Below are 100,558 nucleotides of genomic sequence, written 5' to 3'. Positions count from 1 at the left end.
AAGCGACTTGAAATTTTTAGTGATTGTCGAGGACTGGTTGCTGGGATGTCTCAAAGTTGAACTGGGACAAACTGTTGATTGGTCAAAACAATCCAACCGTTTGCGGTTAGTATTAGTTGAAGCTTACTCAAATGCTGTCCGCCACGCTCACAGAGACAAACCAAACGCCCCAATTCTCATTCGTTTAGAACTTCAAGAACGAGAAATCGCTTTAGAAATTTGGGATCGTGGTAATGGCTTCGATCTCTCTGAATACTTTGCCCCTAGCCCCAGCGATAAGCAGGAAGGTGGTTACGGGTGGTTGATTATGAATCGACTGATGGATAAAGTTGAGTACCAATTAGAGGTTAATGGTGGTAATTGCTTGAAGTTGGAAACTACTTTACCTGAAATCGCTGAATAAACTGGAATTTTCAAAACTAGACTATATCTGTTTAATTGGCGAACGGTAAAGTTATTTAACAACTCGAAATTTAATAAATCTAGAATAAGCAAATTTAGACTGTTATTCTGAGTCCAGGCATAGTCAAATATTTAGTAATGTAAAGAAAATTAATACAAATTGCTAAATTTATTTGATTTATAGCTCCTATTAATTAATGATTGAAGTAGTAGCTAGCCTCTTGCTAATTTATTACGGAGCAAGGTTCTTAAACACTCAAAGTTTAGGAGCCTGCTTCCCTATATAGCCAAGAGAAAGGCGAGAAATGGAAGGAAGTATTTTCAGTAATTTTAATCCAGTCACCCCTACCGCCGCAGATGTCTTAATTCCTGTGGGATGCTAAGAGTTTTTCCTGAATGTAAATAAGTTATTTTGGTTAGTTCCAGAAAAATAACCAAGTGATGTTAGAACGTTTGGTTCTGGAATTCCTGGAAATTTGTACTTGGAAATTAGAGATTTTCTAGATGGAGAAAAAATTTTAGCTGTCACCATAATTTTACCTTTATAGCTACCGCTAGAATTTGGTTCTGTTGACTATATAGTGTATAGTGAGGATGCAGCTGATTTTGCAAAAGTCAAGAAGTAAGATCAATGAATAAATTACCAAGAGTCAGCAGCAGTGAAGTCAAGCAGAAAGCTCTAGAATTGGGGTTTCACAAAGTAGGTATTGCCACACTGGATAGTAGTGAGACAATCGCAGTACATAGGTTGCAAGCATGGTTAGCGCTGGGTTATCAAGCCGATATGGAATGGATGGCAAACCCAAAACGTCAAGATATAAAATTAGTCATGCCGGAAGTGCGATCGCTCATTTGTGTAGCATTGAATTACTATACTCCTCATCAACGTCCCGAAGGCGAAGAATATGCAAAAATATCTCGCTATGCATGGGGGCGAGACTATCATAAAATTATGCATAAGAAATTGAAGGCGTTGAATAGTTGGTTGGCATCGCTTTCTAGTGAGGTGATAGCAAGATATTATACAGATACAGGACCTGTCCAGGACAAAGCATGGGCACAGAGGGCAGGAATTGGTTGGATTGCTAAGAATGGAAATTTAATTTCGCGAGAGTACGGTTCGTGGATATTTTTGGGAGAAGTGCTGACAAACTTAGAATTAGCACCCGATTCCCCGCATAACCCGCATTGCGGCACTTGTACTCGTTGTCTAGAAGCATGTCCGACTGAGGCGATCGTGTCAAGTGGTGTTGTGGATGCAAATCGCTGTATTGCTTATCACACTATTGAAAACCGTAACGAAGAGTTGCCTAAAAGTATCCAGTCAAATTTACAGGGTTGGGTAGCAGGTTGCGACATCTGCCAAGATGTTTGTCCTTGGAATCAACGTTTTGCAACAGCTACGAATGTATCAGAATTTGAGCCATATGCTGGGAATTTAGCACCCAAGTTGGTAGAATTAGCGGCAATATCTGATGAGAACTGGAATCAACAATTTCCAGCATCAGCACTAAGGCGAATTAAGCCGGAAATGTTACGAAGGAATGCACGTGCAAATATTGAAGCATCCCAGGCAAAAGCATGACCAAGAAAGTTATTATTTTTGATTTTGATGGCACAATTGCCGATACTGTGGATGCACTAGTAAATGTTGCCAATCGTCTAGCTGTCGAGTTTGGTTACATTCAAATCACACCGGAAGAACTCGCTATATTAAGGAATTTGACATCGAGAGAAATTCTTAAATACTCCGGAATTTCGGTTTTTAAAATTCCTTTTTTGGTGAAAAAAGTTAAATCAGAATTAAAAAATAAGATTCCTGAATTACAACCCATTCATGGGATTAAAGATGCGCTTGCAGAATTAACACAACAAGGGCATAGATTAGGAATTATTACTTCTAATTCCCAAGATAATGTCAGTGAGTTTTTGAAAATTAATCAAATGAATGATTTATTTGAATTTGTGTATTCTGGTGTGACAATATTCGGGAAGACAACAATTATTAATAATGTGTTGCGGCAAAAGCAACTCAAGGTACAAGAAGTGATTTATGTAGGAGACGAGACACGTGATGTAGAAGCATCGAAAAAAGCAAATATTAAAGTAGTAGCAGTGACTTGGGGATTTAATTCCTATGAGGTTTTATCAAGGCAGAAACCTAATTTTTTGATTAATCAACCTCAAGAATTATTAGATGTAGTTAATACTAGTTCGTAGTTATTTTAATTAATCTTAGTGAAGACGTGAAATATTAATACTTTCACAAGAAAAGGTAGCTTAAATAAGTTGCAATTATGATTAAATTTATAATTTTTTTGCTGATATGTTAGCATACCTCGATTTTACACTTTGCTGAGTCTAACGTGAGTTCGATAAGTTTAAAAGGAGAGCATCCCAATTTTGCAAAAATACGCCGGAAAGCTCCCTAATCTCCAGGAAGCGGGCTAGAAGCCCGCACTACTCATAAGGATTATGGGAATTTAACTCGAACTCACGTTAATCTAAATTATTAAACAGTATTTACATTTTAGGTTTACCCATTTCCAAGGCTTTTTTAACTAAATCGTCATCAACATTAGTAACAGGTTCGTTACGGGAGGCAATTCCATCTGCCATCTCTAGAAAATCTTCAGGATTTCCAGTTTCTACTGCTACAGTTTTTGTTTCTTTGGGTTCTGTAACTTTATGTTTGGGGGCAACTGCTGCTTCTGCTAATTTTTTACCTTCTGGTGTGTTTGCAACTTCGCTAAGGCTCATTTTTTGTGCAGCTGCGTAGTCGGCTTCAAAGTCTACTTTCGGTGCTTTTTCTTCACCAGCCTCAATGTTTTCAGCTAGTAATTGTGCGTCATGGGTTGAGGCAACCCCAGGATTGGTTTTAATGTCGTCTGCCATAATTTTCGTTCTTGGGAATATGTACGCATTTGTTTCAATGTTATGAGTTTATCAATCATGCCAATTCATAGTAGATACCAATTGATAGATTAATTTCTATACAAAAAGGTAGATACAGCAGGATTTCAGATTCAGTATTCAATATTAATACCGATTCAAAAAATGTTTGCAACATATCCAGAATATGAGACGCAATATATCCCGTCTCTACAAAATTCATCTGTCGCATTCTTTTTTCAAATTGGTATAAGAAGTCAGAAAGCTTTTAATATCATGCCTTTTGATTACATTTTCAGACAGTATTAGTGATTGAATATGTCACAATATTGGCTTTTCAAATAGTAGTAACGAGATAAAGAAATCAACTACAAAAATTGCTACCCAAGAGCTAACAACTGCTGCGGTTGCGGCTTCTCCAACTTGCTTTACTCCCCCTCTTGTGCTGAGTCCCCAGTTGCAACTGTTGACTGCAACAATTATCCCAAATAGGAAAGATTTAATCATGACAGCGAACAAATCTGATGGTTCTAAAAATTCTCTAATTGATTCTAAAAACACCTCTGGTGCTACTTGATAAAATTGTGATGCAATCAGAATTCCACCTAATACCCCCACTACGAGAGCCAAAATTGTGGCGATTGGAACCATAATACAGCAGGCAATGACTCTGGGAACTACTAGATAATTAATTGGGTCAGTTCGTAACATATAAAGCGCGTCTATTTGTTCACTGACTCGCATTGAAGCTATTTCTGCTGCAAATGCAGAACCTACTTGTCCAGCAATGATGCTAGCAGTTAAAATGGGGGCTAATTCTCGACAAAATGCTAGAGCAAAAGCACCTCCAACAGTATCTAAAGCCCCATATTTGACTAACTCACGTGCTGTTTGAATCGTAAAAATCATTCCAGCAAAACCATTCACAAGTAGAACTGGTGATAGTGATTTTGGTCCGGCTGTCACCATATGTTCCATGATTTTGCGATCGCAAGTTTTGCCTTGGATAAAACGTAGCCAAACTTGACCAAAAAGCAGCAAAGTAGTGAAAAATTGGACAATCCCTGATGGTTTCGTATTTTCTTTTGGTTGCAATTTTACCATCACGATGACTAAGTATTTTTGCAATTATGCTAACGCAAATTCCGCCTAGCGTTTGGGAATTTTAGTGATTTTTAAGTATGACAATAATTCATGTTACCAATTGAACAAGTAGTGTGGAGAGGAGTTTCCGGGGAGATGTTCTTCACGGAAAACTCCGGGGCATCTTGCCCACGTTTGGGAAATAGCAAGCGAGACGCTTGCACTACTTATTTTTTACATGATTCCGAATGCCTTGATTACAGCACATTTCCAATCCCAAATTGCACTCTTTAAGCAATTGATTAATTTGGGGATAGAAGTTATATTAAGTTTCCTCCGTAAGCTGCGAGGCATCTAATTTGTATATAAGACACGGGCAAGATGCCCGCACTACAATTATTTTGGTTTTTTGACTTATATAATTTAGCTGCACATCAGCTTATCCCCCTATCTCGCCAATTTCACGTCGGTTTGATTGCAATTATTTCGGCAAACCGGATATTACTTCATATCATAACCAAACAAATTTGGGTCAACTTCCCCTAACTGTAAATCTGCTAAACCATACTCCACCCATCGCCTATCCACCATCGCCGCCACATCTGCATCTGACTCCAAAGGTTCTCCCCATTCATGTTCTGTCTCTGGTGGTATCTTGGTGGTGGCATCAATTCCCATCCGTCCCCCCAAGCCTAATTTCTCGCTGGCAAAATCTAAGGTATCGAAGGGGGTATTCGGCAAAATAAATACATCTCGTGTCGGATCAACCTTAGAACTGATTGCCCATACTACCTGACGGGGGTCACGAATATTTATGTCTTTATCTACCACAATTACAAACTTAGTATATGTAAATTGGGGTAATGCGCTCCAAAAAGCCAAAGCTGCGCGTCGGGCTTGTCCTGGGTATGCTTTATCTATTGATATAATCGCCGCTTTATAACTGAGTGCCTCCATCGGCAAGAAAAAGTCAACAATTTCCGATACTTGTTGTCGTAATATCGGAGTATATATGCGATTTAAGGCGATCGCCATCATTGCTTCTTCTTTGGGAGGACGACCGCTAAATGTTGTTAAATAAATTGGGTCTTTGCGGTGTGTCATGCATTGGAAGCGCACTAAGGGGGAATCCTCCACCCCACCGTAGTATCCCATGTGGTCGCCAAAAGGGCCATCAGGTAACATTTCCCCTGGTGTAATTGTCCCTTCAAGAACTATTTCTGAGTCTGCGGGTACTTCCAAGTCTACGGTTTTGCACTTCGCCAAACTCACACCCGAACCACCATACAGACCGGCAAATAACCACTCGGATAAATCTACAGGTATTGGTGTGGCTGCCGCCATAATAATTAATGGGTCTACACCTAATGCGATCGCTACTTCTAATTTCTTGCCCTTTTCCGCAGCTTTCCGCAAGTGTCTGGCACCACCCCGTACTGACAACCAATGTACGGTCATGGCATTTTGAGATTGTAGTTGTAATCTATACACACCAACATTGGGTGTTCCTGTCTCGCAATCCTTTGTGATTACTAATCCCAAGGTGATTATCTTCCCGGCATCTCCGGGATAGGGGCGTATCATTGGTATCTTATTTAAATCCAGATCATCACCTTGGATGACAACTTGCTGACAAGCGGGGAAAAAATCCCGTCCTGGTTTTGCCTTGATAACATCAAACAGAACTTTACCAAAATCGATTGCTTGGGAAATCTTCTTGGGTGGCTTAGGCTGCTGCAACATCGACAACTTTGTCCCCAATGCTTCTAATTCTTGGGGATGTTCCATGTTCATTGCCCAGCAGATGCGTTCTACTGTCCCCATTAAGTTGACGGCAACGGGGAAATCTGCACCTTTGACGTTCTCAAATATCAAGCCGGGACCACCTTTTGCTAACATTCGGTTAGATATCTCAGCTATTTCTAACTCTGAATCCACGGGGGCTGTAATTCGCCGTAATTGTCCCCGTTCTTCTAATATTTTGATAAATCCCCGTAAATCCCGTGCCATTTGTTTATGAGTTCCAATAATTAAGAAGTGTTAAGCATTGCTGTTTCTATTATCGGCTACTGGAGGGATTTTTTGAGTTTCACCACAACTTATACCAATTCACAATTCGCAATTCGCAATTCGCAATTAAAAAACTTAGATGCAGCGAAGCTTTCAGGATTTACATCTGTATCATATTTTTCGTGAAATGGTATTAGACAACTAATTCACAATGAATTGAACGAGATGTTTGTTTGATATCATATCTGTCTAATCACTGAGGATTAAAGGTTCTCCGCGTCTCTAAGTCTCTGCGTCAATCCTAATGATAAGTATTTAACCGGACATGATATGACAGAATCATCTCCCCTGTATGAGACATAGCCTATTTCTTCAGTTCATTTAAAGCGTTGATTACTTGTTGATACAAATCACTATTATTTTGCTGTTTGAATAAATCTGCGGCTCGTTGTAAGTCAGAAATGGCTGCGTCTTTATTACCCAGGGCTGCACGGGCATTGGCTCGGTTGTTGTAGGCTGCGGCGAAGTTGGGGTTGATGCGAATTGCTTCGTCGTAGTCAGCGACAGCGCCGTTGGTATCTCCTTGGGCTGCGCGGGCATTGCCTCGGTTATTATAGGCTACGGCATAATTAGAATTGAGTTGGATTGCTTGATTATAATCGCTTAAAGCACCATTGCGATCGCCTTGTGAAGCGCGGGCATTGCCTCGATTATTATAAGCATCGGCATACTGAGGAGATAATGTAACTGCCTCATTGTAGTCAGATATGGCTCCTCTAATATCTCCTTGGGCAGCTTTGGCGTTACCTCGATTATTATATGCTTGGGCACTTTTGGGGTTAATTTTAATTGCTTGATTATAGTCTGCGATCGCACTTTGTTTGTCACCCATGTCAAACTTGACTAAACCACGATTGTTATATGCGGCACTATAGTTAGGATTTAGTTTGATTGCCTGATTATAAGCTGTTAATGCACCACGTAAGTCGCCTTTACTTTGTCGTTGTTGCCCTTGAATAAAAAAGTCTGCTGGTTTAGTGGGCTTTGTTATGGCAGGCTGCTTTGGGGAACTTACACCAATTTCGGTGACTAAAATATCATTTTTTTGACTGCAAGCAACAATTGTCAGAGTTATAAATAGCACTAGCGCTGTTAGTCTAATATTTCTTTGACTGTTTATTAGACTTCGTTTGGTAAATTTATTTTTAGCAAACTGTTGTTTAAATAATGACAACTTCATAAATTATTTTAAACTTAATTTAAACAATAAAGGCTTTATCATCAGACCACTACATTATTTCATTTAACTATGATGTCAACATTAAACAAAATTGATAGCTTCATCTACCCAAATTTTTCACGAAATCAGGGATACTAGTCATTAGAAATAATTAAGATTTGATAAAGTTACATATACTCAATAAATTCTCATGATTCGTCTATTCCTCATTTTCCTGATTACGGGAATTTAACCGGAAATAAGTTATCTTTTCCTCAACAATGTTTAATTTCTCTAGGTTAGCACCTAAATCTTTTTGTAAATTTTTAGTAAGAGTTACCGGAAAATTTAAATTAATCCCTTGAGTATGAATAAATTCGGCTAAATCATTAAAAGCGACTTTAAGAGTTGTTCGTTCATAACTGCTCAATTTAAAAACTGGTGTTTCCCAGATATTTTGAGCTTGCATAGCTTTTTTTAAACGTTCTTCTATATGTTCAATTTCTGAATGCAAAAGTTTATACTGCTGTTCAATTTCTTGATACCTTGTAGTTAAGAATGTAATATCTTCATCACTCGCTGCAATATTAGCTTCTTTGCTCAATTCGACTAATTTTTGATGAACTTGAGCAAGATAAATACAATCAAAGTATGCATAGTTGATTTGTGCTGCTGTTAAAGGACGCTGTCCCCAATCACTAGTTTGCTCTTGTTTATTAATATTCGGAAAATTACAAATTGTGGCTGCTAATGTTTGCAGTTGATAATTTGGCACAGGTAAAATATAGTAAGGTATTTTCTTTGCCATTTCTAGAGTACAAGTGACATTTTTTGCGTCTTTAGCACCAAGAAACTTTAAGTCATACTTCGCATTATGAAACACTTTTTCGATTGTTGGGTTAACCATAATTTCACTAATAAAGTTAGTGACAACATCCGGCTGTTCCAATACATCTAAAATGAAATTTCGTTCACCACTGATATCATTAGAATTATCTAGCACTTGAATGAGTGATAACCTCGGTTTTTTTGCTTTAAAATCTGCAACTTCTGTATCTAACCAGAGAATATTAGTTTGAGTACATTCAGTAATAAATTGATTAATTTCACTGGCAGAAGATAAATAGGGCATATTTCAATACGGTTCAGTTAGCGTTTTTTCAGTTGATATATCGCAAAAAACAAGATTTAAGGAATTCTCCCCCAAACCCCCTACAGAAGCTTAATTCATTTAAATTGGGGCATAGTTAAATAAAAACAAAGTCCATCGTTTTTTAATTCTACGATGGACTCAATGGTTATTTATAATAGTGGATCTGGGCAGAATCGAACTGCCGTCCTAAATGGGTATTAACCCCCGCATCATTCACAGGTTTAGCCTATCTGACCCTCAAGGCGGGAATCGTTCATTATCCCGAACGGCAGGATGCTTTAGTGAAGTCTTTACTAACAAATCCACCAAAGAAAACTTGTTAGTGCATCCGCTGGGGGTTGTCTCTAGCGCTTAACGGAGTCACACTAGAAACGCTCGAACCTATAAGAGGCTTTTAGGCAGTAGCTAGTACTTCCTTACGAGCAAATTTTACGATGTTGTTTGCATCTATTGTTTTGAGCCTTGATTTACGAGATGCGACTCGCTCTCGACCTGCATCAACGAGAAGCCTTCGCCACCCAGTCGAAACCAGTACAGACCCATGTCATCTACTATTATTGTAGTACGGAATTTCAAAAATTGCCACTAGCGATTTTTAACTTTAGGCAAAAACTATCAACCCCGCAGGGGTCTTTCCCGCAGGGTAATCCCAAATTAATTGAGTGCTTCAGCACCACCGACTACCTCAAGAATTTCTTGGGTAATAGCAGCTTGACGGGCTTTGTTATATCCCAATGTCAGAGTACCAATAAGTTGAGCAGCATTATCACTAGCATTACTCATTGCGGTCATCCGAGCGGCGAGTTCGCTGGCTGCGGATTCTTGTAAAGCGCGCAATAATTGGTTGCTGAGATACAGGGGTAGCAAGGAATCCAGAATTTGGACTGGGTCTTGCTCAAAAATCATATCGCGAGGAAAAGCACGCACTTCAGTAGTCACTTTTTCCCGCGCCACTTCAAATTGACCACCACGAGTTGTCAAGCGGAAAATTTCATCGTCTTGTGCTTCTAATCCTTGGGTATCGAGAGGAAGCAAGGTTTGGACAACTGGGCGTGAACTGACTAGGGAAACGAATTTAGTGTAAATTAATTCGATTCGGTCTACGCTTTCCGATAAGAACAATGACAGCAATTCGTCAGCAATGTTAGTTGCTTCCTTGGCTGTGGGAATTTGTTCTAAGCCGGTGAAGTTGGCATCAATCGGATAATCCCGACGTTGGAAATATTGGCTGGCTTTACGTCCAACAATCACGAATTTATAGTTTAAACCTTCTGCCTTGAGTTCTTTGGCACGGGTTTCCGCACGTTTGATGACGCTGGAGTTGTAGCCACCGCACAAACCTCGATCGCCTGAAACTACGAGTATGCCAACAGTTTTGACTTGGCGTTTTCTCAGTAGAGGTAAGTCTGCCTCTTCAAACCGCAAGCGGGTTTGCAAACCATAAAGCACTTGTGCTAAACGGTCAGCAAAGGGACGGGTAGAAAGCACTTGTTCTTGGGCACGACGTACACGTGCTGCTGCTACCAACCGCATCGCTTCGGTAATTTTTTTGGTATTTTTAACTGATTGAATGCGATCGCGAATCGATTTTAGGTTTGCCATATCCTTAAACTCCTAAGTGCTGTAGGTATAATCCTCCCACAGGGAATACTGATTATTAAGTGCTGAGTGGGCTACATATACCTAGCACTCAGCACTTGCAACTCAGCACAATTTTTTATGCCAAGAATGTCTTTTTGTATTCAGTAATACCTTCTTTGAGTGCTGCTTCTTCTGCGTCACCCATTAATTTCTTGGTTTGTACTTCTTGACTGTAAGCAGGTTTGCTGCTCTTCAAGTAGTCGCGTAGACCTTTGGTGAAGGTAACTACTTGATCGACAGGGATATCATCTAAGTAACCGTTAATACCTGCATACAGGATGGCAACTTGTTCGGATACAGACAAGGGGGAGTTTTGGGGCTGCTTGAGCAATTCGCGCAAACGCACACCACGCGCTAGCTGGTCTTGGGTAGCTTTATCCAAGTCAGAGGCAAATTGTGCAAATGCTTGGAGGTCATCGAACTGAGCAAGTTCAAGTTTAATTTTACCTGCGACTTTCTTCATCGCTTTGGTTTGTGCTGCCGAACCCACACGGGATACGGAAATACCGGGGTTTACTGCGGGACGAACACCAGCGTTAAACAAGTCGGAGGATAGGAAAATCTGACCGTCGGTAATCGAAATTACGTTGGTAGGAATGTATGCTGATACGTCACCTGCTTGGGTTTCGATGATGGGTAGTGCAGTCATGCTACCAGCACCGAGTTCGTCACTGAGTTTCGCTGCCCGTTCAAGCAAGCGTGAGTGAATATAGAATACGTCTCCAGGGTAAGCTTCACGACCGGGTGGACGACGGAGTAACAGGGACATTTGACGGTATGCCGCAGCTTGCTTAGACAAATCGTCATAAATAATCAAGGTCGCTTTACCTTTGTACATAAAGTACTCAGCCAGCGCTGCACCTGCGTATGGTGCCAAGAATTGCAGTGGTGCAGGCTCGGATGCGCTGGCGGCTACAACGATTGTGTAGTCCATGGCACCTTTTTCTTGTAATGTCTGCACTACGTTAGCGACGGTGGAAGCTTTTTGACCGATGGCTACGTATACACAAATTACATCTTCTGATTTTTGGTTAATGATGGTGTCAACTGCGATCGCGGTTTTCCCAGTTTGCCGGTCACCAATGATTAACTCGCGCTGTCCGCGACCGATGGGAATCATCGAGTCAATCGCGGTGATGCCTGTTTGCATTGGTTCGTGTACCGAACGACGAGCAATAATCCCAGGAGCCATTGATTCAATCAGACGGTTTTCGCTGCTTTGAATGTCACCTTTGCCGTCGATGGGACGACCTAAAGCATCAACTACACGTCCAATTGTGGCTTCCCCTACAGGAATTTGAGCGATGCGTCCGGTTGCGGTGACGGTACTTCCTTCTTGGATGTCGAGACCTTCACCCATCAATACCACACCGACGTTATCTTCTTCTAAGTTCAAAGCAATACCAATTGTACCGTCTTCAAACTCTAGAAGTTCTCCCGCCATTGCTTTTTCCAAGCCATAAACGCGAGCCACACCGTCACCTACTTGCAGTACAGTGCCCACATTAGCAACTTTAACCCCTTGGTCGTATTGCTCGATTTGTTGCTGAATAATGCTGCTAATTTCGTCGGGTCTAATTGAAATACTCATGTTTCTATGTTTTTCTTTTTGACAAAAGCAAAAAAGTTAGGAGTTGTGATTTAAGAGCAAGGAATTATGAGTTATTAGTTATTAGTTATTAATTATTGGGTTGGGAATTTAGCGCAAAGTTAAATACAGTATTTAATTAACTCTAACTCCTAACTCCTAACCCCTAACTATTAACTCCTAACCCTAACTCTTCAAGAACTAGTTAAACGCAAAGACAAACGGCGCAGTTGACCGCGTAAACTTGCATCTATAACCTGCGAACCAACTTTGATAATGACACCACCAATCAATTCGCTGTCTACTTTCTTGCTGAGTTCCACTTCGCGAGCCTGAGTCATGGAAATAACTCTTTCTTTAACAGCTTGCTCTTGTGCTTCCGATAGGGGAACCGCAGAAATAACTTCCGCGAGGACTGTTTGGTTTAATTCGCGCAGTAGTGTTAAATATTGCTGACAAATTCCGTCTAGCAAGTAAATTCGCTTTCTATCAACCAATAACATCAAGAAATTGCGAAAGAAAGCATTGGTATCGTCACCTAAGACGCGGTTAATAACAACCTTTTTGCTTTCTATTGATGCAAAAGGATTGTCAAAAAAGTTACGCAATTCCTTGCTTTCACTTAGCAACGTCACTAAACCCCGTGCATCATTACCAAATGCTTCGGTGAGGTTGTTAGATTTTGCTACAGTCATCAAAGCCTGAGCATAAGGTGCAGCGATTTCTTCGTTAGCTACAGTATTCTTCATCTAACGTCCTCCCAGTAGCGCGATGCTGCGGTCAATTAAAGTTTGTTGCGTGTCTTCGGATACTCCTGTCTTCAGTTCCGATTCCACTTTTCCTAATGCCATTGCCACAACACGCGATCGCACACTGGCGATCGCTTTGTCTCGTTCGGTATTTAAATCGGCAGCAGCAACTTCTTTCAAACGTTGCACGTCTACTGATGCTTTTGCCAATATTGCTTCTTTCGCCGCTTGAGCGCTGGCTTGTCCGGTTTGGCGAATACGTTCTGCTTCCGCAGCCGAATCCTTGACGCTCTTTTCGGCTTCTGCTAAGGCTGCTGCCGCTTCTTGGAGACGCTGCTCGGCTTCTTTAATTGTTGCTTCGATCGCGTTGCGGCGCTCGGTCAAAGTGTTAACTAATAACTTACGCCCAAAAACAACCAATATCCCAACTAGGAGAGCCAGGTTGATCACATTGGTTTCTAAGATGTCTAGGTTAAGACCAAAACCACCTTCTTCATGAGCGGCGATCGCTTCTGTCGCCAATAATATCAAAGTGCCCATTATACCTATCTACAACTGCGCTGCTTAATTGCTAACAAAATTAAATTCTCACTGTTGGAGAAAGTGCTAATTTAAACACTCAACTAAGGGAATCTCACAACAAAGATGACATTCATCAGTAATCAGAGTACAGTTTCGGTGCATCTTGACGACATCAATGATTCTGAATTCTGAATTCTGGTTTGCCTGCTAAGTTTATTTCAACACCCTTAATGCGCGTAGGTTTGTGGGACCTATGTGGCAAATTTGAATGTATCTTTTTATCTTGCTCCGGCTCCCAAGAGTTTTCCGAGAATTTGCTGACTCAAGGAATCCACTTGTTGCTCTAAGGAACTTAGGGCTGCTTGTTTTTGCTGTTCGATTTCGCGAGCTGCTTGTTCTCGCTGTGCTTGGGCTTCTTGTTGAGCTTCAGCAACTCTTTCAGCATAAACTTTTTGAGCTTCTGCCTCCGCTTGGGCGATTAAAGCTTGTGATTGCTTGCGGGCATTGGCTAACTGCTGTTCGTAATCTTTTATTAAACGTTCAGCTTTGTCTAAACGCTCGCGGGCATCAACTTTATTGGTGCGGATGTAATTATCGCGATCGTCTAATGCTTTGGTGACGGGTTTGTAGAAAATCGCATTCAACAAAGCCGACAACAGCAAAAACTGCAATGCCATGAAGGGTAAAGTCGCATCAAAATCAAACATTTATTCCCCCTTTTTGGCTTGCAAGGTAGTTTTCATAGGAAGCAACATCGTCGTATCTTTCATATCTTGAAAAGCTATTGCCAACAAGGGAAGCCTGAAAACATGTCAATGGTAGAGACGCATAGTATTTAACGTTTTACCGTCATACCACAGCGTCTCTACTATTAACTATATTGTCTTAGGAAAATGGGTTAGCGAATAACAATACTAACGCGATAACCAAGCCGTAGATGGTTAAGGATTCCATGAACGCCAAGGTTAACAACAAGGTACCGCGAATTTTTCCTTCTGCTTCTGGCTGACGAGCAATACCCGAAACTGCTTCTCCAGCAGCATTACCTTGACCAATACCAGGCCCAATCGCAGCTAAACCAATCGCTAAAGCAGCAGCGAGAACTGAAGCAGCAGAAACTAATGGATCCATTTTGATTTTCCTTTACTTAGTACAAAAATGTTATTTAGGATTTCCAAACTGAGAAATTCCAGGCTTGGAAGCGCTGATGTTTAGATTTTGAATTTACTTAGTTGTTCCAAAATCCAAAATCTGTCTTCAAAAAGTTGGCAACGAAGTAGAGAAGTGGATGGCATAGGCTTCTGTTCCGTCTGAATTTGGAGAAACCTTCTTGACAACGCCAGCTGCTACAAGTCGGGGAATCCTTTTGGCGGTTCTGAACCTGCGGGAAGGCGTTTTACCTACAATGGGGGAACTCCACAACGGAACACCTTACCAAGGCACTGACTCAACTGTTGGCAAAATTCAATTGAGGATGCTAATGTTCCTCATGCTCTTCACCATGCCCTTCCAGGGCTTCATGGATATATGCAGCAGCTAGGGTGGCAAATACCAATGCTTGAATTGCGCTGGTAAACAAACCCAAAGCCATAACGGGCAAAGGTATAAACAGAGGAACTAGTAAAACTAGTACCGCTACCACCAACTCGTCCGCTAAGATATTACCAAATAGACGGAAGCTTAGGGAAAGAGGCTTGGTGAAGTCTTCAAGAATCGCGATCGGTAACAGAATTGGCGTAGGTTCTATATACTTTTTGAAGTATCCTAGACCGCGCTTTCTAAAACCAGCGTAAAAGTAGGCTAAAGAGGTTAATAACGCCAATGCCACCGTCGTATTGATATCATTAGTCGGCGCTGCTAATTCACCTTCTGGTAGCTTAATCAGCCTCCAGGGGATTAATGCTCCAGACCAATTCGATACGAAGATGAACAAGAATAGTGTGCCAATAAAAGGCACCCAAGGACGATACTCTTTTTCACCTAGCTGGTTTTTGGCTAAATCCCGAATAAATTCTAGGGCATATTCCATTAAGTTTTGGATGCCGCTAGGAACTTTCTGGATATTTCTTGTTGCAGCTAGTGAAGCTATTACAAGAATACCAATTACAAACCATGAGGTCAGAAAAACTTGACCATGTAGTTTGAAATTGCCCAATTGCCAGTAGAAATGATGCCCTACTTCTAACGAGGCTAGGGGTAAAAAATTCAGGGCATTTAAGACACTAAACATGTGCATTCTTCAAGAACTTTCCCCAAACAGTTAAGATGGAGGACTACTTTTTATAAACCTAACCTAGTTTACTTAAAGCTTACTTAGATTCAGGTAGGAACGCAATTTGCAGCGTGTAAACGAGGAGCGTCGCTTTATAGGTTAGAAATCCCAAGAATATGGGCAAAATTTTTAATTGTTGCCATTGACTTGCTACTACAATCAAAACAACAAACAAAGCAAGACGATTCTTGCTCAAACTTTGTTTTTCTACACCTAGCTGCTCAACGTCTTTAGCCAACATTCTTAAGTAAAGCACACCTGTAAACGCCCCAAGTAGATAGTTGAGGGCTATGTTTACGGAGTAAAAAATCCACACAGAGATGAAAGCAATTCCTATCAAAACAAGAGTTATGATTACCAACTTTTTATAGAGTCGATAAAACTCTCGCATGGAATTGTCTGGTTCTGGGTCCTCAAAACCAGGTGGAGCATCTTGTCGTGTTGTTGGTTCGATTGATTCGTCTGACAAGCTCACAGGACTTGAAACCAGTACAGCTATGTTTGACTACACTTTTCAGCCAGTTGAATCATATCACGGTTGGGTAACAATACTTTAGAAAAAACTAATTAACTTAATTGTCACCCGGCGATTTGTCGGCTTCAGTTTTCCCCAGATGGAAACATTTACTTTGGTTGGCAGCTAAATCACAAGCGACACAACCAATTACCTCCCCGCGAATGGACTCAACTCAGAGCCAACTGGAGAAGATTGGAGATTCCTGGCATCAGAGACAGCAAAATCTATTACGGGTTATCAGGAAAAATCGACACTTATTTTTCCTGCTTTTCTAGGTATTTATACAACCCTTGTCTCTCCATTTTTGGACTGTGGGGTGCGAGAAGACCCTAAGGGTTGAGAATCGGAACTGGGATGAGAAGCAAGGAGAAAATGAAAGCCAAAACTCTCCTATCCCATATTCTAGCTTTTAGTTTTTACCTTTTTTGTTCTCGACTATCATGCCCTTCAGTAGTCTAGGTTAGTCACCTGTATAAATATATTCTCATGCTGGTGTTAACATAACCAGTTGCTGTTGTTGGAGCGATCGCACTCCATCTAAACTAAATTCCATTGTCAAGAGAATCTCGCCCACCGTTGATTTACCGTTACATGCTTGCATGAATGTAAATTCTGCATCGCTTAAATTTACAATTTTGTAATCATAGTTAAATATTGTTTGACTTGGGAAGCCATCTATGCATGTACTAACTTCTGGAATTGCCGCCAGTAAACTATGATCATTCTTCCAGTCAGCTTGATGGATTGGTGGACGAGCCAGGAAAAATTCGTAGTGGCTGGTTTCAGGGTCTAATAATTCTATGAGCCTGTAAAGTTGGCGTTCTGATAAATCTTTTGCCCGCTCTAATAATTCTGGAGCTTTACTTAAAAGTCTGTCTAAATTCCAAAACCCAGGATTAGAAAATCCCACAAACTCCAACCCTGAGGCATCAATTAACTCAAACAAAGTATCGATATTGTAGTCAATCTCCTGTGGATGGACATACATATCGGCAAAATTTTCATCACGCTGGTTTTCAAACGACCATCTTTCCTTTTCCCGTTTTAAAATCCGATTATGTTCTGGGAGGGAGCTAAATATTTGTCGTCCGACTTGTACTCCATCGCGATAATCGCCTTTTTTGTCACCTTGGAGCAGGGAAATAGCCTTTTGCATTAACTGAATTTCCCATCTTCCTAATTCGCCATAGACAAAGATATGGAAAATACCGCCTGGTGCGAGTTTTTTGGCTAAAGCTTGTATCCCCCGAATGGGGTTATTAGTATGGTGCAAAACCCCAACACAGTTAATTAAATCAAATTCTCCCGGTAACTGTTCCACATCAAACAGACTCAACTGATGAAATTCAACCCGGTTTGCACCACTACGCCGACACCTTTCTCTGGCAACTTCCAAGGTTCCCGCACTCAAGTCAATGCCAACAACTTGTGCTTCAGGGTTGAGATGCACTAGATACTCAGTTCCCACTCCGGAACCGCAACCGGCATCAAGAATGCGAATATTTTGCCTTTGCGGTTTCATCCCCGTACAAAAATTATATGCAGCCAGCCAATTCCATCGCCAGTTATAACCTGGAGGTGGTTCATCTAAAATTGGTTCTGGGGGAAACGGGTATGTATCGTAGAGTTTGGCAACCGCGTCACTAACTTTTTGGGTGTGGGTATCGGTCATGGTTTGAGGAATATGGCAGTATTCTTGAGTTTATCGAAATCTGGGGGTATTTGCGATCGCGATTACCGAGTTGCCAAATATTTGTCTCATGTCTACCAGTCAATTTCAGTAATCAGTAATTTTAAAACCTGGTGTGGTGAAATCTAAACTGATGTTGCAATACTGAACTACTGAGTTGTAAATATCATACGCATTTACCAAAAAGTGGCAATTGGGAAAATTAAATTAATTAATTCCGGCGATCGCCACTTTATTAATATCTCCTAAATTGGTAATTATGGAGCCTGATGTCCAATTTTGTTTTTTAGAGCCAAACCAGCTAGCGCAACTACTACTAATCCACTAACATTTGCAGAGTCGGGGATTGATTTTGGGACACTAAAGTTAATATCTACCGTATATTTACCAGTATTTATAAAAGTATCTGTATTCACATTCACCGTCCCAAATAAGTTCCCTACACCCGATGCATTTTTAAATTTTCCTTCTCCTCCAATAATTTTTAATTGGGCTGTTGTAAATGCTGTTGAGTTGTCTTTATTTACCTTATCTAAACCACTAAAAGTCCCAAAAATTTTATTTCCAGCTTGATTAAAAAATACGACATACCCATTTTCATCATTAATTCCATAATCTTGAGGATTAGATTTAAATGTATATGAAGTCCCATTCGCAAGGGCTGGAAATACTTCTGACAGAATTGCATATCCTAAGAATTCTATTTTGTCTAAACCCAAGGTTGCATTTTGAGAAGAACCTGTAGCCTCACCTTTTAAATAGCCTTTATCTGGGAAGAGAGTGAGAACATCTTGGAAATCGTAATCTCCATTTAAATTAAAGCTTTGTTGAGCTTTTGCTGGCGATATTCCTAACCCTAGTAATGATACTGATAAAGAGACTCCAAACAAACAATTTAAATCTAAGAAATTGAATTTTGAAAATTTCATACTTTGTACTATTTGTTACTTAGTAGATGTTCTTAAAATTAACATATCACACATATTTTCTATACATATGGGTAAAAATATTGATAAAAGTTTTACATATTAATTGTAAATATCAGTCTTTTTTCGTACAAATACTGATTATTTGTAAAAATCCAATATTTAGTATAAAGAAATACAGTTTATCTAAAATTAGTAAAATCTAGATTTTGCTTCTCAAATCTCCAAGAGAAATTTATAAATGATGCAATTGGCACACCAATTTTTTGTAACACCTGGGTTCGTCTTCCCCTTTTCCAGCGAAATCAAGCCAAAGTAATCATTTTCAGGAAAGCGACTTTGTTCTGAGACTTCTTGAAATTCGGTAATCGATTTGCGGTTAAATAAAAACAGGTACTCTCCACTAGCAAAATCCAATGAATGCAAAATCAAGGAATTTTTCCAGCTAAAACGGAGTAAGTACCACTTCGACCTGATACCTAGATGACTCAGGTTCGATACACTTCTTAATAAACCCCCAGTAGAAACGCAAAACGTTTTAATCTAAAAGCTGACTGGGTTAATTTTTTTCTGGTAGCTTTGCGGTTGGCAAAGGTAATCCATAGTTTTACCAAAATGTCAAGTCTCAAGCTAGCCCAGACTTAACACATAAAAATATAATAGGAGTTTTACAAATCCGATGAGTGTTAAGGCGAGTGGTGGAAGCTCGGTTGCGCGTCCGCAACTGTATCAAACTCTGGCTGTATCAAAAATTTCCCAAGCAGAGCAACAAGACCGCTTTTTGGGAGTTGGCGAACTCAACGAATTAGCAAGCTACTTTGCATCTGGCGCGAAGCGTCTGGATATTGCTCAGATACTTACAGATAACTCTGAGATTATCGTTTCACGTGCTGCTAACCGGATTTTTGTTGGTGGTTCGCCAATGGCTTTCTTGGAAAAACCGCAACCAGTGCCAGAAATGGCAACGGTGGGTGCTGAGGCTGCGCCAGTAATGGATATACGCCGCAGTATGGAGTTAGGAACTGTCACCTACGTTGAAACCCGTGGTGGTTTCCTCGAAAATTTACGTTCGATTTTCAACTCAACCCCTAGCGGTCCGGCTCCTGTTGGTTTTAGACCGATTAATATTGCCCGATATGGTCCTGGCAACATGGCGAAAAGCCTGCGCGACCTATCTTGGTTTTTACGCTATGCGACTTATGCGATCGTTGCGGGTGACCCCAACATTCTGGCGGTAAATACACGCGGGTTGCGTGAAATTATTGAGAATGCTTGCTCGACTGAAGCAACTTTGGTGGCTCTACAGGAAATCAGGTCTGCGTCACTGTCGTATTTCCGTCAAGATGCAGAAGCGGCTGAAATTGTTGCTCAATACATGGATGTTTTGATCACTGAATTCAAAGCACCCACGCCATCAACGAAAGTACGTCAGCGTGAATCATCCGATCTCCAAGGATTGCAACTGCCGCAAATTTACTTTAATGCAGCAGAGCGTCGTCAGAAGTTCGTGATGAAAACGGGATTATCGGCGACAGAAAAAAATGATGTGATCAAGGCTGCCTACCGGCAAATTTTCGAGCGCGATATTACCCGTGCTTATGGTTTGTCGTTGTCGTATCTAGAATCACAAGTAAAAAATGGCGACATCTCGATGAAAGAGTTTGTGCGCCGCTTGTGTAAATCTCCTCTGTATCGCAAGAATTTCTTCGATCGCTATATTAATAGTCGCGCCTTAGAATTGGCTTTCCGCCATATTCTCGGTCGAGGTCCTAGTTCTCGTGAAGAAGTACAAAAATACTTCTCGATTGTTTCCAGCAAAGGATTAGCTGGACTAGTCGATGCATTGGTAGATTCGCAGGAATACTCCGACTACTTTGGCGAGGAAACAGTACCTTACCTACGCGGTTTGGGTCAAGAAGCACAGGAATGTCGCAACTGGGGTCCGCAGCAAGACCTGTTTAATTACAGCGCACCTTTCCGCAAGATTCCGCAGTTTATTACTACTTTTGCTTCCTACAATCAGCCGTTACCCGACCAACATGTTTACGGTTCTGGTAACGATCCATTGGAAATTCAATTTGGGGCGATTTTCCCGAAAGAAACCCGCAACCCCAGCACAAGTCCGGCATTCTTTGGTAAAGATACCCGACGGTTATTGATTAATCGCGGACCCGGAATTAATAACCAAGTGAGTAATCCTTCTGCGCGTGGTATCGCCCCCGGTACACTCGGACCTAAGGTATTCAAACTCGACCAATTACCAGGAACTCGTGGGAAGAAGTCGAAAGCTGGAACTAACGTGAAGTTCTCGGAAAGTTCGACTCAAGCCGTCATTAAAGCTGCTTACCTACAAGTTTTTGGACGCGAAGTTTACGAAGGACAGCGTCAGAAAGTTGCGGAAATCAAGCTGGAAAACGGCGAAATCAGCATCAAAGAATTTATTCGCATGTTGGCGAAGTCGGATGTATTCCGGAAGATGTACTGGACAAACCTGTATGTCATGAAATCCGTTGAATACGTTCACCGTCGTTTATTAGGTCGTCCTACCTACGGTCGTCAAGAAACAAACAAATACTTTGATATTTGTGCGAAGAAAGGTTTCTACGCCCTCATTGATGCCATTCTCGATACTGAAGAGTACGCACAGGCATTTGGGGAGGATACCATTCCTTACGAACGCTATGTCACTGCTGCCGGACAAGCACAGCGTAACTTGCGTGTTGGTAGTATCCGCGAAGATATTACACCCAGCATCCAGAAACAAGAAACTCCAATGTTCGTGCAGTTGGGTACGCCGACTGAAGTGCGATCGCAACCCGATGTCGAGTTCCGTTCCAACCAAGGTGTATCGAAGCAACGCGAACAAACGAAAATCTTCAAGTTTGTGTCTGGGAATGGCGACAAAGTGGCAATACAAAATACAATCAGTGCTGCTTACCGTCAGATTTTCGAGCGCGATATTGCTCCATACGTAGCTTCATCTCGCGAATTTAAGGTATTGGAAAGCCGTTTGAGTAACGGTGAAATTACGGTGAAAGAATTCATTGAAGGCTTGGGTTATTCCAGCTTGTACCTCAAAGAATTCTACACCCCGTATCCCAACACCAAGGTGATTGAACTGGGTACAAAGCACTTCATGGGACGTGCGCCATTAGACCAAGCAGAAATCCGTAAGTACAATCAAATATTAGCGACTAAAGGGATTAAGGCATTTATCAATGCAATGCTAAATACCCCCGAATACACTGATGTATTTGGCGAAGATACGGTTCCCTACCGTCGTTTCCCCACCTTACCTGCTGCTAACTTCCCCAATACCAATCGCTTGTACAACCAGTTGACCAAGCAGAACGACGATATTGTTGTACCTAGCTTCGATACAATTAAGCCGAAGATGGATGCATCCACCTTACCCCTATCAGGAAAGGCGATCGCAGATATGGCTGCCCGCGAAGCAGCTTACAGTGGCTTAGGTCGTACCATCACCCCAGCATCACAGGTAGTTAATGCCCGCCGCCAAGGTATCCGTATTTATCGGTTTGTGGCTAATGGCGACAAAACTGAGTTTGTATCCTTAGTGAATGCGATTTACGCCCAAGTGATGGATATCCACAGTGGTGAAATTCCCCCAGAATTCCGCCGTTTGGATTTGGAAAAGCAGTTAGCAAACAACGAAATATCTGTTCAGGAATTTGTTCGTACCCTGGCAAGTTCACAAGCTTATCAACAACGTTTTTGCAACGCTTTCCCTCAAAATAAAGTCGTTGAGTTAATCTTCCGTCATATTTTGGGACGTAAACCCGCTACCCAAGTCGAAATCCACAAATATACCGAGATTTTGACTCACAGTGGTTTAGCCTCTGCTGTAGATGCCTTAGTTAATAGCCAAGAATACGCACAATTCTTCGGTGAAGACGTTGTTCCTTACCAGCGCATTCCCTCATTACCCGCAGGTAATTATCTGGGTAGGGTCAAAGCTGATTAATTCAATTAATTAGTCACCGATAAGGCAAGAAATTAGCTGTTAGCTATTGGTAAATAGCCAACAGCTGGTTTCTACTAAGCATTTGGTAACTTTTTTCCTGGTTGTTCAGTTGCATTGCGTAAGAGCAAAACTGAAAACTAATGTTACAAAGTGTGAAGAGCAGTCATAAATGCTCAACAAAATGCCCGAAAATATTTCCTCATGGGGTAGTTGAGTTTTAAGGCTTGTGTACTTGGTCATATTTACGCAAAAACGTAAATAAACAAGTAGACTCGTGACCCATCTAGTGCAGTTGTCAAAACTGTAAAAACTAGAAGGAATCGCTTAGAACTCAAAGTTACCGTTTTAATAGTCGCACCAGTTTATTAAACCCTGGTTTTATTCGTATTTGGAGGAATCCATTAATGAGTATCGTCACGAAGTCTATCGTGAATGCTGATGCAGAAGCACGCTATCTCAGCCCTGGCGAATTGGATAGAATCAAATCCTTCGTCACCACTGGTGAAAAGCGCCTGCGTATTGCTCAAGTCTTAACTGACAACCGCGAACGTCTTGTTAAGCAAGCTGGTGATCAGTTATTCCAAAAGCGCCCTGACGTTGTGTCTCCTGGTGGAAACGCATACGGTCAAGAAATGACAGCTACCTGCTTGCGCGACTTGGATTACTACCTTCGCCTCATTACCTACGGAATCGTTTCTGGTGATGTTACACCCATCGAAGAAATTGGTATCGTCGGTGTTCGCGAAATGTACAAGTCTCTCGGCACACCCATCGATGCTGTCGCATCCGGTGTAGCGGCAATCAAGAGCAGTGCGATCGGTCTATTATCTGGTGAAGACGCTGCTGAAGCTGCCTCCTACTTCGATTACGTAGTTGGTGCCTTGTCATAGGCGAAGTCGTTTTCTTACTGAAAATAGAAGTATTGCCATACGGTTGGAAATAAGGAAATAACAAAATGCAAGACGCAATTACCGCAGTTATTAACTCTGCTGACGTTCAAGGAAAGTACCTTGACTCTTCTTCTCTAGACAAACTCAAAGGCTACTTTGCAACTGGCGAACTCCGTGTTCGTGCAGCTACAACCATTAGCGCTAACGCAGCTGCAATTGTTAAAGAAGCTGTTGCTAAGTCTTTGTTGTACTCGGATATCACCCGTCCCGGTGGTAACATGTACACCACCCGTCGCTATGCAGCTTGTATCCGCGACTTAGACTACTACCTCCGTTATGCTACCTACGCGATGTTGGCAGGCGACCCCTCCATCCTAGATGAGCGCGTACTCAACGGTTTGAAAGAAACCTATAACTCCTTGGGCGTACCTGTTGGTGCTACCGTTCAAGCTATCCAAGCAATGAAAGAAGTAACTGCTAGCTTGGTTGGTTCTGACGCTGGTAAAGAAATGGGCGTATACTTCGACTACATTTCCTCTGGCTTAAGCTAAGAGTTGATAATGCACTACATAATGTAAGTGCGTTTTAAAAGGGGCTGGAAATCAATCGTGAGTGCTAGAAAGTTTATTGCTTATTCAATTAAAGTGCTGAATTCTAGATGCTAAGTGCTAATTAAGCAGGCATTAAGTATGAATGAGTTTAGAATCGACTTTATTGTAGATGAGTGTTAACTGTCTGGTATTGATGCTTGATTTCCAGTCTTGGAGTGAATAGGTAAAACACTCAAAATTTCTTGAGATAAATTGAGATAAAAAAGTTATCACCCCTAAAGATAGGAGATTTAGTACAATGCGCGTATTTAAGATTACTGCTTGCGTTCCTAGCCAAACTCGGATTCGTACTCAACGCGAATTGCAAAATACTTTCTTTACTAAGTTGGTTCCCTACGAAAACTGGTTCAAAGAACAGCAACGTATTCAGAAAATGGGTGGCAAAATCGTTAAAGTTGAACTTGCTACTGGTAAGCAAGGTATGAATACAGGTCTTCTGTAAATTTAATTACTCTAGAAAATACTTTAATTATAGGGAGTTGCGGAAGGGGTCAAATGTGACCTCTTTTTGTTATTTTGTTATTTATACGGTTCAGTTAAGGTTTTATGTATTATCTAGTCCTGGGGGTAAAGTGGTTCTCAAAAAAGGGACTGAAGTGAAATTGAAATTAAAAACTCCCTTGGATGCTTCATAAGTGGGTTTATTTGATAAGAACAGCTACAAAGCAACATCTGAAATTGTCGCTAGATTAATTAATTAATTAATTAAGTAAATTATTATACACTCCTCTCCATTTTTTCTTGAGTAAAGAAGCATCAGGGAAGAGTGTATTTTATTGAAGTAAAACTGACTATGTTATCCATTCACAATTTCTTGCATTTGCCAAACGTACAATATAGCTTCGCCATAGTCAGGTATCCAAGTAATCCATTCATGATTAGAAATTTGACATAAAAGCATTGCTTCGTCAAAGCTGTAGGAAGTAGGAATTTCTCGTATCTTCACCCAGTTCCCAACTTGAAATGGATGTGTCTGGGCTAGTGTAATACCATCAAAATTAGACAAATCTACTCTCATGACTTTTGCCTAGCCTTATCTCGTGGGCTAATGCTGTAATAATTCTGTAACTAAATTTACAGAATAAACAATACTTTTGAAAATAGTCTGTCTTATAAATTTACTTTTGGGAAGGAAAGATTGGAGATTAAGGGTTACGTAAGTTTTTCCCGCTTCCCTTTTGCTAACAAATGTTTGTTTGTGTTGCGATCGCGAAACACTTGTACACAACGAAAGGTAGACTGGCAACTAGATATAGATAACTTAAGCGCCATTTAAGATATGTCAAAAACTTCCATGCCCTCATTGCGAGAGCAACAACACCCCTTAATTCGCCAATTGGCTAACTGTATTGAAGCTGTTTGGCGCAAGCATCTCGACTTATCGATCTATACCTTGCCTGCGGAGTTGGGGTATGTCGAAGGCAAACTTGAGGGTGAGAAGTTAATCATCGAAAACCTTTGCTATCAGACTCCTGAATTCCGCAAAATCCACCTAGAATTAGCAAGGGTGGGGAATATGCTCGATATTTTGCACTGTGTCATGTTTCCTCGCCCAGAATATGATTTGCCAATGTTTGGTTGCGATTTGGTTGGAGGTAGGGGACAGATTAGTGCAGCAATTGTTGATCTTTCACCTGTAAATTCGCAACAGCTACCACCATCATATATTTCAGCACTTACCGCACTCGAAAGCACTAACTTTTCTCAACCTCGTGAGCTACCGCAATGGGGCGATATTTTTTCGGAGTTTTGTACTTTTATTCGTCCGGCGACACAACAGGAAGAAGTGATGTTTGTCAACCGTGTGCAGGATTTTTTGGATATACATTGCCGTAATGCGATCGCCTCTCCGCAAGTGACACCAGAGGAAGCCACTAAAATCCTTGCTGGACAGCGTAACTACTGCATCAAGCAGCAAGAAAATGACAAAACCCGTCGTGTTTTAGAAAAAGCCTTTGGTTCTACTTGGGCTGAAAACTATATGACAACGGTATTGTTTGATTTGCCCAGTTAGGACAAGAGAAAAGGAAATGGGTAAAGGGAAAATGGCTAAAATAAATACCTAATTCCCTCTGCCCTTAGCTGATTACTGATAATAGTTTGTATTCAAAATTATATTTATCTAATCTTTAATTCCGTAACTGAAAAATAAGCCAAATCTTGATAATAGATATATAATGGCAAGAACAGTTCTCTTCCAGAAATAGAACTGCTTAATCGCTTATTAACATCATCTACCTGAGAAATTATCTTGTCTACAATTGTTAGATAATTTCAATACTATTTATTGTGGATATACAGCAGTATTTAGACGTTAAGAGTCATCATTCAGTAGGAAAATGACCTAATACCCTATAATCTGCCGACGCAGTTAACCAACTACATCATCATCTTTTAACTGCTCAGATATTCTTGTAAAGAATACACTGTATTAATGAGACTGTAGAACATTGGACTTGCATAATACTTATCGACGTAAGCTATAGGCAATAAGCATCTTGCCTGTCTGGTTTATGCTAATTAAAAGTACACTTTAACTGCTCAGTATTCTTAGTTTTCGCGATTGAATAATATCAATTTAAGAATATTGATTTTATGTGGATAAAGTTAATAACGAGCATATTCTAGAGCGAAGGGTAATTATGATTGTAAATCATAGTGTAGATGTCTGATATTTATGAGTAATCTCTCATAAATTAGGATGAATTATATTATATTTTCGAGGACGAAATTTATCGATTTCCTCACTAGGAATTTATTCCTAGCCGACAAAGGATATACGTGGATTTCTTTACTTAATATCTCCGCTCAAATGCGAGTGGGATTTTTTCAATGCAAATGTAGTGATTAAATAGTAATTAAAAATCGAATTAGTGTTAAATATAGCCAATTATTACAAATAGGTAATTATTGTCATGAGATTGATTTTATAAATATTATTCATGGGTTTTGATTAGTTGCTATTAATGAGTAAATAATCCTGAACTCACCTTTTTTATGCCATCAGCACATTAAAACTAATAGAAAAACAACGAGCAAACAGATTATGTCAAGGTGGACAGAAGATTCCGTACCAACCGAAAGACCAAAAGAACGACGAGAATTTCCGTGGACTCTTGCTGTGATCGTACCACTAGCTATTACTGGTGGGGTATTGGGATTCTCCAAATGGCAGCAGTTGCAAAGTCTCAACAACCAAGCTCCAGTTAGTCAACCAGTTACTAACAGTGTTAATGCACTGGGGCGACTTGAGCCACGAGGAGAAGTGATCAGAATCTCCGCCCCAACTTCTGGAATCACTTCATCAGCCAGAGTTGAACAAATTATGGTTCAAGAAGGAGAAAGAGTCAGAAAAGACCAGGTAATTGCTGTTTTGGATAGCTTCAAAACTAATCAAGCCGCAATGGAAGAAGCGAAAGCAAAATTACTAGAATCTCGGGCGAATTTAGGAAGCGTCAGAGCCAGTTCACCCAGGGATTTACAATCGCAAACAGCCGTAATTGCCCGTTTAGAAGCCCAAATGCGAGGAGAACGGGATGCTCAACAGGCTGGTATTAACCGTTTAGAAGCGCAATTGCGAGGAGAGCAGGTAGCCCAACAAGCAACAGTAGATAGAATCGCAGCTGAACTACGTGGACAGACTGACAGTTCAACAGCAACTGTAGCGCGATCGCAAGCTGAACAACGTAATGCTCAAGTTGATTCTAATCGTTACGAAAGTTTATTTCGTCAAGGGGCAATATCCGCACAAGAACGGGATAGAAGAAGGTTGAGTGCAGAAACCAGCACAGCACAACTTTCTGAAAATCAAGCTCAACGCAGAAGAGCAATATCGACTTTACAGCAACAGTTGGCAGAAGCCCGTGCAAACCAGTCGAAAACGATTGCGACACTACAACAGCAGATCAATGAAGCCAGGGCAAACCGCAATAAAACCCTTCTCACACTACAAAGACAAATAGAGGAAGAACGTTCCCGATTTGATAAATTCCGTGATGTCGCGCCAAGTAACATCCAGATAGCCCAAGCACAAGTTACAAATGCGATCGCAAATATGCGGAAAGCGGAGGCACAATTAAATCAAAGTTACATCAAAGCACCTATTTCTGGAGAAATTATCAAAATCCACACCAAACCAGGTGAAACAATGGGTACGAGTGGAATTGCAGAAATCGGACGTACTGACGAAATGTTAGTTGTCGCCGAAATTCCCGAAGACAGCATTGGTAGAGTTCGTCTTGGACAAAAAGCTACTATTCGCAGTGACAATGGTGCATTTAGTGGACAATTACAAGGTACAGTCAGCGAGATTGGTAGAAAGGTGGGTAAAAGAGATATACTCAACACCGATCCAGCAGCAGATGTAGATGCGAGAGTTGTTGAAGTCAAAATAGCTCTTTCCCGCGAAGAAAGCGAACGGGTATCTGGTTTAACCTTTGCAAAAGTACTTGTTGAAATTGGGATTTAATTACTTATTAGTGGTTATTAGTTGATAGGTAATGGGAATAGCTAAAGAGTTATTGGTAATTGTGAATTTTTAATTCTTCAACGTAATTTTTACCATACCTTACTTCTTCACCTTTTAGTTTTCATCAGACTACCTACTAACCGATAACCATTAACTAGCAACCACTAACTATTAATAAATATAAATCTTAAATGTCTCGCAAAATCCCCTTAGCATGGCTGCAACTGACTCGCGAACGTACTCGACTTTTGGTAGCACTTGCTGGAATTGCCTTTGCCAATATATTGATGTTTATGCAGTTGGGTTTCCAAGATTCGCTGTATTACAGTAATGTCCGTTTTCATACTAGTTTGCAAGGTGATATTGTTTTAATTAGTAATCAATCGAGTTCCTTAATCTCGATGAAAAGCTTTTCCCAAAGGCGTTTATTTCAAACTCTCGATTTTCCAGAAGTAGAAGCAGTTCATCCAATTTATCTTGACTTCACAAGTTTTAAAAATCCTGAAACTGGTCATCCTCGAACTATATTTGTCATTGGATTTAATCCCCAATCAAATGTATTTGATATTCCCGGTGTTTCAGAAAATCAGAAAAAGTTAACTTTACCAGATACTATATTATACGACCGAGCTTCACGCTTAGAGTTTGGACCTATTGCTAGAGAATTCAATGCTGGAAAATCTGTCTTTGCTGAGGTTAGACTACGAAGAATTAAAGTTGCTGGTTTATTTATGTTAGGCACTTCATTTGGTGCTGATGGAAATATGATGACTAGCGATGTCAATTTTTTAAGAATATTTAATCTCCGCCAATCAGGCTTAATTGAAGTTGGTTTAATCAAATTAAAATCAGGTACAAATGTTCAAGCAGTTGCCGAAAATATCCGCAAATATTTAGGGTCAGATATTAGGGTGATGACTAAGCAGGAATATATTGACTTTGAACGAAATTTTTGGGCAAATAATACTGCGATCGGCTTTATCTTTACTTTAGGTGCAATTATGGGTTTTATTGTGGGAACTGTAATTGTTTATCAAATTCTCTACACTGAAGTCGCAGACCATTTATCTGAATATGCAACTTTGAAAGCGATTGGTTACAGCCATAAATATTTATTAAATGTGATTTTACAAGAAGCTTTAATATTAGCATTTTTAGGCTATATTCCAGGATTTGCATTTGCTATATTTCTATATCAAAAAACACGAGATGCGACATTGTTACCTATATTTATGACAGTAGACCGCTCGATTATTGTATTGATACTTACAGTTGTGATGTGCTTCTTTTCCGGTGTAATTGCTGTGAGGAAGCTTCGGGCAGTTGACCCAGCAGATATTTTCTAAATCTCAACATTTTAAAATTATCATTAATGGTAATTAATAATTGTGTAAACATTGAGACAAAAATGATTTATTTTTGGAGTTATCACTAGAAATATATAGCAGCTAATATGAAGCTTAATAATACAAAATAGAGAATTATTGATTTCAACTGAAGTATTACTAATTATCGCCAAAAACTATTTTATGCCAAAAAAAGAGCCTGTAATTTCCATTAAGCATATTAACCATTACTACGGTAAAGGCGCATTAAAAAAACAAATATTATTTGATATTAACTTGGATATTTATCCAGGAGAAATTGTCATTATGACCGGACCATCTGGCTCTGGTAAAACTACTTTGCTAAGTTTAATTGGTGGTTTACGTTCAGTTCAAGAAGGTAGCTTAAAATTTTTAGGTGAGGAATTGTACCGAGCCAATCAGAAAAAACTAGTAAATATTAGACGTAATATTGGTTTTATTTTCCAGGCACATAACTTGCTAGGATTTTTGACAGCAAGACAGAACGTGCAAATGGCAGTAGAATTAAACGATCGCATTTCTCAAACGGAAGCAATTAATCGTGCCGAAGGAATGTTGAAAGCAGTTGGTTTAGGACAAAGGGTAAATTATTTTCCCGATAATCTATCTGGAGGACAAAAACAAAGAATTGCTATTGCCCGCGCTTTGGTGAATAATCCGGCAATGGTTTTAGCAGATGAACCTACTGCTGCTTTGGATAAACAATCTGGACGCGATGTTGTCGAATTAATGCAGCGATTAGCACGAGAAAAAGGTACTTCAATTTTACTCGTGACTCATGATAACCGAATTTTAGATATTGCCGATCGCATTATCAATATGGAAGATGGTGTTTTAGCAAGGGATTCTCAAAATATTATCTTGAGTCATGAATCTGGACTAAGAAATCAGTAATTTCTGAATACTGACTTTTAAATTATAAGTTATGGATTTTGAATTATGACTGCTGACTATTGAAGCAGCATCATATTTCATGATAATTGGAGATGCACTTAGTTATCAAGCAAATTCAGAATGGAAAACTCTATATTCTGAATTCTGAATTTTTCATTTCCTTGTAATTAAAAATTACCTAAAAGACCTAGGTTTTTTATCGGATTTGGGATTAGAAGCATTACTTTGACGACTAGTACGGAATGTTACATTGACACCTTCATTTGATTGTTCCAGCACTAATAAAGGTGTGGGTTTTGCTTTTTGATCCCAATGCATAAAAGCAACCCTGCCTTGAATAGTCGGTTGCCAAGTATCATGATCTTCTGCCGGACTTAGGTAAGTTTCAATACAATCAATAATTTGGCTAATTGTCACAGAAGTCGCTTGTGTTGGTAATTTCATTAAGCGAATTTGAATCCGAAATAGAACTCGTTTACTGATATTTGGTGGAGCGCCGGTTTCATGTTCAACATCAAATATCTCATCAACTTGCCTGCCCGAATTATTAGCAATTCCTACAACACCTGTATTTACCTGAGTTGGACGCAGTGCTTGTGTAATTTTATCTTTTACTTTAATTTTCACCTGATTTACAATTGCAAAATGGAAAACCTCTTCATCCATCCGCATCCGTAAGTAATCTAAGTTAAATTCCCGCGAATTAATTAAATCTGGATTAGTTTCCATTTTCCGAATAGTTTCTAAAGCTAACTTCAGCTTTTTCTCGGTTTCTCTAACCCGAAAATTCTCAAATCGAATTTTCTTTTGCAATTTATCAAAGGTGATTTTACCGTATAAAATCAATACAATTAATAGTATTCCTAACCCTGCGGATGTACCAACCCAAACTGAAGCAGCTTGCGAGTCGCTGATGGATGCAACTTCTTGTGTTTGAGTAGCCGGAGATGTCTTTTTAGACTTTGCCGGCGGTGATTGGGCAATATATTGGGCAATATAAATTGAAGTTGACATAATGGACACGCATAAGAATTTAACCTCTCATGCTTAGGATGCCCAAATTTGCAGGATTATTTTCCCTGATGATGATCAATTTCTCAAAATTGATTAATCGTTAATGGGGTATTATATAAATTCTCTAAAATACTGCTACACATCCATCCCCGCGTCCTCGTGTCAATCATCTGTAGTCAACATTTTTAGGGAATCGGTATACTCATAATTATCCCCATATGCTCCATTATCTAAGTAAAATTCGTCTCATCGCTACTGATATGGATGGGACTCTAACTGTAAATGGAAAATTTAATAGTCTTCTAATTCAGGCATTTCATGATTTACAGGTTGCCAATATCAAAGTATTAATAGTCACTGGGCGCAGTGCGGGATGGGTAAGTGGACTCGCACACTACTTGCCTGTTGTGGGAGCGATCGCTGAAAATGGTGGTATGTATTATCCGTCTGGGAGCGAAACGGGAATATCTTTAAGCGAAATTCCTGATCTAATTAGACATCGCCAGCAATTAGCAGCAACTTTTAACGAGTTAAAGGCACAATTTCCCCAAATTCAAGAATCTAGCGATAACCGTTTCCGTATCACCGACTGGACTTTTGATATTCAAGGATTAACTACAAGCGATTTAGAATCAATAGCAAATCTTTGTCAAAATATGGGTTGGGGTTTTACCTACAGCACAGTGCAATGTCACATTAAACCTCAAGGACAAGATAAAGCAATTGGTTTATTACAAATATTGTCAAAATATTTTTCTGACTACACAGCCACAGAAGTTTTAACAGTTGGCGATAGTCCCAATGATGAAAGTTTATTTGATGCGCGTTACTTTCCCATCTCTGTAGGTGTAGCAAATGTGCGGGAGTATATTGAGAGATTGCAGCATCAACCTGCTTACATTACGCAGGCAGCAGCAGGGGAAGGATTTTGTGAACTAGCCAAAATGATAATTAGGGAATGAAATTGTTCAGTGGAAAAGCCAAAAAGAGGGTTATAAACCCTCTTGGAAATTAATGAATCAAATTATTCTGAGTGATTATTCTGATTCCTGTGTTCTAACTCAATAAATTATCTTTGTTTAAGCGTGTTGACGCTGACGCTTTTTCAAACCAAATGTACCTACAGTCGCAAATAAACCAAAAGCGATCGCAGCACTGGGTTCGGGAACAGATTGCGATGTCATTAAGCCTGTTAAACGAACACCATCACCAGTCAGTTTGAAAACAGAATCAGGACCAGTGTTTCCTAACTGTAAAACAAAAGAACTCACATTTTTTAAGACTATTGATGTAGTTCCATTATCTCCATTTGCAGCTAAGAGTTGGCTAACTGGCTTGCCATTAATTTCTAAGATACCTGTTTTAAATGCATCTTCAATATCAAATAAATCCAAGCTGATTTCACTTATGATCTTACCGAAATCAAACTTAAACCTGCCAACTTCCAACTGACCCTTTTCACGAACTTTACCAGCAGTATCATATGCAACAGCACGCAACCAATATTCATCTTGTGTGGTGTTGGTTCCCAAATCGGTCTTACCAAACTGAATTCCCGAACCCCAGTTATTTGCTGTTTCACCTTTATCAATGAATAAACGGCTAGGTGCATAAGTATTGTTAGCGGAGTCTTGGTAGCTTAAGCTCGTGACATTAAATCCTAGTTCACTCGATTCAATACAATTTGCAGCATTAACAACACAACCTAAGTTAGTAGTTTTTATTTCTCCTTCCCGTTGTGGAATTAAATTCATTGCGTTTGCCGCCGGCATTGTTGAGATAAATCCTAATCCTAATGCTGCGCTAATAAAAAATCCTTGGATAAAGTTACGCTTTTGCATAGAGCCTCTTACTTCCGTTTGCTAAATTAAATCTTGCTAAATTTTGCTAATTATCAAAACAAATCGAATCTTATTTGCTCTGATTACTTACCAAGTTAATACACAGATTGAAGAACTGTATAGGGTGATAGGAATGATTTTATTTAATCTTGATATGTGGATAAAATTTCTTTTTTTGTCAGCAATAACCGATATTTTCTATCAAATTTTCCCCATTTTTTTGCTGTCATTAATATCCGCAAAACAACGTAAATCTATCTGCAATATTTTAAACTTTCGATAAAGAAAATAAGTTTTCTACTAGTATGGAAGTCAAATTTACCTTCCTGTCGTTGTCGATTCAGTTGAAAATAGCGGGCGAGGAATAGTTTGTAGAGGAAAGCGACTTACCATACTTGAAGGCATGCACCCAGCACTGTCTGTAATTTTGCATCATGTTAACTGTCTCCAGCACACGATACACTCTACCCATGATCAATCCCTCAATAATTCTAATTATTAATGTTGTTTTTTATACTAGTTATCCTGTGTTTCCATTACTTACTACTGGTAATTATCGTGAGAATATTTATTGCTTATTTGTTGTATAAGCATAGGTTATACATGGGTAAAAATCATCTTCGCCCTCAAAAACAACGAGAGGCTGCTCCCAATTCATTGGCAACAACCTCCATAACTCCGTAGTCTCAGTCTTTAATTTTGCTCCGCGTAGTTTTATCCTCAAAATTGAGGTGGAATTTGGTGTAGCGGGCAAGATGCCCCGGAGTTTTCCGTGAAGAATACCTCCCCGGAAACTCCTCTTGGCACTACAACAATTTTCGGTACATTATTTCCTGGAAATCTCCTAATATCACTCCACCTTTGGTACTACCAAAACTTTATCTACACGATTCCCATCCATATCCATGACTTCAAATCGCATACCTTGCCATTCAAAATAGTCAGCAGCTGAGGGAATACGTCCCAGGTGAGTAATGACAAAACCACCTAAAGTTTGATAGCTACCGCGATCTTGCGATCGCAATTCTTCAATCTCAAACAGTTCCATAAATTCATCGACTGCCAACATCCCATCCAATAAATAGGAACCATCTTCGCGCTGGACAATTTGTGGGTCTTCTTGTCCCTCAATAGTCGGAACATCACCAACTATTTCAATTAAAATATCATTGAGTGTTACTAATCCCTGAATTACTCCATATTCATCAACGACTAACGCCATATGGGTAATCGTTTGCTTAAACATTTCTAAAACTTTTAGACCACGGGTGCTTTCTGGCACAAATACAGGCTGACGTAAACCAACAGTTAAGTCGATTGGTTGACCTGTAAAACTCCTTGCCAGTAGGTCTGTAACTGGGAGAACCCCCAACACATTATCGAGTCCACCTTGACATACTGGGTATCGAGAATAAGCACTATCAATGATTTTTTGGCGATTTTCTTCGACTGTATCTTCCAATTCCAACCAGACAATATCGGGTCGAGGAGTCATCAAAGCACTAACCGGGCGATCGCCTAAACGAAATACCCGCTCCACCATATCTTGTTCGGCTTCCTCAAAGGTACCTTCTTCGGTTCCTTGTTCAATTAAAACCCGAATTTCTTCCTCAGTCACTAGAGGTTCCGTTGATGGTTTAATCCCCAACATGCGTAAGACAGCTTCAGTGGAAATAGTTAACAGGTAAACAACAGGTGTTGTAATTTTCGAGAGCATCTGCATGGGGATTGCCATTACAGAAGCGATCGCTTCGGGATGATTTAAGGCTAACCGCTTGGGTACAAGCTCGCCCAAAATCAGGGTTAAAAAAGTAATAATCAGAATAGCTAATCCTGTAGCTAACTGTTCCTTGTATGATGCGGGTGCTGGAGGGGCAATTGTAATCCCAAAAATCGGAGCAATGCGTCTAGCAATAGTGCTTTCACCAAAAGCACCAGAGAGAATAGTTAGTAGGGTAATGCCTATTTGGACAGTACCCAGAAAATGATTCGGGGAAGAAGCTAAACTTAGAGCCACCCGTGCTTTGATATCACCTCGTTCGGCAAGTTGTTGTAAGCGGACTTTTCGCGCCGAAACTATTGCCAACTCCGACATGACAAACAGCCCATTGGCAAAGATTAATAGAAGAATAATTAGAACTTCGACTGTTGGGGACATTATAAAAATTGCCGATGACAACGGCAGACTCACCTTAAGTTTAAATTTCTAGTATCCATTATCCAAGGTCATGTAATAAAACACCCTAAATATATCAAAATCTACTTTTGTCGTAATTTTAAAGAAAAGATGGGAAAGATAAGCCTCATCAGCTTTTCCCTTCGCTTGTGTATGAATAACAAATAATTTAACTGCAACCTTGACTAGAATAACAACTGCGATCGCTCCTATCCCCTAGATTTAGAAATAACTATCGCTGTTTGCATCCCTCCCATGCGCCGCTTCAAACGCCAACTTTCCCAAAAGCTACGTCTGCGCGATGATTCCCAGGAACGACATAGTAATTGGCTGGGAATATTGTATGACTTGATTTTCATGGCTGCCATTTTGCAGTTATCGGCTCAGTTATCAAGAGAATATGACATTGATGAATTAGGACGCTATGGGCTTTTATTTGTACCAATTTGGTGGTTATGGTGCGACCATAATTTTTGTATGGCGCGGTTTGATATCGGTGATATCATTCAGAGGTTATTAACCCTATCGGGTATGTTTGGTGTGGCGATGATGGCGATCGCGATTCCTGATACTTTTGATCAAGCCGATGCAACATTTGTTGCGGCTTATGTATCAACGCGAGGTGCAACGTTTTTTCAATATATACGTGCAGGACAAACTATTCCCGAAGCGAAAGAATTAACAGGTCGCCTCACTCAAGGATATGGGATTGCTTTGATTATCTGGCTAGTAGCAACCGCAATTCCTGCACCGTCGCGATATGTGATGTGGGGTATTGCCCTGTCGGTTGAATTGTTGACACCAGTATTTGCCAGTAAGGAAAAGGATAAAGTCAAGTTTCCGGGGAATTTTGCCCAACTCCGGGAGCGATTTGGAGTATTTACGATTATTATCTTGGGGACAACGCTAGCTACAATCATCCGCACAATTCAGTTACGTCGATTATCTGTGATTGAATCTGCGATCGCGGCAAGTTTTGGTCTAATACTGATATTTGGGATTTGGTGGGATTATTACGAATCTTCGCGGTTTCTCGAACCCAGTAAGACCAAAGTTTCTACTACCATCCCGGCTTTTTGGCAGTGGACTTACAGTCACCTGGTGCTACATGCATCAATACCAGTCATTGCTATTGGTTTTCGATACGCAATTTATACGTTTCCCGGTGACTTTATCGACTATACAACGGGTTGGATATTAGCACTGGCGGTTGGAAGTTCCATGCTAGCATTAGGCGTTATTTGGACATCGCTGCCCATATTGGCGCAAAAAAGTAGTTTTAACGACTCCGCATCTTATTTTGTTACTGCTGCGGTTGTTGCTGGATGCGGTCTCCTCGCCGCACGAGTTGTCGTACCTTTGTATCTTTTTTGCTTAACTGGCATGTTTTTAGTACGGGTACTGATGACTGATATTGAATTCGATTCGGGAGACAGTTCCAAAGATAAGAAAGAAAATAAATCTAGCAGTTCTAGTTCTAGCGAAAAAAAGGATTCTGGAGATAGGAAAGAAGAAAAGCGTAGTAGTTCTAGTTCTAGTTCTAGTTCTAGTTCTGGAGATAAGCGGGATGATAAACGAGATGATAGGCGGGACGATAGACGAGATGATAGACGAGATGATAGGCGGGACGATAGACGGGATGATAGACGAGACTATAGGTAATATGCAAGTTAGGCTAATCAGTCATTAATTTTTTTTGCGTCTTCCTCTCTCCCCATCTCCGCGTCGATTTTATCAAAATTATTGAGGCAAGCGCCATATAACAGTAATACTTTAAATCAAGGCATCACGGATTTTAGATTTTTGATGTATTTAACCCAAAATCTAAAATCCAAAATCGCGTGATTTACTTCGTTGCAGCTTCTCTTGCTGCTGCCGCTTGTTCAGGGTGAATACCTAAGCGAGTGAGGTTGATTCGACCTTTTTGGTCAATCTCACGTACTTTAATAATCACTTCGTCACCGACTGCAACCTCATCTTCGACTTTACCAACGCGGTAGTCTGCAAGCTGAGAAATGTGAATCATGCCTTCTTTACCGGGCAAAAATTCCACAAACGCACCAATCGGTATAATCCGAGTCACACGACCTACGTAAACATCACCCTCATTAAGCTTACGTGTCATTCCTTGAATGATACCACGCGCTCTCTTGGCTTTGTTTTCATCGATTGCGGAGATTGTGACTGTACCGTCATCTTCGATGTCAATTTTAGCGCCAGTCTCCTCAGTAATACCCTTGATTGTTTTACCACCAGGACCAATTACCAAACCAATCATGTCTGGGTCAATCTTAATAGTCAACAATCTTGGTGCATAGGGCGACATTTCGGTACGAGGCTTGTCAATGCAGGCAAGCATTTTTTCGAGAATGTGCAACCTTGCCGATTTTGCCTGATGGACGGCTTGGGCAATCACTTCCAGCGATAAGCCGGAAATTTTCATGTCCATTTGCAGTGCTGTAATTCCCGAATCGGTTCCCGCAACTTTGAAGTCCATATCACCCAAGAAATCTTCGATACCTTGGATATCAGTCAGAACGCGAACTTCATCACCTTCTTTAATTAAACCCATTGCAGCACCGCTCACGGGTTTTTTAATCGGCACACCTGCATCCATTAACGACAGCGTGGAACCGCAAACCGAACCCATTGAGGTTGAACCGTTAGAAGAAAGAACTTCGGATACGACACGGATTGCATAGGGAAACTCATGTTTACTAGGTAGCACAGGTAACATTGCCCGTTCCGCTAAAGCACCGTGACCAATTTCCCGACGACCTGGCGGACGTAGGGGTTTGGTTTCCCCAACAGAGTAGGGGGGAAAGTTATAGTGATGCATATAACGTTTGTACTGGTCTGGCTGCAAATCATCGGTGAGGGTTTGCGTATCGCCAGGAGTACCCAGGGTACATGCAGATAACACTTGAGTTAGTCCTCGGTTAAATAATCCCGTGCCGTGGACACGCTTGGGAATAATACCGACTTGGCAGGAAACCGGACGAACTTGATCGAGGGCACGTCCATCAACGCGAACGTTATCTTCGACGATTTGGCGGCGCATTAGCTCTTTGGTAATCTCTTTAAAAGTATTACCCAGTGCCTTGTTATCGGCAGCAGCAGCAACGCGGATTGTCTCATCTTCGGGAAATTCTGCGATCGCTGCCACAATACCGGCTTTGACTTCATCTAAAGCGGCATCGCGTTCGGTTTTGGTAAACTCGAACTGGGCGAGAATTTTCTTGATGTCGGATGTCGCGCGATCGCGAATGAAGTTTGCCAGGGTTTGGTCTACTTCGGGTGGTGCTTCGTGGACAATTTGCAAGCCTAAATCAGCAATTAATTCTTGCTGGGCGCGAATTAAATCCTGGACAGCTTCATAACCGAACTCGATCGCCTCAATAATATCCCGTTCGGGTAACTGATTAGCTCCAGCTTCCACCATGATCACACCATCAGGTGAACCAGCCACGATCAAATCTAAATCTCCGGCTTCAATCTCTGCGTAAGTAGGGTTAATGATAAAATCATCCCCCACCAAGCCGACGCGCACGGCTGCCATTGGTCCATTAAATGGAATTTTTGCCAACAGTGTTGCGATTGATGCACCTGTCACCGCAAGTACATCTGGTGGTACAAGTTCATCGATTGATAGGGTTGTAGCTATGACTTGCAAATCATCGCGCAACCACGATGGGAACAAGGGACGTAAAGGACGGTCAATTAGACGACTAGTCAAAATTGCTCTTTCTGGTGGACGACCTTCACGTCGTAAAATCCCTCCGGGAATCCTACCCGCAGCATACAGTCTTTCTTCGTAATCTACGGTTAAAGGTAGAAAATCGATGCCCTCTCTGCCTTGCGATCGCGTCGCTGTCACTAACACTGACGTATCCCCAGATTGTAACAAAACAGACCCGCCAGCCTGGGGAGCTAACAAGCCGATCTTCAGTCCAATATCCCGTCCATCAAAGGATATTGACTTCTCAAATTCTCCCATTCAGTTTCTTTTCCTTCTATGTTCGCTATTCTCTCACTGTGGCAATCCTAACATTTATGTACTATTACTGTCGGTCGTAAAGGTTAAGAGTTATGAGATATTTTATATACGAGTTGAGTATTCCCATACTGAATTTCCGGCATAATTGTGGAAAAAGCCTGATTATTTAGTCAACTTCTGGTTTTTTGGCGATTTTGTACCCATCTACTAGTACGGACTGGCAATTGCTAAATTTTATTTTTCCCCTTCCCCTTTTCTTCCAGACAACGGTACATAATTACTGCATCGATGAAAGTGCGATCGTTTAGTTCTACTGCTGCCGGGATTTGCCCAATGATCTCAAAGCCCAAGGATTCCCACAGGCGCAGGGAAGGGATGTTATTGGCAAATACCAAATTGAACATCACAGCTTTGTATCCAAGCTCAAAGGCGATTTCTAACATTGCTTCTCCCATAAATCGACCTAAACCTAGCCCCCGCATTTCCCGTTGTACAATAAAGCCAGCGTTGCCAATATGGCTGCACCGTCCCGGAAAATTTGGCTTCAAGAAAAAGGCTCCTAGTATTTCCTTTGGTTTCGCTGTATTATCCGCAACTTTATGTCTGACAACAAAAGCTGCTTGATTCAGCCAATATGCTCTAAATTCTAGTTCAGTCAGAGGTTGTTTTTGGGGATAGCTTTTTCCCTCAACAATAATTAAATTAAGTAATGTTCTGACTGTTTCTTGTTCATGCGAATGCATGTAATCTAGTTCTAGATGCATCCCATTTTCTAAAATTTTATCAACAGGTAAGTCCATGATTTACTATTTTTGTTTAATATAATATAGGTGTTTTCATTTGAGTAATTTACAGGTCAATCTAAATATTTATCTAAATTATCTAAAATATCTAAATATATTTAGTTTATGTATCTGCGCTTGTAGCGAATATATGAAAATTCTAAATATAGAAAATATCATATTTTTCATTTTTTGAAAAATGCAATATTAAGTATTTGTTAGTTTTAAATTAAAAATTCAAGAAGATAAATTAGTTAATTTGCACATGGCAATCTTACACGGTAGTTGGATAATTAAAAATCAAACAAACTGTCTATTCATTTGGGGAGAAACTTGGCGTTCTCTGGATGACAACTCAAATTTGACTTTAGCAGATGAATTACCTTTAAATCCTTTTGTGATGTCATCTGTGGATTTATGGGAATGGATGCAAACTTTACCAATTATCCTGCCGAAGTCTCTACAACCAAATATTTCTCCCACAACCCAATCTAAGGCAACCTCAAATCGGCGAACAACAAAAGCAACTAAAAGTAATCCCATTAATTTAGCGATCGCATCCGAAATCATTGCTCTACCTAGTCATGTGATAATTAGTCATCATGGCGAAAATATGACAATATCACCAATCCATTATGGAGAAATTCTTGAAGATGAACAAACACAGCTAAAATCTCTGTATCTTCAACCTTGGCGAGTCGAAGGATTTTATCTCAATCCCCATGAAGCAATCAAATTACTGGCATCTTTACCTCTAAACATTGCCAGTGGCGAGAGTCAGTTTTTAGGTGCAGATTTACGATTCTGGATGCAAATTGCTCGTTGGAGTCTCGATTTAATTGCACGATGTAAGTATTTGCCCAATATTCAATCACAGCCAAATAATCTACCAAATAATACCTTTACAACTTCCTGGCAAGCACTCTTAGATAGTGCAGTTGATACCACCAGATTAGAGAAATTTTCGCACTTGATGCCTTTAGCATGTCGAACTTACCAGAAAAATGGTGAGCGTGAAAACAATTCTCCATTTAATATAGACTTGCCCAGAGAACCTCAAGAATTAATTATCGACTTTCTCAACTCCACAATTAACGTCAGCGTGCGCGGAATGATTACTCCTCCCGCAGCTGCAGAAGCACGTTTGCTAGCAGCATTACCCACAGCAGTACGTCAGTGGTTGCAAGGATTAACAACAACATCCAATGCTATCAATGCCAATCCTCCAGAAGTAGAACGCTTGCAGGCAGCACTCAAAGCTTGGATGATGCCATTAGAGTATCAAATGGCAGGGAAAACGCTATTTCGCACCTGTTTTCAATTGCAATCGCCAGAAGCTGGAGAAAATCAGTGGATTTTAGCTTATTTTCTGCAAGCATCAGATGATAGCGAATTTTTAGTTGATGCGGCAACAATTTGGCAACAACCGATTGAACGTTTCCTGTATCAAAATCGAACAATTGAACAGCCCCAGGAAACATTTTTGCGGGGTTTGGGGCTAGCCTCAAGGTTATATCCTCCCATTGCCGAGAGTCTGGAAAGTGAATCTCCGACATTTTGTCACCTAAGCCCCATGCAAGCTTACGAATTTATCAAATCCGTAGCTTGGCGTTTGGAAGATAGCGGCTTGGGCGTGATTTTACCACCTAGTTTGGCGAATCGTGAAGGTTGGGCAAATCGCTTGGGTTTAAAAATTACAGCCCAAAACTTACAACAGCCAGGACGTTTGAATTTGCAGAGTTTGTTAAATTTCCAATGGCAATTAGCAATTGGGGGACAAACTATTTCTAAACAGGAATTTGATCGTTTAGTTGCCTTAAATAGCCCCCTAGTGGAGATTAACGGCGAATGGGTGGAATTACGATCGCATGATATCAAAACAGCACAAAACTTTTTTGCATCTCGCAAAGAAGAAATGTCACTTTCCTTAGAGGATGCATTGCGGTTAAGTTCGGGAGATACCCAGAGTATCGAAAAATTACCCGTAGTTAGCTTTGAAGCTTCAGGAGCTTTACAGGAACTAGTTAACGCCTTAACTAATAATAGTGCGATCGCAACTTTAGCGACACCTAAAGACTTTCGAGGAGAATTGCGTCCCTATCAAGAGCGTGGTGTTGCTTGGTTAGCATTTCTGGAACGTTGGGGTTTAGGCGCTTGTCTCGCAGATGATATGGGATTGGGTAAAACAATTCAGTTCATCGCCTTTTTATTACACCTCAAAGAACAAAATACGATTGAAAATCCCACACTACTTGTTTGTCCCACATCAGTATTGGGAAACTGGGAACGTGAGTTTAAAAAATTTGCACCAACTCTCAAAGTTTTACAATATCATGGCGATAAAAGACCTAAAGGAAAAGCTTTTGTAACGGCAATCAAAAAACATGATTTAGTCATTACTAGTTATTCACTCGTCCACAGAGATATTAAGGAATTGCAGCAGGTAATTTGGCAAAATATCGTCCTCGATGAAGCTCAAAATGTCAAAAATGCTGATGCCAAGCAATCGCAAGCCGTACGGCAATTAGAAGCTAGTTTTCGTATTGCTTTAACTGGGACTCCTGTAGAAAACCGTTTGCAAGAACTTTGGTCAATTCTCGACTTTCTCAACCCTGGATATTTAGGCAATAAACAATTTTTCCAAAGACGTTTTGCAATGCCAATTGAAAAATATGGCGATACATCCTCACTTTCACAACTGCGTTCTTTGGTACAACCATTCATTTTACGAAGGTTAAAGTCAGACCGCGATATTATTCAAGATTTACCAGAAAAACAAGAAATGACGGTATTTTGTGGTTTGACTTCCGAACAAGCCACACTCTATCAACAAGTTGTCGAAAAATCCTTAGCTGAAATTGATCAAGCCGATGGTTTACAACGACGGGGAATGATTTTAGCATTATTAATCAAACTCAAACAAGTTTGCAATCACCCCGCACAATATCTCAAACAAGAATCTTTAAATCAACAACATTCAGGTAAGTTACAACGATTAGAAGAAATGCTTGATGTTGCTTTAGCTGAAGGAGACAGAGCTTTAATTTTTACACAATTTGCCGAATGGGGTAAATTACTAAAACCGCATTTAGAAAAACAATTAGGTCGAGAAATATTCTTTTTATATGGAAGCACTAGTAAAAAACAACGTGAGGAAATGATTGATAGATTTCAACATGACCCCCAAGGACCACCAATCATGATTTTATCATTAAAGGCAGGAGGTGTAGGCTTAAATTTAACGCGAGCTAATCATGTTTTTCACTTTGATAGATGGTGGAATCCCGCAGTTGAGAATCAAGCTACAGACCGAGTATTTCGTATTGGTCAAACTAGAAATGTACAGGTACATAAATTTGTTTGTACAGGTACATTAGAAGAAAAAATTCATGACATGATCGAAAGTAAAAAACAACTCGCAGAACAAGTTGTCGGCGCTGGCGAAGATTGGTTAACCGAACTCGATACAGACCAATTACGAAATTTACTATTATTAGATAGAAGCACAGTTATTGAAGAAGATTAGTCAGTTTTCTAATTTTAGAATCCATCACCAATTAGTTAGAAATCAAAATAATTATGTCTAATGATACATTACAAGCAAGTCGTGAATGGTGGTCACAAAGATGGTTAGAATTACTTGATTCTTATCGCTTTAAAAAACGCTTAGAACGGGCAAGAAATTACTCCCGTCAAGGTAATGTTTTAAGCATAGAATTTAAAGGCGCAAAAGTATTAGCAAAAGTCCAAGGTAGCGAACCAGAACCCTATAAAGTATCTCTTTCTCTTGAACCTTTTAGTGATGAAGAATGGGGCTATGTAATCGAAGCAATGTCTCAAAAGGCAATTTTTGCGGCGAAACTTCTAGCTGGGGAAATGCCACAAAATATCGAAGCAGTATTTACCTCTAGTGGTTTATCCTTGTTTCCATTTACCTTATCAGATGTTCGTAGTAAATGCTCTTGTCCCGATAAAGCTAATCCCTGTAAACATGTCGGTGCAGTTTACTATCAATTAGGAGATAGATTCAGCGAAGACCCTTTTGTATTATTTCAATTACGGGGACGTACAAAAGCAGAAATTATTAGTAATTTACGCAATTTACGTAGAGAAGATAGTGGGAATAATACCGAAATTATCGAGACAGAAATCATTGAAGCTCAAGAGCAGTTACCAACAAAACAATATCCAGTCAACTTGGAATCTTACTGGAAATATGACGAACCATTGGAACCTTCATTAGTAGTAATTGCACCATCCACTAGCGAAAATATTTTGAATCTATTAGGGGCAATTCCTTTAGCCAAAGAAGAAGAAAATATGGCGAATTTCTCGGCGGCAGATATTGTGACAAAATACTTAGATAGCATTTATAAAGATGTCAGCCAAAAAGCAATGATTGCAGCTATGAATGTTGGCGACAACAATTAATTAAAATTTCTCCGCATCCCCGCGTCTCTAAGTCTCCGTGTCAGTTTTAATAATAAGTATTCAACCAGATATGATATTAGATGGAATCCCAAAACAAAGTTGTATCAGTTGAACTAGCAGATGGTACAGTTGTGAAAGTTGAAGCAACTCTGATTAGCGATCGCAAAATCGGATTGGAAACTCGACCTTTTAGCGAAGCTACTCTTGCTATCAAATCTCTAGCTCAAGAAATTGCTGAAACCGTACAAACAATTAAACCCAATAAAGCCAAAGTTCGCTTTGGAATCGAAATTGGCGTAGATGCAGGTAAACTAACGGCTGTACTCGCCAAAGGAGTTAGTACAGCCAACATCGAAATCACTTTGGAATGGGACAGTTAACGTTTTTTCCCTTTTCCCGAAAAAATCTAACCTATCCTATCGTTGTAGTGCCTCTGCGTCTTCTTCCCTTGGGCAATTCCCGATTGATGGGGACAACTTCCGCTTCATTACTTTCTCGCGCCACCCGAATTAATATCCCCGCAGCCAGTAAACTCGCAATCATCGAATTACCACCGTAACTAAACAAAGGCAACGGTAAACCAGTTGTTGGTAATGCACCCGTAGTCACACCAATATGTAGCAAGGATTGTCCCACCATTACCACTGTAATTCCGATCGCAATCAATCGATAAATTTGATTTGTCGCCTTGATTGCCACAATTAATCCCAAAGTGGCATATATTGCCAGCATTGTCAGCAATACCATACAGCCAATAAATCCAAACTCCTCCGCAAACACAGAAAAAATAAAATCTGTATCCTGGATGGGTAGATAAAACCACTTTTGTTGTGATTGTCCAAAACCAGCGCCCATTTGTCCCCCAGAACCTACTGCTAGCAAACTTTGAACTAGCTGATAACCATTACCAGTTGCATCAGCCCAGGGATTCAGGAAGGACATTACCCGTTTGCGTTGATACTCGCGAAAACTGATACTCAGTATCGCCAGCAAGATGCCCCCAAGAGCAGTTCCACCCAGATATTTATAAGGTAATCCCGCACCAAGGGCAATTAACCAGATAGTCATCCCACAGAGGGAAGCAGTGCTAAGATTCGGTTGAGCTAAAATTCCTAAAACGACTAATCCAAAAACAGCTAACCAAGTAAAGCGAACTCGCCAAGTTAATTTATCCCATTGTCCGAATAGTCTAGCACTTTGCATAACCAAAAATGGTTTAATTAATTCGGATGGTTGAATTGGAATTGGTCCCAATAACCGACGTGCGGCACCCAAATCACTTTTTCCCAGCCCGGGAACCAAGGTGACGAAAATTAAAAGTAAAAATAGGAAGATAAACCAATGAGATATCCCGGACAACTTCCGAATTGGTGTATTTACAACTATATTGAATCCAAATAAACCGACAACAACCCAAATCAGTTGCCGTCCAAAGTAATACAAACCATCTTTATAACGAGCATCGGCAAGGGGATAGGATGCGGAAAATAAAACAACAAGCCCTATAAACAGCCAAAGCATTGTTATCCAACGCAGTAAACGTGCCTCTAAAGCCCAACTGTTAACAGAGTCATCTAGGAATGGTATAGGTAGTAAACGGCGAATTATCTTCACGGGTATATGGATGAAGTAGATAGTTATATAAAGTTAAAGAGTAGTATCGCAGTCTCCCATTGGTTCGCACCCGACTTATTTGTTCTTATTTGTTCTGATTTTGTTGTTGTGGAAGTACGATACTCCGTATCGCAGCCAATACTACACCCAAACTTCCATATCTGCAAATGTTACATCAGTCTCACTTGTTCCTTGATACCAAAAAGTAGATATATTGATGTTGCTGAATTGCTGATTTTAGCTGAGGAATCTACGGAAATAAATCAAGACTTTTATTTTCATCAGTAATTTTGACATTCCGGAAGCCTCAGTATATTTAATTGACACTTAATTAAAAATATACAAAATCTTTAAGAACAAATACGTTTATCAAAAAATGATTTGATAAACTGTCTGAAGTACAAAAAATTACACCTCATAAAATCATTTATGCATTATCTTTATTCAGACATTTGACAAAACTTTAAAAATTATAAATGAATTTAAGCATAATCTTCATGATTGTCGGCTGAAAACAAGTAAAAATACAGTTTATGACTGAGTCAGTCTAATTACAGTAATACATAGTAATCAAACACCATCAGGGATTGAGAAATTAATTGTTGTTCACTGTTTCCTGAAGTGCTGACTACAAAATGATGATTCATCAATATTTTGTATACCAATGATTTATTTACCTGATTCACAGAATCATTTATCGGAAGTAAGTTCATGAGTAGCCGCATATTTTAATTTTCATGCATTCTGACACTAATTAACTCCCCTAATTATTTTTCTCAAGTATTTAGTCTTCCTAATGGTAATCATATATGCAACTATATACCTCTCAAGAAATTGATAAATTTCAACAGGATTTACCGTACTTAATTGAGATATCTACATGGGTAAGAAACTTTTTGGCAAAGCCACATCCAGACTTAGGTAGAAGCGGTAAAGTATGTCCTTATGTACCTTTTGCTTTAAAAGCCGATACAATCCAGTTAGCAGTAATTCGACCCAAAAAGCTTATTCAGCAAGAAATAGAAGATATTGTCAGAAAATATCGTGATGTATTTTTACAGGCAGAACCAACAACTGGAGAGGCAACAATATATAAAGTCTTCTTGCTAATTTTCCCTAGTATTCAAATAGAAAATACTCCAACTTTAATTGACGAAGTCCAACAAAAATTAAAACCTTACTTTGTAGAAGCAGGGCTGATGCTGGGAGAATTTCATCTGCGTAATCAAAGCCCAGGCTTACATAATCCTGATTTCCGTCCTCTTCGCAGCCCTGTACCGATACTAGCTATTCGGTTTATGGTAGAACAGGATTTACCTTTTCTCAAAAGTTCTCATGACGCACCACAAATCCGCATTAAATACTTAGAAACCTACTTACAACGTTTTTCTAACCAATTTAAAGACGACAAAAACTATTATCAAGCAATTCACGCTTTAGCTGTAGCTAAGCAGGAATTAAGAGAAAATAAATCTTCACCAATATCTAACTTTTCCAAATGTCCATTTAGCTCTATTCACTAACTCTATTCATTAAAAATCAGAGAATATTGCAAGGTTTTATATATTGATGATTCGGAATATGAGAATTTGTAAAATTCCCACATCATATCCATGATTCCGAGAAAAAATACAATTAAATACAGTTTTTATGGGAACTTCCAAGCACGGAACTTTGTATTAATAGCTACTAAAAATATGCAAACAGCAAGTCATAAAGTATACACTAAGTCTCAAAATCAGCAAGAACATCTGAAAGATATCGATAATTGTTTTCACAATTTGGGTAAACAATGTGTACAGCAGATGTTTGAGACACAAGCATTACAAACACCTGATGCAGTAGCAGTAGTATTTGCCGAGAAATCGCTTACCTATCAAGAATTAAATCAGCAAGCCAATCAACTTGCACATTACTTAAAAACTCTAGGTGTCAAACCAGAAGTAATGGTAGGAATTTATGTAGAACGTTCCCTAGAAATGATAGTAGCGATATTAGGCGTTCTCAAAGCTGGAGGTGCTTACGTACCCATAGACCCCAATTATCCACCGGAACGGGTGAATTTTATCTTAGAGGATACACAAACACCTTTTCTCCTCACACAAGAAAATCTATTACCGCATCTAGAAAACACCACAGCACAATTATTTTGTCTCGATTCCCAGTGGACTGAACTAGCTCAACAAAGTCAAGACAATCCAGACTGCGAGACAAACATTGAAAATTTAATGTATGTTATTTACACCTCTGGTTCTACCGGAAAACCTAAAGGTGTGATGGTTCCTCACCGTGGTATTGTCAACCAACTATATTGGCGACAAACAACCTTCGGTTTAAGTAATACAGATAAAGTTTTACAAAATATTCCCTTTAGTTTCGATCCTTCAGTGTGGCAAATATTTTGGACTCTTTGCTATGGAGGACAATTAGTTTTACCTCATGGGCAAGGACATAAAGATACAGCCTACCTAGTTAAACTCATCGCCGAACAGCAAATTACCATTACAGCTTTTGTCCCCTCAATGCTGCGGGTGCTTTTAGAAGAAGAAGGTATCAAAGCTTGTCAATGTTTGCGACATATTTCCTGCGGCGGGGAAGCTTTAACAATGGATTTAGTTAAACTATTCTGCGATCGCACAAATTTACAGGGAGTATTATGTAATGTTTATGGTCCCACGGAAGCTTCCATCGATGCAACTTTTTGGCAATGCCTAAGTGCAGATGACTTGGCTGTTGCACCAATCGGTAAAGCCATTACCAACGCGGATATTTATATATTGGACGAAAATTTACAACCAACTCCCATAGGTGAACCTGGAGAAATTCACATTGGGGGAATCGGTTTAGCAAGGGGTTATCTGAACCGCCCTGAACTGAGCTATGAAAAATTTATTCCTCACCCTTTGAACCCAGAACCGACAGCAAGACTCTACAAAACTGGAGATTTAGGGCGCTTTTTAGCCGATGGTAATATTGAATTTCTCGGACGGATTGATCATCAAGTCAAAATTCGTGGTTTCCGCATTGAATTAGGAGAAATTGAAGCCACTTTGTTACAACTTCCGCATATCCGGGAAGCGGTAGTTATTGCCCGTCAAGATACATCAGTAGAGAAGCGCTTAGTTGCTTATCTGGTTCCCCAAGTTGGACAAACAATCAAAGTCAGGGAAATTCGTCGCTATCTCCAGCAAAAATTAGCCGACTACATGGTTCCTGCGATATTTGTGGTTTTAGAAAGCTTACCACTGAACCCGAACGGTAAAATCGATCGCCAGGCATTACCGATTCCCAACCCCACCCGTCCCGAACTCGAACCAGAATTTATGGCGGCGCGATCGCAATTAGAAGCTCAATTAGCAGAAATTTGGCAGGAATTGCTGGGAATTGAAGCGATCGGCATCCACGACAATTTCTTTGAGTTGGGAGGTAGCTCTCTGCTAGCTGTGCGGATGCTGGCACAAATTGAACATAGATGTAAGCAAAAATTACCTCTGACAACGTTTTTACAGGCGACAACAATTGCCGAACTGGCAGATATTCTCCAAAAAGAAGATCATTCTGAACTTTGGTCAACTTTAGTACCCATTCAACCAAATGGCAAAAAACCACCTCTGTTTTTTATTCACGGTGCAGATGGAAACGTTCTCGTTTTTCAGCACTTAGTCAAATATTTAGACTCAGAACAGCCAATTTACGGATTACAAGCTCATATACTTGATGGCAAAAAAGATATCCGTCAGCGAATAGAAGATATTGCGACTGAGTATATCCAATATATCCGTAACGTACAACCACAAGGTCCCTACAATCTTTGTGGTTATTCAGTTGGTGGTGTAATTATATTTGAAATGGCACAGCAACTCCTAGCCCAAGGGGAAGATGTGGGGCTACTTGCATTATTAGATACTACCTGCCCAAAATATTACAGACAACTATCGCTCGGAAATTGGCTGGCTTATCACTGGCAGACATTCAAGAATTTGAAATTAGCACACAAGCTCATCTATTTACAGGGTGGATTACAAGAGCGTTGGAGAAAAACCGTTATTGCGATTCAAGAAATAGTATCTCCATCAATTCCCACAGTGAATAAAACCTCAGACGAAGAAGAAATATTTTCTCGTTTCGTAAATGCCGTTTGTGATTACATTCCCCAAATGTATCCCGGCAAAATCATCCTATTCCGTTGTCTAGAACAAATTTGGTGGGTACAACACGATCGCCAATTAGGTTGGGCTGAACTCACAGAAAAACCAGTGGAAGTAATTGATGTCCCCGGACATCATGATCATTTGATTAGCATCAATCATGAGTTTATAGGAGTTCAACTATCTAATTACTTAACCTCAAATACTTAATCAATTAACGCAGAATATCAAAAAATATTGGGGCACTACTAAATAGTAATGCCCTTCAGATTGTCAAATATTCGTTATAAATCTTATTGCTCAGTTGTCGTGGATTCTTGAGGTTGTGGTTGTGCTTGTTCAGTTGGCAGTGGTATCGGGTTGAGGAATTCACGCCAAGCACGAATTTGTTGTCGCGCTTGACTATAGGCTGCTGTACCCCGTGGGATTAACTGTGCCGTCTGAATAGCCCTGTTGATATCCGATTCAGATTGCGATCGCGCGATATCCAACAACTGCTGACTCCATTGGTCGAGTGCTGGGTTAACATCGTTGCGTAAACTGCTACTGGCGGGAATTTTGTTAGCGATACTCATTGCTTCCGATAATGCATCCGGGGTTCCACGTAAAGCAACTGCCCGTGCCTTGTCCCAATTATCACGAGAGGTCACTTGTACCTGCCAATCGTTAATTGCCGATTGGGCTTCACCAGCCAAAGCTCGATTGCCAGTAATTTGGCTGGCGGTTTGGATTGCTCCGGCAAAGTCCCCATTATTTGCCAACTGCCTAGCTCTGTCTAAATAAGGTTGGTCTTGGGCACGTTGAATAATTGCTGTCCATTCACTGATTTTTTTGCGTGCTTCTGGATACAATGCCCGTCCACGGCGAATTTGACTAGCTTCCGCGATCGCAGCTTGGAGGGAAACATTATCCTGAGAATAGGCTAATTGTTCGGCACGGTCTAAAAATGGGCGGTCTTGAATAGTTTGTACCTGGGCAATCCAACGACTAATTTCTTGACGAGCCTCCCGCGAACGGGGGTTATTGGCGGGAACTAACTGAGCCTCGGCAACTGCTGCGCTTAAGTCTGCAATTGAACCTTGACTTGCCAGCATTCTAGCTTTATCCAAACGCACAACATCACCAATTTCTAATTGCCAACCAGCAATTAGCTGCTGCGCTTTTTGATACACCGCTCGTTCGGGTTGGATTTGCTGGGCTTGGGCGATCGCTGATTCTAATCCTAATACTGTACCAATCCAGGCGTTACGCTGCGCCTCGGCAATTGCAATAAAGTCTTCGGTTTCGGTTTGCAAACCAGCGTTGATGGGAATTTGCTGGGCGATAGAAATGGCATCATCGGCATCGCGTCTTTCCAACTTCTTCTCGGCAATATTCAGCATTTGCCGACCAAAAACCGGTATTGCCTCCTGAGCCTTTTGGTAAACATAGCTATCATTACTTACCGATTCAGCTAATTTAATGGCTTCAATAATTTTATCGACAACACCCGTTTTCGCTAAATCTTCAGCTTTTGCTAACTTCTCACCATCTTCACGAGACTTGGTAATCAAGTCATTTAACTGCTGGTACTTAATTGTTTCCCAATACTTATTATCTAAACGCAGTAACTTTGATGCTGTCATAAACGCTTGCTGCCAGCGTGTATTACGCATTGCATCTTCAGTTTCTTTGTAAATCTCCTCACCTTTTGTCCAAATCGACTGCCAATTTTGGATTTTCTCCTCGACTAATTTATAGGCAGGCATATCACTGGGAATACGTTTTGCTGTGGCGATCGCTTCGTTCAGTTTCCCAGCTTGAAAACTCTCGTCGGCTAAAGTCAACACATCCTTCGACCATTCCTCTAATAAACGGTCTACTTCCCCGCGTAAAGGGTGATTTTCTGGCAACCCCTTCACTAATTCGATCGCTTGTAATAAGTCGTTAACTGTTTGTTTTGAGGCTGCCAATTGAGCGCAATGCATTCGTACGGAGGCACTGGCGAGGGGCCAAAAAATTTCCGGGCAGTTGGGTGCAGCCGGCAACTTCAACAGCATTGCCATAGAAACAAAAGCGATCGTCCCTGGCACAAAAGCTAACAAGCCCGTCCACAAAATCCAACTTTTTGTCCAACGCGGCAACTTTCCCGAACTTTTACTTGTTGCCGATACTGGCTCTTGCGGTTCGCTTTGTAGCACTGTTTTTCCAGATTGACTTGTTTTTTGCTGCTTCACAGACTTGGTGGTTGACTTAGCACTTGAATTTGTACCAGGGACACCAGACATATTACTTCCATTAACTTGTTGTTTCCGGGATAGTTGGGTCGCATCATCCGATTCGCCGACCGTGGAAGAAGAAAAACCTTCTGGAACATCCCGTTCTCTCATCGCTCACACCAAAATGATTTTATAACGATCTGTATTTATTTGCGATCGAAACCTACGTTGTTGCCATCGTAACTTTCTCCTTCAGAAAAAGCTAGCACCCAGACTATCATATCTCCACCAATACCATCTTCACTAAATTTAGATAGTTCCCTTTTATACCACTTCTAAACCAAGGATTCAGTCTGCAATTCACCGATTAGCTGTTCTAAATGCTCGCTACTAGCTTGATATACTGAGCCACAAAACTCACATGTTGCCTCCGCGCCATTATCTTTGCTGATCATATCTTCTAGTTCCGACTCTCCTAACAATTTCAAAGCACCCAAAACTCTGTCAAATGAACAACCACAGTGGAAACGCAACATTTGGGTATCAGGAAAAATATGCAGTCCCATATCGCCCAAAATATCCTGAAAAATTTCATTTAAACTCTTACCAGCTTGCAGCAAGGGGGTGAAGTCTGTCAAAGCAGCCATACGGGACTCTAAGGTTTCCACAAGAGCTTCATCATGAGAGACTTTCGGCAAAACCTGCACCAATAAGCCACCTGCTGCGGTGACTCCACTTTCTTCAACAAATACACCCACAATTAAACCGGAAGGAGTTTGTTCGGAGGTGACTAAATAATAAGCAACATCTTCACCAATTTCACCCGAAACAAGCTCTACAGTGCTGGAATAAGGATAACCATAACCGATATCGCGGACAACATACAGAAAGCCTTTCCCAACTATGCCACCAACATCTAATTTACCTCTGGCATTTTTTGGTAATTCCGCTAGTGGATTATGGACATAGCCACGCACTGTTCCATCCAGACCCGCATCTACCAATATACCCCCCAAAGGACCATCGCCTTTGACGCGGAGATTAACCCGCGAACCAGGTCTTTTCATACTTGATGCCATCAGCAACCCGCAAGTCATTGTCCTCCCTAAAGCAGCAGTTGCATCGGGAGAAAGTTTGTGACGCTGCCGCGCTTCTTCTGTCAGTTTTGTAGTGATAGCGCCAACTACTCTAATGCTACCATCGGCTGCCGTAGCGCGAATTAACCGATCCACCATGATACCCCTTACATTTCTTAATACACACTTCTTTATATTTTAATGCGTTATTGGTTATTGTTAGGTCGCGAAAAAGGCGAATCAGGGAGTTGTGGAGAATTGGTAATTTCTAGCTCCTGAAGCCCAATAGCCAATGATGGATACTTCTGTAACGGAGGGAAGCAAGCCATAGAAGTATTTCCCCCAAATCCCAGACAGATAGTTAAAATTACATGTAGCTAGCAACTAACTATTAACCATTAACCATTAACCATTAATCCATCACCTATTAACATGCTTGGTAATTTTCAACAAAGCCAATTAAGAATCGAGGTAGAAGCTACCGCAGAAGCAATTCGTAATAGTTTACTCCGTTCTGCACAGTTGGAAAAATGGCTTCCTTCTGGTGGTTTTACTACAGGAATGCCCGAAGAACTGCATCCAGGGTTGCAATTTACCAGAAAAATCGGACCATTTGCAATTGAACATAAAGTGGATATTGCCACTTCTAATTCTCTACGCTTGCTATTAAGTCAGGGAATTGATGGTTTTCATGAATGGTATTGGGGTGAAGGTTGGGTGCAGTCACGAATTGAAGGTGTAACGATTTTTCCTATTTCCTTGGGACAAACTCTAAGTTTGTTAAGTTTGCAACAGTTTTTAACAAATAAAGATTAATCAAAATCTAAAGATTAATCAAAAATTTAGAGACGCGATATCTAAGAGAACATTTATAAAGTAAATATTAAGGATAGTCACGTAGGGAGAAACCCGGTTTCTCATCAAAAAGTCAGATGATGCTCGATACTTAAATCCAAGAAACCGGGTTTCTTTGGTTCTAAGGTTCACTTTCTACATGATATCTAATGTCTCTAGAGCAGCTTTGTAGTTTTTAAATTGATAGTTTTGAGATTGATAGTTTTGAGAATTTACACACTGAGAATTGTGTTACTGAAGTTTAGTAATACGAATCACGACAATCTCTGCTGGATTCTCCTCTCCAAGCAATATTCGGAATCAGAAATTGGTATTAGTTCATTTTTAACTGGGAATAGTTCATAATCCTGTTACTGTAGCCGCAGTAATCAAGAAGTGAGCTATGAAAGTACACCCACGAGAAATCTATAACCTATTAGTAGATTCTAGTCAGACGAATGCCTTAGTAAAGGAGATTATTATCGGCTTAACATGGACATACTGCCAAGTTGATGGAATTGGATTGTGCATGAGTCCCGGACAGGCAACCCGGACATTACCTTGGTCGGGGACATTGGTGAATTTACCTGTAGCAAATTTATCACCTTGGTTGAAGTCTTGGGATAGCTATCAAGCAACTGTGGCAATGGCGGTAATTAATGCTGTGATTAATTCATCCTCATCACTTTTAGCTGCTGCACAACCCTTGCCACAGGAAATCTCCCATGAGTTAGGCTCTTCTCCAAGTTTGGCAAATTTAGCTGTATTTGAGCATTTCTTGCCATTAATTCGGGGGAAACGAGTAGTCGTGATTGGGCGTTATCCCGGATTATCTATGTATGAAAAAGAAATAGATTTGACCGTACTTGAACGTCAACCGAGTCCCCAAGATTTACCTGATACCGCCTGTGAGTATCTTCTTCCTGAAGCCGACTGGGTGTTTTTAACAGCAACCTCAATTGTGAATAAAACATTTCCACGTTTGGTTGAGTTGTCGCAAAATGCCACTTTAGTCTTAATGGGACCAACTGTTCCCTGGTTAACAGATTTAGCAGATATGGGAATCAATTATTTGGCGGGTGTTGGTGTCACCGATGCAGAAGTATTACGACAGACAATTGCTGAGGGGGGAGGTGTGAGAATTTTTGATACAGGGGTGCAATATCGGGTTTGGAAATTTTCATGATAGAAGCCATAACTCCGATATCAGAAGAGTCAGTTGTGTTAGAAATTTAATTACAGATTTTACTTGCATATTTTGAGTGGTTTCAGTCAAATAAAATCTGATAATAGTGACTCGTAAGCATCTGTAAAGTATGACTATTGATAGAGATAAAACTCTAACATGTGATTGATGAAAAGCAAATTTAAAAATGTTGAAATTTACTAGAGTGAAGCAATGAAATTGTAAAAAATAATTTTTAAGAGCAAGGAACTAAAATGGTAGTCAACATACACAAAAGAGCAGTAGGTGTTTTTTCACGTCGTCAAGATGCGGAAAACGCACTACATGAGTTGAAAAATTCTGGCTTCCCAATGGAGCGAGTATCAGTAATTGCCCAAGAAAAAGACCACCGTGATAATATTGCTGGTGCTGAAGTTCGCGAAAAAGTCGGCAACCAAGCAGATGAAGGTGCCTCACTTGGCGCGGCGACAGGCGGAACCGTAGGTGGTTTAACTGGACTGTTAATCGGATTGGGAACACTGGCAATTCCTGGTATTGGTCCAATTATGTTAGCTGGTGCAACTGCAACTGCGATCGCAACTACAATTGCTGGTGCGGGGATTGGTGCAGCAGCAGGTGGTTTGTTAGGTGGGTTGATTGGCTTGGGAATTCCAGAGACAGAAGCACGTTCCTACAATACACGAGTCGAACGTGGAGATTATCTAGTCATCATAGATGGTACTGATGCTGAAATTGCCCATGCCGAACAAATTCTTCGCCTTGGTGATAGAAAATATCGTCCGATTGAAGATTTTGCCATTTATGACCAACCTAATCAAGTTAATCCTGACTACGCAACCGCAGATGTTTATCCCGCAGTTGTGACTCCAATCGCTGAAAATACGGCGCTTGGCTATACTCCTGGTGTCATGCATCAATCTATGATTCGCAATAAGCGGGCAGTTGGTGTATTTTCACATCGTAGTCATGCCGAGGCGGCACTGACAGAACTGCGTGATTCTGGCTTTGCAATGAATAATGTCTCTATTATTGGCAAAGATACTGATAATAATTTTGACGCAGTATCAAGAACTCCTATGGAAGGCAACAAAGCCGATGATGGAGCAAAAACAGGTGCTGCTACAGGAGCCACATTAGGTGGTTTAGGTGGTTTTTTAGTTGGTTTAGGTGCTTTAGCAATTCCTGGAATTGGTCCCGTGATTGCGGGTGGTGCGGCGGCAACTGCACTAGCGACAACGGTGACAGGAGGGGCAATTGGTGCGGCGGCTGGCGGTGTTGTGGGTGGACTTGTTGGTTTAGGTATCCCGGAAAATCGAGCTAGGGTATACAGCGATAGATTAAACCGGGGAAATTATATTGTCATGGTTGATGGTAGCGAAGAGGAAGTTCGACATGCCGAAACAATCCTCAGAAACCACGGTATTGAAGAGTTTGATATTTTCAATGCTACTGATATCCATTCAACTGAGCGGGAAACACCAGTAATGGATACTTCCCGTACTAACTACGCGACAGATATTAGTAGAGATATTGATACTAATGCACCTGTCGTGATTATTGATCGCCGCGAAGAAATTGTCTAGAGAAAAGTTCTGAGTGTTCGGTGCTGTATATTGATTGCTGGGAGATTTATTCTTCCAGCATGACTCATAATTACTGAGATAAGTTTAGGGGAATATATAGGGGAATATAAAATAGGCATTGCTGAATCAGAGGATGATTGAGGTTGATTTAGAAATGGGGAGATACGCTGATGTCCCTAATTTGAATAGTTAATGGCTAACGGTTAATAGTAATAATTAATAGTTAAATATAAAGATTAGGCATCAAAATTAAGATAAAAGTCGCAATTAAAAGAGGAGTTTTATGACAGTTCAAGAACCGGGACAAAACAGTAATTCGGAGATTAATCCGACTGTATCTAACGGAACTAATAGTGTTGAGAATTTAGCAAACGATAGTCTGCCTAAATTACCACCAGTCGATGAAAATACACTGGGAACACAATGGCAGAAATTTAGTTCTCAAGTGGCAATATTTTTAGAAAAATTACCAGAATATATCGGTAATTTCTGGACTCAGTACAAAGTCCAAATTACCAGTATTGTTTTAATTATAGCAGCGCTCATTTCCGTAAAAATTGTCCTGGCTATACTGAAGGCTATTAATGAGATACCCCTAATTGCCTTCTTCTTTGAACTAGTCGGAATTGCTTATATAGTTTGGTTTATTTGGCGCTATATCCTCAAAGCATCTACTCGCCAAGAACTATTATCTCAGATTAATTCCTTCAAAAAGCAAATAATTGGTAATGATGATTTGTGATCTGAATATTCAAGTTTAATTTTGGTCAAGTTTAATTTGGGATTGTAGTTGATGCGATCGCAAAATTACTAATAATTAAGTACATGTGATACATGTGGGTTTTTAACTCTTTTCGATATCAAATTTGACAATAACTTAATAATTCTTCGCAAATACCTGCCTGTTATCTTGACGGGTGGGGTTCTGTTTGCTGAATATTTTCATGCATTCTAACTTTAGTAGAAAATTAAATATATCTCCAGATAGAAAAAATACTACCAGAATCAATTCAATTCCATCCGCAAGATAGTATCAATTCAGTTACAAAATTTATAAGCTAATTGTGTAAGAAGAAACGAAAATTGCTGAACTTGGGGAATCGAGTTATGGAAAATAACGAGTCTAACAGAGGAATTGATTCATCAGAACGTGCGGAAAGAGATACATACGATCGCGGTATAATTCCAGCAGAAACAGCAGCACGGAAGGAACGGGAAGGCGAACTTTTTAAAACATTGCCTACTGAGGAAAGAACTGCTGCTGCAAATAGCGATAACCAAACAACATCAAATAGTGTTCGCACCACTGATGGTTATACTGTGGATAATGAAGGTTTGTTAAATAACTACGCAGTTGAACCGGAAATGTATTACGAAGTGCCTGGTGATGCACGTCAGCAGGCTGAAGAAGAAAAGCAATTAAGAATGCAAGAAATGCAACACATGAATGAAGATGAAGAAGGAAAGTTGACAACAGATGGTGACAAGCGAGGTAAAGGGACGGGTGTCATTTAGTTGTTGTTGAAGTCCCTATTTGAAGTCTCATTCGTGTTGATTTTGTAATGATGATTGGGTTTTGCTCAATCATCATTTTAATGTGAGTTCTCACCCAATCCAACCTAAGCTGATGTGCAGCATATAAATCAAAAACGCAAAATAATTGTAGTGCGGAGAGGAGTTTCTGGGGAGGTGTTCTTCACGGAAAATTCCGGGGCATCTTGCCCGCGTCTTATATACAAATTAGATGCGTCGCAGCTTAATCCAACCCACCCCAAATATTCTTATTATTTACCACCTACTATAAATGGTTCAATTTCTGGATGCAGCCACTGTCTTTGATACCACTCGGCAACTAAAGGGCGAATCACAAATTTTGGTACATCCCCAGCTTGAACATCTACACGTATACTAGAGTAGGGTCTTCGTCTTTGTGAACCTTGACCATTACGACCAAGAAATAATTTTGAGTTGGCAACTAAGCGAGATTCATTACTAGTAAATGTCTCCATCAAATCCACACCTTCGGGGCGCTGACGGCGCAAACTAAAGCCACTTCCCCCGCAAACAATCCAATTGATATGGGAATCTGCATGTCCGGTATCCTGGGTTTGTAAATATTCTAAACAATGGGCATGTCCATTAAATACCAAATCAACCAGGGGACGATTTTGATTCAGGGAGCCAATTGTTTCCGCAACTGCGTCGAATACTTCCCGCAAACGATAACGTATTGCTAAAGTCTGCGCTTGCTGCCATTTTGTCGCTTCAGTCACATAGGGGGGATGGTGAAAAAATATGATTCGACCCCTAACTTGGCGATTATTCCATGACTCAATCAGTTGACTTTTCAACCATTCGAGTTGTTCTATATCTACGGCTACTTCCTGTTTAGGTGCTAGTTGTTTTTCAATATCGACGATGATTTCTTCTATCTGGGTAATTTGTGCATGGGAATCGTCGAGTTGATCAGCATCTTTCGGGTTATAGGGGTTGAGTTGATTGACTTTATCGAAAATTTGCTGTTTCTGCTGTTCTAATGCTTGGCGGCTTGTTTCTAGTTGCAGTCGATGCAAGTCTCCTTCACTGGTTCTTGGGATTGGTGCTGGTTGGTTAAATGTATTGGAATCAAGTGCAAAAAAGTCAATCCCACCGTAACGAAATGTATAATAGCGATTTGGTAAACGAGTAAATTTACCAGGCTCATAGCGCAAACAATAGCCACTATCACTTTTGGCGGTGTAATGCTTGTCTAGATGATGTGCCAAGTCTCCCGGCATCATCTGGGATTTTAAGTAGTCTAGAAAAGCTTTCGCATAAGCGTCACCTGCTCGCGAACCATGCCAACCAACATCGAGGTCAAGCTTGGATTGGAGCAAACGCCGGATGGGCATTGTCCCTAAAGATACCAGGCTCCAAAAAAGAGGCAAATCATAATAATCGTGATTTCCGGGAACTGGGAATATGGGGAATTTGAAGGTCATATTATCGTAGGCGATATGGTGATAATTATCGCCATTGACAATAAATTCCCGGTAGGGTTTGAGGAAGTTTTGCTGATAGTATTCGCTGGAGCCGACTAGATAGACAACATCTCCAGTGTGGAGCATGAATCTACATTCGTCTTGATGGGGAAGCATGGCTTTAGCGACTTCGCGTTGTGGGTTGTGTCCTTGATGTTTACCAGTTCCACTATCACCAATAACCAGAAACGAAAATTCATCCCCATCATCTTTGCCATCATCAAGGACAAACCGTGTTTGGTCAATTCCTCTGGCTGTAATTAACGGGTCTTGCCAACGTACCCTTTGTTTCATCCGCCGAATTTTTTCAGCGATCGCAACCTCATATACTAGTTTCATGATTGATTAGTAGTTAATAGTTAATGGCAAATAGGTAAATGAAAAATGAGCAGAGATTGTAGATAATTTAATGATCAAAAATCTCAATTCCTATGTTTTTGTCACTTATTTTCCCCTCTTCCCTATTTTTCTTGAATTACCAAATTCGGCAATCCTTCCAGTTTTTCAAATGGTTCCAATTCTTCGACGCTAGGAACAAAAATTTTTAACGCACCTGGTATACATTTAATTTCAACTGGTGCTGCTTCTAAAACTTCGCCATCAATGGCTATTTTTTGTGGTGGGTTAGTGGTGATTTTAAATTGCTTTGCTCGTAAATAACCAATATCGTCACGTTCGGCTGCACTTCCCGATGAGGCAGTTTGAAATAAATGAAATGCACTAGCTATGGCAGCAGCTTTTGTTGCAGGGGCTACGATTGTCATGTCCAACAAGCCATCGTCAAAAATAATACCTGCATTTCCCTGGGCTAATACTGATGTTGCTGGGGCGGCGTTGGCTACTGTTACAGCCGATGCAATGGTTGTAATAATTTTGTCTTCAGTCTCAATTTCAACCTCAAAACTGCTTAAATTACGTAATTGCTGCAAACCTGCCAATATATATGCCATCACACCCAAACGGTTTTTTGCATCCCGATCTGCGAGTTCAACAGTTTCGGCTTCAAAGCCGATGCCTGCCAACAAGACCATTGGATAGCCATTACATTCTGCCGCATCAATAATTCGCGTACTTCCTTGCAAAATAACTTTACAAGCATCGGTAATTGTATCGGGAATCCCTAAGGCATTCGCAAAAGCATTTGCGGTTCCCCGTGAAATCACTCCAAAGGGGATATCAGTCCCCATCACGGCGGCGGCGGCGGCTGATAATGTTCCATCTCCACCCGATGCGATAATTGCACTTGCTCCCCTTTTGACTGCGGCGATCGCTAATTCTCCGGCACCAACATCTTTTGTGGTTAGATGAATATCTAATTCAATTTCCGGTTCTAAGATTGAGCGGATTTGTGCTAGTTCTTGTTCGGGGTCGCCCTGACCAGCAACGGGGTTAAATATGAGACAAGCAGAACGATTCATAAGCTGATGTGCAGTTAAATTGTATAAAGCGAAAATATGAATTTATTATTGTAGTGCGGGCATCCTGCCCGCTTTGTCTATATAATTTAGGCGCTTAACAGCTTAGGAACAATCGGGAGATAAGATAAAAAAATAATACCTAATGCCAAGTAACCATTAACTTTTTAAATATTTTCTATGGGCGATCGCATGAAATCTTCCTTCTTGTGGCAGGTTTTGTGGGAATTTTTGGTAGCCTAGCATAAAGAGTCGAAAATTTGAATCCAGCTTAAGCTGATTAATTAGTATTAATTTGTTCTCTGAGAAAAACTTTGTCATCAGATTCTGGACTTTCTTGGTATCTTGGTGATGTCAATATTTGCATAAGAAAATGCATCTTTTTCTACTTATTTATGTCAGTGTTATTACTCCCACAAGTTGAAGAGCGATCGCCACAACAAAAAACGAGACTACATTTGCTCAAAAACTAAATAAAAACTAAATTGTGATGATTTTGCCAATTTAAATCAATACACAAATAAAAACTAATCAAATATGTCAATCGAGAACAGTTCTTTTCTCTTGTTTACAAAAATTAGTAAAGATATATTAAAAAGTAAAAAATAATCTTGCTTAAAATCGGGCAATATTAGCTCCTATTGGTCATCGACTGCGGTAGTCTAGTTCTAGTAAATTATCTCCACACTTTGATAAGCCGCTTTATGACATCAGTTGTTTCTAGCCCGTTACGTACCGTTCGCATCGGTTCGCGCAAAAGCCAACTTGCACTAGTTCAGACATATTGGGTTCAAGAACAGCTGCAAAAAAGCTTTCCAGACATAAAATTTGAAGTTCACACCATGTCTACCCAAGGTGACAAAATCTTGGATGTAGCATTAGCGAAAATTGGCGACAAAGGGTTGTTCACCAAAGAGCTAGAACTGGGAATGATCAATCAGGAGATTGACTTTGCAGTTCATTCCCTCAAAGATTTGCCAACTAACTTACCAGAAGGGTTGACATTGGCTTGTATTACCGAACGGGAAAACCCTGCGGATGCCCTTGTAGTGCATGAAAAATATCAAGATAAGCAAATAGACACTCTACCAGAGGGTGCAGTTGTGGGAACTTCTTCGCTGCGACGATTGGCGCAGTTACGCCACCATTTTCCCCATTTACAGTTTAAAGATGTACGTGGAAACTTGAATACACGCTTGGCGAAATTGGATGCCGGCGAGTACGATGCCTTAATCCTGGCTGCGGCTGGATTACAGCGTTTAGGAATGGGCGATCGCGTACATCAAGTAATTCCCAAGGAAGTATCGCTACATGCTGTCGGACAAGGTGCATTAGGTATTGAATGTCGTGCCGAAGATCACGAAATTATATCCCTGTTAAAGGCGATCGAACATCCGCCCACACGCGATCGTTGCCTTGCGGAAAGAGCATTTTTACGAGACTTAGAAGGTGGTTGTCAAGTACCTATTGGCGTAAATACCGAGTTAAATGGTGATAATCTGACCCTTACAGGTATAGTTGCTAGTGTGGATGGACAAAATTTAGTCCAGGATTCCGTCTCTGGAAAAGCAAGCGATGCTGAAAAGTTAGGAAATGAACTTGCAAATCTTCTTCGCCAACAAGGAGCGCAAGAAATTCTCGAACAGATATTTACTGAGATTCAACGAGGTTCCTAAATCTCGGCAATATAAATCTCGTAAACCAGTGTTCACATTCAAATCTGTTCAGCTGCCAACTGGTAGTTGTTAGCCTCTTCTGAGAAAAAATCAGAAAGTCGATGAATGAACGTTGGCAGCTATTGATTTTGTTACAAGTTAATCATCAACTAGCGAGAAAAGGGAGAATTTCCTTTTGCAGGCGACTGATGAATCCCGAAGGGTGTAATTTTTAATAGTTAATGGGTAATTGTTGATCATGCGAATTTTATTTGTAGCAGCAGAAGCAGCACCCGTTGCCAAAGTTGGGGGAATGGGTGATGTTGTGGGAGCATTACCCAAAGTATTGAAAAAAATGGGGCATGATGTACGAATTTTCATGCCTTATTATGGTTTTTTGCCTGACAAAATGGAGATTCCCAAAGAACCACTTTGGCAAGGCTATGCCATGTTTAACGACTTTCATGTCTACGAAAGTGTTCTTCCTGGTACTGATGTTCCTTTATATTTATTCGGACATCCAGCATTTAACCCTCGCCGTGTCTATGGTGGAGAAGATGAACCTTGGCGGTTTACATTTTTCGCCAATGGAGCGGCAGAGTTTTGCTGGAATTACTGGAAACCCGAAATTGTTCACTGTCATGATTGGCACACGGGAATGATACCCGTATGGATGCATCAATCACCCGATATTAGTAGTGTTTTCACAATTCATAACTTAGCCTATCAAGGTCCTTGGCGCGGTTATTTGGAAAAAGTTACTTGGTGTCCTTGGTATATGCAGGGACATAATACAATGGCGGCTGCGGTACAATTTGCCGATCGCGTCAATACTGTTTCTCCTACCTATGCCGAACAAATTAAAACACCAACCTATGGTGAAGAAATTGAAGGTTTGATGTCATTTATTGGCGGTAAATTATCAGGAATAATTAATGGTATTGATACCGATATTTATGACCCCAGTGTAGATAAATATATTGCCCAAACTTTCACGGCTGAGACTTTAGAAAAACGCAAAGCCAACAAAGTCGCATTACAAGAAGAAGTGGGTTTAGAAGTTAATAGTAATGCCTTTGTGATTGGGATGGTGACGCGCTTAGTTGAGCAAAAAGGCATCGATTTAGTCCTACAAATTCTTGACAGATTTATGTCCTATACTGATGCTCAATTTGTGCTTTTAGGTACTGGGGATAGATACTATGAAACCCAGATGTGGCAGATGGCATCGCGTTTTCCAGGACGTATGGCAAATTATTTACTATATAATGATGCCCTCGCACGACGTATATATGCGGGTACTGATGCATTTTTGATGCCTAGTCGCTTTGAGCCTTGCGGCATTAGTCAAATGATGGCGCTGCGTTATGGTTCTGTGCCCATCGTCCGTCGTACTGGTGGATTAGTGGATACGGTATCACACCATGACCCCATGAATGAAGCGGGTACTGGTTATTGTTTTGACAGGTACGAGCCTTTGGATTTATTCACCTGCCTAATTCGTGCTTGGGAAGGTTTCCGTTACAAACCCCAGTGGCAAGCATTGCAACAACGGGGGATGCATCAAGACTTTAGCTGGTATCAGTCGGCAAAGCAATACAATAATTTGTATCGTTCGATACTGGGTTTACCAGAAGTAGAAATACAAGAGGAGCCTGTTGTTGAAGAATTAGGCGTGGAGGAGCCAGTTACTAAGTAGCCATCATGAACTGACGTACATCAGAACGCATGAAAAGGCTATTAGCTGTTAGCTGTACTCCCTCATTTTTCAAGTTAGGAAGGCAGAATTATTTGTAAGATGCATTTCGACTACGCTCAATGCTCAAAGGCATCGCGCACTAAAACCTTAATAATGATGCGTTACGGATTTCATCCTAACGCATCCTACAATACTCATTTTTTTCATAAATCAAACCGGATTCCTACATCAAGTGTAAATATTCTCAAAGAAGGGTGCGATCGCTGTTTTGAAAATAACTATAATAGCGGTTTATTTTGTATTACGAATTAACACAGATAAATTCTCCCATGCCTTGATGAAATTACCTTGCATTAATGCTGCTATGCCTGCGAGTGCTTTAAACTCACTTTGATTGGGATTCATTTCTAAAGCCATTTTTAGTGCTTTTTCGGCGGCTTGGGGTTGCCAATTATAGAGCCTAACAAATGCTAAATATGCCCATGCAAATGGATTTTGTGAGTCGATTTGAGTAACCCTTTCTAAGGAGTTAATTGCTCCTTTGACTCGTCTTTGTAATACATTTGCTAAAGCTACTGTATAGGCTAAGTCGGAATCGGAATTGTAATGACGTAGGCGATATTCTGATGTGAGTTGTGCTTGTACTAAATAGTCTTGTGTTGGGTCATATTGGTTAATACGGGCAACTTCATCAAAGATATTTTCTATAGCTTGAGTCCCTTTTGGAAGATTAGTTGCTAATGTACGTAATTGGGTAATTAAATCTAATTCTGGTGCTGGTGTTGCTGTTGCTTGAGAATTAATTGTAATGCTTGTTTGCGGTGTATTAATTGCATATATTTCTCCCGATAAGCGATTGAGATAACTTGCTTCTAATCGATATTTTCCAGGGACAATGTTAGCTGGAGGTAGCATAGCAGTACGTTCGATCGCCTGAAAATTACCCTCAGTTTTTTTGATGGCTGTATATAAATTTCCCATGCCAATTGCATGATCATGAAGCCAGGATTGGGGAGGAGACTTTAAGTCTTTTTTCTTTGTCTCCAGAGGTTTCTGAGTTTCATCATCTTCTTTTCGCCAGGTTAATAAAACCAAGCCGTTTTTTAATTCTTCCCAGGAACCAGCCCATCGGTAAGTTACAGGAATAGGGACACCGGGAGGACTATTTTCGGGAAAAATTAACTGGGTTAAGGTGACAGGGGCTGGTAGGATATTTTTCTCATGAATTATTTGTGATGATGAATATTCCAGAGGGCGCGACATCACTTCGACAATCGGTTCTTTTCGATGGTAAAGGTTGAGGGTACTACCATCAGATAATTTCCAACTATGTTGAATTTTAAAATTAGGTGATGTTTCGACTGTTTGAACAATCGCAGGCTGAGATTGGGGAACTGAACCTTGTTCTCCTGTTTTGGTTAAAAACCAGGAAAGTGAGCGCGCATCTTGTTCTATTTGTCTGTTTCTAGTCCCTACTTGTCGTCCGTAAACTTGGAAATTTGTTAATGCACCGTAATAATTTAAATTATGCTGGTTAATTTCTCCTGTTGATGGTAAAACTCCTAAAGTCGATCGCAAATAGGGTTCAGTGCGAATAATTTCAGTAATTACTTCTTTGTGGGGTATTTCTGCCAGGGTTTGTGGATGATGCTGGGCTTGAGGACTCAATGTTTGTGTGAGTAATCCACCGGCAAAGCCACCAATGGGAAACAAATTTAGCAGCATTAGTAAAACAGCCAAACCTAATGTTCCCCAACGAATGCGCTGTCCGAAAAGACTTTTTACACGTGTGAATCCATACGCCAAAAACACTGCCAATGTTGGCAGATAAGGAATGGCATACCGTGCATCCTTATTCGGATTCGATGATGAAAGTAAATATGCACCGACTAAAAAGATTGCCAGCCATTTGAGAGATTGAGAAATTCGCTCTGGAGATTTGGCAAATTTTCTATTCCTAACCCCATCTCCCCCTCTCCGCGTCTCCCCCTCTCCGCGTCTCCCCCTCTCTCCATCTCCCCCTCTCCGCGTCTCCCCCTCTCTCCATCTCCCCCTCTCCGCGTCTCCCCCAAACCTGCCCCAATAAAATAACAATATAAATATTGGTACTAATAGCAGAGGTAAAGACACTTGCTGTGGTAATTGTTGCCAATAATAAATCCAGGCATCAATAGTATTTAAAGGAGCATCACCTTCAGCGATCGCAGAATCAATTGTAGCTCGTTTTCCAGATGTTAAAATAGTTAGCCAGTTGGTACGATACCAACCACCAAATATCCAACTTGATACCCAGAAACTGCCAAATAACTGAAGTAATTTTAGCCAACGTAATTGACGTAGGGCAATTATTCCTACCCAAGCAATCGGTGTCAGCAAGAAAAATAGCGATGTTTGTTTAACTAATAAAGCTAGTCCCAGAGATATGCCAAATAATACCGCCAGAAGTGAGGATTTGCATAAATTCAGCCAGGAAAGACGCGGCGAGGGGGAATACATTTTGGCTGGATAATCTATTTTTTGGTGCTTCCCCTTGCTTTCCAAAGTTTGCTGGAATAATAAATCTCTCTGTAGCTCCTCTGGGGGTTCCCTTTCCCCTGCAAAATGCCAAAGAGTCAAACAAAAAAAGCTAAAGGTGACAATTGCTGCAAGGGGATAATCTAAGAGAAATTCGAGACGCAGTAGATAAAGTCCTGGTAAAACTTGACATAGTGCTGCTGCCCATAAACCAACTGTGGAATTAAATAAAATCTTACCTAAGCCGTAAACTGAAGCGATAAGAATGCCACTAAACAGTAGCATTACGAGCATGGCTTGTTCTTGTCCGACACCAAAAATACTTTGAAACAAACCTGCAACTATGTAAGTTAGCGGTGGAATTTTAGAAGATAGTAGCCAAAGACTTTGCCACCATTCATAATTACCCAAGTCCAGATTTTGTAGAGCTTGCAGATAATTTAATGTTCCCGTGAGGTAATCAGCTTGATCCCAAGCTGGAATAGAATTGTCTAAGGAGAGCCAAATGCGATCGCATATTGCACCTAAAGTCCAAATCAAGAGCAATATTAAGGCATTTCTGGGAAAACGACGGCAAGACAGGGAACGTATAATCACTTTGCAGCACTCGGAATCTTTAAGGGAAAGGGGAAAGGAGGAAAGAAGATAATTAATTTGTAATTACTATCTTTTTACTCAACACTCAGCACTTTTCTCATCTTCACATGGCGAATACCTGCTTCTGCAAATACATCACCATCAGCCTCAAACCCTAATTGTTGATGCAAAGGCATAATGTACTCTTGGGCATGAATCACCACTTCTAATATTCCTTTACTCTCAGCAATTTCTAAAGCTTCTGCCATTAATTTTTTACCGATACCATGTCCTCGCGACTGTTTCAAAACAGCTAATCGTTCAATTTTTGCCATTTTCGCATTTAGCATACGAATTCTGACAGTACCGATAAACTCACCGTTCAATGACGCAATTAGTAAGTCACAAGTTTCATCTAGTCCGTCAAAATCTAACTCTGCATCAACTCCCTGCTCCTGCTGAAATACTGTTTTCCTGATTTCTTGAATTGCTGCAAGTTCATTGCTTGAAGTAGCAATTTTGACAATTATTTGACTCATAAAAATTTTCTCTATATTTACCTAATCGTTACGTAGCTAGCACTACAGAAATGGTTAAATGATTTTTCCTGGTAATGAGAAAATGCGATCGCTTCAGCTTTGACTTTACTTGTTCTCAGTATCAAAGAAGGTGGGCAAATGCCCACCCCAATATTAATCAACTTTAGGCAATCCAACCGAGGAGTCTTGTAAAAATAAGCTGGAAAATTTGAGATTTTTAGTTCCAGGGCAGGCTAAACAAACTTGCCACTCATTTTTACTTAACTTCTTAGTTTTAATTTACACTCACTTAAAATTCAAAATTTCTTATTCTGCTCCTTCAATTGGTGCAAAACCTTGACGTTGAATATTCTCTGTAATTGTTTTCGGTTCGAGGAACTGTAACAAATAGTCAGGACCACCGGCTTTAGAACCAACACCCGATAATTTGAAGCCACCGAAGGGCTGTCTAGCTACAATCGCCCCCGTAATTGTACGGTTAATGTACAAGTTGCCAACTTCAAATTCTGCCTGTGCCTGTTCAATATGGGAAGGGGTTCGCGAATATAAACCACCCGTCAAAGCAAAATTCGTGCCATTGGCAATTTGCAAAGCTTCCTGAAAATCTTTGGCTTTAATCACCGCAACCACAGGACCAAAAATTTCTTCTTGGGCAATTATCCCATTTGCGGGGACATCCCTAAAAATCGTTGGAGCAACGTAATAGCCCTGTTCCGGTGTCGACATCTCTAGAGCTACAGTTGATTCTGCCTTCCCTTTCTGAATATATTCACGAATACGCGATCGCGCATTATCATCAATTACAGGTCCAACTTGGGTACTAGGGAATTCAGCTTCGCCAATATTTAAAGATTTGGTTGCTTCAACAAAACGTTGGACAAACTCTTCATAGATGGCTGCCAACACAATTACCCGTGAACAAGCCGAACATTTTTGTCCGCTATATCCGAAGGCGGATTGCACAACTCCGACAACAGCCTGGTCTAAATCAGCACTTTCATCAACAATAATGCCATTTTTCCCACCCATCTCGGCAATCACACGCTTCATGTGCTTTTGCCCGATTTTGAGGTTGGCAGCATCCGCGTAAATTCGACAACCTACTTCCTGGGAGCCAGTAAAAGCAATAATGTGGGTATTTATATGATTTACCATATAAGCACCAACAGCAGAACCCTTACCGGGCAAATATTGGAATACACCTTTTGGAATTCCTGCCTCAACTAAAATTTCCGCAAACTTCGCCGCAATTACCGAAGAAGTTTCCGCCGGTTTCAGTATAGTTGAATTCCCTGCCACCAATGCCGCTACAGTCATCCCCGCTGCGATCGCCAGAGGAAAATTCCAAGGGGAAATTACCACTGCAATCCCACGAGGCTGGTAAATATATCTATTTGTTTCCCCAGCAACATCATAATTTACACCTTCATTTAGCCGTTCCATTTCCGCAGCATAATAAAGGCAAAAATCAATTGCTTCGGAAACCTCCCCATCAGCTTCCCGTACAGGTTTACCAACTTCCAAAACAATCCAAGCAGATAATTCTGCACGTCGCTGTTCCATCAAATCAGCAGCTTTTCGCAACACAGCAGCACGCTGACTCACAGGTGTTTTTTGCCAGCCAGGAAAAGCATTTTTCGCAGCTTGCATTGCCATTTCCGCTTGTTCAACGCTAGCAAGTCCAATCTTGCCGATAACCTCGCTAAACTTCGATGGATTCACTGAATCTACAGTTTCCTGCGTACTCACATACTCACCATTAATTAACGGTAAATACAACTTACCCAATTGCCCCCGCACCAACTCGAAAGCATCCTTTGCTTTCTGACTCGCTTCTGGAACCGCAAAATCAGTATCGGCAACACCAGTGAAAGAGGAAATGGAGACATTTTTATTCTCCTCTTCGCGTTTCTGCATCTGTGCGCGAGATAATTTTGTTTCTGGAGGCGCTAATAACTCTTCAGGAGCAACATTAGCTAAATTTTGCCGTAAAAACGAACTATTTGCCGTATTTTCCAACAATCTCCGAATCAAATAAGCCATCCCCGGTAACAATTCCCCATAGGGACAGTAAACCCGCACCCGATAACCCTTATCAACTAGTGCTTTCCCTAACTTATCACCCATCCCATACAACACCTGCATTTCAAAACAGCGACGGGGAACCTGCAAACTTTCAGCAATTGCGATCGCACGGGCTTGTGATCTAACATTATGACTACCGATGGCAGCATAGACATACTGATGATTTTCTAACAGCAATTGCGTAATCGCCTCAAAATTAACATCAGTTGCCGCTTTATCGTTATAAACTGGTTGCTGCCAATGTTTCTGCTCCGCCTTAATTGTTTCTTGATCCCAATAAGCGCCCTTAACCAAACGAATTGTAATTGGTTTACCGCGTTGTTTTGCCCAGTAAATCAAATCCCTGGCATCCTGCTCACTATCGCGGAGGTATGCTTGGACAGTCATACCAATATCAGTGCGATCGCGAAATTCTTCTTCGAGTAAAATTTTCTTGAGAATGCTAAAAGTAATATCTTTGTATGCATACTGTTCCATATCAAAGTGAACAGCAGCAGCCAATTCCTGGGCACGTCGCAATAAAATCCGAATCCGCGCACTGACTTTTTCCTCGCTACCAACGGCATCCAAAGGATCAAATTGTGAGTAAAAAGCCGTTAATTTCACCGAAACCTGCACCTTCGGTATTGCTTGTCCGTCAGCTTCATCAATTTGGACTACGGGATTCCACTTTTTCGAGGCTGCGGTTAATTGTTGCATTAAATCCAGATAGCGCTCTAAATAAGATTGTGCTTCTGTTTCTGTAATTACAGCTTCACCTAGTAAATCTACGGTAAAAGCCATTTTCTCTTTCCGCAAGCGTTCGATAGTTTTTAGCGCTTGATTAATATTTTCACCAGCAATATATTTATAAGCTAAGGTTTCTGTTGCTTTTGTGACTGTAGTTGCTGCTACCTGCCCCGGCATCGAATCGGGACTAGCAAAATTTAACATTCCTTTGAGTGCAGCAGGTAATTCTACCGACTCTTCACCCAAGTATTCCTGTAAATGTGCGGCAATCTCCGAGTTATTATTTAATGCAGGTAAGGTATCGATAAAGCGAAATAGTTGCACCCGCAAACTGGGATTGCTCATCGCCCAGTCTAAAAGTTTATCATCCCAACGCATTTGGTCGCGAAGATTAGCGAAAAATGAACGATTTTCCTGGGTAGCTGCGAGAAGCTGTTTAGCAATCTCTTGGGTTTTTGCTTCGTAAGTGCTTGTTTGTGCTTGTAATACCACTCTTGACAGACTCCTTGTTCAAGCCGAGACTTTGTAAATTAAAGCCCGTGTTTCTATTTTGGCTTTTCCATTTTGCTCTCACCACATCTGAAGGTGCAAAATATACAATTTTTTTGATGGGAAATCCTCAAAGGTAGTATTTATACATAAGTAAAAATACTAGTTAGGTGTAGATATTTGTAGATTAAGTCGTAGATTAGCTTCAAGGATACTATTGGAGTGCGATCGGAAATTTATTTTTCTATCAGGGAATTATAACCAGTTCCAATATCCAATAAATTAACCATTAGAGACCATTTATAAAGTAAATATTAAGGATAGTCGCGCAGGGAGAAACCCGGTTTCTCATCAAAAAGTCAGATGATGCTCGATACTTAAATCCAAGAAACCGGGTTTCTTTGATCTTAAGTTTTACTTGATACTTAACCTCTTAGGTAAATAAATCTAGAAAAAACTCACTTTGAGTTGCAATTACATCAATACTTGAATATCCCTGACTATTACAAATTTGGAGATATGGTTTTTTAATGATTTATGATTAATATCAGTATTAAAACTTCTAAAAACATTATGCCTAAACCTAAAAAACAAAAATTTCCATATTTACTAGGTTCTAAATGGACAGCACAGCAAAAAGTAGATGGATGGAGACATTTTGAAGTTATCAACCGCAAAAACCAGGGGAAATGGGTATATGCAGAAATGATTTCCTCCTGTGACCCCAATGTAAAATTTTGGATTAACGCTAAGATATTACAAGACCGGGAATTTTGGGAACCAGGATGGCAAACTCTACATGACATCCAAGCAAATATAGAAACCCAGAACAATTCTGCGGAGGAGGAATTTGTAGGATATCGAAGTCAAAAGGAATAAGAAATATGAGAAATTATTTTCTAATTTCCAAAGTAGAAAGTGTTTACCATTATGAAAGTGTCTTAATTTCATAATTTTGGCTTGTTTTGATTTTTTTTGCAATGTTTCAGATGGGTAAAAAAATGTCAGTTCAACGGAACCTCTCCCTGGTTTTTACACAGCAAAAAACAACCCTCCCCTATTAGGTTGGGTTTAGTTCTTAGTTCCTCAACCCAATATTTTCAAGACTTTGTTGGGTTCCACTGCGTTACAGCCAACCTACAATTATCCTTAACTGAACCATATTGCACTTTAAACTCAGATAATTATCTAGGGGAATAAATCTGTTAATGTTTCTGTTGTCCCAGCTTTGATAATAGGTATTGATAGTGAGACAACATCTGATGATGGTGCAAGTAGCCGTTCAAGTTGTCGTAATGCTGACAAAGTACCGCAAAATAATAATTGATCACGAACTTGTAATAACGTATTTTTTTCTGGTAGCTTCATAAATCTACCATCACGACGCATTGCTTGAACTTGTACACCAAAGTCTTCAATTAATTCTAAATCTGCAATAGTTTGCCCAACGACAGGACAGTTATTACCTAAATTTATCCATTGACAAGCGCTATTTTCTCTGGGAATTGCCGCCTTGCCCTGAGCAAATTCGTCTAAAGCGGCAAATTCACCATCTTCACCAACTATTAATAACTTATCTCCTGCTTCTAATGTTGTTTTGGCATCGGGATAATCAATTTCTTTACCACTTACACGCTGAATTGCCATTAAACTGACACCTGTCAAATAGCGAATATCAGCCTCTTCCAAAGTCATCCCCACCAACGGAGAACCTTCAGGTAAAGAATACCAACGGCGGTTCAAATCTTGGGTTGCTTGACGCAAACTACGAGATACTTCCGATTCTGTTTCTTCTGGACGCAAATCGAGATAGTGTCGATCGCGTATTTGTTGCATTTCTCGCTGAATTAAAGAAGGTGATAAACCTAAATCTGTTAATAAATGTGCTGCCATTTCCAAGCTGGCTTCAAATTCTGGCTGGACAACTTCCCTCGCCCCTAATTGGTAAAATACTTCAATATTTTTGTTATTATTCGCCCGCACGACAATATCTAATTCCGGCGATAATTCCAAAGCTCGCTTTAACGATAGTCTACTACTCATTGGGTCGGGAAGTGCGATCGCCATTCCTTGGGCTGTGGTGACTCCCGCAGTTTCTAATACATGAAAACTAGCGCAATTACCGTAAACATAGGGTACTTTGGCATCACGTAATTGCTGAATCCTTGCCTCTGACTGGTCGATGACAATTACTGGTAAATGATGCTGCTGAAATAATTTAACTAAGTTTTTACCAACACGTCCGTAACCACAAACAACTACATGGTTTTTCAGTGGTAAATCATCGGCAACTTCCAAAGCTTGCCCTTCGCCACTAATATAAGGCTTCAACCAAGGAATTGACTCTAACCAATCAAAGGCGATGGGTGCTAACCGCAACACAAACGGAGTGATTACCAAAGTTACTGCTGTCGTCCCCAAAATGAGTAAATATACTTTTCGAGAAACTAACCCTAAAGCTTGACCTTCGCTGGCAAGAACAAAGGAAAATTCTCCAATTTGCGCTAATCCAACTCCGGCAATAATGGCAGTTTTCAATGGAAAGCGGAATAATTTGACAATTGGAGCCACAATCAAAAACTTACCAACCACTACCAGGGCTACCAACCCCAAAATTAATTCTAAGTTTTTCCACAAAAAGAACGGGTCGATTAACATGCCGATCGCCACAAAAAACAAACTGGCGAAGATGTCTCGGATGGGTTCTACATAGGTCAGGGTTTGGTCGGCATATTCAACTTCCGATATCATTAACCCGGCGACAAATGCTCCCATCTCAATCGAGAGTCCCAGATATTCTGTCAATAGGGCAATACCCAAACATAGCGCCACGACACCCAAGAGAAATAATTCCCGGCTTTCTGTGCGGGCTAACAATCGCAATAAGGGAGGAATTAACCATTTTCCCGCAACTACAGCCCCGGCAGCAAACAAACCGATTTTCACTAATGCCATCACCACAGCAATCCCGATCGCCTCAGCTGGTTTGTTGAGGGCTGGTAACACTGCTAACATTAGCCCCAGTGCTAAATCTTGCACCACTAAAATCCCCAACAAAACCTGCCCGTGGGGTGTTTCCGTCTCATTGCGTTCCATTAAACATTTGAGGACTACCGCAGTTGAAGACAGGGACAAAATCGCTCCCAAAAACACACCTTTGGCGGGTAAAACCTCCCAAGCCCCAGTAATCGCACAAATCAGGACGGTAAATCCAATTGTCAGACTAATTTGCAAGCCACCACCACCAAGGGCGATCGCCTGGACTTTCTTGAGTTCGGCAAACGAGAATTCTACACCCAATGCAAATAACAAAAACGCCACACCAAACTGTGCTAAGGTCTCAACTTGGATTAATTCTTTGATTAGCCCTAGTCCGGTTGGTCCCACCACCATCCCGCCAATGAGATATCCCAATAAAACAGGTTGTCGTAAGAGTGCCGCTATCAAACCACCACAAGCTGCGACGGCGAGAACCGAAACCAAATCGATGATTAATCTAAAATCTTCTAGCACAGTTTTTCTAAAGAAATATTAAGACGCTCTAATCTCAGCATACAAAGTTTTATATATCTGTGGGAAGTTTCTGGGTCAGAGATATACAAATTTAATCAAGATTTTGCCGGTCTATCCGCTTTAGAGAAAGGGTAAAGGGGATAAAATGCTCTCAAACAGGTGAATCATGAGCTATTCAGAAATATGAAATCAAAATTAATGAGTAGCCAAATTAACAGCACTTTCCGACTATCGTTACTGATTATTACCCTCCTGGGCTTACTGTTACGAGTTGCCAGTGCCTATTTTTTCCCGAATATGATTTGGCCCGATGAGATATTTCAAACCTTAGAACCTGCCCATCGACTCAGTTTTGGTTATGGCATTATTTCTTGGGAATGGCGTGATGGTATTCGTTCTTGGGTATTTCCGGGGTTCTTAGCGGGGATTATGCGTCTCACAGCTTGGATGGGTGAGGGAGCTAATGGATACCTGTGGGGGGTGAAGATAACTTTATGTTTGTTGTCCCTGAGTGTCGTTGTCGTTGCTTTTTGTTGGGCATATCGTACCAGTGGCATTTTAGCAGCAATTATTACTGGCATTCTTTGTAGTGTTTGGTCAGAAATTATTTACTTTGCACCGAAAGCATTAAATGAAGCGATCGCAACTTATCTGCTTTTGCCAGCATTATATCTGGGAATTTACAGCAAATTCCGTCAAACTCAGCAAGGTTTATTTTGGGTGGGCTGTCTGTTGGGAACTGCTGCCGGTTTACGTATCCACCTGTTGCCAACGATTCTCCTAGCCGTGGTGTTTATCTGTGGTAAAAAATGGCGCAGTCAATTATTTCCAATCGCAGCCGGTATTCTCTTAGCATTACTCATTTTTGGTGCAGTTGATGCCTTCACTTGGAAATACCCTTTTCAGTCTTTTTGGTTGAATTTCTGGATTAACTCAGTTGAACAGAAAAGTCACGCTTATGGTGTTTCTCCTTGGTATGGATACATATCTCTTCTCTGGCAAGCTTGGTCAATTTTTACCCCAGCAATTATTGTCTTAGCTGCGATCGGCGCTCGTCGTAGCCCAATTTTGTTATGGTTAAGCTTGGCAATTATTGTCACCCATAGTGCTTTTGCTCACAAAGAATATCGCTTCATTTACCCTGCGATCGCAATGTTAATGATATTGGTAGGATTGGGGGCAACTGAATTACTCAAAAAATATTTTCCTCCAGAACTTACCAAGCAAAAAATTATTCCCACTATCTCAACTTGTCTGTTAATTTGGATAATTCCCTCGGTGGGATTAATGTTTCTGAGTCACCAAACCCATTGGTATCGTTCCTACGGCAATTTAATGACTTTCCAACAACTTAGTACCCAAACCAATATCTGTGGTGTGGGGTTACAAGAGATTCCGCCCGTGTTTTCTGGAGGTTATACCTATCTCCACCATAATGTTCCTCTATTTATCTTGGAAAAAGATAGCGACTGGCAACAATGGCAAAGTCATTTTAATTATGTCGTGAGTAAATCCCCCTACCCTCCTAGCAATCCGAACTATCGAAAAAAACAATGTTTGCGTCAAGCTTGTGTTTATCAACGCCAGGGTAGCTGTTCCCCTATCCAGGGATACCACATTAATCAAGTTTTAAAGGCGAGGAATGAGTAGTATCAAGTGGCTCATCAGTTATTATTCAATCTCCACATCCCCGCGTCTCCCAACCTCCGTGTCCATCTTAAATTAACCTGACTATTTATAATGTCTCTAAATAACTTAATAAATCTGCCATCTCTTTAGTGCTAGCTTGAAATTTGGGCATTGGTGGAGTTTCGCCACTGATAACTTGGTGAATTAATCCATAGCGAGACTTATGCTTGGAAACACCTTGCAAGCTGGGACCAACTCGTCCAGAAGCTTCTAAACCATGACATCCAGCGCAATTAATTTGGAATATTGCATGTCCTTGCACTGGGTCGCCTTTCAGTGCTAAAACCGTTTTTACGTATGGGTCAGAGGCTTGCACCACACGCACGACAAATATGCTGAAAACAATGGCAAGCAAAATTGCCAGCATCATCAAAATGACGCGCTGTAGAAGAATCGAAGGTGTGGTAATCCGGTTATCCAAAAGGTGTACTTTGAAAATTAGGTTTACAAAAAGTTTTCATTTCATACACATAGCTTAAAAGTTCTTGATGCAGTCTGCAAGCGCGATCGCATATTTCTGCACAAGCATGAGTTTCTACAAGCAAGATAGAAAGCGGGATTTATGTTGAATTTGGTACAATCGGGTGCAGGAAGAAATTTTGAATGAATGTAACAAGGAGATTAAAAGTGGTTGAACCCTTATTGTGCGGAATTGTTATTGGTTTAATTCCCGTTACCCTCGCTGGATTGTTTTATAAGGCTTATATCCAATACAAGCGCGGTAATCAATTAGGAATTTAGGTTGGGACTAATTCTATGAATGGGGAGAGGGGAAGGCGCAAAGATGGGGAAAATCCAGAAATTTTGTCTCCACATCCCCTACTCTCCATTCTCCACCACTCGATAAAAAGTTAATCCTGTATTTCCATAAGTCTTTTGACGGCAGATTTCCCAAGCTGTTATGTTTGGTGCGCTCCAGCCTTCGGAATCATGTTCTACTGCTATTTCGCCGTTTGTCTCTAAAAGTTGATATTGGGCTATGGCTTCCAATACAGGTGCATACAACCCACTAGCATATGGTGGATCGAAGTAGATGCGATCAAATTGCTGTCCCGCAAGTTTTGGTAATTGCTTGAGGACATCACCCTTGAATATTTGATATTTTTGGTCTTGTGTGGCTACTTTCTGCCAATTTTCTTGAATAATCCTATAGGCTTGACTCGATCGCTCCATACCCACAACTAAATTAGCGCCACGACATAGGGCTTCCGCCCCCATCGAACCACTACCAGTACATATATCAAGCCATCTACAGCTAGAAATCTTTCCCTGCCAAATATTAAATAACGCTTCCCTTACCCGCGCGATTGTTGGTCGCGTTGCTTGACCAGGCAAAGTTTTTAGCAGGCGATTTCCGTATATTCTCAGACTCATTTGCTTGGGGATTAGGATTTGAGATTTTAGACTAACTCTAAAATACTATTTACCCTTGATTATTCATCCATTTCCCAATTCTCCTATTACCCCTCTTTAAGCAGCTACTTTCATCCATACTTGGGAGACAAAGTTAGAAAGAATTTGTAAGCCGATATTGGAGGATTTTTCAGGGTGAAATTGCACAGCCATCAGATTATCACGGGCAACAGCAGCAGTAATACTTTGGTTGCCGTGGGTGACGATTGCAGCTTGATCACTCTTGTCAGTGGGATCAACATAATATGAGTGAACGAAATATACCCAAGGTTGGGGGGGTAGGTGTTCCCACAACAGGTTTTTTGGTTGTGTATATTCGAGTTGATTCCAACCCATATGAGGAATTGTAATATTGGGTTCGGGAAGGAAACGTTTAACTTTTCCTTTAATGATTCCGAGTCCAGGTTCGCTTCCTTCTTCAGAAGATTCAAAGAGAATTTGTAAACCCAAACAGATGCCAAGAAAAGGTTTTCCAGATGCGATCGCGTTTTTTATGGGTTCTTCTAAAGAACGCGATCGTAAATGTTGAACTGCCGGATCGAAAGCACCCACTCCAGGTAAAACGACAGCATCCGCTTGTTCGATAACTTTTGGAGAGTCTGTAATTCTGGGAGTTGCTCCAGCTTTTTCCAGTCCTTTGCAAACTGAGTGTAAGTTTCCCATGTCGTAATCTACGACTGCGATCGTTGCCATTTACCTGCTCCCTATAAAATATTTATTATGGAGACTTTTTATATTGTAAATAATATTTTGTATGACGAAAAGATTTCTATTAACTTCTTTTGACATTTGGTTGCCACATCACACATCAAATTCGTCAGATGATTTATTAGCGGAAGTTGCTAAGCTTGAGTCTATCCCCTACGAATTGATTTTTTTAAGAAAATTGCCTGTAGATATCAAAAGTGCCAGCGATAAAGTAATAACCAAAATTTGTGAAACTCAGCCAGACTATATTATCTGTTGTGGCATGGCAGAAAGTCGAGAGAAATTAAGCGTTGAATCAAATGCTCGGGTGACAGTCAATCTTGCAGAAAATAGTGGCGAATCTATTTTGCGTACATCTATAGATTTAGAACACTTAGTAGGGGATTCAGTCGCGCTTGAGATTAGCCACAACTGCGGTCGATTTGTTTGTGAAGGTTTATATTATTCGGTACTGGAATTCCTCAGTTTTCATCGCCAGTTTTCTCCTCAATTGCATCCGCAAAAAGCGTCTTGTATTTTTGTTCACGTTCCCATTTTGACCAAAGATAATTTATCAGTTATATTGAAATGTTTCCTATCAATTATTCGCCATCTGGCACTTTCAGAATCGCAAGAGCGTCTCTAATCTGAAGAAAATATATCAGTATATGTTGCCATTCTTACTATCTTTTTCCCTAGCCCAGGCTACCCCTTCTGTACCTCCTGCCCCACCGGAAGAAGTGATCCAAATTCAAGAGGTACGTCCCTTACCCGGTAGGCTAGATAGCGTACCAGTTTTTAACAGTAATAGCCCCGAAAAAGTTGTCAACCCAGGGATTTTACTATCCACTTTTCCCTCAATAGGTAAAAAAAATCCACAAGCACATTTAAACTTTCCTTTTCGGGGTAGATTTGATGTTTTTGCCCATCATGTTTACCAAGCTCCGACTGCCGATAATCTTAGATCGCTTTACCTTGGCATCATCTTATACAATCCTGGCAAAGAACCAGTCAAGGTTAGTGTTTTGCAAGCAGCCAGCTATCTCAGCCAACCTGATGCCCCATTTATTGAGTTACCTGCCTTGGCTCAGAATCTGGAAGGTAAAATATATGCTGGTCCCGGTAGTCGGGTAATGAGTGATATTTTACGAGGACTGCGACAAGATATTTTCCCCCAGGAGATGACAATTGCTCCTGGAGAGTATCAAATGCTACTGAATACCTCCATTCCCGTAGAGGGATTGACTCCGCCTCTGAATGGCAGATCAACCTATGCAAGATTGCGAAGTAGCGGTACTATCTATGCAGCAAGTTTAGCGATGCCAGCAGGTATTAATCCTGATGGAAGTGAAAAAGCGCCAACTCTGGAAGAATGGCAAAATTTATTAAATAATGGTGAATTATCAACACCGAGAGATATTCCACCCACTCCTTTAGCACAAACTAGCCAACGCAAATACGGACGTGTGTCAGGAGTTGCCAGAGGCTCTTATTGGAGGACATCACTTACAGATAGTCCCAAAACCAGATTTTTAACTATTCCCCAACCCGGACAAGCCTTTTCCTATGGATTGAGTACATTACATGGTGGCACATTAGGTACAAATCAAATCCAAAGCGCTCCAATGTTGGTTCGCTACTCTGACACTGCATACTTAGCCCATGGTAATTATGGTGTGCAATATAGTTTCAGATTGCCGCTACATAATAATACACAAACATCACAAACCGTAGCGGTGGCAGTGCAAACACCAATTAAAGAAGATGTATTGAGTCAGAAAGGATTACGTTTTTTTGCCGAATTAGCTCGTCCGACATTCTTTAGAGGTACGGTAAGAGTCCGTTACCAGGATAACTTGGGCAAATTTCAAACAAATTTCGTACATTTGGTACAGAAACGTGGGCAAACTGGAGAGCCATTAGTTACTCTGCCCATTCAGCCAGGTGAAAAAAGACTTGTGGAAGTTGATTTTCTCTATCCACCCGATGCGAGTCCACCACAAGTGCTGACGGTGCAGACATTACCTAAAAGCAATGGGGAGATGGGAAGATAGGAGGATGCAAAGAAAAATTAATCATCAATGCTACTGATGATTTGGACTTGATATTTAAGTCACCTCTATTGTCTCCCATAAGCATCTGCAAAAATGCGATCGCTCTTGAGTAATTGTCAACATAAATTGTATTTTTAAATACTAGTAGAGATTTTTGTTGCATTTTTGCCTATAATTTTGCCGGGATTATCTTTTGGCAAAAGTACATTTTTGCCATAGTTGATCTGGAAAATATCTGGAAACAAATTCTGAAAAAATTTTGGCAAATCTACACAGGATACAAATCAGTTTCCCAGTTTTTGCCAAGATGATATTATTTCCCAATATTTCCCGAAACAATTACAGGGTAATAATCGGCATGAGTGAACAAACTATCGAAGGCAAAGGGAAAGGATTTCTCGTTTTGCTTTTGCCTATCTCTTTTCTGATTGTTTTCTTGGTTTCTACCTGGCGAATTTGGCTAGGGCTGATATTGCTGATAACTGGTATTAATCTTTGGCGAAACTACCAATGGCAAAAGTGGAGTCAAGGAGTTAACCCGATTTTCCATCAGCTAGTTCAGCAAAACCAAGGTAGTTTAAGCCCAATAGATTTGGCAATTAAGGGCAATTTTTCTGCTAGTTCCGCAAAGCGCTTTCTGGATAACAAGGCATCAGAGTTTGGTGCTAGCATCCTCAATACTGAAGATGGTAAACAAGTTTACTACTTTATGACTGCCAATATTCTTGGGGATATTTTGGATAGTAGCGAACCTGTAAAAGAATTGTCATCATCTCGTGTTGCCAAAGCATCAACACAACTTTTAGCATCACCCACAGTAATTCCGGCGGTGCTGGCAGAGAAAGAAGTTGCATTTGTCCCCGAAAAAGAATTAGTTGCGGATATTGAACCTGTAGCAGCTGATTTAAACCCACCAGCAACTCTAGAGGAAGCAAAAAAAACATTAGCAAAGCAATTAACTTTTGGTTCCTTAATTCAATCAGAACTAGCCAAAAGGTTAAATGTTTACTCCAGCACAGTGTTTAAGCGTCGTGGGGATGTTGATTTCCCTGAATGGAGTCGTAGCCGTGATCCGGATGGGATTGCTTGGAGGTACGATCGCAAAACTAGGGAATTTTTTCCAATTGATACATAGGGTATTGGGAATAAGGGCATTAGTTATTTTTCCTCGCGCTCACTGCCCCACTGCCCACAGCCTCCCCAATTGAATTAAATCCTTGTTCTTCAAGTTTGACAAGTAAACCTTGAAGAATGCGGCGAATCATCCACGGACCTTCATAAATCCAACCCGTGTAAACTTGAATCAAACTAGCACCGGCAACTATCTTTTCCCAAGCATCGGCTGCGGTGAAAACGCCACCAACGCCGATAATTGGTATTTGTCCTTGCGTTTTTTGGTAAATAAAACGAATAATTTCTGTAGAGCGATCGCGTACTGGTTTGCCGCTAATACCTCCGGCTTCTGCTTGCGGTGTTTTCCCAGTTCGCTCAATCATTTGTGTATACAATCCATCCCGGCTAATTGTTGTATTTGTGGCAATAATTCCCGCCAGTTTGTAGCTTTTGGCTAATTCAATAATGTCTAATATGGCTTGCCATTCTAAATCAGGAGCAATCTTGACAAAAATTGGTTTTTGTGAGTTATCTGGTTGCAGATTTTCTTGATTTAAAGCATCGAGAATCGCAGCCAGCATTGAGGCATCTTGAAGCGATCGCAATCCGGGTGTGTTTGGTGAAGATACATTGACAACAAAATAGTCACCGCAATTTTTCAGCAAGCGGAAACTATCGCGATAATCTTCTGCCGCAGTTTCTAGGGGGGTAATTTTTGATTTACCTAAATTTATACCGATGGGAATTGGTAAATTAAATTGCCTACGTACTAGTGTTAATCGTTGTGCCATGTCAGCAGCACCCGCATTATTAAAGCCCATGCGATTGAGAACAGCAGCATCTAAGGGCAAGCGAAATAAACGTGGTTGTGGGTTTCCCGGTTGGGCATGAAAAGTGACAGTACCCAATTCCGCAAATCCAAACCCCAAACTACTCCACACGGGGGCAGCAACACCATCTTTATCAAAACCAGCAGCTAAACCCACAGGGTTGGGAAAGTCCAAGCCAAATAAATGTTGTTGTAAACGTGCATCTGATAAACACAAAGTTTGCTGCAAACGTTGATTTACCCAACCTGTGGCGGGACGATGACAAATCTCACCCAGCCAACTTAAACTGCGAATCGTCACAGAATGAAGTTGTTCAGGGTCGGTTTTGACTACATTAAATAGAAAAGGTTTAATTAGGTTTTGATATATATCAGACATAGGAAATAAGACATAGGACATGGGTAATTTTACCCCGCGTCTCCACTTCTACCACTGTTTTCTCCTCACCTGTGGATTGAGGTCATATTTTGGGCATTCTATAGAGTAGGAATCTATATTAATTAATATTTACGCGATCGCCAGATGGTTCAGCCACAAAGACCGATAGCCGCCGAACAGCATATAATTTCCTTGGGACGGGTTCTTCAAAGCCTGAGAGAAGAGGACAATGTTGATGTTTTAATTGAAACAATCATCTCCTTTGTCAAAGAACAGTTTGACTATAACTTGGTTTGGGTGGCACTTTATGATCGCCTTAATCATATCTTGATTGGCAAAGGTGGTTTATTACCAGAGAATAGTAATAATCCTCATTTTCTTACTCAACGTTTAGTATTGAGTCCTGGGGATTTACTAGAGCAAGTTGTCATCGAACAACGTCCCCTTGGTGTAGCTGATTTACGCGCCGAAAAACGTGCAGAAGGATGGCAGGAATTTGCGAAAAGGCACAACCTCCAAGGGACTATAATTTTACCAATTCGCTACAAAGACAAATGTTTAGGTTTGTTGATGCTGGCTTCGTCGCGTTGGGGTTATCTTTTACCGACTGATGCCAAAGCCAGATTGATGATGGTATTGGGGGAACTTGCCGCAGCCCTGCATCAATATGAGATGAATTGGCAACAAAAACAAAATAAGCGTTTGGAAGTACCACTGCTGGAGTTGTTACAAAACTTACAAACACTGAGTAACTTAGAACAACGACTAGAAGCTGTTTTACGAACAACACATGATTTTGTGGCTCCTAGTTATACGCATATTTACTGGTTTGAACGAGAAGGAAGATACTTTTGGCGACGAGCAACAAATCAGTACAACCAAAATAATGGATTGCCAGGGCGTAAAGATAAGTCTTCACCAACTTCCATTACTGTTGAGGAATTAAGCGATTTCTATTATGCTTTGGCTGTAAATGAAATGGTGTCGATAGGAGAAGGACGGACTTCGCTCAAAAGTCATTTTACAGTCCAATTGATGCGACGTTTGCATGTGCGATCGCTACTGGCGGCTCCGATTATTTGGCAAAGGAATTTACTGGGATTTATCGCCGTCGAAGCCAGCGAAGCTAGGATTTGGAAGGAAACCGATAAAAACTTTGTTCAGGGTGCGGCAGGTTTAATTTCGTTGACATCTCCGGTTGCAGATATGGAAGCGACGATTAAATCCATTCGCGATGAAGCTGAATTAACCAGTCAAGTCGCTAGGGGTATATATAGTGAACACGACTTTGAGGAAATTTTCAGTAACTGCGCTGGGAAAATTTTGGCATATTTGGGAGCTACAAGGTTTATTTTAATTGTTTATAATCCTGACCAAAATAGATACGAGATTTTGCATCAAGCCCAAGCACATAAATATCGTCCCTTGAAGTTTCACTTCGATGAGTTGCGGCAAGTTGATTGGCAACTGTTACAACGTAGCGAAGAAGCCATTGGTGTCGAGAATGCGGAAGACTTGCGATTTTTTAACTGGCGATCGCCATTACTGGAAGTTGGTGTACGCTCTTTTATGATTGCTAATTGTGTGGCGGGAAAATCTCCAGAATCACTGTTACTGATTACCCATGAAAATAACAGAGCTTGGACAGTTCAAGAAAAGGAATTAGTGCAGCTTGTCAGTCAGCAGTTTGGTGTCATTACTCGACAGTGGCAACTCCATCACCGCAACAAGCAGCAAGAAAAAATCATGCAAAACCTCCAGGATTGTTTGCGTATTATCGAGCAAGCCGAAGCGGCTGATAGCGAACCTGGTGACAATCACTTGGAAATGATTTCCTTGCGACAAATCGCCTCAGTCCTGAATTGCCCATTAGGATTCATGTTGTCATGGATACCTGGTGAAAAATATGCTGAAATTATACCGGGAGTAGTTGCGGATAACTTTACGATCAAAAATGATGCATTAATACCAGTGAAAGCCGAAGCGCTAATTCAATTGGCATTAACAACACCAGATACACATCAAAAGATGTTACTAGTCAAAGCTAATGACTTACCCGAAGATACTCGCAAGTGGATGTATGGGAAGGGTATTGGTCAGTTATTATTAATGGCATTACGTGCAACCCCAGAACATGAGGCGACTGGTGTCATAGTCATGGCTGATACATTACAACGTCGTTGGTCAGAACAAAGCTTAAAAGCAGCAGAAGCTCTAATTTGCCAACTATCCTGGTCGCGCAGACAAAAGTTAGTCACTCAACGCCTACTTGCTGAACAGAAAAAATTACAACAGCTTAATTGGTATAAACATAGGCGCTATGAAGAAAACCAACGTCATTTAGCCTCATTAATTACTCAAATCAAAAACTTAGGTATTCCCACAACTGAATTCTCCCAGGTACGTTACCAACAGATATTACGGCAAGTAGAAAATACCAATTTAGGAATAGCAGGATTATTAAGAGATGAACAATGGACATTAGATATTGCCAATGATCGGATAGTTATCCCCAGTTTACTCAAGCGATCGCTTGAACAAGTTGATAATTTACTCAAACAACATAAATTATGGGTGGGTATACATGGCTTAGGGCAAAATGTCACGGATGACGCTAACAGCAGAGGTGATACGAATACCCAGTCATCACAATACTCGTTAATAATTATTGGTGATATTGCTAAAATAGAGATTGTACTAAATGAATTATTAGTATCAGCCTGTGAGCGTTCTGTATCTGGAGGGAGAATTGACTTTTGGTGTCGTCGCTTAGATGAGCGTTCTTTAGAACTTTCGATAACTGATAACGGCACTATTAATCCGCAGCTACTCGCAGAACTGTACCAAGATAGTCCCAAAGACATATTCAGATTATCACACCTAAACAAACCCCCTGGTTTACATTTACTGATTTGCCAAAACCTCATGCAACAAATGGGAGGAGAATTACACTTTTATCAGCTTCCCGATAGTCGTATTGTTAGCCGATTATTGGTACCTCTGGCAGCAAAATAATTTTTCTTATGTACGTTTTTGATATCTTTATTTAATAAATTTTGAGACAACATATAAATTAATTGTTTATTGGTTAATTTACATCAGAGGCTCACTTGATAAATATATAACTATTCAAAATTAACTATTTCCTAATTCCAGAATTCAAAAACTCTCGCACAACTTTTAAATACATATCCCTATCTTCCAACATCGGAAAATGTCCTGTATTTTCCATGACTACAAGTTCAACCCGATCATTAAATTTTGCCGCTTTTTCAGCTAACTTTGCCGGAATAATTTGGTCATATTCCCCAGCGATTAACAACGTTGATACGGTTAAATTTTTAAATTCTCCTGGCATTATCTCAGCTTGATATTTACTCACGGATGTAAATATTGTTCCTAAAGCAGCATCATAATCTGCCATCAGAAAATCATCTAAAAATGCTTGACTTTCTCGATTGGGAATCGGACGATGCAAAAATCTTGCCATAAACATGCGGTTGACAAATGGTATTTTACCTAACCATTGAGGGCGAAATTTCACCACATAACCGCCAAATTTATAGAAGGCTTCAAATGCTTTTTTGTCATACTCAAATACGCCGCTACAAGTTAAAATTGCTCTTTCTACTCGTTGCAGATAGCGGTTAATAAATAAAGTTGCTATTGAAGCACCCATTGAGTGGGCGTTGAGATACACTTTCCCAACTTCTAAGCTATCTAGTAATGCTGCTAAATCATCAGCATATTCTTCCAATTCATAAGTCAATTCTGCTGCTGCTGCCGCTTGTGCTGGTATAGATTCTGCTTCTACAACAGCTTCCCCTGCTTTTTCTAAGGCTCTTGCTTTGCCTTGGGAACGTCCAAAGCCGCGCATGTCATATAGTAAACAATCAAACTTATCGGACAATACTTGTGCCGTACTTTGCCAATACCGAGATGAACCAGCCCAACCATGAATAAAAACCATCACAGGTTTACTTTCGGAACCGGATGGTTGTCTGATCCATTCATAGTAATGTTCAACACCCCGAACTTGAATGTGGGACATAAATTTCGCCCTTTACCTTCAGTCATTTGTCCTCTGTTGTTGATTATGACTGATTATCAATCACAAAGGACAAATCACTAATCACTGTTAACAAATACCTAAAGTAAATAGCTAACTAAGCTGATTCAGGCTTAGGTAAGGAAGAAGGATGCACTATCAATTCTGCCGTAGAACGTTTCTCAACCATTTCCCGTGTCACAGAGCAGTGTCCCACATCCTTACGCGATGGCATTTCGTACATGACATCTAGCATTAATTCTTCAATAATACCACGTAATGCTCTTGCACCTGTTTTTCTTCGGTATGCTTCCTGAGCGATCGCTCGTAAAGCTTCCGGTTTAAATTCGAGTTGGACATTGTCCATCTTCAGTAATTTTTGATACTGCTTGACCAGAGCGCTACGCGGCTGCGTCAAAATCGCCATCAATGCTTCTTCATCGAGTGGGTCTACAACTGCCACCATTGGAACCCGCCCAATAAATTCGGGTATCATCCCAAATTTTACTAGGTCATCTGGTTCTAAATGATGCAATGTATCGGCAATACGTTTTTCTTTTGATTGACCTTCGCCTGGTTGCACAAAGCCCATTGACTTTTTGCCTGTTCTCTGCTCGACAACTTTTTCTAAACCGACGAAGGCACCACCACAAATAAATAAAATATTGCTAGTGTCGATCTGAATACAATCTTGGTAGGGGTGTTTACGCCCCCCTTGAGGTGGTACATTAGCGACAGTACCTTCAAGCATTTTTAGCAGGGCTTGCTGTACCCCTTCACCCGATACATCACGGGTAATCGATGGGTTTTCACTCTTGCGGGCAATTTTATCGATTTCATCAATGTAGATAATGCCTCGTTGCGCTTCTTCTACATCTAAATCTGCCACCTGCAACAATCGTAGTAAGATATTTTCTACATCTTCACCCACATATCCAGCTTCAGTGAGGGTGGTAGCATCAGCAACTGCAAAGGGTACATCGAGGATTTTTGCCAGGGTTTGCGCCAAAAGCGTTTTCCCACAACCAGTAGGACCAATTAATAATATATTTGACTTTTGCAATTCAACTGCATCATCGGTAGCAGCTTTGCTATTACCCTTTGACTGAATAATTGCCAATCGCTTGTAGTGGTTATACACCGCAACTGATAGTACCTTCTTCGCTTCATCTTGACCGATAACATGCTCATCAAGATACTTTTTAATCTCTCGCGGTTTCGGTATTTGATTGAATGAAAGATTGCTGGAACGGGTACGGCGTTTCTGAGGTTGTTCGGACTTGGGAGCAGGTTGAGCCGCCGCAGCGCCGTTTGTGTCGAGCAACTCCTCATCTAGTATTTCATTGCACAAGTCTACGCATTCATCGCAGATGTAGACTCCCGGTCCGGCGATTAGCTTACGCACCTGCTCTTGAGACTTGCCACAAAACGAACATTTTAAATGGGAGTCGTACTTAGACATACCAGCCTCATTATTTGACAATGGTAACGTTTTCCCCAACTGTGGGAAGATTGGATGTGGAAATTACTTGGTCGATAAGACCATAATTTTTGGCTTCATCTGCCGACATGAAAAAGTCACGTTCCGTGTCAGCTTCAATTCTTTCTAAAGGCTGTCTAGTGTGGTGTGCCAGTAACTGGTTCAACTTAGACTTATGATAAAGAATTTCTTTGGCTTGAATTTCGATGTCTACTGCTTGTCCCTGAGCGCCACCGAGTGGTTGGTGAATCATAATTCGGGAGTCGGGTAAAGACATCCGTTTGCCAGTTGTACCCGCAGCTAGCAGAAAAGCCCCCATACTAGCGGCTAAACCAAAGCAGATGGTGACAACATCTGGGCGAATTTGCTGAATTGTATCATAAATTGCCATTCCTGCTGTAACCGAACCGCCAGGAGAATTGATGTAAAGCTGAATATCTTTTTCGGAATCTTCAGCATCGAGAAATAATAACTGGGCAATGATGGAGTTGGCAACATTGTCGTCAACTGGTGTACCCAGGAATACAATTCGCTCCCGCAGTAAACGGGAGTAGATGTCAAATGCCCTTTCTCCCACACCTGATTGTTCTACAACCATTGGGACGATGTTGCTAGGAGTGCCAAGGGAGTTAATTGCTAATTTACTCAAGCTACCGATGGGATAATTTCCCGATTGCGATAAAAACATACAGAACGCCTAACAATCAATAGAATTGTGGGTTAAATAGGGCAGTTTTTGCCACTCGATTTGAAAATTGAGTTCATACTCAGAACTGCAAAGCACAAAGTTTTCGTATTTTAGGGTATGTGTTAACCATTATGCCTCATCTAAATTCTGATCGTGCGATATCCTTTTTTAGATAAACTGTACGGTTATCACACCACCAAATCAGGCGATTGCACTGAGTTAGTAACATTAGTCACGATTATCTCTTCAGCTTACTCAATTGTAAATGGGAATTGGGAATTAGGCATGGGGAAGTTGGGAATTGGGTGTTGTACCCGAATTCCGAATCCCTACTGCTTACTTTCTATTCTCCAGCCTCTGAGGTGTCAGTGGCGACGGTTTCTACTGCTGTTGCTTCGGTTTCTTCATTTGCTTCGACTTCTTCTGCTTTTTGGAGAGAACCTTCGGGAACAAGCTCGACACTGGACTTTTCTAAAAGCCAATCGACTATTTTTTCGGTTAGCATTTCATTTTCGACGGCTGAACGCAATCTATCTTCATCTATATCTTGTTGATCAGCATATTCTGCCATCAATTCTGTGACACGATTTTGAATTTCTTCATCAGTAACTTTGATGGATTCGCGTTTACCAACTTCCCGCAAGGAGAGGCTGCGTTTAATTCTATCGGTGGCTTCGCCGCGAGAATTTTCGCGTAGTTTGGGAATAATATCAGCCGTAAATAATTTACGGATGTCCATACCCTGTTGTTGCAAGCGCATTGCTGTTTGTGTCAGCATGGCATCAACTTCTTGCTGAATCATTGTGTCGGGTAGGTCGATTTCTACATACTTAACTAGTTCGTTGAGTAATGCCTCTTGTTTATTTGCTCTGGTTTTGTCGCTAGCTTCTTTCTGAAAACGTTCTTCCAATGATGCCCGCAGTTCTGCTAAAGTTTCAAACTCGCTAACTTCTTTGGCAAAATCATCGTTTAATTCTGGCAGTTCTTTTTCCTTCAGTTCTTTGACCGTAACAGTAAAAGTAGCTGGTTTGCCAGCTAATTCCTCGTTGGCATAGGGAGTGGGGAATGTGGCTTTAATTTCTTTGGTTTCGCCGGGATTCATGCCCACAATTCCGGTGACAAATCCGGGAATAAACCGATCTTCTTGTAGTTCCACTTGGAAATCTTCAGCTTCTCCACCGGGAATCGGTTCGGGTTCCCCTTCTTCGCCTTCGCCTTTATCAATAACTCCTTTAAAATCGACAACTGCGACATCACCGATTTGTGCTGCGCGCCCTTCAATGGGGATTAAAGTTCCCATCTGTTGACGTTCGCCATCCAAAACTGTATCAACTCGCTCTGGATCGTATTTTACTTCTTCGGCTGTAATTTGTAGTCCAGTATACTGACTTAACTGCACTTCTGGTTCTACATCAACTGCTGCTGAAAAAGTAAAAGGTTGACCTGGTTCATAATTTTCGATTAAAGCATCAAACTGCGATCGCAATTGCGGTTGTCCTATTGCTGGGATTTTTTCTTGTTCCAAAGCTTTGGTAATCCCATCTTGGATGATTTCTTCTAGCGCTGCTGCCTTAACGCGAGCCATTCCTAAACGCTGTAACAAGATTGGGCGGGGTACTTTGCCTTTACGAAACCCAGGAATGTTAACGGTGCGAGACAAGTTATTCACAACCTGTTCGTAAGTTTTTTTGGTGGTTTCCGGCGTAATTTCGATTTCCAAACCAATTTGACTGGCGGGAAGTTTCTCCTGGGTGACTTTCATGCTTCGTCTCGATTATTTTTGATGTTTTTACTCCCATGTGAAATCTGACAGGGACAAGTTTCCCTCTGCACATTTTCACACATCGCTGTTTGACTCTAGCTAACTGAGAGTGAGTATCTCAAAGCCTTAGCAATGAATACTGGAAATTAAAGTTGCCAGAGTCAGGTGTCTTCAGACTAGACTATTGATATATCCATCTCTTTGAGTCCGATTTGCTATTCACTGCCTGATCGTGCTTAAGGAAATGGCATTGTCGTTTGATGCAGAATTTTAAGTTTACTGCTTGTCAAAACACTTGACGCTTAAATAGTAAATAAATTTATTGATATAATCCTCCAATAAATAAACATGAAAAATAATAACTTTGCCATCCTTATCTAATACAAGGAGTACGCAATCGGTTGACTAGGCTTAACCACATAATATTGGGCGGGTTTGAGAGTCATTGCCATCGGTCTTTTTTTGCCACTGGGAAAAGCCTCTGGCTTTTCACGTCGCTTAGTTGTGATATCCTGGTTCTCAGACAGTATTTTTAACTTTAAAACTCCCTATTGGCAACCTTTCTAATGGAAATTCCCAACCAAACTCTCATATTGTCCAGGTAAAACAACTGCGATTTAGTCGTCATTTGACCTGTTTGCCCATGTTTTCTCCTTCTGAATCATAGTACATCAATCTTTCATACGAAACACCTGACAGATTCTGCTGCGATTCCCTCTATCATCATTTTCTGCCACACTCCCGATGTTTTTGTAGAAACTTAAGTTTGCAATATAATATATTGTCTGATTAGTTGTTTAGGTAAAAATTTCATTTATTATTTAACTAGCACAAATTATAATTTTCACGGAACTCAGGTATAAATTCCGTTAGCATATCTAGATAAAACCAATAATTTTAAGTATAAATCCGTAAATAAAAATACATTTTATGTTTTCTGGATAACCAAAAGCTTCAGTAGAATATCAATAGATTCAGATTCAAAAATTTCACTTTTACTGGGCAATACGCCCAAGATATTTACCAAAAAACATTAGTCAATAATCGTCGGAGGAAGTAAATTTGTCTAAAACTTATACTGTCGCTATTTTAGGAGCAACTGGTGCAGTAGGTCATGAGTTGCTGGAATTATTAGAAAGTCGTCATTTTCCCCTTGCTGAACTGAAATTATTGGCATCACCCAGAAGTGCTGGTCAGACTTTAGCATTCAAGGGAGAAAATATTGCAGTTGAAGCAGTAGATGAAAATTCCTTCAACAATGTTGATATATTGCTAGCAAGTGCTGGTGGTTCTACGTCTCAAGCTTGGGCACACAAAGCCGTCGATGCCGGAGCAGTAGTCATTGATAATTCCAGTGCGTTCCGGATGAACCCCGACGTACCCTTAGTTGTGCCGGAAGTGAATCCCGATGCCGTAGCCAAGCATAAAGGAATTATTGCCAATCCGAACTGCACGACAATCCTGATGGCAGTGGCAATTTATCCACTACACCAAGTCAAAAAAATTCAGAGAATAGTTGCCGCTACTTATCAATCAGCGAGTGGCGCTGGTGCAAAAGCAATGGCAGAAGTGCAAGCTCAAGCTAGTGCGATTTTAATGGGAGAAAAACCACCCACTGATATTTTCCCCTATCCTTTAGCTTTTAATTTGTTTCCCCACAATACACCATTAAATGATATGGGTTATTGTGAAGAAGAAATGAAAATGGTCAACGAAACCCGAAAGATTTTCGCGGCTCCAGATATCCGAGTGACGGCGACTTGTGTACGGGTTCCCGTTCTACGTGCCCATTCAGAAGCAATTAATTTAGAATTTGCCGAGCCTTTTTCTGCTCATGAAGCCAGAGAAATTCTCAACAAAGCTCCAGGAGTAAAATTAGTAGAAGATTGGCAAGCCAACTATTTCCCGATGCCAGTTGATGCTACAGGTTGTGATGAAGTTTTGGTAGGTAGAATTCGTGAGGATATTTCTCATCCTTGCGGTTTAGAATTGTGGCTATGTGGCGACCAAATTCGCAAAGGTGCTGCTTTAAATGCTGTACAGATTGCCGAATTATTGGTAGAAAAAAACATAGTTAAGCCAGCGCCAGCAATAGCTTCACGGTAAAAAGTGCGGAATTCATAATTACAGTAATCGAAATAGCTTGATATCTAGTTTGTCAGCATCAACACTGTCCTGACATAATTATATGCATAGGGTAATTAGTATTTAATAACTATGAATAGAACATTTACACCCCTTGATGATTCTGTCTAGAGTTGATAAAAATAATTATCTACATGTTAGTGATTGATTATTTAGTATAAGTAACAAATAGCAAATAACAAGCAATTAAAGTTGAAATAAATTTACAAGTAAGCTATTTTTAAGAAAACCACCGCACTAATTTCAACAGGTAAATACGAATCAGGAGTAAAACAAGGGTGGTAGATTTTGGTAAAGTTTTAACCGCAATGGTTACACCGTTCAAGAAAGACGGTAGCGTTGATTACGACCTAGCAGCCCAATTAGCAGCCTATCTTGCTGATAATGGCAGTGATACCCTGGTGATCTGCGGCACAACAGGAGAGTCCCCGACACTTTCTTGGGACGAAGAATATCAATTGTTTAGTGTGGTACTGCAAGCTGTCGCAGGAAAAGCACTAGTAATGGCGGGGTGTGGTTCTAATTCGACAAAGGAGGCGATCGCAGCCACTCAAAAAGCCGCTAAAATAGGAGTACATGGTTGTTTACAAGTAGTCCCCTATTATAATAAACCGCCGCAAGCGGGATTATATCAACACTTTAAAGCGATCGCTGAAGCAACACCAGATTTACCTGTGTTGTTGTATAACGTTCCTGGTCGTACAGGTCAAAACTTAATGCCAGAAACCGTTGCCAAGCTAGCCGAGATAAATAACATTATTGGCATTAAAGAAGCAAGTGGCAACATAGACCAAGCAAGCGAGATTAGCCGCTTGACACCGCCAGAGTTTCACATTTACTCTGGAGATGATTCTTTAACTTTACCTTTACTAGCGATTGGTGCTAAAGGTGTGGTTAGCGTTGCTTCCCATATAGTAGGTATACAGCTACAACAAATGATACAAGCTTACAATTCGGGGAAAGTACAGCAAGCAACCGAAATTCACCTGCGGCTTTTTCCTTTATTCAAAGCTTTATTCATTACCACTAATCCCATTCCAGTAAAAGCTGCACTTCAGCTTTGTGGATGGCAAGTGGGTTCCTCCCGTCCGCCACTCTGTGAGGTATCACCAGAAGTTGCTCAACGATTAGAGGTAGTTTTGAAAGAACTAAATTTAATTTGAAGAAACTAATATAGTTCTTTTTCGACTTTAACAAGTTAACGTAATAGAAGATACATATAAAAAAGTGCGTAGATTCTACCAGGTGATAGTAAAAAAACCTGTGTTACGACTGAATGTATATAGTTATGACGATTCAACTCCAGCTAGACGAACCTAATCGATTGAGCATCCTAGGTTTAACCTAAACTTTATCCAGACTAAATTAACAACTATCTCGTTATTGTCTGCGATTAAAATTTTACAAATTTTTTTCAGTGAAAAAACATCGAAACAAACAAAAGTAAACAATCTCAGGAGAAAATGGCTAAAAACGAAAATTCAACCGCCTTAAAAATCATTCCATTGGGCGGTTTGCACGAAATTGGTAAAAATACTTGTGTATTTGAGTATGAAGATGAAATCATTTTATTAGACGCAGGTTTAGCATTCCCGACTGATGGAATGCATGGAGTCAACATAGTCCTTCCCGATATGAATTATGTGCGCGAAAATCGCCATAAAATCAAGGGAATGATTGTCACCCACGGACATGAAGATCACATTGGTGGGATTGCATTTCACCTCAAGCAATTTGAAATTCCCGTCATCTATGGTCCTCGCCTAGCAATGTCGATGTTGGAAGGGAAACTAGAAGAAGCAGGGGTTCGCGACAGAACTGAGTTACGCTCTGTCATGCCTCGCGATATGGTACGGATTGGGAAAAGTTTCCTAGTGGAATATATTCGCAATACTCATTCCATTGCTGATAGTTTTACAGTAGCAATTCACACACCGCTTGGTATAGTAATTCACACTGGGGATTTTAAGTTTGACCACACCCCCGTGGATGGTGAGCGCTTCGATATTCAACGTTTGGCGGAATATGGCGAAAAAGGTGTATTGTGCCTTCTTAGTGACTCGACAAATTCGGAAACACCTGGTTTTACACCGTCAGAACGTTCTGTATACCCCAACCTTGATCGGACTTTTAGTCAAGCGACGGGTAGATTATTCATCACAACATTTGCCTCTAGTGTCCACCGAATCAACATGATTCTGGAATTGGCGCAAAAGCATAACCGTGTTGTTAGCGTAGTTGGGCGATCGATGCTCAACCTAATTGCCCATGCCCGCAATCTAGGTTACATCAAATGTCCAGATAACTTGTTACAGCCTCTGAATACCATCCGCAATCTTCCGGATGAAAGCGTGCTAATTTTGACGACTGGCTCTCAGGGGGAGCCAATGTCAGCCATGACACGCATTGCCAATAAAGAACATCCCCACATCAAGATTCGTCAAGGAGATACAGTCGTATTTTCAGCGAATCCCATCCCAGGTAACACAATTGCAGTTGTCAATACAATTGATAAATTGATGATGCAGGGAGCAAACGTGATTTATGGACGCGACAAAGGTATTCACGTCTCTGGGCATGGTTGCCAAGAAGACCAGAAATTAATGATAGCGCTAACTCGACCCAAGTTTTTTGTTCCCTTCCACGGTGAACATCGAATGCTAGTTAAGCATTCGCAAACAGCGCAAAGTATGGGTATTCCCCCAGAGAATATGGTGATTCTTAATAACGGTGATGTTATTGAGCTAACACAACAATCGATTCGCGTCATCGGAAAAGTTCCGTCCGGCTTGGAATTAGTTGATACTTCCGGTTCTGGTATGGTAAGTGCCAAAGTTCTCCAAGAACGTCAAAAAATGGCAGAAGAAGGACTCGTTACAGTTGCAGCAGCAATCAGTTGGGAAGGTAAATTATTAGCAAAACCCGAAATTCACTTGCGTGGTGTAGTCACCTCCATCGAGAAACCTTTATTGCAAAAGTGGGTACAGCAAAGAATTGAAGAAATTCTCAATGTCCGTTGGACAGAATTTGCTGAAAGCTTTAATGATAAGCTTGAGGTAGACTGGGGCGGTTTACAGGGTTTAATTGAAAGAGATTTAGCACGTTCCTTGCGGAAAGAGTTACATTGTCAGCCCACAGTAACCTTATTGATGCAAGTTCCAGAGGAAAATACATCTGTACAAGTTGTGACATCAACAAATTTAACTACTACAGTTCCTACAGATGGGAGAAGAAGACGTACCAGAACTGCTGCACAAGTAGCATCTTAGGAAGAACTGTGTGATAAGTTGAGCCAAATAATACAAGCAGTTAGAAAATTAATTTGCGGTGTATTTACTTGTAGTACATGGCAATATTTGGATACTGCTTGAATTTGGTAATAATTTTTCAACTCAGGAAGAGATTTTAGAGAAATCCTAATTGTAAGTTCTGGGAGAAATCGCATTGATTTCCCCAGGATAGCAATTCTGTGAATAGGAGAATAAGTTGAGAGAATGCTGAGAGCATTTCAACCTTGTTGGATAAAGATGCGGCAGGTTGATGAAGAAAAATGTGATTTCAACTTACTACCTGTCTCTTTCCTTATCCTGTACTCAGGTTAGGAAAGGGAATTTTAATAACTTGCAATTCTGAACGAATAGCAACTGGTGCTTTACTTTTGCAATTTATTTAATTCACGTTTCTTAGTTAGGGTTTTCTAAATCCTGAATCCTGAATTTTAGTTTACATTCTTTCCAAAACCTGAATTCCTAGTAAATTTAACCCCAATTTCAAAGTTCTTGCTGTTAAATAGCACAAAGCTAGCCGCGATGTTCGTAATGCTACCTCTGATTTCAACACAGGGCAATTTTCGTAGAACTTATTGAATTTATCACTGAGTTGGTATAAATACTCGCATAAGCGATGCGGTAATAACTCCTTCTCAACTTCAATAATTACCTCATCAAGCTGTAATAAATGCTTTGCTAAAGTAAGTTCGCTATCTGCTTGAAGTTGAATTTTGACATCACCCAACTTTTCAAAATCAATATTTCCTTCCCGGGCAATACTTTGAGTTCTGGCATAGGAATAAAGCATGTATGGTGCAGTGTTCCCCTTCAATGACAGCATTTTGTCAAAGCTAAATTTATAGTCTGTCATGCGATTTTGGCTTAAATCTGCGTATTTCACCGCACTAATGCCAACAATTTGGGCAACATTGGCTTTAAATTCCTCCGTTTCCTCACGTCCAGATTCTTGTAATCTAGTATCCAAATCAGCACGCGATCGCATGACGGCTTCATTAAGTAAATCCCGCAACTTTACTGTATCACCGGCACGGGTTCTCAGTCTTTTGCCATCTTCACCCAAAACCATCCCAAAGCCTACATGGACTACTTCCACATCATTGGGTATCCAACCTGCCCGACGTGCTACTTGAAACACACCAGCAAAATGTCCCGATTGTCCGGCATCGGTGAGATAAATGATTCGCTTGGCTTCGTCTTGTTGTGTGCGGTAACGAATTGCAGCTAAATCTGTTGTCGCGTAGTTATAACCGCCATCGGATTTCTGAATAATTAATGGTAAAGGTTGCCCTTCCTTATTAGTAAACCCATCCAAAAATACCACTTTTGCGCGATCGCTTTCTTCGAGTAAACCAGATTTTTCTAAATCTTTAACGACATCCGCAAGTAAAGGATTGTAGAAGGATTCTCCACGTTCGTAAAGTTTCACATCCAGCAAATCATAAATTTCCTGGAATTCTTGGCGAGATTGGGCGCAGAGCAATTTCCAAGCATGAAGGGTATCTTCAGCACCTGATTGTAATCTGACAACTTCCTGGCGTGCTGTTTCCTTAAAGTTATCATCCTCATCAAACCGCTTTTTGGCTTGTTTGTAAAACTCAACCAAATCACCAATTTCTAAAGCATTTGCAGTTGTCAATGCATCTGGGAATACTTCCCGCAAATAGGTAATCAACATTCCAAATTGCGTACCCCAATCACCAACGTGATTTAACCGCAACACATCATGTCCGATAAATTCCAGAATCCGGGCAATGCTATCACCGATAATCGTCGAGCGTAAATGCCCGACATGCATTTCTTTGGCAATATTAGGACTCGAAAAATCTACAATTTCTCGTTGAGGGTGCTTGACTTTAGCTACACCCAATCTTGTATCTGCTTGGATGGCGTTGAGTTGTGCTTCGATATAATCTGTCTTTAAGCGTAAATTAATAAAACCAGGTCCGGCAATTTCTGGGGCTTCGCAGATATCCGACACCTCAAGTCTATCGACTATTTGTTGAGCTATAACTCGTGGTTGCTTTCCAAGTTTTTTCGATAGGGATAATGATAAATTAGCTTGATAATCGCCAAATTTAGGATTACTTGCAGGCACTAACATTGGATCGGTTCCAGCAAGTTCTGTGCCGAACGCAGCAACCAATGCCTGTTCCACTTTTAATTTTAGTTGTTCTTGTGTAGCATTCATATGTAAATGTTCTTCTCTCTCAATCTACCCAGCATCCTACCCACGAATCAGTTGGGGTTAATGGTTAAAGTCAGCTAGAAACTCAATTTAATTTGCTTCCAGCCTAATTTAAATGCCATATGACCTATGTATTCTACCGCTAGCTTCCCTCTTTGAAGCTTCGGACTTGGGAAACTTGGTTTGGTAGGTTTTGATATTGTGACGGATTGCAGGTAGCGATTATGATAGATTAGCTCCTATGGTATTATTGGGTGGCAACGAAATAAAATCAAAAAACCGTCACTGCACTACACAGGACGGAGTATACTCATCTACCAAATTTTCCTTGTAACTAAGCGCTCATCATGGGGGTATCCAGTTTTTTTTGCTCCCTGATCCAATGGCGATGTTGAGCGATCGCACTTACAAATTCTTTTGCTGTTTTCTCTACATCCCCAGGATTGCGACTCGTAACCACACCTTGATCAGATGCAAATTTTTGTTGCGAATCTGCAATATTTACACCTTTAATGTTGGAAACCATCAACAAATCGACACCTTCACCAGTTGCTGCGATCGCTTTACAATGCTTAAATGCTTCATTCACAAAATGAATCGCATCATCATCAGATTTTAAGCTAGCAACGCTCTTTTCTCCACCGGGAATATAGACGGCATCAAAGAGAACTGAAGCAGTGGTAAGCAGAGTGCCATCTACTTCAATTTCCTTACCATCAACACTTTTAATCGTACCGCCAAATTTCGAGACGATTTTAGCTTTCGCCCCTTCAGCTTCTAACACCTGTTTCACCCGCATCAAT

General features: G+C 40.6%; 76 protein-coding genes and 1 other RNA gene (1 of these 77 only partly in view). 36 read left to right on the top strand and 41 right to left on the bottom strand.

The window, feature by feature from the left end:
• The 3 genes from VB733_RS04545 to VB733_RS04535 all read left to right on the top strand — a co-directional run.
• The coding region (locus VB733_RS04545; RefSeq protein WP_323338918.1) for an anti-sigma regulatory factor at positions 1-403 on the top strand (403 nt) is incomplete at its 5' end.
• A 630-nt stretch (positions 404-1,033) separates the two neighbouring features.
• Entirely contained in the window at positions 1,034-1,987 is a 954-nt protein-coding gene (gene queG / locus VB733_RS04540) for a tRNA epoxyqueuosine(34) reductase QueG (protein WP_323338917.1), read from the top strand.
• Positions 1,984-2,622, top strand: a complete 639-nt coding sequence (locus VB733_RS04535; RefSeq protein ID WP_323338916.1) for an HAD-IA family hydrolase — start codon at positions 1,984-1,986, stop codon at positions 2,620-2,622. Before queG ends, VB733_RS04535 begins: the two co-directional genes overlap by 4 nt.
• A 303-nt stretch (positions 2,623-2,925) precedes the next feature.
• Here VB733_RS04535 and VB733_RS04530 read toward each other — a convergent pair whose 3' ends face one another.
• From VB733_RS04530 to VB733_RS04460, 15 genes are all read right to left on the bottom strand, one after another.
• Entirely contained in the window at positions 2,926-3,297 is a 372-nt protein-coding gene (locus VB733_RS04530) for a hypothetical protein (protein WP_323338915.1), read from the bottom strand.
• A 318-nt stretch (positions 3,298-3,615) separates the two neighbouring features.
• Positions 3,616-4,401 (bottom strand): MlaE family lipid ABC transporter permease subunit, encoded by a 786-nt coding sequence (locus VB733_RS04525; RefSeq protein ID WP_323338924.1) that lies wholly within the window; start codon positions 4,399-4,401, stop codon positions 3,616-3,618.
• Between the two features lie 477 nt (positions 4,402-4,878).
• Entirely contained in the window at positions 4,879-6,387 is a 1,509-nt protein-coding gene (locus VB733_RS04520) for a UbiD family decarboxylase (RefSeq protein ID WP_323338914.1), read from the bottom strand.
• 364 nt (positions 6,388-6,751) lie between these two features.
• Positions 6,752-7,627 (bottom strand): tetratricopeptide repeat protein, encoded by an 876-nt coding sequence (locus tag VB733_RS04515; RefSeq protein ID WP_323338913.1) that lies wholly within the window; start codon positions 7,625-7,627, stop codon positions 6,752-6,754.
• Between the two features lie 199 nt (positions 7,628-7,826).
• Positions 7,827-8,738 (bottom strand): ribonuclease D, encoded by a 912-nt coding sequence (locus VB733_RS04510; RefSeq protein ID WP_323338912.1) that lies wholly within the window; start codon positions 8,736-8,738, stop codon positions 7,827-7,829.
• Between the two features lie 176 nt (positions 8,739-8,914).
• Positions 8,915-9,300, bottom strand: a transfer-messenger RNA (tmRNA) gene (gene ssrA, locus VB733_RS04505).
• Positions 9,301-9,413: 113 nt separating this feature from the next.
• Positions 9,414-10,361, bottom strand: coding sequence for a F0F1 ATP synthase subunit gamma (locus tag VB733_RS04500; RefSeq protein WP_323338911.1), 948 nt, complete (start codon positions 10,359-10,361; stop codon positions 9,414-9,416).
• Between the two features lie 115 nt (positions 10,362-10,476).
• Entirely contained in the window at positions 10,477-11,991 is a 1,515-nt protein-coding gene (gene atpA, locus VB733_RS04495; RefSeq protein ID WP_323338910.1) for a F0F1 ATP synthase subunit alpha, read from the bottom strand.
• A gap of 191 nt (positions 11,992-12,182) precedes the next feature.
• Positions 12,183-12,737: an ATP synthase F1 subunit delta gene (atpH, locus tag VB733_RS04490; protein WP_323338909.1), complete on the bottom strand. Its 555-nt coding sequence runs from the start codon at positions 12,735-12,737 to the stop codon at positions 12,183-12,185.
• Entirely contained in the window at positions 12,738-13,286 is a 549-nt protein-coding gene (locus tag VB733_RS04485) for a F0F1 ATP synthase subunit B (RefSeq protein WP_323338923.1), read from the bottom strand. It abuts the gene before it with no gap.
• 251 nt (positions 13,287-13,537) lie between these two features.
• The gene (locus tag VB733_RS04480; protein ID WP_323338908.1) at positions 13,538-13,966 is read right to left on the bottom strand and encodes a F0F1 ATP synthase subunit B'; all 429 of its coding nucleotides are present in this window, start codon (positions 13,964-13,966) and stop codon (positions 13,538-13,540) included.
• 178 nt (positions 13,967-14,144) lie between these two features.
• On the bottom strand, positions 14,145-14,390 hold the full coding sequence (gene atpE / locus VB733_RS04475) for an ATP synthase F0 subunit C (protein WP_035157500.1): 246 nt from the start codon (positions 14,388-14,390) through the stop codon (positions 14,145-14,147).
• A gap of 346 nt (positions 14,391-14,736) precedes the next feature.
• Positions 14,737-15,495, bottom strand: a complete 759-nt coding sequence (atpB, locus tag VB733_RS04470; protein WP_096615623.1) for a F0F1 ATP synthase subunit A — start codon at positions 15,493-15,495, stop codon at positions 14,737-14,739.
• A gap of 73 nt (positions 15,496-15,568) precedes the next feature.
• Positions 15,569-16,006: an ATP synthase subunit I gene (locus VB733_RS04465; RefSeq protein WP_323338907.1), complete on the bottom strand. Its 438-nt coding sequence runs from the start codon at positions 16,004-16,006 to the stop codon at positions 15,569-15,571.
• Between the two features lie 526 nt (positions 16,007-16,532).
• Positions 16,533-17,720, bottom strand: coding sequence for a class I SAM-dependent methyltransferase (locus VB733_RS04460; RefSeq protein WP_323338906.1), 1,188 nt, complete (start codon positions 17,718-17,720; stop codon positions 16,533-16,535).
• A gap of 12 nt (positions 17,721-17,732) precedes the next feature.
• Here VB733_RS04460 and VB733_RS04455 point away from each other — a divergent pair, with 12 nt between their 5' ends.
• A complete protein-coding gene (locus VB733_RS04455) occupies positions 17,733-17,867 on the top strand; it encodes a hypothetical protein (protein WP_323338905.1) in 135 nt (44 codons plus the stop codon).
• 128 nt (positions 17,868-17,995) lie between these two features.
• On the opposite strand, the gene VB733_RS04450 is transcribed toward VB733_RS04455, so the two are convergent.
• Complete coding sequence (locus tag VB733_RS04450; protein ID WP_323338904.1) at positions 17,996-18,667, bottom strand: hypothetical protein; 672 nt, start codon at positions 18,665-18,667, stop codon at positions 17,996-17,998.
• A gap of 676 nt (positions 18,668-19,343) precedes the next feature.
• On the opposite strand from VB733_RS04450, the gene VB733_RS04445 reads away from it, so the two are divergent.
• The 4 genes from VB733_RS04445 to VB733_RS04430 all read left to right on the top strand — a co-directional run bounded on the left by VB733_RS04445 (position 19,344) and on the right by VB733_RS04430 (position 24,592).
• Entirely contained in the window at positions 19,344-22,649 is a 3,306-nt protein-coding gene (locus VB733_RS04445) for a phycobilisome rod-core linker polypeptide (RefSeq protein WP_323338903.1), read from the top strand.
• A 404-nt stretch (positions 22,650-23,053) separates the two neighbouring features.
• Positions 23,054-23,539, top strand: coding sequence for an allophycocyanin subunit alpha (gene apcA, locus VB733_RS04440; RefSeq protein WP_323338902.1), 486 nt, complete (start codon positions 23,054-23,056; stop codon positions 23,537-23,539).
• Between the two features lie 65 nt (positions 23,540-23,604).
• Positions 23,605-24,090, top strand: coding sequence for an allophycocyanin subunit beta (apcB, locus tag VB733_RS04435; protein ID WP_096615617.1), 486 nt, complete (start codon positions 23,605-23,607; stop codon positions 24,088-24,090).
• A gap of 298 nt (positions 24,091-24,388) precedes the next feature.
• Positions 24,389-24,592 carry a phycobilisome linker polypeptide gene (locus VB733_RS04430; protein ID WP_095722047.1) on the top strand — a complete coding sequence of 68 codons (204 nt, stop codon included), beginning with the start codon at positions 24,389-24,391 and terminating at the stop codon, positions 24,590-24,592.
• Between the two features lie 354 nt (positions 24,593-24,946).
• Here the strand turns inward: VB733_RS04430 and VB733_RS04425 are convergent, their stop codons facing one another.
• A complete protein-coding gene (locus VB733_RS04425) occupies positions 24,947-25,168 on the bottom strand; it encodes a hypothetical protein (RefSeq protein ID WP_323338901.1) in 222 nt (73 codons plus the stop codon).
• A 261-nt stretch (positions 25,169-25,429) separates the two neighbouring features.
• Here VB733_RS04425 and VB733_RS04420 point away from each other — a divergent pair, with 261 nt between their 5' ends.
• From VB733_RS04420 to VB733_RS04405, 4 genes are all read left to right on the top strand, one after another.
• The gene (locus VB733_RS04420; RefSeq protein WP_323338900.1) at positions 25,430-26,164 is read left to right on the top strand and encodes a phycocyanobilin:ferredoxin oxidoreductase; all 735 of its coding nucleotides are present in this window, start codon (positions 25,430-25,432) and stop codon (positions 26,162-26,164) included.
• A 1,032-nt stretch (positions 26,165-27,196) separates the two neighbouring features.
• Positions 27,197-28,618, top strand: coding sequence for an HlyD family efflux transporter periplasmic adaptor subunit (locus VB733_RS04415; protein WP_323338899.1), 1,422 nt, complete (start codon positions 27,197-27,199; stop codon positions 28,616-28,618).
• A gap of 191 nt (positions 28,619-28,809) precedes the next feature.
• Positions 28,810-29,964: an ABC transporter permease DevC gene (devC, locus tag VB733_RS04410; RefSeq protein WP_323338898.1), complete on the top strand. Its 1,155-nt coding sequence runs from the start codon at positions 28,810-28,812 to the stop codon at positions 29,962-29,964.
• Between the two features lie 183 nt (positions 29,965-30,147).
• Entirely contained in the window at positions 30,148-30,879 is a 732-nt protein-coding gene (locus VB733_RS04405) for a DevA family ABC transporter ATP-binding protein (RefSeq protein WP_323338897.1), read from the top strand.
• Positions 30,880-31,053: 174 nt separating this feature from the next.
• On the opposite strand, the gene VB733_RS04400 is transcribed toward VB733_RS04405, so the two are convergent.
• Complete coding sequence (locus VB733_RS04400) at positions 31,054-31,893, bottom strand: hypothetical protein (protein ID WP_323338896.1); 840 nt, start codon at positions 31,891-31,893, stop codon at positions 31,054-31,056.
• 218 nt (positions 31,894-32,111) lie between these two features.
• On the opposite strand from VB733_RS04400, the gene VB733_RS04395 reads away from it, so the two are divergent.
• Complete coding sequence (locus VB733_RS04395; RefSeq protein WP_323338895.1) at positions 32,112-32,855, top strand: HAD family hydrolase; 744 nt, start codon at positions 32,112-32,114, stop codon at positions 32,853-32,855.
• Positions 32,856-32,972: 117 nt separating this feature from the next.
• Here the strand turns inward: VB733_RS04395 and VB733_RS04390 are convergent, their stop codons facing one another.
• A complete protein-coding gene (locus tag VB733_RS04390; RefSeq protein ID WP_323338894.1) occupies positions 32,973-33,734 on the bottom strand; it encodes an LEVG family PEP-CTERM protein in 762 nt (253 codons plus the stop codon).
• Positions 33,735-34,584: 850 nt separating this feature from the next.
• Positions 34,585-35,892: a hemolysin family protein gene (locus VB733_RS04385; protein ID WP_323338893.1), complete on the bottom strand. Its 1,308-nt coding sequence runs from the start codon at positions 35,890-35,892 to the stop codon at positions 34,585-34,587.
• Between the two features lie 273 nt (positions 35,893-36,165).
• Here VB733_RS04385 and VB733_RS04380 point away from each other — a divergent pair, with 273 nt between their 5' ends.
• The gene (locus VB733_RS04380) at positions 36,166-37,572 is read left to right on the top strand and encodes a low temperature requirement protein A (RefSeq protein ID WP_323338892.1); all 1,407 of its coding nucleotides are present in this window, start codon (positions 36,166-36,168) and stop codon (positions 37,570-37,572) included.
• A gap of 184 nt (positions 37,573-37,756) precedes the next feature.
• On the opposite strand, the gene VB733_RS04375 is transcribed toward VB733_RS04380, so the two are convergent.
• Complete coding sequence (locus VB733_RS04375; protein ID WP_323338891.1) at positions 37,757-39,907, bottom strand: polyribonucleotide nucleotidyltransferase; 2,151 nt, start codon at positions 39,905-39,907, stop codon at positions 37,757-37,759.
• A 227-nt stretch (positions 39,908-40,134) separates the two neighbouring features.
• The gene (locus tag VB733_RS04370; protein WP_323338890.1) at positions 40,135-40,707 is read right to left on the bottom strand and encodes a GNAT family N-acetyltransferase; all 573 of its coding nucleotides are present in this window, start codon (positions 40,705-40,707) and stop codon (positions 40,135-40,137) included.
• Positions 40,708-40,954: 247 nt separating this feature from the next.
• On the opposite strand from VB733_RS04370, the gene VB733_RS04365 reads away from it, so the two are divergent.
• The 3 genes from VB733_RS04365 to VB733_RS04355 all read left to right on the top strand — a co-directional run bounded on the left by VB733_RS04365 (position 40,955) and on the right by VB733_RS04355 (position 45,500).
• The gene (locus tag VB733_RS04365; protein WP_323338889.1) at positions 40,955-44,215 is read left to right on the top strand and encodes a DEAD/DEAH box helicase; all 3,261 of its coding nucleotides are present in this window, start codon (positions 40,955-40,957) and stop codon (positions 44,213-44,215) included.
• 53 nt (positions 44,216-44,268) lie between these two features.
• Positions 44,269-45,120, top strand: a complete 852-nt coding sequence (locus VB733_RS04360) for an SWIM zinc finger family protein (RefSeq protein WP_323338888.1) — start codon at positions 44,269-44,271, stop codon at positions 45,118-45,120.
• Between the two features lie 80 nt (positions 45,121-45,200).
• Entirely contained in the window at positions 45,201-45,500 is a 300-nt protein-coding gene (locus tag VB733_RS04355; RefSeq protein ID WP_323338887.1) for a CU044_2847 family protein, read from the top strand.
• Between the two features lie 31 nt (positions 45,501-45,531).
• On the opposite strand, the gene VB733_RS04350 is transcribed toward VB733_RS04355, so the two are convergent.
• Positions 45,532-46,734, bottom strand: coding sequence for an FtsW/RodA/SpoVE family cell cycle protein (locus VB733_RS04350; protein ID WP_323338886.1), 1,203 nt, complete (start codon positions 46,732-46,734; stop codon positions 45,532-45,534).
• Positions 46,735-47,543: 809 nt separating this feature from the next.
• Here VB733_RS04350 and VB733_RS04345 point away from each other — a divergent pair.
• Complete coding sequence (locus VB733_RS04345) at positions 47,544-48,257, top strand: DUF6875 domain-containing protein (RefSeq protein WP_323338885.1); 714 nt, start codon at positions 47,544-47,546, stop codon at positions 48,255-48,257.
• 174 nt (positions 48,258-48,431) lie between these two features.
• Positions 48,432-51,092 carry an amino acid adenylation domain-containing protein gene (locus VB733_RS04340; RefSeq protein ID WP_323338884.1) on the top strand — a complete coding sequence of 887 codons (2,661 nt, stop codon included), beginning with the start codon at positions 48,432-48,434 and terminating at the stop codon, positions 51,090-51,092.
• Between the two features lie 83 nt (positions 51,093-51,175).
• Here VB733_RS04340 and VB733_RS04335 read toward each other — a convergent pair whose 3' ends face one another.
• A complete protein-coding gene (locus tag VB733_RS04335; RefSeq protein WP_323338883.1) occupies positions 51,176-53,251 on the bottom strand; it encodes a chromosome segregation ATPase in 2,076 nt (691 codons plus the stop codon).
• 164 nt (positions 53,252-53,415) lie between these two features.
• Positions 53,416-54,315: an Hsp33 family molecular chaperone HslO gene (gene hslO, locus VB733_RS04330; protein WP_323338882.1), complete on the bottom strand. Its 900-nt coding sequence runs from the start codon at positions 54,313-54,315 to the stop codon at positions 53,416-53,418.
• Between the two features lie 273 nt (positions 54,316-54,588).
• On the opposite strand from hslO, the gene VB733_RS04325 reads away from it, so the two are divergent.
• From VB733_RS04325 to VB733_RS04305, 5 genes are all read left to right on the top strand, one after another.
• Complete coding sequence (locus VB733_RS04325) at positions 54,589-54,972, top strand: hypothetical protein (RefSeq protein WP_323338881.1); 384 nt, start codon at positions 54,589-54,591, stop codon at positions 54,970-54,972.
• Positions 54,973-55,393: 421 nt separating this feature from the next.
• Entirely contained in the window at positions 55,394-56,176 is a 783-nt protein-coding gene (locus VB733_RS04320; protein ID WP_323338880.1) for a DUF364 domain-containing protein, read from the top strand.
• Between the two features lie 254 nt (positions 56,177-56,430).
• The gene (locus tag VB733_RS04315; RefSeq protein WP_323338879.1) at positions 56,431-57,759 is read left to right on the top strand and encodes a general stress protein; all 1,329 of its coding nucleotides are present in this window, start codon (positions 56,431-56,433) and stop codon (positions 57,757-57,759) included.
• Positions 57,760-58,042: 283 nt separating this feature from the next.
• On the top strand, positions 58,043-58,501 hold the full coding sequence (locus VB733_RS04310; protein ID WP_323338878.1) for a CAAD domain-containing protein: 459 nt from the start codon (positions 58,043-58,045) through the stop codon (positions 58,499-58,501).
• A 365-nt stretch (positions 58,502-58,866) separates the two neighbouring features.
• Positions 58,867-59,274, top strand: coding sequence for a hypothetical protein (locus VB733_RS04305; RefSeq protein ID WP_323338877.1), 408 nt, complete (start codon positions 58,867-58,869; stop codon positions 59,272-59,274).
• 269 nt (positions 59,275-59,543) lie between these two features.
• Here the strand turns inward: VB733_RS04305 and VB733_RS04300 are convergent, their stop codons facing one another.
• Positions 59,544-61,118 (bottom strand): metallophosphoesterase, encoded by a 1,575-nt coding sequence (locus VB733_RS04300; protein ID WP_323338876.1) that lies wholly within the window; start codon positions 61,116-61,118, stop codon positions 59,544-59,546.
• Between the two features lie 122 nt (positions 61,119-61,240).
• Entirely contained in the window at positions 61,241-62,197 is a 957-nt protein-coding gene (locus tag VB733_RS04295) for a YegS/Rv2252/BmrU family lipid kinase (protein WP_323338875.1), read from the bottom strand.
• Positions 62,198-62,898: 701 nt separating this feature from the next.
• Between VB733_RS04295 and hemC the strand changes: the two genes are divergently transcribed.
• Complete coding sequence (gene hemC / locus VB733_RS04290) at positions 62,899-63,870, top strand: hydroxymethylbilane synthase (RefSeq protein WP_323338874.1); 972 nt, start codon at positions 62,899-62,901, stop codon at positions 63,868-63,870.
• 238 nt (positions 63,871-64,108) lie between these two features.
• Positions 64,109-65,548, top strand: a complete 1,440-nt coding sequence (gene glgA, locus VB733_RS04285; RefSeq protein ID WP_323338873.1) for a glycogen synthase GlgA — start codon at positions 64,109-64,111, stop codon at positions 65,546-65,548.
• A 291-nt stretch (positions 65,549-65,839) separates the two neighbouring features.
• Here glgA and VB733_RS04280 read toward each other — a convergent pair whose 3' ends face one another.
• From VB733_RS04280 to pruA, 3 genes are all read right to left on the bottom strand, one after another.
• Positions 65,840-68,659, bottom strand: coding sequence for a glycosyltransferase family 39 protein (locus tag VB733_RS04280; RefSeq protein ID WP_323338872.1), 2,820 nt, complete (start codon positions 68,657-68,659; stop codon positions 65,840-65,842).
• 74 nt (positions 68,660-68,733) lie between these two features.
• The gene (locus VB733_RS04275) at positions 68,734-69,177 is read right to left on the bottom strand and encodes a GNAT family N-acetyltransferase (protein WP_323338871.1); all 444 of its coding nucleotides are present in this window, start codon (positions 69,175-69,177) and stop codon (positions 68,734-68,736) included.
• 306 nt (positions 69,178-69,483) lie between these two features.
• Positions 69,484-72,483, bottom strand: coding sequence for an L-glutamate gamma-semialdehyde dehydrogenase (gene pruA / locus VB733_RS04270; protein ID WP_323338870.1), 3,000 nt, complete (start codon positions 72,481-72,483; stop codon positions 69,484-69,486).
• A gap of 570 nt (positions 72,484-73,053) precedes the next feature.
• Here pruA and VB733_RS04265 point away from each other — a divergent pair.
• Positions 73,054-73,359 carry a TIGR02450 family Trp-rich protein gene (locus tag VB733_RS04265; protein ID WP_323338869.1) on the top strand — a complete coding sequence of 102 codons (306 nt, stop codon included), beginning with the start codon at positions 73,054-73,056 and terminating at the stop codon, positions 73,357-73,359.
• A gap of 309 nt (positions 73,360-73,668) precedes the next feature.
• Here the strand turns inward: VB733_RS04265 and VB733_RS04260 are convergent, their stop codons facing one another.
• Positions 73,669-75,993 carry a cation:proton antiporter gene (locus tag VB733_RS04260; protein WP_323338868.1) on the bottom strand — a complete coding sequence of 775 codons (2,325 nt, stop codon included), beginning with the start codon at positions 75,991-75,993 and terminating at the stop codon, positions 73,669-73,671.
• Positions 75,994-76,176: 183 nt separating this feature from the next.
• Between VB733_RS04260 and VB733_RS04255 the strand changes: the two genes are divergently transcribed.
• The gene (locus VB733_RS04255) at positions 76,177-77,643 is read left to right on the top strand and encodes a mannosyltransferase (RefSeq protein WP_323338867.1); all 1,467 of its coding nucleotides are present in this window, start codon (positions 76,177-76,179) and stop codon (positions 77,641-77,643) included.
• A gap of 85 nt (positions 77,644-77,728) precedes the next feature.
• On the opposite strand, the gene VB733_RS04250 is transcribed toward VB733_RS04255, so the two are convergent.
• On the bottom strand, positions 77,729-78,103 hold the full coding sequence (locus VB733_RS04250) for a cytochrome c (protein WP_323338866.1): 375 nt from the start codon (positions 78,101-78,103) through the stop codon (positions 77,729-77,731).
• A 206-nt stretch (positions 78,104-78,309) separates the two neighbouring features.
• On the opposite strand from VB733_RS04250, the gene petG reads away from it, so the two are divergent.
• Positions 78,310-78,423: a cytochrome b6-f complex subunit V gene (petG, locus tag VB733_RS04245; RefSeq protein WP_096618456.1), complete on the top strand. Its 114-nt coding sequence runs from the start codon at positions 78,310-78,312 to the stop codon at positions 78,421-78,423.
• A gap of 78 nt (positions 78,424-78,501) precedes the next feature.
• Here the strand turns inward: petG and rsmD are convergent, their stop codons facing one another.
• Complete coding sequence (rsmD, locus tag VB733_RS04240; RefSeq protein WP_323338865.1) at positions 78,502-79,056, bottom strand: 16S rRNA (guanine(966)-N(2))-methyltransferase RsmD; 555 nt, start codon at positions 79,054-79,056, stop codon at positions 78,502-78,504.
• A 96-nt stretch (positions 79,057-79,152) separates the two neighbouring features.
• A complete protein-coding gene (gene hisH / locus VB733_RS04235; RefSeq protein WP_323338864.1) occupies positions 79,153-79,788 on the bottom strand; it encodes an imidazole glycerol phosphate synthase subunit HisH in 636 nt (211 codons plus the stop codon).
• A 61-nt stretch (positions 79,789-79,849) separates the two neighbouring features.
• Here hisH and VB733_RS04230 point away from each other — a divergent pair, with 61 nt between their 5' ends.
• The 3 genes from VB733_RS04230 to VB733_RS04220 all read left to right on the top strand — a co-directional run bounded on the left by VB733_RS04230 (position 79,850) and on the right by VB733_RS04220 (position 82,971).
• A complete protein-coding gene (locus VB733_RS04230) occupies positions 79,850-80,428 on the top strand; it encodes a peptidase C15 (RefSeq protein ID WP_323338863.1) in 579 nt (192 codons plus the stop codon).
• A 22-nt stretch (positions 80,429-80,450) separates the two neighbouring features.
• Positions 80,451-81,836 (top strand): DUF3370 domain-containing protein, encoded by a 1,386-nt coding sequence (locus VB733_RS04225; RefSeq protein WP_323338862.1) that lies wholly within the window; start codon positions 80,451-80,453, stop codon positions 81,834-81,836.
• Between the two features lie 358 nt (positions 81,837-82,194).
• The gene (locus VB733_RS04220) at positions 82,195-82,971 is read left to right on the top strand and encodes a hypothetical protein (RefSeq protein WP_323338861.1); all 777 of its coding nucleotides are present in this window, start codon (positions 82,195-82,197) and stop codon (positions 82,969-82,971) included.
• Between the two features lie 19 nt (positions 82,972-82,990).
• Here VB733_RS04220 and VB733_RS04215 read toward each other — a convergent pair whose 3' ends face one another.
• Positions 82,991-84,157: a quinone-dependent dihydroorotate dehydrogenase gene (locus VB733_RS04215; RefSeq protein ID WP_323338860.1), complete on the bottom strand. Its 1,167-nt coding sequence runs from the start codon at positions 84,155-84,157 to the stop codon at positions 82,991-82,993.
• Between the two features lie 144 nt (positions 84,158-84,301).
• On the opposite strand from VB733_RS04215, the gene VB733_RS04210 reads away from it, so the two are divergent.
• The gene (locus tag VB733_RS04210; protein ID WP_323338859.1) at positions 84,302-87,172 is read left to right on the top strand and encodes a GAF domain-containing protein; all 2,871 of its coding nucleotides are present in this window, start codon (positions 84,302-84,304) and stop codon (positions 87,170-87,172) included.
• Between the two features lie 124 nt (positions 87,173-87,296).
• On the opposite strand, the gene VB733_RS04205 is transcribed toward VB733_RS04210, so the two are convergent.
• From VB733_RS04205 to tig, 4 genes are all read right to left on the bottom strand, one after another.
• The gene (locus VB733_RS04205) at positions 87,297-88,208 is read right to left on the bottom strand and encodes an alpha/beta hydrolase (RefSeq protein WP_323338858.1); all 912 of its coding nucleotides are present in this window, start codon (positions 88,206-88,208) and stop codon (positions 87,297-87,299) included.
• Between the two features lie 115 nt (positions 88,209-88,323).
• The gene (clpX, locus tag VB733_RS04200) at positions 88,324-89,667 is read right to left on the bottom strand and encodes an ATP-dependent protease ATP-binding subunit ClpX (RefSeq protein WP_096618455.1); all 1,344 of its coding nucleotides are present in this window, start codon (positions 89,665-89,667) and stop codon (positions 88,324-88,326) included.
• A 10-nt stretch (positions 89,668-89,677) separates the two neighbouring features.
• On the bottom strand, positions 89,678-90,373 hold the full coding sequence (gene clpP / locus VB733_RS04195; protein ID WP_323338857.1) for an ATP-dependent Clp endopeptidase proteolytic subunit ClpP: 696 nt from the start codon (positions 90,371-90,373) through the stop codon (positions 89,678-89,680).
• Positions 90,374-90,716: 343 nt separating this feature from the next.
• A complete protein-coding gene (tig, locus tag VB733_RS04190) occupies positions 90,717-92,135 on the bottom strand; it encodes a trigger factor (RefSeq protein WP_323338856.1) in 1,419 nt (472 codons plus the stop codon).
• A 1,062-nt stretch (positions 92,136-93,197) separates the two neighbouring features.
• On the opposite strand from tig, the gene VB733_RS04185 reads away from it, so the two are divergent.
• The 3 genes from VB733_RS04185 (at position 93,198) to VB733_RS04175 (ending at position 97,549) form a co-directional block, all read left to right on the top strand.
• The gene (locus VB733_RS04185) at positions 93,198-94,241 is read left to right on the top strand and encodes an aspartate-semialdehyde dehydrogenase (protein WP_323338855.1); all 1,044 of its coding nucleotides are present in this window, start codon (positions 93,198-93,200) and stop codon (positions 94,239-94,241) included.
• Between the two features lie 317 nt (positions 94,242-94,558).
• Positions 94,559-95,443 carry a 4-hydroxy-tetrahydrodipicolinate synthase gene (dapA, locus tag VB733_RS04180; protein WP_323338854.1) on the top strand — a complete coding sequence of 295 codons (885 nt, stop codon included), beginning with the start codon at positions 94,559-94,561 and terminating at the stop codon, positions 95,441-95,443.
• 300 nt (positions 95,444-95,743) lie between these two features.
• Positions 95,744-97,549, top strand: coding sequence for a ribonuclease J (locus VB733_RS04175; protein ID WP_323338853.1), 1,806 nt, complete (start codon positions 95,744-95,746; stop codon positions 97,547-97,549).
• 454 nt (positions 97,550-98,003) lie between these two features.
• Here VB733_RS04175 and argS read toward each other — a convergent pair whose 3' ends face one another.
• Together argS and VB733_RS04165 are read right to left on the bottom strand one after the other, a co-directional pair.
• On the bottom strand, positions 98,004-99,758 hold the full coding sequence (gene argS / locus VB733_RS04170; RefSeq protein WP_323338852.1) for an arginine--tRNA ligase: 1,755 nt from the start codon (positions 99,756-99,758) through the stop codon (positions 98,004-98,006).
• A 331-nt stretch (positions 99,759-100,089) separates the two neighbouring features.
• On the bottom strand, positions 100,090-100,558 hold the final stretch of the coding sequence (locus VB733_RS04165) for a catalase (protein WP_323338851.1). The gene runs 1,670 nt beyond the window's last position; 469 of the gene's 2,139 nt are visible here — the last part of the coding sequence; the start codon falls outside the window, past its right edge; its stop codon occupies positions 100,090-100,092.

The sequence above is a fragment of the Calothrix sp. UHCC 0171 genome, assembly GCF_034931845.1.
GTDB lineage: Bacteria > Cyanobacteriota > Cyanobacteriia > Cyanobacteriales > Nostocaceae > Brunnivagina.
This window is presented reverse-complemented; position numbering and strand designations above follow the sequence as displayed.

Bases quoted from the DNA above. Each gene is read 5' to 3' on its own strand.
- VB733_RS04510 (WP_323338912.1), bottom strand. From the start codon at position 8,738: ATGCCCTATTTATCTTCTGCCAGTGAAATTAATCAATTTATTACTGAA.
- VB733_RS04385 (WP_323338893.1), bottom strand. From the start codon at position 35,892: ATGTCCCCAACAGTCGAAGTTCTAATTATTCTTCTATTAATCTTTGCC.
- VB733_RS04500 (WP_323338911.1), bottom strand. From the start codon at position 10,361: ATGGCAAACCTAAAATCGATTCGCGATCGCATTCAATCAGTTAAAAAT.
- VB733_RS04450 (WP_323338904.1), bottom strand. From the start codon at position 18,667: ATGAAATTTTCAAAATTCAATTTCTTAGATTTAAATTGTTTGTTTGGA.
- VB733_RS04210 (WP_323338859.1), top strand. From the start codon at position 84,302: ATGGTTCAGCCACAAAGACCGATAGCCGCCGAACAGCATATAATTTCC.
- VB733_RS04405 (WP_323338897.1), top strand. From the start codon at position 30,148: ATGCCAAAAAAAGAGCCTGTAATTTCCATTAAGCATATTAACCATTAC.
- VB733_RS04380 (WP_323338892.1), top strand. From the start codon at position 36,166: ATGCGCCGCTTCAAACGCCAACTTTCCCAAAAGCTACGTCTGCGCGAT.
- clpP (WP_323338857.1), bottom strand. From the start codon at position 90,373: ATGTTTTTATCGCAATCGGGAAATTATCCCATCGGTAGCTTGAGTAAA.
- VB733_RS04530 (WP_323338915.1), bottom strand. From the start codon at position 3,297: ATGGCAGACGACATTAAAACCAATCCTGGGGTTGCCTCAACCCATGAC.
- atpH (WP_323338909.1), bottom strand. From the start codon at position 12,737: ATGAAGAATACTGTAGCTAACGAAGAAATCGCTGCACCTTATGCTCAG.
- VB733_RS04300 (WP_323338876.1), bottom strand. From the start codon at position 61,118: ATGAAACTAGTATATGAGGTTGCGATCGCTGAAAAAATTCGGCGGATG.
- VB733_RS04515 (WP_323338913.1), bottom strand. From the start codon at position 7,627: ATGAAGTTGTCATTATTTAAACAACAGTTTGCTAAAAATAAATTTACC.
- hisH (WP_323338864.1), bottom strand. From the start codon at position 79,788: ATGGCAACGATCGCAGTCGTAGATTACGACATGGGAAACTTACACTCA.
- VB733_RS04415 (WP_323338899.1), top strand. From the start codon at position 27,197: ATGTCAAGGTGGACAGAAGATTCCGTACCAACCGAAAGACCAAAAGAA.
- VB733_RS04225 (WP_323338862.1), top strand. From the start codon at position 80,451: ATGTTGCCATTCTTACTATCTTTTTCCCTAGCCCAGGCTACCCCTTCT.
- apcA (WP_323338902.1), top strand. From the start codon at position 23,054: ATGAGTATCGTCACGAAGTCTATCGTGAATGCTGATGCAGAAGCACGC.
- devC (WP_323338898.1), top strand. From the start codon at position 28,810: ATGTCTCGCAAAATCCCCTTAGCATGGCTGCAACTGACTCGCGAACGT.
- hslO (WP_323338882.1), bottom strand. From the start codon at position 54,315: ATGGTGGATCGGTTAATTCGCGCTACGGCAGCCGATGGTAGCATTAGA.
- queG (WP_323338917.1), top strand. From the start codon at position 1,034: ATGAATAAATTACCAAGAGTCAGCAGCAGTGAAGTCAAGCAGAAAGCT.
- VB733_RS04375 (WP_323338891.1), bottom strand. From the start codon at position 39,907: ATGGGAGAATTTGAGAAGTCAATATCCTTTGATGGACGGGATATTGGA.
- atpA (WP_323338910.1), bottom strand. From the start codon at position 11,991: ATGAGTATTTCAATTAGACCCGACGAAATTAGCAGCATTATTCAGCAA.
- VB733_RS04175 (WP_323338853.1), top strand. From the start codon at position 95,744: ATGGCTAAAAACGAAAATTCAACCGCCTTAAAAATCATTCCATTGGGC.
- VB733_RS04265 (WP_323338869.1), top strand. From the start codon at position 73,054: ATGCCTAAACCTAAAAAACAAAAATTTCCATATTTACTAGGTTCTAAA.
- VB733_RS04335 (WP_323338883.1), bottom strand. From the start codon at position 53,251: ATGAGAGAACGGGATGTTCCAGAAGGTTTTTCTTCTTCCACGGTCGGC.
- VB733_RS04400 (WP_323338896.1), bottom strand. From the start codon at position 31,893: ATGTCAACTTCAATTTATATTGCCCAATATATTGCCCAATCACCGCCG.
- VB733_RS04425 (WP_323338901.1), bottom strand. From the start codon at position 25,168: ATGAGAGTAGATTTGTCTAATTTTGATGGTATTACACTAGCCCAGACA.
- VB733_RS04395 (WP_323338895.1), top strand. From the start codon at position 32,112: ATGCTCCATTATCTAAGTAAAATTCGTCTCATCGCTACTGATATGGAT.
- VB733_RS04460 (WP_323338906.1), bottom strand. From the start codon at position 17,720: ATGACCGATACCCACACCCAAAAAGTTAGTGACGCGGTTGCCAAACTC.
- rsmD (WP_323338865.1), bottom strand. From the start codon at position 79,056: ATGAGTCTGAGAATATACGGAAATCGCCTGCTAAAAACTTTGCCTGGT.
- VB733_RS04230 (WP_323338863.1), top strand. From the start codon at position 79,850: ATGACGAAAAGATTTCTATTAACTTCTTTTGACATTTGGTTGCCACAT.
- VB733_RS04370 (WP_323338890.1), bottom strand. From the start codon at position 40,707: ATGGACTTACCTGTTGATAAAATTTTAGAAAATGGGATGCATCTAGAA.
- VB733_RS04205 (WP_323338858.1), bottom strand. From the start codon at position 88,208: ATGTCCCACATTCAAGTTCGGGGTGTTGAACATTACTATGAATGGATC.
- VB733_RS04445 (WP_323338903.1), top strand. From the start codon at position 19,344: ATGAGTGTTAAGGCGAGTGGTGGAAGCTCGGTTGCGCGTCCGCAACTG.
- clpX (WP_096618455.1), bottom strand. From the start codon at position 89,667: ATGTCTAAGTACGACTCCCATTTAAAATGTTCGTTTTGTGGCAAGTCT.
- VB733_RS04305 (WP_323338877.1), top strand. From the start codon at position 58,867: ATGGAAAATAACGAGTCTAACAGAGGAATTGATTCATCAGAACGTGCG.
- VB733_RS04220 (WP_323338861.1), top strand. From the start codon at position 82,195: ATGAGTGAACAAACTATCGAAGGCAAAGGGAAAGGATTTCTCGTTTTG.
- VB733_RS04295 (WP_323338875.1), bottom strand. From the start codon at position 62,197: ATGAATCGTTCTGCTTGTCTCATATTTAACCCCGTTGCTGGTCAGGGC.
- VB733_RS04355 (WP_323338887.1), top strand. From the start codon at position 45,201: ATGGAATCCCAAAACAAAGTTGTATCAGTTGAACTAGCAGATGGTACA.
- argS (WP_323338852.1), bottom strand. From the start codon at position 99,758: ATGAATGCTACACAAGAACAACTAAAATTAAAAGTGGAACAGGCATTG.
- VB733_RS04325 (WP_323338881.1), top strand. From the start codon at position 54,589: ATGCTTGGTAATTTTCAACAAAGCCAATTAAGAATCGAGGTAGAAGCT.
- VB733_RS04340 (WP_323338884.1), top strand. From the start codon at position 48,432: ATGCAAACAGCAAGTCATAAAGTATACACTAAGTCTCAAAATCAGCAA.
- glgA (WP_323338873.1), top strand. From the start codon at position 64,109: ATGCGAATTTTATTTGTAGCAGCAGAAGCAGCACCCGTTGCCAAAGTT.
- VB733_RS04455 (WP_323338905.1), top strand. From the start codon at position 17,733: ATGGCAGTATTCTTGAGTTTATCGAAATCTGGGGGTATTTGCGATCGC.
- VB733_RS04310 (WP_323338878.1), top strand. From the start codon at position 58,043: ATGACAGTTCAAGAACCGGGACAAAACAGTAATTCGGAGATTAATCCG.
- VB733_RS04430 (WP_095722047.1), top strand. From the start codon at position 24,389: ATGCGCGTATTTAAGATTACTGCTTGCGTTCCTAGCCAAACTCGGATT.
- VB733_RS04365 (WP_323338889.1), top strand. From the start codon at position 40,955: ATGGCAATCTTACACGGTAGTTGGATAATTAAAAATCAAACAAACTGT.
- VB733_RS04420 (WP_323338900.1), top strand. From the start codon at position 25,430: ATGTCAAAAACTTCCATGCCCTCATTGCGAGAGCAACAACACCCCTTA.
- VB733_RS04520 (WP_323338914.1), bottom strand. From the start codon at position 6,387: ATGGCACGGGATTTACGGGGATTTATCAAAATATTAGAAGAACGGGGA.
- VB733_RS04255 (WP_323338867.1), top strand. From the start codon at position 76,177: ATGAAATCAAAATTAATGAGTAGCCAAATTAACAGCACTTTCCGACTA.
- VB733_RS04535 (WP_323338916.1), top strand. From the start codon at position 1,984: ATGACCAAGAAAGTTATTATTTTTGATTTTGATGGCACAATTGCCGAT.
- atpB (WP_096615623.1), bottom strand. From the start codon at position 15,495: ATGCACATGTTTAGTGTCTTAAATGCCCTGAATTTTTTACCCCTAGCC.
- VB733_RS04315 (WP_323338879.1), top strand. From the start codon at position 56,431: ATGGTAGTCAACATACACAAAAGAGCAGTAGGTGTTTTTTCACGTCGT.
- VB733_RS04320 (WP_323338880.1), top strand. From the start codon at position 55,394: ATGAAAGTACACCCACGAGAAATCTATAACCTATTAGTAGATTCTAGT.
- VB733_RS04390 (WP_323338894.1), bottom strand. From the start codon at position 33,734: ATGCAAAAGCGTAACTTTATCCAAGGATTTTTTATTAGCGCAGCATTA.
- VB733_RS04480 (WP_323338908.1), bottom strand. From the start codon at position 13,966: ATGTTTGATTTTGATGCGACTTTACCCTTCATGGCATTGCAGTTTTTG.
- VB733_RS04345 (WP_323338885.1), top strand. From the start codon at position 47,544: ATGCAACTATATACCTCTCAAGAAATTGATAAATTTCAACAGGATTTA.
- VB733_RS04360 (WP_323338888.1), top strand. From the start codon at position 44,269: ATGTCTAATGATACATTACAAGCAAGTCGTGAATGGTGGTCACAAAGA.
- hemC (WP_323338874.1), top strand. From the start codon at position 62,899: ATGACATCAGTTGTTTCTAGCCCGTTACGTACCGTTCGCATCGGTTCG.
- apcB (WP_096615617.1), top strand. From the start codon at position 23,605: ATGCAAGACGCAATTACCGCAGTTATTAACTCTGCTGACGTTCAAGGA.
- VB733_RS04275 (WP_323338871.1), bottom strand. From the start codon at position 69,177: ATGAGTCAAATAATTGTCAAAATTGCTACTTCAAGCAATGAACTTGCA.
- VB733_RS04215 (WP_323338860.1), bottom strand. From the start codon at position 84,157: ATGTCTGATATATATCAAAACCTAATTAAACCTTTTCTATTTAATGTA.
- atpE (WP_035157500.1), bottom strand. From the start codon at position 14,390: ATGGATCCATTAGTTTCTGCTGCTTCAGTTCTCGCTGCTGCTTTAGCG.
- tig (WP_323338856.1), bottom strand. From the start codon at position 92,135: ATGAAAGTCACCCAGGAGAAACTTCCCGCCAGTCAAATTGGTTTGGAA.